General features: G+C 60.0%; 104 protein-coding genes, 1 other RNA gene and 1 pseudogene (2 of these 106 only partly in view). 68 read left to right on the top strand and 38 right to left on the bottom strand.

Features of this window, described 5'->3' with window-relative positions:
* From J4E42_RS07455 to J4E42_RS07445, 3 genes are all read left to right on the top strand, one after another.
* A protein-coding gene (locus J4E42_RS07455) for an ATP-binding cassette domain-containing protein (RefSeq protein ID WP_207284920.1) crosses the window boundary here: on the top strand, nucleotides 1-1,535 show its 3' portion. Its footprint begins 376 nt before the window's first position; only the last 1,535 of its 1,911 coding nucleotides appear in the window; the start codon falls outside the window, past its left edge; it ends in the stop codon at nucleotides 1,533-1,535.
* Nucleotides 1,535-2,116, top strand: a complete 582-nt coding sequence (locus J4E42_RS07450; protein WP_192227486.1) for a mechanosensitive ion channel family protein — start codon at nucleotides 1,535-1,537, stop codon at nucleotides 2,114-2,116. Before J4E42_RS07455 ends, J4E42_RS07450 begins: the two co-directional genes overlap by 1 nt.
* A gap of 119 nt (nucleotides 2,117-2,235) precedes the next feature.
* A complete protein-coding gene (locus tag J4E42_RS07445) occupies nucleotides 2,236-2,868 on the top strand; it encodes a LysE family transporter (RefSeq protein ID WP_008024319.1) in 633 nt (210 codons plus the stop codon).
* Between the two features lie 54 nt (nucleotides 2,869-2,922).
* Here J4E42_RS07445 and J4E42_RS07440 read toward each other — a convergent pair whose 3' ends face one another.
* Genes J4E42_RS07440 through J4E42_RS07425 form a run of 4 tightly spaced genes read right to left on the bottom strand, consistent with a single transcriptional unit; the run spans nucleotide 2,923 to nucleotide 6,045 of the window.
* Nucleotides 2,923-3,666, bottom strand: a complete 744-nt coding sequence (locus J4E42_RS07440; protein WP_008040655.1) for a hypothetical protein — start codon at nucleotides 3,664-3,666, stop codon at nucleotides 2,923-2,925.
* Between the two features lie 3 nt (nucleotides 3,667-3,669).
* Nucleotides 3,670-4,260, bottom strand: coding sequence for a penicillin-binding protein activator LpoB (gene lpoB, locus J4E42_RS07435; RefSeq protein WP_207284919.1), 591 nt, complete (start codon nucleotides 4,258-4,260; stop codon nucleotides 3,670-3,672).
* Between the two features lie 33 nt (nucleotides 4,261-4,293).
* On the bottom strand, nucleotides 4,294-4,644 hold the full coding sequence (locus tag J4E42_RS07430) for a YcfL family protein (RefSeq protein WP_008040661.1): 351 nt from the start codon (nucleotides 4,642-4,644) through the stop codon (nucleotides 4,294-4,296).
* Nucleotides 4,645-4,659: 15 nt separating this feature from the next.
* Nucleotides 4,660-6,045, bottom strand: coding sequence for a COG3014 family protein (locus tag J4E42_RS07425; RefSeq protein ID WP_207284918.1), 1,386 nt, complete (start codon nucleotides 6,043-6,045; stop codon nucleotides 4,660-4,662).
* Nucleotides 6,046-6,362: 317 nt separating this feature from the next.
* On the opposite strand from J4E42_RS07425, the gene J4E42_RS07420 reads away from it, so the two are divergent.
* Entirely contained in the window at nucleotides 6,363-8,261 is a 1,899-nt protein-coding gene (locus J4E42_RS07420) for an FTR1 family protein (protein WP_207284917.1), read from the top strand.
* Between the two features lie 126 nt (nucleotides 8,262-8,387).
* Nucleotides 8,388-8,843 (top strand): YaiI/YqxD family protein, encoded by a 456-nt coding sequence (locus tag J4E42_RS07415; protein WP_192227491.1) that lies wholly within the window; start codon nucleotides 8,388-8,390, stop codon nucleotides 8,841-8,843.
* A gap of 129 nt (nucleotides 8,844-8,972) precedes the next feature.
* Here J4E42_RS07415 and elbB read toward each other — a convergent pair whose 3' ends face one another.
* Complete coding sequence (gene elbB / locus J4E42_RS07410) at nucleotides 8,973-9,641, bottom strand: isoprenoid biosynthesis glyoxalase ElbB (protein ID WP_008024305.1); 669 nt, start codon at nucleotides 9,639-9,641, stop codon at nucleotides 8,973-8,975.
* A 115-nt stretch (nucleotides 9,642-9,756) separates the two neighbouring features.
* On the opposite strand from elbB, the gene J4E42_RS07405 reads away from it, so the two are divergent.
* Nucleotides 9,757-10,992 (top strand): sterol desaturase family protein, encoded by a 1,236-nt coding sequence (locus J4E42_RS07405; protein ID WP_207284916.1) that lies wholly within the window; start codon nucleotides 9,757-9,759, stop codon nucleotides 10,990-10,992.
* Here the strand turns inward: J4E42_RS07405 and J4E42_RS07400 are convergent.
* Nucleotides 10,973-11,605, bottom strand: a complete 633-nt coding sequence (locus tag J4E42_RS07400) for a DedA family protein (protein WP_008040674.1) — start codon at nucleotides 11,603-11,605, stop codon at nucleotides 10,973-10,975. The two genes, J4E42_RS07405 and J4E42_RS07400, sit on opposite strands and share 20 nt — an antisense overlap.
* A 208-nt stretch (nucleotides 11,606-11,813) precedes the next feature.
* Between J4E42_RS07400 and hemB the strand changes: the two genes are divergently transcribed.
* Together hemB and ppk1 are read left to right on the top strand one after the other, a co-directional pair.
* On the top strand, nucleotides 11,814-12,827 hold the full coding sequence (hemB, locus tag J4E42_RS07395; protein ID WP_010465043.1) for a porphobilinogen synthase: 1,014 nt from the start codon (nucleotides 11,814-11,816) through the stop codon (nucleotides 12,825-12,827).
* A gap of 18 nt (nucleotides 12,828-12,845) precedes the next feature.
* On the top strand, nucleotides 12,846-15,068 hold the full coding sequence (gene ppk1, locus J4E42_RS07390) for a polyphosphate kinase 1 (RefSeq protein ID WP_192227494.1): 2,223 nt from the start codon (nucleotides 12,846-12,848) through the stop codon (nucleotides 15,066-15,068).
* 269 nt (nucleotides 15,069-15,337) lie between these two features.
* On the opposite strand, the gene ppx is transcribed toward ppk1, so the two are convergent.
* The 5 genes from ppx to J4E42_RS07365 form a co-directional block, all read right to left on the bottom strand.
* On the bottom strand, nucleotides 15,338-16,840 hold the full coding sequence (gene ppx / locus J4E42_RS07385; RefSeq protein ID WP_008024297.1) for an exopolyphosphatase: 1,503 nt from the start codon (nucleotides 16,838-16,840) through the stop codon (nucleotides 15,338-15,340).
* A 233-nt stretch (nucleotides 16,841-17,073) separates the two neighbouring features.
* A complete protein-coding gene (locus J4E42_RS07380; RefSeq protein ID WP_207284915.1) occupies nucleotides 17,074-17,811 on the bottom strand; it encodes an amino acid ABC transporter ATP-binding protein in 738 nt (245 codons plus the stop codon).
* The gene (locus J4E42_RS07375; protein WP_008024293.1) at nucleotides 17,798-18,448 is read right to left on the bottom strand and encodes an amino acid ABC transporter permease; all 651 of its coding nucleotides are present in this window, start codon (nucleotides 18,446-18,448) and stop codon (nucleotides 17,798-17,800) included. Before J4E42_RS07375 ends, J4E42_RS07380 begins: the two co-directional genes overlap by 14 nt.
* On the bottom strand, nucleotides 18,445-19,113 hold the full coding sequence (locus tag J4E42_RS07370; protein WP_207284914.1) for an amino acid ABC transporter permease: 669 nt from the start codon (nucleotides 19,111-19,113) through the stop codon (nucleotides 18,445-18,447). Before J4E42_RS07370 ends, J4E42_RS07375 begins: the two co-directional genes overlap by 4 nt.
* Before the next feature lie 21 nt (nucleotides 19,114-19,134).
* Complete coding sequence (locus tag J4E42_RS07365; RefSeq protein ID WP_008024289.1) at nucleotides 19,135-19,920, bottom strand: transporter substrate-binding domain-containing protein; 786 nt, start codon at nucleotides 19,918-19,920, stop codon at nucleotides 19,135-19,137.
* 255 nt (nucleotides 19,921-20,175) lie between these two features.
* Between J4E42_RS07365 and J4E42_RS07360 the strand changes: the two genes are divergently transcribed.
* The 6 genes from J4E42_RS07360 (at nucleotide 20,176) to J4E42_RS07335 (ending at nucleotide 26,387) form a co-directional block, all read left to right on the top strand.
* A complete protein-coding gene (locus J4E42_RS07360) occupies nucleotides 20,176-20,883 on the top strand; it encodes a FadR/GntR family transcriptional regulator (RefSeq protein WP_207284913.1) in 708 nt (235 codons plus the stop codon).
* A 120-nt stretch (nucleotides 20,884-21,003) separates the two neighbouring features.
* A complete protein-coding gene (gene trxA, locus J4E42_RS07355) occupies nucleotides 21,004-21,333 on the top strand; it encodes a thioredoxin TrxA (protein ID WP_003206727.1) in 330 nt (109 codons plus the stop codon).
* A gap of 250 nt (nucleotides 21,334-21,583) precedes the next feature.
* Entirely contained in the window at nucleotides 21,584-22,843 is a 1,260-nt protein-coding gene (rho, locus tag J4E42_RS07350; protein WP_007942421.1) for a transcription termination factor Rho, read from the top strand.
* Between the two features lie 140 nt (nucleotides 22,844-22,983).
* Nucleotides 22,984-24,450, top strand: coding sequence for a 4-hydroxy-3-polyprenylbenzoate decarboxylase (ubiD, locus tag J4E42_RS07345; protein WP_008024285.1), 1,467 nt, complete (start codon nucleotides 22,984-22,986; stop codon nucleotides 24,448-24,450).
* Complete coding sequence (locus J4E42_RS07340; protein WP_008040685.1) at nucleotides 24,450-25,418, top strand: CDP-6-deoxy-delta-3,4-glucoseen reductase; 969 nt, start codon at nucleotides 24,450-24,452, stop codon at nucleotides 25,416-25,418. The genes ubiD and J4E42_RS07340 overlap by 1 nt, the downstream gene beginning before the upstream one ends.
* Before the next feature lie 300 nt (nucleotides 25,419-25,718).
* Entirely contained in the window at nucleotides 25,719-26,387 is a 669-nt protein-coding gene (locus J4E42_RS07335; protein ID WP_192227496.1) for a gamma-glutamylcyclotransferase, read from the top strand.
* Here the strand turns inward: J4E42_RS07335 and glpT are convergent.
* Together glpT and J4E42_RS07325 are read right to left on the bottom strand one after the other, a co-directional pair.
* Complete coding sequence (gene glpT / locus J4E42_RS07330; protein WP_017341398.1) at nucleotides 26,363-27,712, bottom strand: glycerol-3-phosphate transporter; 1,350 nt, start codon at nucleotides 27,710-27,712, stop codon at nucleotides 26,363-26,365. The two genes, J4E42_RS07335 and glpT, sit on opposite strands and share 25 nt — an antisense overlap.
* A 384-nt stretch (nucleotides 27,713-28,096) precedes the next feature.
* Complete coding sequence (locus J4E42_RS07325; RefSeq protein ID WP_008024273.1) at nucleotides 28,097-29,074, bottom strand: NADPH:quinone oxidoreductase family protein; 978 nt, start codon at nucleotides 29,072-29,074, stop codon at nucleotides 28,097-28,099.
* Between the two features lie 150 nt (nucleotides 29,075-29,224).
* Between J4E42_RS07325 and J4E42_RS07320 the strand changes: the two genes are divergently transcribed.
* A complete protein-coding gene (locus J4E42_RS07320; protein WP_192227498.1) occupies nucleotides 29,225-29,635 on the top strand; it encodes a flagellar basal body-associated protein FliL in 411 nt (136 codons plus the stop codon).
* A gap of 108 nt (nucleotides 29,636-29,743) precedes the next feature.
* On the opposite strand, the gene J4E42_RS07315 is transcribed toward J4E42_RS07320, so the two are convergent.
* Nucleotides 29,744-30,193, bottom strand: a complete 450-nt coding sequence (locus J4E42_RS07315; protein WP_207284912.1) for an EVE domain-containing protein — start codon at nucleotides 30,191-30,193, stop codon at nucleotides 29,744-29,746.
* Nucleotides 30,194-30,394: 201 nt separating this feature from the next.
* Between J4E42_RS07315 and J4E42_RS07310 the strand changes: the two genes are divergently transcribed.
* Entirely contained in the window at nucleotides 30,395-30,547 is a 153-nt protein-coding gene (locus tag J4E42_RS07310; RefSeq protein WP_008024268.1) for a hypothetical protein, read from the top strand.
* 35 nt (nucleotides 30,548-30,582) lie between these two features.
* Here J4E42_RS07310 and J4E42_RS07305 read toward each other — a convergent pair whose 3' ends face one another.
* From J4E42_RS07305 to J4E42_RS07290, 4 genes are all read right to left on the bottom strand, one after another.
* Entirely contained in the window at nucleotides 30,583-31,188 is a 606-nt protein-coding gene (locus J4E42_RS07305; RefSeq protein WP_008024267.1) for a 5-formyltetrahydrofolate cyclo-ligase, read from the bottom strand.
* Between the two features lie 86 nt (nucleotides 31,189-31,274).
* Nucleotides 31,275-31,453: non-coding RNA, 6S RNA (ssrS, locus tag J4E42_RS07300), on the bottom strand.
* Nucleotides 31,454-31,483: 30 nt separating this feature from the next.
* Nucleotides 31,484-31,801, bottom strand: a complete 318-nt coding sequence (locus J4E42_RS07295) for a cell division protein ZapA (protein WP_008024266.1) — start codon at nucleotides 31,799-31,801, stop codon at nucleotides 31,484-31,486.
* Nucleotides 31,798-32,007, bottom strand: coding sequence for a TIGR02449 family protein (locus tag J4E42_RS07290; protein ID WP_003177365.1), 210 nt, complete (start codon nucleotides 32,005-32,007; stop codon nucleotides 31,798-31,800). Before J4E42_RS07290 ends, J4E42_RS07295 begins: the two co-directional genes overlap by 4 nt.
* A 199-nt stretch (nucleotides 32,008-32,206) precedes the next feature.
* On the opposite strand from J4E42_RS07290, the gene J4E42_RS07285 reads away from it, so the two are divergent.
* The 9 genes from J4E42_RS07285 (at nucleotide 32,207) to gcvH (ending at nucleotide 41,745) form a co-directional block, all read left to right on the top strand.
* Nucleotides 32,207-32,767: a YecA family protein gene (locus J4E42_RS07285; protein ID WP_008024262.1), complete on the top strand. Its 561-nt coding sequence runs from the start codon at nucleotides 32,207-32,209 to the stop codon at nucleotides 32,765-32,767.
* A gap of 27 nt (nucleotides 32,768-32,794) precedes the next feature.
* Nucleotides 32,795-34,129 (top strand): Xaa-Pro aminopeptidase, encoded by a 1,335-nt coding sequence (gene pepP / locus J4E42_RS07280; RefSeq protein ID WP_008040694.1) that lies wholly within the window; start codon nucleotides 32,795-32,797, stop codon nucleotides 34,127-34,129.
* Nucleotides 34,126-35,313 (top strand): 2-octaprenyl-6-methoxyphenyl hydroxylase, encoded by a 1,188-nt coding sequence (ubiH, locus tag J4E42_RS07275; RefSeq protein ID WP_008024259.1) that lies wholly within the window; start codon nucleotides 34,126-34,128, stop codon nucleotides 35,311-35,313. Before pepP ends, ubiH begins: the two co-directional genes overlap by 4 nt.
* Entirely contained in the window at nucleotides 35,306-35,791 is a 486-nt protein-coding gene (locus J4E42_RS07270; protein WP_008040698.1) for a DUF4442 domain-containing protein, read from the top strand. The genes ubiH and J4E42_RS07270 overlap by 8 nt, the downstream gene beginning before the upstream one ends.
* Before the next feature lie 9 nt (nucleotides 35,792-35,800).
* On the top strand, nucleotides 35,801-37,018 hold the full coding sequence (locus J4E42_RS07265; protein ID WP_177318868.1) for a 2-octaprenyl-3-methyl-6-methoxy-1,4-benzoquinol hydroxylase: 1,218 nt from the start codon (nucleotides 35,801-35,803) through the stop codon (nucleotides 37,016-37,018).
* Between the two features lie 245 nt (nucleotides 37,019-37,263).
* Nucleotides 37,264-38,268, top strand: coding sequence for an extracellular solute-binding protein (locus J4E42_RS07260; protein WP_207284911.1), 1,005 nt, complete (start codon nucleotides 37,264-37,266; stop codon nucleotides 38,266-38,268).
* 187 nt (nucleotides 38,269-38,455) lie between these two features.
* Nucleotides 38,456-40,072, top strand: coding sequence for an iron ABC transporter permease (locus J4E42_RS07255; protein WP_008024249.1), 1,617 nt, complete (start codon nucleotides 38,456-38,458; stop codon nucleotides 40,070-40,072).
* A 156-nt stretch (nucleotides 40,073-40,228) separates the two neighbouring features.
* Nucleotides 40,229-41,311 (top strand): glycine cleavage system aminomethyltransferase GcvT, encoded by a 1,083-nt coding sequence (gene gcvT / locus J4E42_RS07250; RefSeq protein WP_207284910.1) that lies wholly within the window; start codon nucleotides 40,229-40,231, stop codon nucleotides 41,309-41,311.
* A gap of 50 nt (nucleotides 41,312-41,361) precedes the next feature.
* Entirely contained in the window at nucleotides 41,362-41,745 is a 384-nt protein-coding gene (gene gcvH / locus J4E42_RS07245) for a glycine cleavage system protein GcvH (protein ID WP_008040704.1), read from the top strand.
* A 114-nt stretch (nucleotides 41,746-41,859) separates the two neighbouring features.
* Here the strand turns inward: gcvH and J4E42_RS07240 are convergent, their stop codons facing one another.
* Nucleotides 41,860-42,555 (bottom strand): hypothetical protein, encoded by a 696-nt coding sequence (locus J4E42_RS07240; protein WP_008040705.1) that lies wholly within the window; start codon nucleotides 42,553-42,555, stop codon nucleotides 41,860-41,862.
* A 173-nt stretch (nucleotides 42,556-42,728) separates the two neighbouring features.
* Nucleotides 42,729-43,418, bottom strand: coding sequence for a hypothetical protein (locus tag J4E42_RS07235; protein WP_207284909.1), 690 nt, complete (start codon nucleotides 43,416-43,418; stop codon nucleotides 42,729-42,731).
* A gap of 440 nt (nucleotides 43,419-43,858) precedes the next feature.
* Between J4E42_RS07235 and gcvP the strand changes: the two genes are divergently transcribed.
* The gene (gcvP, locus tag J4E42_RS07230; protein WP_207284908.1) at nucleotides 43,859-46,732 is read left to right on the top strand and encodes an aminomethyl-transferring glycine dehydrogenase; all 2,874 of its coding nucleotides are present in this window, start codon (nucleotides 43,859-43,861) and stop codon (nucleotides 46,730-46,732) included.
* 171 nt (nucleotides 46,733-46,903) lie between these two features.
* Here the strand turns inward: gcvP and J4E42_RS07225 are convergent, their stop codons facing one another.
* The 3 genes from J4E42_RS07225 to J4E42_RS07215 form a co-directional block, all read right to left on the bottom strand.
* Nucleotides 46,904-47,224 (bottom strand): DUF2388 domain-containing protein, encoded by a 321-nt coding sequence (locus J4E42_RS07225; RefSeq protein ID WP_008024239.1) that lies wholly within the window; start codon nucleotides 47,222-47,224, stop codon nucleotides 46,904-46,906.
* Nucleotides 47,225-47,299: 75 nt separating this feature from the next.
* A complete protein-coding gene (locus J4E42_RS07220) occupies nucleotides 47,300-49,084 on the bottom strand; it encodes a GspE/PulE family protein (RefSeq protein ID WP_008040718.1) in 1,785 nt (594 codons plus the stop codon).
* 90 nt (nucleotides 49,085-49,174) lie between these two features.
* Complete coding sequence (locus J4E42_RS07215) at nucleotides 49,175-49,513, bottom strand: hypothetical protein (RefSeq protein WP_192227506.1); 339 nt, start codon at nucleotides 49,511-49,513, stop codon at nucleotides 49,175-49,177.
* Nucleotides 49,514-49,639: 126 nt separating this feature from the next.
* On the opposite strand from J4E42_RS07215, the gene J4E42_RS07210 reads away from it, so the two are divergent.
* Entirely contained in the window at nucleotides 49,640-50,104 is a 465-nt protein-coding gene (locus tag J4E42_RS07210; RefSeq protein WP_008024235.1) for an Lrp/AsnC family transcriptional regulator, read from the top strand.
* A 108-nt stretch (nucleotides 50,105-50,212) separates the two neighbouring features.
* On the opposite strand, the gene J4E42_RS07205 is transcribed toward J4E42_RS07210, so the two are convergent.
* On the bottom strand, nucleotides 50,213-51,580 hold the full coding sequence (locus tag J4E42_RS07205; RefSeq protein ID WP_008026000.1) for an inorganic triphosphatase: 1,368 nt from the start codon (nucleotides 51,578-51,580) through the stop codon (nucleotides 50,213-50,215).
* Nucleotides 51,581-51,736: 156 nt separating this feature from the next.
* Here J4E42_RS07205 and argE point away from each other — a divergent pair, with 156 nt between their 5' ends.
* Both argE and argA read left to right on the top strand, forming a co-directional pair.
* Nucleotides 51,737-52,885 carry an acetylornithine deacetylase gene (gene argE, locus J4E42_RS07200; RefSeq protein ID WP_207284907.1) on the top strand — a complete coding sequence of 383 codons (1,149 nt, stop codon included), beginning with the start codon at nucleotides 51,737-51,739 and terminating at the stop codon, nucleotides 52,883-52,885.
* A gap of 230 nt (nucleotides 52,886-53,115) precedes the next feature.
* Nucleotides 53,116-54,414 (top strand): amino-acid N-acetyltransferase, encoded by a 1,299-nt coding sequence (argA, locus tag J4E42_RS07195; RefSeq protein ID WP_008026003.1) that lies wholly within the window; start codon nucleotides 53,116-53,118, stop codon nucleotides 54,412-54,414.
* A gap of 113 nt (nucleotides 54,415-54,527) precedes the next feature.
* Here the strand turns inward: argA and tauA are convergent, their stop codons facing one another.
* Nucleotides 54,528-55,517 carry a taurine ABC transporter substrate-binding protein gene (gene tauA, locus J4E42_RS07190; protein ID WP_008026005.1) on the bottom strand — a complete coding sequence of 330 codons (990 nt, stop codon included), beginning with the start codon at nucleotides 55,515-55,517 and terminating at the stop codon, nucleotides 54,528-54,530.
* 361 nt (nucleotides 55,518-55,878) lie between these two features.
* On the opposite strand from tauA, the gene J4E42_RS07185 reads away from it, so the two are divergent.
* From J4E42_RS07185 to J4E42_RS07145, 9 genes are all read left to right on the top strand, one after another.
* Nucleotides 55,879-57,213 carry an OprD family outer membrane porin gene (locus J4E42_RS07185; protein WP_008040737.1) on the top strand — a complete coding sequence of 445 codons (1,335 nt, stop codon included), beginning with the start codon at nucleotides 55,879-55,881 and terminating at the stop codon, nucleotides 57,211-57,213.
* A gap of 373 nt (nucleotides 57,214-57,586) precedes the next feature.
* A complete protein-coding gene (locus J4E42_RS07180; RefSeq protein ID WP_207284906.1) occupies nucleotides 57,587-58,948 on the top strand; it encodes an OprD family porin in 1,362 nt (453 codons plus the stop codon).
* A 294-nt stretch (nucleotides 58,949-59,242) separates the two neighbouring features.
* The gene (locus J4E42_RS07175; RefSeq protein WP_192416673.1) at nucleotides 59,243-59,881 is read left to right on the top strand and encodes a peroxiredoxin; all 639 of its coding nucleotides are present in this window, start codon (nucleotides 59,243-59,245) and stop codon (nucleotides 59,879-59,881) included.
* A 347-nt stretch (nucleotides 59,882-60,228) separates the two neighbouring features.
* A complete protein-coding gene (gene ssuE / locus J4E42_RS07170) occupies nucleotides 60,229-60,822 on the top strand; it encodes an NADPH-dependent FMN reductase (RefSeq protein ID WP_008026012.1) in 594 nt (197 codons plus the stop codon).
* Nucleotides 60,823-60,911: 89 nt separating this feature from the next.
* Nucleotides 60,912-61,877, top strand: a complete 966-nt coding sequence (locus J4E42_RS07165; RefSeq protein WP_008026015.1) for a sulfonate ABC transporter substrate-binding protein — start codon at nucleotides 60,912-60,914, stop codon at nucleotides 61,875-61,877.
* A gap of 25 nt (nucleotides 61,878-61,902) precedes the next feature.
* Nucleotides 61,903-63,051 (top strand): FMNH2-dependent alkanesulfonate monooxygenase, encoded by a 1,149-nt coding sequence (gene ssuD / locus J4E42_RS07160; RefSeq protein ID WP_207284905.1) that lies wholly within the window; start codon nucleotides 61,903-61,905, stop codon nucleotides 63,049-63,051.
* An 8-nt stretch (nucleotides 63,052-63,059) separates the two neighbouring features.
* Nucleotides 63,060-63,842, top strand: coding sequence for an aliphatic sulfonate ABC transporter permease SsuC (gene ssuC, locus J4E42_RS07155; protein WP_192227512.1), 783 nt, complete (start codon nucleotides 63,060-63,062; stop codon nucleotides 63,840-63,842).
* The gene (ssuB, locus tag J4E42_RS07150) at nucleotides 63,839-64,645 is read left to right on the top strand and encodes an aliphatic sulfonates ABC transporter ATP-binding protein (RefSeq protein ID WP_008040746.1); all 807 of its coding nucleotides are present in this window, start codon (nucleotides 63,839-63,841) and stop codon (nucleotides 64,643-64,645) included. Before ssuC ends, ssuB begins: the two co-directional genes overlap by 4 nt.
* A gap of 33 nt (nucleotides 64,646-64,678) precedes the next feature.
* Complete coding sequence (locus J4E42_RS07145) at nucleotides 64,679-64,894, top strand: molybdopterin-binding protein (protein ID WP_003229256.1); 216 nt, start codon at nucleotides 64,679-64,681, stop codon at nucleotides 64,892-64,894.
* 169 nt (nucleotides 64,895-65,063) lie between these two features.
* On the opposite strand, the gene J4E42_RS07140 is transcribed toward J4E42_RS07145, so the two are convergent.
* The 3 genes from J4E42_RS07140 to J4E42_RS07130 form a co-directional block, all read right to left on the bottom strand.
* A complete protein-coding gene (locus J4E42_RS07140) occupies nucleotides 65,064-65,702 on the bottom strand; it encodes a TetR/AcrR family transcriptional regulator (protein ID WP_008040751.1) in 639 nt (212 codons plus the stop codon).
* Nucleotides 65,703-65,793: 91 nt separating this feature from the next.
* Nucleotides 65,794-66,519: a carbonic anhydrase gene (locus J4E42_RS07135; protein WP_223480661.1), complete on the bottom strand. Its 726-nt coding sequence runs from the start codon at nucleotides 66,517-66,519 to the stop codon at nucleotides 65,794-65,796.
* A 232-nt stretch (nucleotides 66,520-66,751) separates the two neighbouring features.
* Nucleotides 66,752-68,128: a glutamine synthetase family protein gene (locus J4E42_RS07130; RefSeq protein ID WP_008026026.1), complete on the bottom strand. Its 1,377-nt coding sequence runs from the start codon at nucleotides 68,126-68,128 to the stop codon at nucleotides 66,752-66,754.
* A 278-nt stretch (nucleotides 68,129-68,406) separates the two neighbouring features.
* Here J4E42_RS07130 and J4E42_RS07125 point away from each other — a divergent pair.
* From J4E42_RS07125 to J4E42_RS07090, 8 genes and pseudogenes are all read left to right on the top strand, one after another.
* Nucleotides 68,407-68,724 (top strand): annotated as a pseudogene (locus tag J4E42_RS07125) (gamma-glutamyl-gamma-aminobutyrate hydrolase family protein); the annotation flags it as partial.
* 100 nt (nucleotides 68,725-68,824) lie between these two features.
* Nucleotides 68,825-70,183, top strand: a complete 1,359-nt coding sequence (locus J4E42_RS07120; RefSeq protein ID WP_008026030.1) for a glutamine synthetase family protein — start codon at nucleotides 68,825-68,827, stop codon at nucleotides 70,181-70,183.
* Nucleotides 70,184-70,241: 58 nt separating this feature from the next.
* Nucleotides 70,242-71,606 carry an aspartate aminotransferase family protein gene (locus J4E42_RS07115; protein ID WP_008040754.1) on the top strand — a complete coding sequence of 455 codons (1,365 nt, stop codon included), beginning with the start codon at nucleotides 70,242-70,244 and terminating at the stop codon, nucleotides 71,604-71,606.
* 170 nt (nucleotides 71,607-71,776) lie between these two features.
* The gene (locus J4E42_RS07110; protein ID WP_008026034.1) at nucleotides 71,777-72,889 is read left to right on the top strand and encodes a polyamine ABC transporter substrate-binding protein; all 1,113 of its coding nucleotides are present in this window, start codon (nucleotides 71,777-71,779) and stop codon (nucleotides 72,887-72,889) included.
* Between the two features lie 256 nt (nucleotides 72,890-73,145).
* On the top strand, nucleotides 73,146-74,243 hold the full coding sequence (locus J4E42_RS07105) for a polyamine ABC transporter substrate-binding protein (protein WP_008026036.1): 1,098 nt from the start codon (nucleotides 73,146-73,148) through the stop codon (nucleotides 74,241-74,243).
* Between the two features lie 71 nt (nucleotides 74,244-74,314).
* Nucleotides 74,315-75,457 (top strand): ABC transporter ATP-binding protein, encoded by a 1,143-nt coding sequence (locus J4E42_RS07100; RefSeq protein ID WP_008026038.1) that lies wholly within the window; start codon nucleotides 74,315-74,317, stop codon nucleotides 75,455-75,457.
* A gap of 35 nt (nucleotides 75,458-75,492) precedes the next feature.
* Nucleotides 75,493-76,374 (top strand): ABC transporter permease subunit, encoded by an 882-nt coding sequence (locus J4E42_RS07095; RefSeq protein WP_177318183.1) that lies wholly within the window; start codon nucleotides 75,493-75,495, stop codon nucleotides 76,372-76,374.
* Nucleotides 76,371-77,264: an ABC transporter permease subunit gene (locus J4E42_RS07090; protein ID WP_008026042.1), complete on the top strand. Its 894-nt coding sequence runs from the start codon at nucleotides 76,371-76,373 to the stop codon at nucleotides 77,262-77,264. Before J4E42_RS07095 ends, J4E42_RS07090 begins: the two co-directional genes overlap by 4 nt.
* A 124-nt stretch (nucleotides 77,265-77,388) precedes the next feature.
* Here the strand turns inward: J4E42_RS07090 and J4E42_RS07085 are convergent, their stop codons facing one another.
* Nucleotides 77,389-78,030 carry an HD domain-containing protein gene (locus J4E42_RS07085; protein WP_207284902.1) on the bottom strand — a complete coding sequence of 214 codons (642 nt, stop codon included), beginning with the start codon at nucleotides 78,028-78,030 and terminating at the stop codon, nucleotides 77,389-77,391.
* A gap of 302 nt (nucleotides 78,031-78,332) precedes the next feature.
* Between J4E42_RS07085 and J4E42_RS07080 the strand changes: the two genes are divergently transcribed.
* Entirely contained in the window at nucleotides 78,333-79,298 is a 966-nt protein-coding gene (locus tag J4E42_RS07080; RefSeq protein ID WP_008040757.1) for a GlxA family transcriptional regulator, read from the top strand.
* A 128-nt stretch (nucleotides 79,299-79,426) separates the two neighbouring features.
* Here J4E42_RS07080 and J4E42_RS07075 read toward each other — a convergent pair whose 3' ends face one another.
* On the bottom strand, nucleotides 79,427-81,838 hold the full coding sequence (locus J4E42_RS07075) for a penicillin acylase family protein (RefSeq protein WP_207284901.1): 2,412 nt from the start codon (nucleotides 81,836-81,838) through the stop codon (nucleotides 79,427-79,429).
* A gap of 107 nt (nucleotides 81,839-81,945) precedes the next feature.
* Nucleotides 81,946-82,527, bottom strand: coding sequence for a DUF6436 domain-containing protein (locus J4E42_RS07070; RefSeq protein ID WP_008040759.1), 582 nt, complete (start codon nucleotides 82,525-82,527; stop codon nucleotides 81,946-81,948).
* Nucleotides 82,528-82,624: 97 nt separating this feature from the next.
* Here J4E42_RS07070 and J4E42_RS07065 point away from each other — a divergent pair, with 97 nt between their 5' ends.
* Nucleotides 82,625-83,572, top strand: coding sequence for an alpha/beta hydrolase (locus J4E42_RS07065; protein WP_207284900.1), 948 nt, complete (start codon nucleotides 82,625-82,627; stop codon nucleotides 83,570-83,572).
* A gap of 120 nt (nucleotides 83,573-83,692) precedes the next feature.
* Here the strand turns inward: J4E42_RS07065 and J4E42_RS07060 are convergent, their stop codons facing one another.
* The gene (locus J4E42_RS07060) at nucleotides 83,693-84,445 is read right to left on the bottom strand and encodes a DUF2059 domain-containing protein (RefSeq protein WP_192416684.1); all 753 of its coding nucleotides are present in this window, start codon (nucleotides 84,443-84,445) and stop codon (nucleotides 83,693-83,695) included.
* Nucleotides 84,446-84,553: 108 nt separating this feature from the next.
* Here J4E42_RS07060 and J4E42_RS07055 point away from each other — a divergent pair, with 108 nt between their 5' ends.
* Together J4E42_RS07055 and J4E42_RS07050 are read left to right on the top strand one after the other, a co-directional pair.
* Nucleotides 84,554-85,186, top strand: a complete 633-nt coding sequence (locus J4E42_RS07055; RefSeq protein ID WP_207284899.1) for a 2OG-Fe(II) oxygenase — start codon at nucleotides 84,554-84,556, stop codon at nucleotides 85,184-85,186.
* A gap of 2 nt (nucleotides 85,187-85,188) precedes the next feature.
* Nucleotides 85,189-85,668: a DUF523 domain-containing protein gene (locus J4E42_RS07050; RefSeq protein ID WP_207284898.1), complete on the top strand. Its 480-nt coding sequence runs from the start codon at nucleotides 85,189-85,191 to the stop codon at nucleotides 85,666-85,668.
* A gap of 127 nt (nucleotides 85,669-85,795) precedes the next feature.
* Here the strand turns inward: J4E42_RS07050 and J4E42_RS07045 are convergent, their stop codons facing one another.
* Nucleotides 85,796-86,380: a transporter substrate-binding domain-containing protein gene (locus tag J4E42_RS07045; protein ID WP_008040763.1), complete on the bottom strand. Its 585-nt coding sequence runs from the start codon at nucleotides 86,378-86,380 to the stop codon at nucleotides 85,796-85,798.
* A gap of 136 nt (nucleotides 86,381-86,516) precedes the next feature.
* On the opposite strand from J4E42_RS07045, the gene J4E42_RS07040 reads away from it, so the two are divergent.
* On the top strand, nucleotides 86,517-86,942 hold the full coding sequence (locus J4E42_RS07040) for a DUF4399 domain-containing protein (protein ID WP_008026064.1): 426 nt from the start codon (nucleotides 86,517-86,519) through the stop codon (nucleotides 86,940-86,942).
* A 62-nt stretch (nucleotides 86,943-87,004) separates the two neighbouring features.
* Here the strand turns inward: J4E42_RS07040 and serA are convergent, their stop codons facing one another.
* On the bottom strand, nucleotides 87,005-88,234 hold the full coding sequence (serA, locus tag J4E42_RS07035; RefSeq protein ID WP_008040764.1) for a phosphoglycerate dehydrogenase: 1,230 nt from the start codon (nucleotides 88,232-88,234) through the stop codon (nucleotides 87,005-87,007).
* A gap of 203 nt (nucleotides 88,235-88,437) precedes the next feature.
* Here serA and J4E42_RS07030 point away from each other — a divergent pair, with 203 nt between their 5' ends.
* The 4 genes from J4E42_RS07030 to J4E42_RS07015 all read left to right on the top strand — a co-directional run bounded on the left by J4E42_RS07030 (nucleotide 88,438) and on the right by J4E42_RS07015 (nucleotide 92,786).
* On the top strand, nucleotides 88,438-89,832 hold the full coding sequence (locus J4E42_RS07030; protein WP_032828611.1) for an FAD-binding oxidoreductase: 1,395 nt from the start codon (nucleotides 88,438-88,440) through the stop codon (nucleotides 89,830-89,832).
* A gap of 37 nt (nucleotides 89,833-89,869) precedes the next feature.
* Entirely contained in the window at nucleotides 89,870-90,535 is a 666-nt protein-coding gene (locus J4E42_RS07025) for a fumarylacetoacetate hydrolase family protein (protein WP_008026071.1), read from the top strand.
* Nucleotides 90,536-90,782: 247 nt separating this feature from the next.
* Nucleotides 90,783-91,712: an SdiA-regulated domain-containing protein gene (locus J4E42_RS07020; RefSeq protein ID WP_207284897.1), complete on the top strand. Its 930-nt coding sequence runs from the start codon at nucleotides 90,783-90,785 to the stop codon at nucleotides 91,710-91,712.
* 156 nt (nucleotides 91,713-91,868) lie between these two features.
* Nucleotides 91,869-92,786, top strand: a complete 918-nt coding sequence (locus tag J4E42_RS07015; RefSeq protein WP_207284896.1) for an SdiA-regulated domain-containing protein — start codon at nucleotides 91,869-91,871, stop codon at nucleotides 92,784-92,786.
* A gap of 123 nt (nucleotides 92,787-92,909) precedes the next feature.
* On the opposite strand, the gene rpiA is transcribed toward J4E42_RS07015, so the two are convergent.
* Nucleotides 92,910-93,584, bottom strand: a complete 675-nt coding sequence (rpiA, locus tag J4E42_RS07010; protein ID WP_008026076.1) for a ribose-5-phosphate isomerase RpiA — start codon at nucleotides 93,582-93,584, stop codon at nucleotides 92,910-92,912.
* A 302-nt stretch (nucleotides 93,585-93,886) separates the two neighbouring features.
* Here rpiA and ilvA point away from each other — a divergent pair, with 302 nt between their 5' ends.
* Both ilvA and J4E42_RS07000 read left to right on the top strand, forming a co-directional pair.
* Complete coding sequence (gene ilvA / locus J4E42_RS07005) at nucleotides 93,887-95,401, top strand: threonine ammonia-lyase, biosynthetic (protein WP_008026079.1); 1,515 nt, start codon at nucleotides 93,887-93,889, stop codon at nucleotides 95,399-95,401.
* 39 nt (nucleotides 95,402-95,440) lie between these two features.
* A complete protein-coding gene (locus J4E42_RS07000) occupies nucleotides 95,441-95,866 on the top strand; it encodes a DUF2269 domain-containing protein (RefSeq protein ID WP_207284895.1) in 426 nt (141 codons plus the stop codon).
* A gap of 113 nt (nucleotides 95,867-95,979) precedes the next feature.
* On the opposite strand, the gene J4E42_RS06995 is transcribed toward J4E42_RS07000, so the two are convergent.
* Nucleotides 95,980-96,636 (bottom strand): HAD family phosphatase, encoded by a 657-nt coding sequence (locus J4E42_RS06995; RefSeq protein ID WP_008026084.1) that lies wholly within the window; start codon nucleotides 96,634-96,636, stop codon nucleotides 95,980-95,982.
* Nucleotides 96,637-96,779: 143 nt separating this feature from the next.
* Here J4E42_RS06995 and J4E42_RS06990 point away from each other — a divergent pair, with 143 nt between their 5' ends.
* Together J4E42_RS06990 and ptsP are read left to right on the top strand one after the other, a co-directional pair.
* A complete protein-coding gene (locus J4E42_RS06990; protein WP_007897732.1) occupies nucleotides 96,780-97,259 on the top strand; it encodes an RNA pyrophosphohydrolase in 480 nt (159 codons plus the stop codon).
* Nucleotides 97,260-97,281: 22 nt separating this feature from the next.
* Nucleotides 97,282-99,561 (top strand): phosphoenolpyruvate--protein phosphotransferase, encoded by a 2,280-nt coding sequence (ptsP, locus tag J4E42_RS06985; RefSeq protein ID WP_008040767.1) that lies wholly within the window; start codon nucleotides 97,282-97,284, stop codon nucleotides 99,559-99,561.
* A gap of 109 nt (nucleotides 99,562-99,670) precedes the next feature.
* On the opposite strand, the gene J4E42_RS06980 is transcribed toward ptsP, so the two are convergent.
* Nucleotides 99,671-100,417, bottom strand: coding sequence for an NRDE family protein (locus tag J4E42_RS06980; RefSeq protein ID WP_207284894.1), 747 nt, complete (start codon nucleotides 100,415-100,417; stop codon nucleotides 99,671-99,673).
* Nucleotides 100,418-100,537: 120 nt separating this feature from the next.
* Here J4E42_RS06980 and J4E42_RS06975 point away from each other — a divergent pair, with 120 nt between their 5' ends.
* The 3 genes from J4E42_RS06975 to J4E42_RS06965 all read left to right on the top strand — a co-directional run bounded on the left by J4E42_RS06975 (nucleotide 100,538) and on the right by J4E42_RS06965 (nucleotide 103,236).
* Nucleotides 100,538-101,320: a sulfite exporter TauE/SafE family protein gene (locus tag J4E42_RS06975; RefSeq protein WP_008026089.1), complete on the top strand. Its 783-nt coding sequence runs from the start codon at nucleotides 100,538-100,540 to the stop codon at nucleotides 101,318-101,320.
* An 83-nt stretch (nucleotides 101,321-101,403) separates the two neighbouring features.
* A complete protein-coding gene (gene lgt, locus J4E42_RS06970) occupies nucleotides 101,404-102,216 on the top strand; it encodes a prolipoprotein diacylglyceryl transferase (RefSeq protein WP_008026090.1) in 813 nt (270 codons plus the stop codon).
* 48 nt (nucleotides 102,217-102,264) lie between these two features.
* A complete protein-coding gene (locus J4E42_RS06965) occupies nucleotides 102,265-103,236 on the top strand; it encodes a thymidylate synthase (protein WP_207284893.1) in 972 nt (323 codons plus the stop codon).
* 83 nt (nucleotides 103,237-103,319) lie between these two features.
* On the opposite strand, the gene cadR is transcribed toward J4E42_RS06965, so the two are convergent.
* Complete coding sequence (gene cadR, locus J4E42_RS06960; protein WP_008040770.1) at nucleotides 103,320-103,769, bottom strand: Cd(II)/Pb(II)-responsive transcriptional regulator; 450 nt, start codon at nucleotides 103,767-103,769, stop codon at nucleotides 103,320-103,322.
* Between the two features lie 84 nt (nucleotides 103,770-103,853).
* Here cadR and J4E42_RS06955 point away from each other — a divergent pair, with 84 nt between their 5' ends.
* The 6 genes from J4E42_RS06955 to J4E42_RS06930 form a co-directional block, all read left to right on the top strand.
* Nucleotides 103,854-106,109 (top strand): heavy metal translocating P-type ATPase, encoded by a 2,256-nt coding sequence (locus J4E42_RS06955; protein WP_207284892.1) that lies wholly within the window; start codon nucleotides 103,854-103,856, stop codon nucleotides 106,107-106,109.
* 16 nt (nucleotides 106,110-106,125) lie between these two features.
* Entirely contained in the window at nucleotides 106,126-106,989 is an 864-nt protein-coding gene (locus J4E42_RS06950; protein ID WP_008026094.1) for a LysR family transcriptional regulator, read from the top strand.
* Nucleotides 106,990-107,227: 238 nt separating this feature from the next.
* Nucleotides 107,228-108,304 carry a putative 2-aminoethylphosphonate ABC transporter ATP-binding protein gene (locus J4E42_RS06945; protein WP_008026095.1) on the top strand — a complete coding sequence of 359 codons (1,077 nt, stop codon included), beginning with the start codon at nucleotides 107,228-107,230 and terminating at the stop codon, nucleotides 108,302-108,304.
* Nucleotides 108,304-110,028 (top strand): putative 2-aminoethylphosphonate ABC transporter permease subunit, encoded by a 1,725-nt coding sequence (locus J4E42_RS06940; RefSeq protein ID WP_207284891.1) that lies wholly within the window; start codon nucleotides 108,304-108,306, stop codon nucleotides 110,026-110,028. Before J4E42_RS06945 ends, J4E42_RS06940 begins: the two co-directional genes overlap by 1 nt.
* A gap of 40 nt (nucleotides 110,029-110,068) precedes the next feature.
* Nucleotides 110,069-111,094, top strand: a complete 1,026-nt coding sequence (locus J4E42_RS06935; RefSeq protein ID WP_207284890.1) for a putative 2-aminoethylphosphonate ABC transporter substrate-binding protein — start codon at nucleotides 110,069-110,071, stop codon at nucleotides 111,092-111,094.
* A 119-nt stretch (nucleotides 111,095-111,213) separates the two neighbouring features.
* Nucleotides 111,214-111,838: the 5' portion of a TIGR03364 family FAD-dependent oxidoreductase gene (locus J4E42_RS06930; protein WP_207284889.1), read on the top strand. Its footprint extends 509 nt past the window's final position; 625 of the gene's 1,134 nt are visible here — the first part of the coding sequence; it begins with the start codon at nucleotides 111,214-111,216; its stop codon lies beyond the right edge, outside the window.

Genomic DNA, 111,838 nt, shown 5'->3' with positions numbered 1-111,838 from the left:
ACGCTCGTGCCCGCAAGCTGCTGGCCGGGCTTGGGTTCACCAATGAGCAGATGGATCGCCAGGTCGGCGATTTCTCCGGTGGCTGGCGGATGCGTCTGAATCTGGCGCAGGCATTGATGTGCCCCTCGGACTTGCTGCTGCTCGACGAACCGACCAACCACTTGGACCTCGACGCCATCATCTGGCTCGAAGAATGGCTGAAAAGCTATCCCGGCACCTTGCTGCTGATTTCCCACGACCGGGATTTTCTCGACGCCGTGGTCGATCACGTGGCCCACGTCGACCAACGCAAGATCACCCTGTATCGCGGTGGTTACAGCGCTTTCGAACGTGCCCGCGCCGAACGTCTGGCCCAGCAACAGCAGGCCTACGAGAAGCAGCAGGCGCAACGTGCGCACATGGAAAGCTACATCGCCCGCTTCAAGGCCCAGGCCACCAAGGCCCGTCAGGCCCAGAGCCGGATCAAGGCGCTGGAGCGGATGGAAGAGTTGTCCGCCGCCCACGTCGATTCGCCATTCGACTTCGTCTTCCGCGAGTCGACGAAGATTTCCAGCCCGCTGATCGATCTGTCCGATGCCCGTCTGGGCTACGGCGACAAAGCCGTGCTGGAGAAGGTCAAGCTGCAACTGACCCCCGGCGCGCGCATCGGTTTGCTCGGCCCCAACGGCGCCGGTAAATCGACCCTGATCAAAAACCTCGCCGGTGAGCTTTCGCCGCTGGCCGGTCGGCTGACCCGTGGCGAGAACACTGTCGTCGGTTACTTCGCCCAGCATCAGCTCGATTCCCTCGACTCGAAGGCCAGCCCGTTGCTGCACTTGCAGCGTCTGGCGCCAACCGAGCGTGAACAGACGTTGCGCGACTTCCTCGGTGGTTTCGACTTCCGCGGCGCACGCATCGACGAGCCAGTGCTGAACTTCTCCGGTGGCGAGAAGGCGCGTCTGGCCCTGGCGTTGATCGCCTGGGAGCGGCCGAACCTGTTGCTGCTCGACGAACCGACCAACCACCTGGACCTGGAAATGCGCCTGGCGCTGACCATGGCCCTGCAGGAATTCAGCGGTGCGGTACTGGTGGTCTCCCACGATCGTCATTTGCTCAAAAGCACCACCGACAATTTCTATCTGGTGGCGGACGGCAAGGTCGAGGAGTTTGATGGCGACCTGGAAGACTACGCCCGTTGGCTGGTCGACTACCGTCAGCGCAACGCCCCGGTCAGCACCACGCCGGTCAATCCGGACAAGACTGACAAGAAGGCCCAGCGTCAGGCCGCCGCTGCGTTGCGTCAGCAACTGGCACCGCACAAGCGTGAGGCTGACAAGCTCGAAGCCGAGCTGGGCAAGCTCCACGAGAAGCTGGCGAAGATCGATACCAGCCTCGGCGACAGCGACATTTACGAGCCGGCGCGCAAGAACGACCTGCGTGATCTGCTGGCCGAGCAAGCCAGGCTGAAAGTGCGTGAAGCCGAACTGGAAGAAGCCTGGATGGAAGCCCTGGAATTGCTGGAAAGCATGCAGGCGGAGCTGGAGGCGCTGTCCTGATGGAGGCGTTCAAGCTGCCGCTGCCGGCGGTGTGGGTCGAGCCGATCTGGCTCGTCGTGCAAATCCTGCTGATTCTGTTGGCCGGTTACTTCACCCAGCGCTTTGTTGCGAAGTGCCTGACACGCCTGGGCGAGCGCTACCCGTTTCCGCCGCAGCTGCTGATGCCGCTGCGGGGCGGTCTGCGCTGGCTGATCATGGGCAGTGCGCTGATTTTCGTGCTGGAACGCCTCGGGGTGTCGGCGACGGTGCTCTGGACCGCGCTGTCCGGCTTCGTCGCGGTCGCGGCGGTGGCGTTTTTCGCCATGTGGAGCGTGCTCTCCAATCTGCTCTGCGCGATCCTGATCTTCACCGTCGGCCCGTTTCGCCTCGGCGATGTGGTCGAGCTGGTGGACACCACTGACAAGCCTGGCGTCAAAGGTCGGGTGGTGGCGATCAATCTGCTTTACACCACGTTGATCGAAGCTGAAGAGCTTGGGACCGGCAGTGCGATGGTTCAGGTGCCTAACAGCCTGTTCTTCCAGCGCTCGGTTCGACGCTGGCGTGGTACGGATGTATTCCCTTCCAGCGGGTTTGAAAAGTAAGCCCTCAAAGCTGCAAACGCTGGTCGGTCGCCGCAATATCCTGCAAAAAAATCGATGGTCATCGGCCCAAAGCCGCATTAGCTTAGACATCTGTTTACGAGTCTGAGTCGAGGTGTGCGATGGAGCTTCAAACATGGCTGGCTTTTTTTGCCGCCTGCTGGGTGATCAGCCTGTCCCCCGGTGCCGGCGCCATTGCGTCGATGTCCAGCGGTCTGCAATACGGTTTCTGGCGCGGTTACTGGAATGCCCTGGGCCTGCAATTGGGCCTGGCGGTGCAGATCGCGATTGTCGGCGCCGGTGTCGGCGCGATCCTCACGGCGTCGGCCAGCGCTTTTTATGCGATCAAATGGTTCGGCGTGGCGTACCTGGTTTATCTCGCGATCAAGCAATGGCGCGCACTGCCCAGCGACATGAGCGATGACGCGGCGGTGCGTCAGATCGGCAAGCCGATGGCCCTGGTGTTCCGCGGTTTCCTGGTCAACATCAGCAACCCCAAGGCCCTGGTGTTCATGCTGGCGGTGTTGCCGCAGTTTATCGATCCGCATGCGCCATTACTGGTTCAATACCTGATCATCGGCGTAACCATGGTCTGCGTTGACCTGATCGTCATGGCCGGTTACACCGGGCTGGCGTCCAAAGTGCTGCGCATGTTGCGCACGCCCAAGCAGCAAAGACGCATGAACCGCACGTTTGCCGGGCTGTTCATTGGCGCTGCGGCGTTTATGGCGACGCTGCGCAAAGCGGCGGTGTAAAACCGCCAGGCACAAAAAAGGCGACCCTTGAGGTCGCCTTTTTCGTTCAAGGGATCAGCGCAAAATGACCGGCTCTGTATCCTCTGGCAGGTTATTGCTCAACGGCGCCTGCTCTTGCTGCTCATTCCCGCTGCCACCCAGTTGTTCGCTCAACTGACGAGCCACATCTTCCCCCAGGGACTTGGACACCTCACGTACCAACCGTGGGCGACTCTGTGAGATCTTCGCGTCCCGATGGTTCGTCAACTTGGTGTCCTGGCCTTCGCCCATCGCCGTGAAGGCCGAGGTGATTTCGAAGGTTTTGGTGTCGATCAGGCTGAAATCCGCCACCAGGGTCAGTGCCAGCACCGAGGAATAGCTGTTGGTGTTGGGTATCTCGTTGACATCACTGTTGAAGTCTACGTCCGACAAGGTGCCGAACAGTACATAGTCGGCGCCCTCGAAGTTGCCGGCCTTGATCCGCTCGATCACGTCATAGATATCGACTTTGGATTCGGCGGTGTGCGGCTTGCCTTGCACCAGCTGGAACATTCCGGAGCGCAGCATCTGGCCCTTGATGTCGCCGGTGAATTTGCGCAGCTCGGTTTGCTCGATGTAACTGGTTTTGGATTCGAACGAGTCGTAGCTCGAAGAACCGCTGGAGCTGTACTCACCCTCGCGGTAATTGTCCTTGGACGAAACGGTGTGGATGTACTGCTCCACGCGCTCCTCGTATGCCAGGTCGGTTACTGCGACTTTCGGGGCCGCCTGCACGCTGAACGTGCAAGCCAGGGCCATCATCCCAATCCATGCGCGCATTGATTAATGCTCCGTAGTTTTTCGGATCTCTTTTTCGTCCATCCACTCGGCCAGACCGCTTTCAACGTCGATCAATTGCAGGCTGAATTTGTAGAAGACGTCCTTGTACTCGCTGCTGCGCTTGACGATCGAGCTGATCGAACCTTCAAGGCGGTATTTGGCGGCGATCATGTTGCCGATCTTGGACACGGTGGCTTTCTTGTACAGACCGCTCTGGTTTTGCAGCTGGATCTGATCAACCTGGTTCTGCATGTCGGCGTTGTCGCTGGAGAAGCGTGCCGTGCCCGATTTCATCAGTTGGGTCTTGATGGTGGTGGTGATTTCACGGGTGTCGATGTATTCGCTGGTCTTGTTCTTCACGTCGTAGACCTGGACCACCGGGCGTCCACGCAGAATGCCGGACTGGGCGAGAGAGCGGGTCATGGACTCGGCGATGATCTGCAGGTCGGTGGAGCTGAACTCGTTGGTGATGGTTTCCACAGCCTTGGTGTCGCCATAGCTGGTGTTCTTGCTGCCCAGGGTCGGTGGGTGGTTGCTGGCGCAACCACTGGCCAGGAGGGCGATAGCGGCAATAATCGAAAAGCGTACAAACATGGGAATGCTCTCTGAAGCTGAACGAATAGGGTGTTAAGGCGTATTGATTTCCAGGCGGAAATCCACGGCCTTGGGGGTGGGCGCTATGGCCTGAATGTAGCGGGTCTGCTCGCCGTACATCATCTGGCTCTTCCAGGTTTCTTCTTCGGCAACCGGGAAGCCATCAGGGTCAAGCCAGGCAAAGCGGTAGTAGAAGGTCTTGTTGTCGGAGCTGGTGTTGCTCAGCTGTGTATTGACCGTAATGAAGCCGTTTTCCCGGGCGACACGCATGGCGTCGACCTCAATGTCCCTTAGCTTGCCCAAGGCCACGACCTTGCTGGCGGCTGTTGTGGCGCAACCGGCCAACAAGGCCAGGATGACGACAGCGATGAGTTTGAAGCGCATGGGAAGACTCCGTAATTAAAGTTGTTTGAAGCTGGCCACGGCTGTCGGGCTGGCGCTCGGGGTCGCGTGAACGGCCAGGCCGCTGGCGAAGACCTGGTTGCCCACGGCGCGCAGGCTGATGACTTGATAGCGCTGGTCAACGGTGATCTTGAGCACCGTCGTTCCAACCGCGACCTGGTGCTCGCCTTTCTTCAGGCGCAGGCGCACGACATGGGTGTTGTCCGGCAGGGTGCGCCACGTACGGGTATCGGCACCTTCGAGCACGGTTGAACTGTAACCGACTGCCATGCCCGCCAGCTGGCTGACTTGTTTGATCTTTTCCTGCGCCACGCCACGGGTAGCTGCACGAACAGTGGTGCGCACAATGATGCCCGGCATGTCGTCACGCAGTGCGCGGCGGGACATGGTGGTAATGCTGTTGAGTTGCGTCAGGGGGAGTTGCTGACCGTCCACGCCAATCTGGGTGAGCGGGGCGGTGGAGGTATCTGGCTTGATGACCGGGAAGGACAGCGGAGCGATCACCACGCCGTTGCTGATCGGCAGAGTCAGTGGCAAGCGGATCGAGCCCCGGGCCGGCGCCAGCCCGCTTTGCACGACGATCAGGATGTCGCTGTCTTCGTCCTCGGCACTTTTCTGGTCCAGATCCTTCAATGCCTGCTCCAGCAGCGGAGTGTTCGGGCGCAGTTCGGCTGCTGTGCGGTAACCCGGTGCGGCCAGGCCTTTTTCGCCCAGGGCTTCGTAGACGAAGCCGGCCAGGTAATGGCTGAAGGCACTCTGGTAGCTGTTTTTCAGCCCAACCACTTCAGGTGCGTCGAGGCTGGCGACGGGATAGCCATACAAGTCTTTTAACTCGGTCTTGATGCCTACCTTATCGGCTTCCTCTTCGCTCTTGAGGTATTCCTTGTCGCGCAGGTCGGCGATCACCGCTTCTCGTTCGTGGGTTTTCTTGATCGCGATACGTGCGCCGTCGAAGTCGTTGACGGCCAGCAGATTCAGGGCCATTTGCGTGGTCAGCATGACTTTTTCGTAGTCGTAGCCTTCGTAGCGGCGGACCTTGTCGTTCACCAGGAAGCTGCCGAACTGAGCGAGGTACTTGCCGGCATCGAGTTTGACCGACTCTTCCCATTGACCGACCACGACATCGGCGCTGTTCCAGGCGTTCTGGCTGCCAGACAGATCGCCCTTGGCGCGCAGCAGTTCACCCTTCTCGAAGTAGTAGAGGAGGTCCTTGTCGGCACCGAAGTTGTTCTTTTCCAGCAGGGTCAGCGCCGCATCGATATTGCCGGAAGCCAGCTGCATGTTGGTTTGTGCGAGCTCCGAGTCGTAGTTGCGAAACACCGAACAGCCGGAGAGGAGTGTGACAGCGCTGACCGCAATCACTGCAAGGGCGCGGGAGGCCATAGGTACTTCTTCCGTGAATGGTGATCAGCCGCGCTTGCTGGTCGGGCTTTTTGGACCTATCGGCGCAGACGGGCGTCCTGCCAATTCCTCATAAGCAGAGGAGCTTTGAGTGCCATATCGATCAATTGAAGGCTCGTCATTATAGACAGGGAAGGTGGCGCAGTAATGGCTTTTTGATTGCTGCTAAACATAAAGATGCCATCATCTGGCAAAAACACCATTCGAGGTCTGCGACGGCGTTTCAGACAACAAAGCTTGAGCGAAACTCATTCGAAGTGAACAATGTGTTACTTCGTATTTCCAATTGAGATTCATTCATGACTGCCCCGTCCCGTTTCTTGGCCTGGCTGGTATTGCCGCTGTTTGCCTTGTGCAGTTCCAATCTGCTGGCCGACACCGTAGAAGGTGCGCCGCAAGCGCTGCATTTGCTTGATTACATCGGCGCCGATTACCCGGAGTCGGTCGAGTCCGGCAAAGTCATCAATGAGTCTGAATACCGCGAGCAGCTGGAATTCAGCAAGGTGCTGCAAGGCCTGATCGCCGGCCTGCCGGCCAAGCCGGAAAAAGCGGTGCTGGAGCAGGGTGTCAGCACACTGCGCAAATCCATCGCTGCGCGGCAGGACGGCTCGGACGTTTCCCGTCAGGCACGGCAGCTCGGTGCGAAGCTGGCGGTGGCCTATGAGGTCAGTCAGGCGCCGATCATTACGCCGGACCCAACCCGTGGTGCGTCGATGTACACCCAGCATTGCTCGGTCTGCCATGGCGATGCGGGGGCCGGTGATGGCCCTGCCGGTGTCGGCCTGACGCCGCCGCCAGCCAATCTGCGCGATGCCGCGCGGTTGGATCGCCTGAGCCTGTACGCGATCTACAACACCTTGGGGATGGGTGTCGAAGGCACTGACATGCCGGCCTTCGCCGACCAACTGGACGATCGTCAGCGCTGGGACCTGGCGACCTACATCGCTGGTTTCAGTGCCGAACCGGCCGCAGCCGCATCTGAAAAGACCTACAACATCGCCGACCTGGCCCGTCAGACTCCGGCCGAAGTGCTGGCTGCCGAAGGTCCGCAAGCGGCAGCGACTTTCCGTGCGCAGCGTGCGCAACCGCCGCAGGTCAAGCGTGGCCCGGCGCAATTGCTCGATTACACCGCTGCAACGCTGGACAAAAGTATCGCGGCCTATCGTGCCGGCGATCACGACCAAGCCTATGACTTGTCGGTGGCGGCGTACCTGGAAGGTTTCGAACTGGTCGAAAGCTCACTGGACAACGTCGACGCCAACGTGCGCAAGGACACCGAAAAATCGCTGATGGCGTACCGTCAGTCGTTGCAGGACGGTTTGCCGGTGGCACAGGCCCAAGAGCGTCTGGAGGCGGCCAAAGCCAAGTTGAAAGAGTCTGCCGGCCTGCTGGGCAGTGATGGCCTGAGTTGGTCCTTGAGTTACATCTCCGGTCTGCTGATTCTGCTGCGCGAAGGTCTGGAAGCGATTTTGGTGCTGGCGGCGATCCTTGCCTTCCTGCGCAACACCGGCCAGCAATCGGCGGTGCGCAGCGTCAACGTTGGTTGGGGCCTGGCGTTGCTGGCCGGTCTGGCGACCTGGGCGCTGGCGGCGTACGTGATTGATGTCAGCGGCTCTCAGCGTGAATTGCTGGAAGGTGCGACGGCGTTGTTCGCCGCGGTCATGGTGCTCTGGCTCGGCGTGTGGATGCACGACCGTCGCCACGCGGCGGCCTGGCAGGATTACATCAAGAGCAGCCTGGTGGGCGGCGGTGGCCGTTTCGGTTTTGCGACACTGGCGTTTTTCTCGGTGTACCGCGAACTGTTCGAAGTGATTCTGTTCTACGAAACCCTGTGGCTGCAGGCGGGGCCGGCAGGGCACAACGCGGTGTTGGCGGGCGGGGCGACGGCGCTGGTGTTGTTGGTTGGCCTGGCGTGGGTGATCCTGCGGGGCTCGGCGAAACTGCCGCTGTCGCTGTTCTTCAGTATCAACGCCGGGTTGTTGTGCGCGTTGTCGGTGGTGTTTGCCGGTCATGGCGTGAAGGCGTTGCAGGAAGCCGGGATCTTCGGTACGCGGCCGGTGCCGTTCTTTGACTTCGACTGGCTGGGTATTCACGCAGATGCGTATTCGTTGAGTGCGCAGGCGGTGGCGATCATTGCGATTATCGTGCTGTATGGACGTAGCTGGATGGCGGAGAAGCGGCGGGTGCAGGTTTCTTAAACGGCATTCGCTGCGCTCACATTCGCGGGCAAGCCTCGCTCCTACAGGATTCGCGCGTTTTTTGTGGGCGCGTATAACCTGTAGGAGCGAGGCTTGCCCGCGAAGCTTTTAAAGGGGAAAAATTCTATGCGTGTGTGGATCGATGCCGACGCTTGCCCCCGGGCAGCGAAGGATCTGGTAGTGAAGTTCGCCCTCAAGCGTCAGTTCGAGGTGGTGCTGGTGGCCGGGCAGCCGCAGATCAAGCCGGGGCTGGCGCTGGTGAAGTTGATCGTGGTGCCGAGCGGGCCGGATGCGGCGGACGACTATCTGGTGGAACACGCGGTGCCTGGTGAGCTGGTGATCTGCAGCGATGTGCCGCTGGCGGACCGCTTGGTGAAGAAAGGCGTGGCGGCGCTGGACCCGCGAGGCAAGGAGTTCGACGCGCAGAACATGGGTGATCGGTTGGCGGTGCGCAACCTGTTCACCGACTTGCGTGAACAGGGGCAGATGAGCGGCGGGCCGGCGCCGTTTGGCGAGCGCGAGAAGCAGGCGTTTGCCAATGCGCTGGACCGGATCCTGACGCGGCTGACCCGCAAATCCTGAACCCTGCGTTAACCCCTGTAGGAGCTGGCTTGTCGGATCGCCGCAGCGATAGCAATCGAACAGTCAGCAAATGATGCGCTGAATGTTACGGCCTCATCGCTGGCAAGCCAGCTCCTACAGTAATCCGTGTCAGGCGTCGTTTTCGTGGGTCAGTTCGAGCACGCGGTCGACCAGTTTGTTGATGCCGGACGCTGCTTCGCTGATCGATTGCGCCAGCATGTACGCCGGGGTGCTCACCAGCTTGCGTGCTTTGTCTTCAACGATGTCAGTCACTGCGCAATCCTTGTGAGTGGCGCCCATCTTGTTCATCGCGGCGGCGGTATCGGCGTCATTGCCGATGGTGCAGGTCACGCCCGGTCCATAAATCTTCGCGGCCAGCGCCGGCGAGATGCAGATCAGCCCGACCGGTTTGCCCGCTTCGGCAAACGCCTCGGTCAGGGCGAGAACATCGGGTTGCACGGTGCAGCCAGCGCCTTCGATGGCGAAGTTCGACAGGTTCTTCGCCGCGCCAAAACCACCCGGCACGATCAGCGCATCGAACTCTTCGACGTCAGCTTCGCGAATATCCTTGATGTTGCCCCGGGCGATCCGCGCCGACTCCACCAGCACATTGCGCGACTCGGGCATTTCTTCGCCGGTCAGGTGGTTGATCACGTGCAACTGCGCGATGTTGGGGGCGAAGCACTGCACCTGCGCGCCGCGCTGATCCAGTCGCAGCAAGGTAATCACGCTTTCGTGGATCTCGGCGCCGTCGTAGACGCCACAGCCGGAAAGGATCACTGCAATTTTTTTGCTCATGGGCTTTTCTCCAGATTCATGGCGTTAAATGTCCACTAATTTGTCACTCGTTGCCATAGGTTCAATTCGCGGCTACACCTAGCATCTGTCCTCAAGATTCCGATCAGGGCGCGTCATGGACTTCATTCTGTATGCGGTGCCGTTCTTCTTTGTGCTGATTGCCGTCGAGCTGCTGGCCGACCGTTGGCGCGGGGTCAGCAACTATCGGGTGGCCGACGCGATCAACAGCATCAGCACCGGCGTGCTGTCGACCACCACGGGCCTGTTGACCAAGGGCGTGGGGCTGGTGACCTATGCCTTCGCGCTCAAGCATCTGGCGCTGTTCGAACTCTCTGCCGACAGCGTCTGGGTCTGGGTGTTCGCCTTCGTTCTCTACGACTTCTGCTACTACTGGCTGCATCGCATGGGCCACGAACGCAACATCCTCTGGGCCGCACATTCGGTGCATCACCAGAGCGAGGACTACAACCTCTCCACGGCGTTGCGCCAGACCAGTACCGGTTTCCTGCTGAGCTGGATTTTCTACCTGCCGATGGCGGTACTCGGCGTGCCGCTGCTGGTGTTTGTCAGCGTCGCCGCGCTGAACCTGCTGTATCAATTCTGGGTGCATACCCGGCACATTCCCAAGCTCGGGTGGTTCGAGTGGTTCTTCGTCACGCCATCCAATCATCGGGCCCACCATGCACAGAACGCTCTCTACATGGATCGCAACTACGGCGGGGTGTTCATTATCTGGGACCGTCTGTTTGGCTCGTTCCAGGAAGAAGACGACAACGAACCGGTGATTTTCGGCGTGACCACGCCGCTGGCGAGCTGGAATCCGTTGTGGGCGAACGTGCAGTTCTACGCGCAGCTGTGGGATGACGCGCGACGGGCTGAAAGCACGTGGGACAAGTTGCGGATCTGGTTCATGCGCACCGGTTGGCGGCCAGCGGACGTGGCGGCGAAATACCCGATGAGCAAGCCGGACTTGAGCCAGTTCCGCAAATTCGAAGTGCCGCTGGATGGGCGTCAGCAGATTTATGTGCTGTTGCAGTTCTGCGTCTACATCGCGCTGGGCAGTTACTTGATGAACTTTGAGCCGCACCTGCCGACCGCTGCGCTGGTGCTCGGCTGGAGCGCCGTGGCGCTGGGGTTGTTTACCTTGGGCGTGGCCCTGGAGAATCGCCCGTGGGCGTTGAAGCTGGAGCTGCTGCGGCTGGCGTCGAACGTGCCGCTGGTGTGGCTGGCACCGCTGGTCGGGCTGTGGCCGGCCAGCGCGGTGGGCTGGGTCGGCCTGCTGAGTTACAGCCTGCTCAGCGGAATCGGTCTCTACTGTTGCAGAAACCGTTTCACTCGCTTGGCGTCTTGACCTCGGCGGCCTTGGCCTGTTCGGCTTTCAAGGCCTGCTCTTCGGCATAGACCTGCTTGGCCAGGCGCGCATTCTTGAAGCGGCGACGCAGCCACAAGGCAAAGCCCAGCACCAGCAGGGCGCCGAGTACCCATAGCTCATACTTCTTGACGCTGCCCAGCATGCCTTCGAGCACAGCGCCGAAGTGATAGGCCGCAGCCGCCAGTGCGGCCGCCCAGATCGCGGCGCCGATCCCGTTCAGCAACAAGTAACGTCCCGGCGGATAACCCGACAGGCCGATCGCCACCGGCATCACCGTGCGCAAACCGTAGACAAAACGGAAGCTCAGCACCCAGATGTCCGGGTGCCTGCGAATGTGTTCCAGTGCCCGGTCGCCCATCATCTGCCAGCGAGGCTTGCGCGCCAGCAACTTGCGGCCGTGCTTGCGTCCCAGGAAGTACCACAGCTGGTCGCCGGCATAACTGCCGAAAAACGCCACGACCACCACGATATTGATGTCCATGTATCCACGGAACGCGAGGAAGCCTGCGAGCACCAGGATGGTTTCGCCTTCGAAGAACGTGCCGAGAAAAAGGGCAAAGTAGCCGAAGTCATGCAGAAATTGTTGGAGCATTGTCTGGGTGCTGGCGAAATGAACGCGCAGCCTAACCCTTCGTGCACATTCATGAAAGTGTCCAAATGTGTCTCGACGTGAACATTTCCTACAAGGACAATGGAATGCGACTACGTGTCGCGGGGGTGCACACAACTGTAATACCACGGTCATAATGGCCGCTTATAACTGTCACGCTCGCCCGCCAGCGCGGGCTCAGGAGTCTGCCGTGAGTTTTACCCCCGCCAATCGCTTGTTTCCAGCCACCCGCCTGCGCCGTAACCGCCGTGATGATTTCTCGCGTCGACTGGTTCGTGAAAACGTCCTGACCGTTGATGACCTGATCCTGCCGGTGTTTGTGCTGGACGGTGAAAACCGTCGCGAAGCGGTGGCCTCGATGCCCGGCGTTGAACGCCTGACCATCGACCTGTTGCTGGAAGAAGCGGCCAAGTGGGTTGAACTGGGGATTCCAGCCGTGGCGCTGTTCCCGGTCACGCCACCGGAACTCAAGTCGCTGGACGCCGCCGAAGCGTGGAACCCGAACGGCATTGCCCAGCGCGCCACTCGCGCCCTGCGTGCGCAGTTCCCTGAACTGGGTGTGATCACCGACGTCGCGCTGGACCCGTTCACCACCCACGGTCAGGACGGTATCCTCGACGAAGAAGGCTATGTGCAGAACGACATTACCGTCGACGCACTGGTCAAGCAGGCCCTGTCCCACGCCGAAGCCGGTGCTCAAGTGGTGGCCCCGTCGGACATGATGGACGGTCGCATCCAGGCGATCCGCGAAGCCCTCGAGTTGGCCGATCACGTCAACGTGCGGATCATGGCCTATTCGGCGAAGTACGCCAGCGCCTATTACGGCCCGTTCCGCGATGCGGTGGGTTCGGCGCTGAACCTGGGCAAGGCCAACAAGGCCTCCTATCAGATGGACCCGGCCAACAGCAACGAAGCCCTGCACGAAGTGGCGGCGGACTTGTCAGAAGGCGCAGACATGGTCATGGTCAAGCCAGGCATGCCATATCTGGACATCCTTTACCGGGTCAAAGAAGAATTCAAAGTGCCGACTTTTGTTTATCAGGTCAGCGGTGAATACGCCATGCACATGGCGGCGATCCAGAATGGCTGGTTGAGCGAAGGGGTTATCCTCGAATCCCTGACCGCTTTTAAACGTGCAGGCGCTGATGGCATCCTGACTTACTTTGCCGTACGTGCTGCTCAATTGTTACGAGAGCAAAAATAGCCCTCCCAGGAACATTCGATGAATACCGAAGGACTCACTGAAGTTGCAGTACAAGAGGCTCAACCCGTGGTGGAGCCGATCGCCGAAACCCCGCCGGAGCTGGAGCCTGCTCCGCCTGCGGTAGTGGTCGAAACCGCGCCGGCGGCGCCAGCGATTGTCATTCCGGGCCTGGATGACAGCAGCCTGTACATCCACCGCGAACTCTCGCAACTGCAGTTCAACATCCGCGTGCTGGAACAGGCGCTGGACGAGTCCTATCCGTTGCTGGAACGGCTGAAGTTCCTGCTGATTTTCTCCAGCAACCTGGATGAGTTCTTCGAAATTCGTGTGGCCGGTCTCAAGAAGCAGATCACCTTCGCCCGTGAACAGGCCGGCGCCGATGGTCTGCAACCGCACCAGGCCCTGGCCCGGATCAGTGAGCTGGTGCACGGTTACGTTGACCGCCAGTACGCCATCCTCAACGACATTCTTTTGCCGGAACTGGAGAAGCATCAGGTCCGCTTCATCCGCCGTCGTTACTGGACCACCAAGCTCAAAACCTGGGTTCGCCGTTATTTCCGCGACGAGATCGCGCCGATCATCACCCCGATCGGCCTCGACCCGACGCACCCGTTCCCGTTGCTGGTGAACAAGAGCCTGAACTTCATCGTCGAGCTTGAAGGCATCGACGCCTTCGGTCGCGACTCCGGTCTGGCGATCATCCCGGCCCCGCGTCTGCTGCCGCGAGTGATCAAGGTGCCGGAAGAAGTCGGTGGCCCTGGCGACAACTATGTCTTCCTGTCTTCGATGATTCACGCGCACGCCGATGACTTGTTCCAGGGCATGAAGGTCAAGGGCTGCTACCAGTTCCGCCTGACCCGAAACGCCGACCTTGCCGTCGACACCGAAGACGTGGAAGACCTGGCCCGCGCCCTGCGCGGCGAGTTGTTCTCCCGTCGCTACGGTGACGCGGTGCGTCTGGAAGTGGCCGACACGTGCCCGAAACACCTGTCCGACTACCTGCTCAAGCAGTTCAACCTGCACGAGACCGAGCTGTATCAGGTCAACGGTCCGGTCAACCTGACCCGCCTGTTCAGCATCACCGGCCTCGACAGTCAGCGCGAGCTGCAATACCTGCCGTTCACGCCGCAGATCCCGAAACTGCTGCAGAACAGCGAGAACATTTTCAGTGTGATCAGCAAGCAGGACATTCTGCTGCTGCACCCGTTCGAGTCGTTTACGCCTGTGGTCGATTTGCTGCGTCAGGCGGCGAAAGATCCGCACGTATTGGCGGTGCGTCAGACGCTGTACCGCTCTGGCGCCAACTCGGAAATCGTCGATGCGCTGGTGGATGCGGCGCGTAACGGCAAGGAAGTCACCGCGGTGATCGAATTGCGCGCGCGGTTCGACGAAGAGTCCAACCTGCAACTGGCCAGCCGTCTGCAAGCGGCCGGTGCGGTGGTGATCTACGGCGTGGTCGGCTTCAAGACCCACGCCAAGATGATGCTGATCCTGCGTCGCGAAGCCGGCGAGATTGTGCGTTACGCCCACTTGGGTACCGGCAACTACCACGCGGCCAACGCCCGTCTGTACACCGACTACAGCCTGCTGACCTCCGACGACGCCCTGTGCGAAGACGTCGGCAAATTGTTCAGCCAGCTGATCGGCATGGGTAAAACCCTGCGCATGAAGAAGCTGTTGCACGCGCCGTTTACCCTGAAGAAGGGCATGCTCGACATGATTGCCCGGGAGACGCAGTTCGCCCTCGACGGCAAACCGGCGCACATCATCGCCAAGTTCAACTCGCTGACCGATCCGAAGATCATCCGCGCGCTGTACAAGGCCAGCCAGTCCGGCGTGCGCATCGATCTGGTGGTGCGCGGCATGTGCTGCCTGCGTCCGGGAATCGCCGGGGTTTCGCACAACATCCACGTGCGCTCGATCATCGGCCGCTTCCTGGAACACACCCGGGTCTTCTACTTCCTCAATGGCGGTGAAGAGCAGATGTTCCTCTCCAGTGCCGACTGGATGGAACGCAACCTCGACAAGCGCGTCGAGACTTGCTTCCCGGTGGAAGGCAAGAAGCTGATCATGCGGGTCAAGAAAGAGCTGGAGCTTTATCTCACCGATAACACTCACAGCTGGAGCCTGCAGGCGGACGGTCGTTACATCCGCAACACGCCGACCGGCAACCAAAACCCGCGCAGTGCGCAGGCCACGTTGCTGGAGCGGTTGGGCAGCCCGATTCTGGCGGTGCGTTAACCTTCACACGGCATAAAAAAATGGCGATCCCTGCGGATCGCCATTTTTGTTTCCACCACAACCCCCTGTAGGAGCACGGCTTGCCGGCGAAGGCGTCAGTGAGATCGCCATCGTCGGAACGCCGCCCGCAGCAAGCCGGCTCCTACAGGTGTCGCCTGAGCACACAGACCCGTAGGAGCACGGCTTGCCCGCGAAGGCGTCCTCGAAATCGCCTTCGCCGGCAAGCCGTGCTCCTACAGAACCGTGTACGGCGAGCGTTTTTCGGGGTGTTACCGGACGTTGAGCACGAAACCCACACGCGTCAGCCATTCAGCTTCCAGCGCAAAGTCAGCCTGAGTCAGCTGGTTGTCGTCCAGCCAGTTTTCCGGGAACAACACCTCCAGGCTGTCACCATTGGCGTGCAGCGCCACTTGAGGCATTTCCTGGGTGCCGCGGATGTGATGGAACAGGATCGCAAAGCGCAGCAGCACACACAGGCGAATCAGCTTGATGCCTTCGTCGCCAAAATCGGCAAACCGGTCCCGGGGAATATTGCGGCGGTGGCCACGCACCAGGAGCGCGAGCATCAGTTGGTCTTCGCGGGAGAACCCGGCGAGGTCCGAGTGCTCGATCAGGTACGAGCCGTGCTTGTGATACTGATAGTGAGCGATGTCCAGGCCCACTTCATGGACCTTGGCAGCCCAGCCGAGCAGTTCGCGCCAGACGCCGTCGTCCAGCTCCCAATCCTCCGCCACCTGATCGAACGCATGCAGTGCCTTGCGCTCGACCCGTGCCGCTTGCTCCAGATCGACGTGATAGCGCTCCATCAGCGAGCTGAGCGTGCGCTCACGGACGTCTTCATGATGGTGACGGCCCAACAGGTCATAGAGCACGCCTTCGCGCAGTGCGCCTTCGCAGTGGTCCATGCGTTGCAGTTCGAGGGCGTCGAAGATCGCTTCGAGAATCGCCAGGCCCGCCGGGAAAATCGCCCGACGGTCAGGCTTGATGCCTTCGAAGTCGATTTTCTCGACATCACCGAGTTTGATCAGCTTGCGCTTGAGCCACGCCAGGCCTTGGGCGTTGACCTCGCCCGTACCGTGACCGCCGGCTTTCAGCGCCAGGCCGATCGCGCGGATGGTGCCCGAGGAGCCGATGGCTTCGTCCCAGGTCAGGCGATGCAGGGCGTGTTCGATGCTCATGATCTCCAGCCGCGCCGCCGTGTACGCCTGGGCGTAGCGGGCCGGGGTGATCTTGCCGTCCTTGAAATAACGCTGGGTGTAGCTGACGCAGCCCATTTGCAGGCTTTCGCGCAGCAGCGGCTCGAAGCGCTGGCCGATAATGAATTCGGTACTGCCGCCGCCAATGTCGGCCACCAGGCGTTTGCCCGGCGTATCGGCGAGGGTGTGCGACACGCCGAGGTAGATCAGGCGCGCTTCTTCACGACCGGAGATGACTTCCACCGGGTGGCCGAGAATTTCTTCGGCGCGGCGGATGAATTCGACGCGGTTACGAGCTTCGCGCAAGGCGTTGGTGCCCACGATCCGCACGGCGCCGGGCGGCATACCGCTGATCAGTTGGGCAAAACGCTTCAGGCAATCGAGCCCGCGCTGCATGGATTCTTCGTTGAGGTGGCGCTCTTCGTCGATGCCGGCGGCCAGCTGAACCTTCTCCCCGAGACGCTCGAGAATACGGATTTCGCCGTTCTGGGCCTTGGCCACGACCATGTGAAAGCTGTTGGAGCCCAGGTCGATTGCGGCGATCAGGGACAGATTCTTGGCTTGGGATTGCGGCATGGTCAGGGGGTCTCGGTCGATAACCTCGACATCGTGCCACGATCAAACGCTGACGCCAACGCGTAGCGTTCAAAGCCTTGATCCTGAGCAGGAAAGAGTAGTGATCTCGCAGACGCCTTCGCGGGCAAGCCTCGCTCCTACAGGTTGGCGGTGGGTGAATGTTCCGCGAACAGCCTGAATCTGTAGGAGCGAGGCTTGCCCGCGAAGGCGACATAACAGCCACTGAAGGTCTTTCAGGCTGTCGACTCGACCGTCCCGATAAAATTCGCCAGCTCCGCCGTCTGCGGGTTCGCGAACAGAATCTTCGGATCCCCGACCTCATGCACCTTCCCCTGATGCATGAACACCAACTTGTCCCCAACCTCCCGGGCAAAGCGCATTTCATGGGTGACCATGATCAGCGTCATGCCCTCCTTGGCCAGTTGTCGAACCACGCTCAGCACCTCATTGACCAGTTCCGGGTCCAGCGCCGAAGTGATCTCGTCGCACAGCAACACCTTCGGCGACATCGCCAGCGCCCGGGCAATCGCCACGCGCTGCTGCTGCCCGCCGGACAGCCGATCCGGGAACGCATCAAACTTCTCGCCCAACCCGACCCGTTCCAGCATCTCCCGCGCCAACTCCACCGCTCTGGCCTTGGGCACTTTTTGCACCACTTGCGGCGCGAGCATCACGTTTTCGCCCACCGTCAGGTGCGGGAACAGGTTGAACTGCTGAAACACCATCCCGACTTTCTGCCGCAGGCTGCGTAAATCGGCGCGCGCGGCATCGAGGTATTCGCCGTCGACTTCGATCACGCCGTCGTTGATCGACTCCAGGCCGTTCAGCGTGCGCAACAAGGTCGATTTGCCCGAGCCGCTGCGGCCGATGATCGCCACCACCTGGCCTTCCTCGACGCTGAGGTCGATGCCTTTGAGTACATGGTGGTCGCCGTAATATTTATGCAGGGCGGAAATTCTAAGCAGAGGCATGCAGTCTCCTTTCCAGGTAGCGCGCACTGAGGGACAAGGGGTAGCAGAGCAGGAAGTAGCCGAGGGCGACGAGGCCGTAGACCATGAACGGTTCGAAGGTCGCGTTGGCGAGCATCCCGCCGGTCTTGGTCAGTTCGGTGAAGCCGATGATCGAGGTCACGGCGGTGCCTTTGACCACTTGCACCGAAAAACCCACGGTCGGCGCCACGGCGATGCGCAACGCTTGCGGCAGGATCACGTAGCGCAGTTGCTCCAGCGGGTTGAGCGCCAGGCTCGACGAAGCTTCCCACTGACCGTTGGGGATCGAATCCACGCAGCCGCGCCAGATCTCCGCCAGGTAAGCGCTGGTAAACAGGGTCAGGGCAATCGCCGCCGCCATCCACGCCGAGATTTCCACCCCGGCCAGCGCCACCCCGAAAAACACCAGGAACAACTGCATCAGCAGCGGCGTGCCCTGGAACAGCTCGATGTAGGTGCGTGCAACGTTGCGCGGCAGGGCATTTTTCGAAATGCGCATGACCATGATCAGCAACCCGATCAACCCGCCGCCGATAAACGCCACCAGCGACAGCGCCAGCGTCCATTGTAGGCCTGTGAGCAAGTTGCGCACGATGTCCCAGAACGTGAAATCGCTCATTGGCTGCTCCTTGCTATGTAACGACGACCGATCCAGTTCAGCAATTGGCGGATCAATAAAGCCATGCACAGATAAAGCAGCGTGGTCAGGGCGTAGGTTTCAAAAGCGCGGAAGTTGCGCGACTGAATGAAGTTGGCGGCAAAGCTCAGCTCTTCAGTGGCGATCTGCGAACAGACCGCCGAGCCGAGCATCACGATGATGATCTGGCTGCTCAGCGCCGGCCACACCTTGCCCAGCGCTGGTAGCAGGACCACATGGCGGAAGGCTTCGAACCGGGTCATCGCCAATGCCGCTGCGGCTTCAAGTTGCCCGCGAGGGATCGCTTGAATGCCGGCGCGGATGATCTCGGTCGAATAAGCGCCGAGGTTGATCACCATCGCCAGCACCGCCGCCTGCCATTCGGAAATCTGCACGCCCAGCGATGGCAAACCGAAGAAGATGAAAAACAACTGCACCAGGAACGGCGTGTTGCGGATCAACTCGACGTAAACCCCGAAGATCGCCGAGAACGGGCGGATATTCCACGCCCGCACCAGCGCGCCGACAATGCCCAGACCGACGCCGAGCACCGCACCGATGGCCGTCAGTTCCAGAGTGAACAGCGCACCGCGCACGAGCAGGTCGGTGTTTTGCACCACCGGCAGAAAGTCGAACTGATAGGCCATATCAAATCTCCCGAGGGACGATCAGAGATCGGCCGGCAGCGGCTCTTTCAGCCAGGTCTGTGAGTTTTTTTCCAGTGCGCCGTCAGTCTTGGCGGTGGCGAGGATCTGGTTGACCTTGCCCAGCAACGCCGGCTCGTTCTTGTTTACGCCGACGTAGACCGGCGAATCCTTGAGCTTCACTTTCAGCGCGGGCACGCGTTTCGGGCTTTTCTCGCTGATCGCGACCATCACCACGTTGCCGCTGGCGATCAGGTCAACCTGTCCGGCGAGGTAGGCTGCGATGGTCGAGTTGTTGTCTTCGAAGCGCTTGATGGTGACGCCTTCGGGGGCGACTTTGGTCAGTTCGATGTCTTCGATGGCGCCACGGGTGACGCTGATGGTTTTGCCCTTGAGGTCGTCCAGGCCTTTGATGGCGGCATCCGGCGGGCCGAACACCGCGAGGTAGAACGGCGCGTAGGCGCTGGAGAAATCGATGACTTTCTCGCGCTCGGGGTTCTTGCCGAGGCTGGAGATCACCAGATCGACCTTGCCGGTGGTCAGGAACGGGATGCGGTTGGTGCTGTTGACCGGCGTCAGTTCAAGCTTGACCTTGAGTTGGTCGGCCAGCAGTTTGGCGGTGTCGATATCGAGGCCGCGGGGTTTCATGTCCGGGCCGACCGAGCCGAATGGCGGGAAGTCCTGAGGCACGGCAACCTTGAGGACGCCGCGTTTGACCACATCCTCCAGACCGTCGGCGTGGGCGGGCACCTGGCTCAGCAGCAGGCTGGCGAACAGGGAAGCGAGGAGGGCGCTGTAACGCAGGGTCATGGCAAATCTCCGGATCGGCGAGGAATGATTTCTGCGGATCGACAGAGCACGGGCCATGCCAACATTGGGTTTTTGCCGTGCCAAGCCACGGTTTTACTGGTGTTGTTCGGTCTTACTGGTCTGAACAGTCGGTCTGTGTTTCGCACTCTGATAGCGCATCGTCGGTCATTACCGAACCCCGGTGGGGCACGACTTGCCGGGCGCCGCGAATAGCTTTAAAACTAGCCGCTCATTCGCCTGGTTCGTCCGAAAACCATGAATTCGATTTCCCGAGCTGTACCTGAAGTGGCGCTGCAAGCCATCCGCAAACTGATCGCCGAACAAGGTTTCGGGCCGGGGGATGCCTTGCCTTCGCAGCGGGATCTGGCGGTGCAATTGGGGGTCAGTCGGGCGTCGTTGCGCGAGGCGTTGTCGTCGCTGAGTGCCTTGGGCGTGATCAGCATTCAGCCGGGCAAAGGCGTTTTCGTGCAGGCGCCGGTGGACTTGCCTCGCCAGGATGCGGCGCTGAGCTGGCCGTTCGCGGCACAGGCATCACCGCTGGATATCTTCCAGTTGCGCTATGCCCTGGAAGGTTTTGCCGCCGGGCTGGCCGCCGTGACGTTGAGCACCGATGAGCTCGATACTTTGGAGGACAACGTCGCTGCGATGCGCAATGAACTGAAGGTGGGTGACTTCGAGGCGGCGGCGCGCCTGGACTTCGAGTTTCACCGGCGCATCCTGCTGGCCAGCGGTAATCAGGCGATGCTGAGCATCCTGACGGCCAGCGCCGACATTTTCCTGGAGAGCCAGAAGCTACCGTTCATCCGGGCCGAACGGGCCATGGAAACCTGGCACGAGCACCGCAAAATCCTCCGTGCACTGGCCCGGCGTTCGTCCGGCGCGGCGCAGAAGGCCATGCACGAACATGTGCGCAACGCTGCCCTGCGCACCGGAATTGCCTTCGTCTCTCCCGCCACATCCTGACTTGAGCTATACCCAAACTCATGCACCACCATAGTGAGACTCAATCATCTGCACCTTCCTGAACGAGGGAAGGGCGGCTATGATGGGCCACGTTTTTTTGCTTACAACCTGGAGACTTCCATGAGCAGCGATCTTATCAAACACGTTAGCGACGCTAGCTTCGAGGCCGACGTACTCAAGGCCGAAGGCGCTGTACTGGTCGACTACTGGGCTGAGTGGTGCGGCCCTTGCAAAATGATCGCTCCTGTTCTGGACGAGATTGCTGAAACCTACAAAGGCAAGCTTACCGTTGCCAAACTGAACATCGACGAAAACCAGGAAACCCCGGCCAAGCATGGCGTGCGTGGTATCCCGACCCTGATGCTGTTCAAGAACGGCAACGTTGAAGCGACCAAGGTCGGCGCACTGTCGAAGTCGCAACTGGCTGCTTTCCTCGACGCCAACATCTAAGCGTCGTTTGTAAAGTGTCCGAAAAAAGGCCCCGCATATTGCGGGGCTTTTTCGTTATTGAGGGCTAGACGCTCCGAAACTCAGGTGTTACATTCGGCCCCGCACTGGTTTCTCCACTGCCCCCTGCTAGCCGTCGCCGACGCACTCCTTTTCGAATAAGTACGCGATCCTGTCGCCTTCTCCGCGGCGCGGCCTCATTAAGCCAAAAGCTTAATTTCCCCCCCTCCATAAATGATTACGTCATTCCTATATGAATCTGACTGAACTCAAGCAAAAGCCGATTACCGAACTGCTCGAATTGGCCGAACAGATGGGCATAGAAAATATGGCCCGTTCGCGCAAGCAGGACGTGATTTTCTCCCTGCTCAAAAAGCACGCTAAAAGCGGCGAGGAAATCTCCGGTGATGGCGTGCTGGAGATTCTCCAGGACGGCTTCGGCTTCCTGCGCTCCGCTGACGCTTCCTATCTCGCCGGCCCGGACGATATCTACGTCTCGCCGAGCCAGATCCGCCGTTTCAACTTGCGCACCGGTGACACCATCGTTGGCAAGATCCGCCCTCCAAAGGAAGGCGAGCGTTATTTCGCGCTGCTCAAGGTCGACACGATCAACTACGATCGTCCCGAGAACGCGAAAAACAAGATTCTCTTCGAGAACCTGACCCCGCTGTTCCCGACTGTGCGCATGAAGATGGAAGCCGGCAACGGTTCCACCGAAGACTTGACCGGTCGTGTCATCGACCTGTGCGCCCCGATCGGTAAAGGCCAGCGCGGTCTGATCGTTGCACCGCCGAAAGCCGGTAAAACGATCATGCTGCAGAACATTGCGGCGAACATCGCACGTAACAACCCTGAAGTTCATCTGATCGTATTGCTGATCGACGAACGTCCGGAAGAAGTAACCGAAATGCAGCGCACCGTGCGCGGCGAAGTGGTTGCCTCGACGTTCGACGAGCCGCCAACCCGCCACGTGCAGGTTGCCGAAATGGTGATCGAGAAGGCCAAGCGCCTGGTCGAACACAAGAAAGACGTGGTGATCCTGCTCGACTCCATCACCCGTCTGGCTCGCGCCTACAACACCGTGATCCCGAGCTCCGGCAAAGTGCTCACCGGTGGTGTCGATGCTCACGCCCTGGAGAAACCGAAACGTTTCTTCGGTGCCGCGCGGAACATCGAAGAAGGCGGTTCGCTGACCATCATCGCCACCGCGCTGGTTGAAACCGGCTCGAAGATGGACGAAGTGATCTACGAAGAATTCAAAGGCACGGGCAACATGGAACTGCCGCTGGATCGCCGTATCGCTGAAAAACGCGTCTTCCCGGCCATCAACATCAACCGTTCCGGCACCCGCCGCGAAGAGTTGCTGACAGCCGACGACGAGTTGCAGCGCATGTGGATCCTGCGCAAGTTGCTGCACCCGATGGACGAGATCGCTGCCATCGAGTTCCTGGTCGACAAGCTGAAAACGACCAAGACCAACGATGAGTTCTTCCTGTCGATGAAACGCAAGTAAGTCGATAGACCAGCAAAAGCCGGGGAAACCCGGCTTTTTGCTATCTGATTTTTGATGAACGGCACTTCGTTGTTCTGAACAGAGGGGTTCGGCGCTAAACTGCCAGCCCCCGAACGCCACGGCCAACACGAGGCTCACGCATGCAGTATCGCGACTTGCGCGACTTTATCAGCGGCCTGGAACAGCGCGGCGAACTCAAGCGCATCCAGGTTCCGGTGTCCCCGGTGCTCGAAATGACCGAGGTCTGTGACCGCACCTTGCGTGCCAAAGGTCCGGCCCTGCTTTTCGAGAACCCGACGGGCTATGACATTCCCGTCCTCGGCAATCTGTTCGGCACCCCCGAGCGTGTTGCGCTGGGCATGGGCGCAGAAGCGGTGAGCGAACTGCGCGAGATCGGCAAGCTGCTGGCGTTCCTCAAGGAACCCGAGCCGCCGAAAGGCTTGAAGGACGCTTGGTCGAAGCTGCCGATCTTCCGCAAGATCATCGCCATGGCGCCCAAAGTCGTCAAAGACGCGGTGTGCCAGGAAGTGGTCATCGAGGGCGACGACGTCGACCTCGCGATGCTCCCGGTACAGACCTGCTGGCCGGGCGACGTCGGCCCGCTGATCACCTGGGGCCTGACCGTCACCAAAGGCCCGAACAAGGACCGGCAGAACCTCGGCATCTACCGTCAGCAAGTGATCGGTCGCAACAAGGTCATCATGCGTTGGCTCAGCCACCGTGGCGGCGCGCTGGATTACCGCGAGTGGTGCGAGAAGCATCCGGGCCAGCCGTTCCCGGTGTCCGTGGCGCTCGGCGCTGACCCGGCGACCATCCTCGGCGCTGTGACGCCAGTGCCGGACAGCCTTTCCGAATACGCTTTCGCCGGTTTGCTGCGCGGAAATCGCACCGAACTGGTGAAGTGCCGCGGCAACGACCTGCAAGTGCCGGCCACCGCCGAGATCATCCTTGAAGGCGTGATCCATCCAGGCGAAATGGCCGACGAAGGTCCGTACGGCGACCACACCGGTTATTACAACGAAGTCGACAGTTTCCCGGTGTTCACCGTCGAGCGCATTACCCACCGGATCAAACCGATCTACCACAGCACCTACACCGGTCGTCCGCCGGATGAGCCGGCGATTCTCGGTGTCGCGCTGAACGAAGTGTTCGTGCCGATCCTGCAGAAGCAGTTCCCGGAGATCACCGACTTCTACCTGCCGCCTGAAGGCTGCTCGTACCGCATGGCCATCGTGACCATGAAGAAGTCGTATCCCGGCCATGCCAAGCGGGTAATGCTCGGTGTCTGGTCGTTTTTGCGACAGTTCATGTACACCAAGTTCGTTATCGTCACTGACGACGATATCAACGCACGGGACTGGAACGACGTGATCTGGGCCATCACCACGCGCATGGACCCCAAGCGCGACACGGTGATGATCGACAACACGCCGATCGACTACCTCGATTTCGCCTCGCCGGTGTCCGGCCTGGGTTCGAAAATGGGGCTCGATGCCACGCATAAATGGCCCGGCGAAACCACACGCGAGTGGGGCCGGGTGATCGTCAAGGATGAAGCCGTCACCCAACGGATCGATGCCATCTGGAATCAGTTAGGAATAGATTGATGCGTGTAACTTTGCAGCCCTCCGGAGCAGTGCTAGAGATACTGCCCGGCGAGCGGATTCTCGATGGCGCACGCCGTCTGGGCTATGAATGCCCGCAAAGCTGTCGCAACGGCAATTGCCATGTGTGCGCCGCGCTGCTGGTGGAAGGACGAGTCGAGCAGGCCGGTGGTGTGCGCGACCATGGCGAGTTCTACACTTGCATAGCAGAGCCGCTGGAAGACTGCATTGTGCTGTGGGATGGCGTGCTCGCGCTGGGAGAATTGCCGGTGCGCAGCGTCTCGTGTCAGGTCATTGAGTGCAAGGATGTCGGCGGCGATACCTGGCGCGTGAGTTTTCGCGCGCCAGCCGGCAAGCCGCCGCGTTATCACGCTGGTCAGTATTTGATGATCGAGCGTGAGAACGGCGAAAAATCCGCATTTTCCCTGGCCTCGGCACCGCATGCGGGGCGTGATCTGCAAATTCACGTACTGGCGCGCGAAAGCAGTGCGCTGAGCCTGATCGAGCAACTGCAACGCAATCCGATGGTGCGGATTGAAATGCCCTTCGGCGATACCCATCTGGCAGAGTTGCCGGACGGTCCGCTGGTGCTGATCGCTGCGGGCACCGGCATGGGCCAGATCCATAGCCTGATCGAACATTGCCGGGCGTCGGGTTTCAAGCATCCGGTGCACCTGTACTGGGGCGTGCGTCGCCCTGAAGACTTTTATGAGATCGAGCATTGGGACGAATGGCAGAAACTGCCGAATCTGTTCCTGCATAAAGTCGTCAGCGATCAATGTGGCTGGAAGGGGCGCTGCGGGATGTTGCATGAGGCGGTGTGCGAGGATTTTCCGGATCTGAAAGCGCTGCATGTATACGCCAGCGGCTCACCGGCGATGGTCTACGGGACGCTGGACGCGTTGGTCAACGCCGGGATGGATGCCCATCAGATGCGTGCCGATGTGTTTGCCTACGCACCCAGAGGATGACGCTTCCCCTGTAGGAGCGAGCCTGCTCGCGATGGCGGTCAACGATAACGCGCTGCAGCAGCATGAACGCGTTGTCCCTGCCTCCATCGCGAGCAGGCTCGCTCCTACATATAACTTCATATATAGCCGATCGGTATTTATAGATTTATATAAATACCGGTAGGTTATATCGCATCCAGGCAATTAATTAAGAACTGTGCCGTGGCACTTAAATTGCCTTAAAACATATGTGCCTTATTGTTACAGCGGTGCGTTCTATTAAGTAATTCATCACCCGCGGGGAGCTGAACGCTATTCGCCATGAGCGCCATTGAATCTGCTTTTATGAATCTGGCTTACCCTCCGCGGCTCGATCTGGGGCCGCAGCTGACGCACGAACAATTGCTCAGCTCGATGCAGTCGACCATGGCGCGCCACAAGGGTGGGCCGGTCTGGCTGTTCGCTTACGGCTCGCTGATCTGGCGCCCTGAGTGCGCAGCGGTTGAACGGGTTCGCGGCCGGGTGCATGGCTACCATCGCGGTTTGTACCTGTGGTCCCACGAACATCGCGGCACGCCGGAAGTACCGGGGCTGGTATTTGGCCTGGATCGCGGCGGCTCTTGCAGCGGCTTCGCTTATCGCTTGCCCGAAGAACAACTCGAAGCGTCGCTGTATGCCTTGTGGCAGCGCGAAATGCCATTCCCTTCTTATCGCCCACACTGGTTGAACTGCCGTCTCGAAGATGGCAATCAGGTTCAGGCATTGGGATTCGTGTTGGAGCGACACCTGCCCAGCTATGCCGGCAACCTGCCGGATCACGTGCTGAGCCACGTGTTCGAAAACGCTTGCGGGCGTTACGGCACCACTCGCGATTATGTCGAGCAGACCGCCAACGCCCTGCGTAGCCACGCCATGCCAGATCGGAATCTGGAGGCGCGGCTCAAGCGCTGCAAATCAAAGGTCGATCAGGCGATGGCTTCGCGGGTCTGACTGGCGATCTGCTTGTGCCACAAGGTTGGCGCAAGGAAGGCCATTGCCAGCAGGCACGCGCCGATCAGCAAGACGAAACCGCCGTCCCAGCCGAAATGGTCCACGGTGTAGCCCATGGCTGCACTGGCCGCGACTGAACCACCCAGGTAACCGAACAGACCCGTGAAGCCCGCTGCCGTACCGGCGGCTTTCTTCGGCGCCAGTTCCAGCGCTTGCAAACCGATCAGCATCACCGGGCCGTAGATCAGGAAACCAATCGAGATCAGCGCGATCATGTCGACCGTCGGGTTGCCGGCCGGGTTGAGCCAGTAAACCAGCGTCGCCACGGTCACCAACGCCATGAACACCATGCCGGTCAGGCCACGGTTGCCACGGAAGATCTTGTCCGACATCCAGCCGCACAGAAGCGTCCCGGGAATACCTGCCCACTCGTAAAGGAAATAGGCCCACGAGGTTTTATCCACGCTGAAACCTTTGGCTTCCTTGAGGTAGGTCGGTGCCCAGTCCAGCACGCCGTAACGCAGCAGGTAGACAAAGACGTTAGCCATGGCGATGTACCAGAGCATTTTGTTGCGCAGTACGTATTTGACGAAGATTTCCTTGGCGCTGAATTCTTCTTCGTGACTGGCGTCGTAGCCTTCCGGGTAGTCGTTCTTGTACTTCTCGATCGGTGGCAGGCCAACCGATTGCGGCGTGTCGCGCATGGTGGCGAAGGCAAATACCGCCACGGCCATGGCCACTGCCGCAGGCACGTAAAACGCCGCGTGCCAGTCATTGAACAGGCCCATGCCGAGCAGGAACAGCGGGCCGATCAAACCACCACCGACGTTGTGCGCCACGTTCCACAGGGACACCACGCCCCCGCGTTCCTTCTGCGACCACCAGTGGACCATGGTCCGGCCACTCGGCGGCCAACCCATGCCCTGCGCCCATCCATTGATAAATAGCAGGATGAACATGATGGTCACGCTGGACGTGGCCCAGGGCGCAAAACCGAAAATGAACATCACGCCAGCCGAAACCAGCAAGCCGAACGGCAGGAAGAAGCGTGGGTTGGAACGGTCGGAAACAATGCCCATCAGGAACTTGGACAAGCCGTAGGCGATAGCAATCGCCGACAACGCCAGGCCCAGCTCACCGCGGGTATAGCCCTCTTCGATCAGATAGGGCATGGCCAGGGAGAAGTTTTTGCGCAGCAGGTAGTAACCCGCGTAGCCGATGAATATGCCGGCGAAGATCTGCCAGCGATGCCGTCGGTAGGCGCTGTCTATTTTTTCTTCAGGCAATGGAGCCTGATGTGCGGCAGGACGAAAGAAAGCAAACATTCAAGAGCTCCAGATTTCTTGTTTTGACTGCGGATGCGAATGTTACAGTTTCGTTACCGAAAATAGCACTGGTTCACATCGACCAAACAGCGGAAATGTTGGAGATTGCATGTTCCTTTACGAACATGTCGCTCAGGTATAAGTGAAGGGCGCTGTGGGAATTGTTAGCTCACAACCTTTTATGGCGCAGCGATGCCCGGCGTAGGGCGGGACTTTGGGAAATGAATACGCATCAAGCGACGCGGTACGTGCATTTTCTTCCGAAGGAAATTCGTGAGTTGCTTTGACGAAAAGTTTGGAGCGCTGTCTTTCTGCTGGTCATGTAATCGAAAAGGCCAGAACAACCTCATCAGTTGTTCTGGCCTTTTTGTATCCTGCTGCGACTCAGCGAACCTGCACCACCACTTTCCCGACCGCCTTGCGCTGGCCAAGATCATTGATCGCCTGCGCCGCGTTGCTCAGCGGGTACACCTGCGACACCAGCGGCTTCAGCTTGCCCTCGGCGAACCAGCCAAACAATTGCTGGAAGTTCGCCGCGTTGTCTTGCGGTTGGCGCTGGGCGAAGGAGCCCCAGAACACGCCGACCACCGCTGCACCCTTGAGCAGTGCGAGGTTCACCGGCAATTCCGGAATGCGGCCGCTGGCGAAACCGACCACCAGCAACCGGCCGTTCCAGGCGATGGCGCGGATGGCCTGGTCGAACAGGTCGCCGCCGACCGGGTCGTAGATCACGTCCGCACCTTGGCCATCGGTCAGGCGTTTGATTTCGTCCTTGAGGCTGGTTTCGGTGTAGTTGATCAGTTCATCGGCACCGGCAGCCTTGGCCACGGCCAGTTTTTCGGCACTGCTGGCGGCAGCAATCACGCGGGCGCCCATGGCTTTGCCGATTTCCACGGCGGCCAGGCCGACACCGCCAGAAGCACCGAGCACCAGCAGGGTTTCACCCGGTTGCAGGTTGCCGCGTTGCTTGAGCGCGTGCATTGAAGTGCCGTAAGTCATGCTGAATGCGGCAGCGGTGTTGAAGTCCATGGAGGTCGGGATCGGCAGCACGTTGTAGCCTGGCACCGCGACCTGTTCGGCGAAACTGCCCCAACCGGTGAGGGCCATGACCCGATCGCCGACTTTCAGGTGGCTGACTTTTTCGCCCACTGCGCTGACCACGCCAGCCGCTTCGCCGCCCGGCGAAAACGGGAAGGGCGGCTTGAACTGGTATTTGCCCTCGATGATCAGCGTGTCCGGGAAATTCACCCCGGCGGCGTGCACGTCCAGCAGGATTTCATTCTTCTTCGCGACAGGACTGGCGACGTCTTCCAGCACCAGCGATTCGGCAGGACCGAAGGCTTTGCACAGCACGGCTTTCATCAGGGCTATTCCTTTGGGAGTGATGGCCGATAAGTGTAGGTGTGTGAGTCGACGGGTCAACGAGCATGCCCCGCCCTGATAGTCAGCCATAAGCTTGTGCTTGCGCGGCGGGTCGTTATGCTAGGCCGCAAACCGGATAAGGAGCGAATTGTGAAAGCGTGGATCATGTTGTTGCTGGCCCTGTCTCTGCCTGTGGCAGCAGTGGCTGAAGAAGCCGCCAAAGAAGGTGAAGCCCCGAAAGTCAGCTACCTCACCCTGAGCCCGCCATTCGTGGGCAACTATGGGTTGGATGGCACGGCGAAGTTGAAGGTCTTCAAGGCTGACGTAGCATTGCGGGTCACTGGTGATGAGGCGGCCAAACAGGTGAAGGCCAATGAACCGTTGATTCGCAATCAACTGGTGGCGTTGTTCACCCAGCAAACCACCGAGGCGATGAACAGCATCGAGGGGAAGGAAAAGCTGCGTCAGGAAGCGTTGAAGCAAACCCAGCAGATCATGAGCGATGAAACCGGCAAACCGGTGGTTGAGGATTTGTTGTTCAACAACCTGATTATCCAGTAATGCTGGATTTGTAGGAGCCGGCTTGCTGGCGATAGCGGTTTAACATTCAACATCCATATTGATTGTTACATCGCCATCGCCAGCAAGCCGGCTCCTACAAAAAGCGTGTCAGCGCAACGCAATCACCGCCGCCCACTGTTCAGCGGTAACAGGCATCACCGACAACCGCGAACCCTTCTGCACCAGCGGCATCTCCGCCAACGCAGTCTGCTGCTTCAAATAATCCAGCTTCAACACCCTGGAAAACGTCTCCACATGCGCGACATCAATCGCGCTCCAGGCGTTTTTCTCGGCGCTGGCCTTCGGGTCGTAATAATGACTCTCCGGCTCCAGCGCCGTTGGGTCCGGATACGCCGCTTCGACAATCTTCCCGATCCCGGCAATCCCGGGCTCCGGGCAGCTGGAGTGATAGAAGAAGAACTCGTCGCCGACCGCCATCGCACGCAAAAAGTTACGCGCCTGATAGTTGCGAACCCCATCCCAGCGCGCGTTGCCGAGCTTCTCCAGACCTTTGATCGAGAGCTCGTCGGGCTCGGATTTCATCAGCCAATAGGCCATGGTTTTTGCTCCTTGCGAGTCAGGTGGACAAGTTGTCGGGCGATTTTATGACAAACCGACGGTCGGTTGACGCCAGCGTTTGCGTGTCGGTTCACGTTGTCGCAAAATGCCGGCCTTCTAAGCTTGACGCTGCTGCACGGCCTACACCTACAACGGAAACCGCTGCTGTCATCGTATTGATGTGCCTTTGGGGGGCAATCGATGAAACGCAAACCGGATTTACTATGGATTTTGGTTATTTTGTTCGGCCTTGGCGTCGTGACCACTGGCTATGCCCAAAGCTTGTGGAGCAACAAGACCGATGCGCCGATTGAAATCGCGCAGCAACAACAGCCGTCAGCCTTCAAGCGCTGAACCTGTCTTTTCGACGCCGCTGATTCGAGTGGCGTCTAGTCTGCGAAATACCACGCCTTGTCTGTAACCGTTCCTTGCAACGGCACATCCCAGCTCGCCTGAGCCAGTCTTCCGACCTTCTGACATTCATGGGCCAGCCCCAATAGCGTCGGCTTGCGCCAGTTTTTCCTCCGCGCCAGATACGCCAGGCTCCGGTCGTAGAAACCACCACCCATGCCGAGTCGGCCACCGACATCGTCGAATCCCACGAGCGGCAACAGCACCAGATCGAGCGCCCAGACTTTGCGTTGTCGGGCGAGGTTGTGCCTGGGTTCGAGAATACGGAAGCGATTGGGTTGGAGCTTTTCGCCGGGGCGAATCCGCTGGAACACCATTTTGGTTCGCGGCCAGGCGCTGAGCACCGGCAGGTAAGTCGCCTTGCCCCGACGTTGTGCGGCGCGCAGCAACAGGCGCGGATCGATTTCACCGTCGGTGGGTAAATAGAGCGAGATATGTTTGGCGCGGCGAAACAACGGCTGCTGGGCCAATTGCTTGTACAGCCCGCGAGCGGCCTGGCGCTGCTGACTGGCTGTCAGTGCGCGGCGGGCCTTGCGCAGCATGCGTCGAAGTTGCGGGCGGGGCAGCAGCGCAGGTTCGGTCATGGATTCGGGCTTCGGCAGTGCGGGTACACAAAGCGTACCCGTAAAAAAGCCGATGCCGGTATTTAAACCGGCATCGGACTGGAATCAGGCTCCCCGGATGAACCGCTGCTGACTTAGCCCTTGAACCCGAAAGTTCAAGGTGGAAGATGCAGTAGGCTTTAAGGCTTTCCGTCTAGCGGACATGCACACCAGCCCAACGTGCAGCCTCCAGGGTAGTGCGAATCGGCTCAGGGACGTGGTCAACTGGCAAGCACCCCAGGGAGTGTTGCGAGTATAACCCAAGCGGTCGGACGAATCAGCCCTTGGTGACGTCTGGATCGGTGGCGAGCACCAGATCGACGCGATCCAGCAGGTCGCGCACCTGCTCGCGGGTCGAACCGCTGACCTGTACATCCGGCCGCTCTTCCTTGTGCAGAAGGTCGTGCGTGATGTTCAGCGCAGCCATCACGGCGATGCGATCTGCGCCGATGACTTTGCCGCTGCTGCGGATCTCGCGCATCTTGCCGTCCAGGTAACGGGCGGCGCTCACCAGGTTGCTGCGCTCTTCCTGGGGGCAAATGATCGAATATTCTTTGTCGAGGATCTGCACGGTGACGCTATTGCTTGAACTCATGAGTCTTGCTCCAGGGCCTTGAGGCGCGAAATCATCGATTCGACCTTACGCCGGGCGATTTCGTTCTTTTCAATGAGGTGAGCGCGTTCCTCGCGCCAGGTTTTTTCCTGAGCTAGTAGGAGTCCATTTTGACTCTTAAGTTGCTCGACTCGATCAATTAGCAGTTCGAGTCTGGCCATCAGCGCTTGCAGGTCGGTGTCTTCCATTGTGTCCACTGAAATGTCTGATGGGTGTTGAGCCGTAGGAGCGAGCTTGCTCGCGATGGTCGCCAACGATAACGCTGGGTCCCTGACACCCAGCGGCGTTCTCGGGTTCATCGCGAGCAAGCTCGCTCCTACAGGGGTAGTCGATGTAGGATACAAGGCCTTCATTCTAGACATAGCGCCGTCTGGCGCCTAGCTGCCCATGCCCATTCAGAATTCTCCGTACCAAGCCTTCGCCACCCTGCTGACTTCCAGCGGTCACAACGTCTCGCCTGCCGAACTGCATGGCCTGCTGCTCGGTCGCAGTTGCGCCGGTGCCGGTTTCAATGCAGAAGAGTGGCTGATCGATGCCGCCGAGCTGCTCGAAGGCGAGCCGCAAGACAACGTTCGCAATGCCTTGATCGGCTTGCAAGAGATGGTCAAGGGCGAACTCACCGGCGACGACGTGACTGTCGTTCTGCTGCTGCCGACCGATGACGCGCCGCTGGCTGACCGTGCCGCTGCACTGGGTCAATGGTGCCAGGGCTTCCTCAGCGGTTTCGGTCTGAACTGCCGCGACAGCAGTATGCTCAGCACCGAGGCCACCGAAGTGTTGCAGGATCTGGCGGCCATTTCCCAGGTGCAAGACGCGCTGGAAGAGTCCGACGACGGCGAAAGCGACTACATGGAAGTCATGGAGTACCTGCGTGTCGCGCCGCTGCTGCTGTTCTCGGAAACCCGCAAGCCAGACGCGCCGGCTGCCGCCAAACCGTCGTTGCATTAATCGCGAGCCAGGAAAAGCCATCTGCCCATGATTCATATCCCGAAATCGGAATACAGCCGTCGCCGCAAGGCCTTGATGGCGCAGATGGAACCCAACAGCATCGCGATCCTGCCCGCCGCCGCGGTCGCCATCCGCAACCGCGACGTCGAGCATGTTTACCGCCAGGACAGCGACTTCCAGTACCTCAGCGGTTTCCCCGAGCCTCAAGCCGTTATCGTGCTGATGCCGGGTCGTGAGCATGGCGAATACCTGCTGTTTTGCCGTGAGCGCAACGCCGAGCGAGAACTCTGGGACGGCCTGCGTGCCGGTCAGGAAGGCGCGATCCGCGACTTCGGTGCCGACGACGCTTTCCCCATCACTGACATCGACGACATCCTGCCGGGCCTGATCGAAGGACGCGACCGAGTGTATTCGGCCATGGGCAGCAACCCGGAATTCGATCGCCACCTGATGGAATGGATCAACGTGATCCGCTCCAAGGCGCACCTCGGTGCGCAGCCGCCGAACGAATACGTTGCGCTGGATCATCTGCTGCACGACATGCGCCTGTATAAATCGGCGGCAGAAGTGAAGGTGATGCGCGAAGCCGCGCGGATTTCCGCTCAGGCGCATATTCGCGCGATGCAGGCCAGCCGGGCCGGGTTGCATGAGTACAGCCTTGAAGCCGAGCTTGATTACGAGTTCCGCAAGGGCGGGGCGAAGATGCCGGCGTATGGTTCGATCGTCGCGGCGGGGCGCAACAGCTGCATCCTGCATTACCAGCAGAATGACGCGGTGCTCAAGGACGGCGATCTGGTGCTGATCGACGCCGGTTGCGAGATCGACTGCTACGCCAGCGACATCACGCGCACCTGGCCGGTCAACGGCAAGTATTCAGCGGAACAGAAGGCGATCTACGAGTTGGTGCTGGCTTCACAGGAAGCAGCCTTTGCCGAAATCGCCCCGAACAAACACTGGAATCAGGCGCACGAAGCCACGGTCCGGGTGATTACCACCGGTCTTGTGAAGTTGGGCCTGTTGCAGGGCAACGTCGACGAACTGATCGCCAGCGAAGCCTATAAAGCGTTTTACATGCACCGCGCCGGCCACTGGCTGGGCATGGATGTGCATGACGTCGGCGAGTACAAGGTCGGCGGCGAATGGCGCGTGCTGGAAGTCGGCATGGCGCTGACCGTGGAACCGGGGATCTACATCGCCCCGGACAACCAGAACGTAGCGAAGAAATGGCGCGGCATTGGCGTGCGCATCGAGGACGACGTCGTGGTCACCAAAACCGGCTGTGAAATCCTGACCAATGGCGTACCGAAAACGGTCGCCGAGATTGAAGCCTTGATGGCGCAAGCGCGGACAAAAGCAGCATGAGTCGAGTCAATCTGGCAATTATCGGTGGCGGCCTGGTCGGTGCCAGCCTGGCGTTGGCCTTGCAGGCCGGAGCCAAGGCGCGCGGCTGGAAGATCGTGCTGATCGAACCGTTTGCCCCCGGCCACACCTATCAACCGAGCTACGACGCCCGTTCTTCGGCGTTGTCCTACGGTGCCAAACAGATTTATCAACGGTTGGGCGTGTGGCAGGAAATCTCCCGCCGTGCCGAGCCGATCAAGCAGATTCACGTTTCCGACCGTGGCCGTTTCTCCACCGCGCGCTTGTCGGCGATGGAAGAGGGTGTGCCGGCGCTGGGGTATGTGGTGGAAAACGCCTGGCTTGGCCAATGCCTCTGGCAAGGTCTGGACAAGGACGTGGTCACTTGGCGCTGCCCGGCGGAAGTCACGCGCATGGAACCGCTGACCGACGGCTATCGCCTGACCCTCAGCGACGAAACAATGCTGGAGTGCGACCTCGCAGTGCTCGCTGATGGCGGCCGTTCCGGTCTGCGCGAGCAACTGGGGATCGGCATCAAAAAGCGCCCGTACAACCAGAGCGCGCTGATCGCCAACATTACTCCGAGCGAAGCGCACAACGGCATGGCGTTCGAGCGTTTCACCGACGACGGTCCGATGGCGTTGTTGCCGTTGCCGGAAAATCGTTGCGCATTGGTCTGGACCCGTCTGGGCATGGACGCGCAACGGCTTGCGGCCCTGGATGAACGCAGTTTCCTCAGCGAATTGCAGGGCGTGTTCGGTTACCGCCTCGGCACGTTGAAACAGGTCGGCGCACGGCATCTTTATCCGTTGACGCTGATCGAAGCCGAGGAGCAGGTGCGTCCGCATCTGGCGATCCTCGGCAACGCCGCCCACAGCCTGCACCCCATTGCCGGCCAGGGTTTCAACCTGTCGCTGCGTGATGCGCAAGCGTTGGCGGATGCGCTGCTGGCGAGCGAGACCTCGCTCGGCGATTTCGCGACCTTGCAGGCTTACCGCGAACGCCAGCGGATGGATCAGAACCTGACCGTGGGCTTCTCCGATCAGGTCACGCGGTTGTTCGGCAGCACTCAACCGCTGGTTTCGCTGGGCCGTAACATCGGCCTGCTCGGCCTCGATCTGCTGCCGCCGGCCAAGCGCTGGTTCGCCCGACAGGCCATGGGCCTGGGTACGCGTCCAGATGCGTAAGTGGCTGACGAGCAGGTTCGGCAAAGCGCGGTTGATGCGTTGGATCATGACCTTCTACCCGCCGTACCTGGGCGCCGGGGTTCGCGTGCGGCACATCAGCGATGATTTCCGGGACATCACGGTGTCCATGGGCCTGGGCAGGTACAACCGCAATTACGTCGGCACGCAGTTCGGTGGCAGCCTGTATTCGATGGTCGATCCGTTCTACATGCTGATGCTGATGGAAAACCTCGGACGCAATTACATCGTCTGGGACAAAACGGCAGACATCGATTTCATCTCGCCGGGCAAAGGCCCGGTGTTCGCCAACTTCAGGGTCGACGAGACCTTGCTCGACGAGGTCCGCCGGCAAACGGCGAACGGCGAAAAATACCTGCCGCAATTGCAGGTCGATATCCACGACGGCGCCGGCACCTTGGTGGCGCGGGTCCAGAAAACCCTTTACGTGCGGCTCAAGCCGCAAGCGAGACAGGCTTAAAGCATGGACATGCGCGCAGATCTGCTGATTGTCGGGGCCGGAATGGTCGGCAGCGCCCTGGCGCTGGCGTTACAGGACAGCGGGCTGGAAGTCCTGCTGCTGGACGGCAGCCCGATGAGCGTCAAACCCTTCGACGGGCAAGCGCCGTTCGAACCGCGCGTGAGCGCGTTGTCGGCGGCCAGCCAGCGGATTCTTGAACGCCTCGGCGTGTGGGACGGCATCGCGAGCCGGCGCAGCAGCCCGTACACCGACATGCATGTCTGGGACGGCAGCGGCACCGGGCAGATCCACTTTTCCGCCGCCAGCGTGCATGCCGAGGTGCTCGGGCATATCGTCGAGAACCGCGTGGTTCAGGACGCCTTGCTCGACCGTTTGCACGACTGCGACCTCGGGATGCTGGCCAATGCGCGCCTGGAGCAGATGCGCCGCTCCGGCGATGACTGGCTGCTGACGCTCGCCGATGGCCGCACCTTGCGTGCGCCGCTGGTGATTGCGGCGGATGGCGCCAACTCGGCGGTTCGGCGCCTGGCCGGGGTGGCCACGCGCGAGTGGGATTATCTGCACCATGCGATCGTGACCAGTGTGCGCAGCACCAGGCCTCATCAAATGACGGCCTGGCAGCGCTTCACCGACAACGGTCCCTTGGCGTTTCTGCCGCTGGAGCGCGACGGCCAGCAGGATTGGTGTTCGATTGTCTGGTCGACCACGCCGAGCGAAGCCGAACGGCTGATGGCGCTGGACGACACAGCGTTTTGCCTCGAACTGGAACGCGCCTTTGAAGGCCGGCTCGGTACGGTGCTGAGCGCCGACCCACGTCTGTGCGTGCCGCTGCGCCAACGTCATGCCAAGCGGTATGTGGCCGAAGGTCTGGCGCTGATCGGCGACGCGGCGCACACCATTCACCCGTTGGCCGGGCAGGGGGTGAACCTCGGTTTCCTGGATGCCGCGGTCCTGGCTGAAGTGCTGCTGCAAGCGGCCGAACGGGGTGAGCGGTTGGCGGATGCGAAAGTGCTGAGCCGTTACGAGCGTCGGCGCATGCCGCATAACCTGGCGTTGATGGCCGCGATGGAAGGCTTCGAGCGCTTGTTCCAGGCGGATCCGCTGCCGGTGCGCTGGTTGCGTAATACCGGTTTGAAGATCGTCGAGCAGATGCCGGAGGCCAAGGCGTTGTTTGTGCGTGAGGCGTTGGGGTTGACCGGGGATCTGCCGGCTCTGGCCAAGGCCTGACTTTCGCTGGAGCTGATGGCCCCTTCGCGGGCAAGCCTCGCTCCTACAGGTTTCGAGTTGATCGCGACATTGGCGTACAACACAAAACCTGTAGGAGCGAGGCTTGCCCGCGAAGGCGTCGACACATCCGCTACACATCCCTAGCCATGCAACATCTGGTAACTCCTCCGCAAACTGTTCGATTGAGAAGGTAAATGTGAGTCCTTATCATTTGGTCTCACTTTTCGAATCGAGAGATCGCTCCCATGTTGGCACCGAAGCGTCTACTGACAGCACTCGCCCTGACCCTGATCGGCAGCACCGTCGCCCAGGCCGCTGACGAGGTGGTGGTTTACTCCTCGCGTATCGACGAGCTGATCAAACCGGTGTTCGACGCCTACACCGCGAAAACCGGCGTACAGGTGAAGTTCATCACCGACAAGGAAGCCCCGCTGATGCAGCGCATCAAGGCCGAGGGCGAGAACGCCACCGCCGACCTGCTGCTGACCGTCGATGCCGGCAACCTGTGGCAAGCCGAGCAGATGGGCATCCTGCAACCTTTCACTTCGAAAACCATCGACACCAACATCCCACCGCAATACCGTGCGGCTTCTCATGCCTGGACCGGCCTGAGCCTGCGGGCGCGGACCATCGCGTACTCCACCGACCGGGTGAAACCGGGCGAGTTGACCACTTACGAAGGTCTGGCCGACAAGAACTGGGAAGGCCGCCTGTGCCTGCGTACGGCGAAGAAGGTCTACAACCAGTCACTGACCGCCACCATGATCGAAGTGAATGGCGCCGAGAAAACCGAGAAGATCCTCAAAGGCTGGGTCAACAACCTGTCCACCGACGTGTTCTCCGATGATGTCGCGGTATTGGAAGCAATCAACGCTGGCCAGTGCGACGTCGGCATCGTCAACACTTACTACTACGGCCGTCTGCACAAGCAGAAGCCTGACCTGGCGGTGAAGCTGTTCTGGCCGAATCAGGCTGATCGAGGCGTACACGTCAATCTTTCGGGCATTGGCCTGACCAAGCACGCGCCGCACCCGGAAGCGGCCAAGGCGTTGGTGGAGTGGATGACCACGCCTGAGGCGCAGAAGATCTTCGCTGATGTGAACCAGGAGTTCCCGGCAAACCCTACGGTGGCGCCGTCCGCGGAAGTCGCCGCCTGGGGCAAGTTCGTCGCCGATACCTTGCCGGTGGAAGTCGCTGGCAAACGTCAGGCTGAAGCGATTCGCATGATGGATCGGGCTGGCTGGAACTGAGTCTGTCGATATACTGCGCCCCGCCTGTGTGCAGACACCGCTGACCCTGTAGGAGCGAGCCTGCTCGCGAAAAACGTCAACGATAACGCGGGGTGCCTGACGGTCCGCGGTGTTGTGTCGTTCATCGCGAGCAGGCTCGCTCCTACAATGGCCTCTGTGTATCGTCCATCCGCTTGAGAGCTTGTCCTTGGCCCACCCCGCCCAACGCCGCTGGTATCCCCTGGTCTTCGCCATCGCTGCGCTGGTCTTGCTGCCCCTCAGCGTTCTGTTGCTCTCCTGGCAAACCATCGATCATCAAATCTGGTCCCACCTCTGGGACACGCAGATGCCGCGGCTGCTGGGCAACACGCTGACCCTGGTGCTTGGCGTCGGTGCCGGCGTAACGCTGCTGGGTGTCAGCCTCGCCTGGCTTACCAGCCTCTGCGAATTCCCCGGTCGGCGCTGGCTGGATTGGGCGTTGATGCTGCCGTTCGCAATTCCCGCCTACGTGTTGGCGTTCGTCTTCGTCGGATTGCTGGATTTTGCCGGTCCCGTTCAAACGTTGATGCGCGAATGGTTCGGTACGGGCCTGCGACTGCCGCGAGTCCGCTCGACCGGCGGCGTCATCCTCGTTCTGGTACTGGTCTTCTATCCCTACGTTTACCTGCTGGCGCGCACGGCGTTTCTCGCTCAAGGCAAAGGCCTGATGGAAGCGGCGCGAGTCCTGGGGCAATCGCCGTGGCAGGCGTTCTGGCGCGTCGCGCTGCCGATGGCACGCCCGGCCATCGGTGCGGGCGTGGCGTTGGCGCTGATGGAAACCCTGGCGGATTTCGGTGCGGTGTCGGTGTTCAACTTCGACACGTTCACGACGGCGATCTACAAAACCTGGTACGGCTTCTTCAGTCTTTCGACTGCCGCACAACTGGCCAGCCTGTTGCTGTTGGTGGTGATGGTCGTGCTGTACGGCGAGCGCCGCGCACGCGGGGCCAACCGCGCGAGCAATGAACGACCGCGAGTCAAAGCGCTGTATCACCTGCGCGGCTTCAAAGCGCTGGCAGCGATGAGTTGGTGCGGTCTGGTGTTTGCCTGCGCCTTCGTGATCCCGGTGCTGCAATTGGTGGTGTGGTTCTGGCAGCGCGGGCGTTTCGACCTGGATGAGCGTTACACCGGCCTGATCGTCCACACCTTGTATCTGGGCGGCATGGCGGCGCTGATTACTGTCAGCGTTGCGCTGGTGCTGGCATTTGCCCGGCGCCTGGCGCCGACCCGGGCGATCCGCTCCGGTGTCAGCCTGGCCAATCTCGGCTATGCGTTGCCGGGTTCGGTGTTGGCGGTGTCGATCATGTTGGCGTTCAGTTATCTGGATCGCGAGCTGGTGATACCGCTGTCGGGATGGTTGGGTGGTGCCGGCAAGCCATTGCTTTTGGGCAGCCTGTCGGCCTTGCTGCTGGCCTATCTGGTGCGATTCATCGCGGTGGCTTACGGGCCACTGGAAAACAGCCTGGCGCGTATACGGCCATCTTTGCCCGAAGCGGCACGTAGCCTTGGGGTCGGTGGTCCGCGACTGTTTTTCAAAGTGTATCTGCCGTTATTGCTGCCCGGCACATTGAGCGCTGCGTTGCTGGTGTTCGTCGATGTGCTCAAGGAAATGCCCGCGACCCTGCTGATGCGCCCGTTTGGCTGGGATACGCTGGCCGTGCGCATCTTCGAAATGACCAGCGAGGGCGAGTGGGCGAGGGCGTCATTGCCGGCGCTGACCCTGGTTTTGGTCGGGCTGTTACCGGTCATCGGATTGATTCGACGTTCAGCGCATCGAAACACCTAGGTGTCAGTCCTACACCTTGAGGCTACAATGCGCGGCATTCGGTGCGGTCCGTCCTACAGACCCGGTTGCTGAAATCGGCTGAAAGCCTTCTATTTCAAGGCGTTCACTCCGTGCAGTACCGGCCCGCACCTTCGCCACGCCCGGAAGGAGAAACCCATGGGACAGCGTACGCCTCTGTATGACCTTCATCTCGCCCTCGGCGCGAAGATGGTCGATTTTGGCGGTTGGGATATGCCTCTGCATTACGGCTCGCAGGTCGAGGAACACCATCAGGTGCGCCGCGATTGCGGGGTTTTCGATGTATCCCACATGACCGTGATCGATGTCAGCGGCGGGCAGGCCAAGGCCTGGCTCCAGCATTTGCTGGCCAACGACGTCGAACGCCTGCACAGCCCCGGCCGTGCCTTGTACAGCACCATGCTCAATGAACGTGGCGGCATCGTCGACGACATGATCGTCTATCGCCTCGAGGACGGTTATCGCCTGGTGGTCAATGCCTCCACCCGCGATCAGGACCTGGCGTGGATGCAGGCGTACCTCGACGGCTTCGATGTGCAGCTCAACGAGCGCTCCGAGCTGGCGATGCTGGCCATTCAAGGCCCCCATGCCCGACACAAAATCTCCGAACTGGTCACCCAGGCTCGCGGCAACCTGATCCAGTTGCTCAAGCCGTTCGAAGGCCAGCCTGACGGTGACTGGTTCATCGCGCGCACCGGCTACACCGGCGAAGACGGTCTGGAAATCATTTTGCCGGCCAGTCAGGCACCGGGTTTCTTCAACGATCTGGTGGGTGCAGGCATCTCGCCGATCGGCCTTGGCGCACGGGATACGCTGCGTGTCGAAGCCGGCATGAACCTGTACGGTCAGGACATTCATCAAGATGTTTCGCCGCTGGCCTCGAACATGGCCTGGAGCATTGCCTGGGAGCCGGCCTCTCGCCAGTTCATCGGCCGGGGCGCTCTGGAAGCTGAACGGGCAGGCGGCGTGCAGCACAAACTGGTGGGGCTGGTCCTTGAGGAGCGTGGGGTTTTGCGCGCTCATCAAGTGGTCCGCATCGCCAATGTTGGCGAAGGAGAGATCACCAGTGGTAGTTTCTCTCCTACGCTTAGCAAGTCGATTGCACTGGCGCGCGTGCCAATGGCGACTGCCGACCGCGCAGAAGTGGAAATCCGTGGCAAGTGGTACCCGGTCCGAGTGGTCAAACCGACCTTCGTACGCCATGGCAAAACCTTGATTTAACCTTTTCTGGCGGGCAACGACCGCTGACAATTTTCTTGAGGACACAGAATATGAGCGATATCCCTGCCGACCTGCGTTTTGCCGAAAGTCACGAATGGGCCCGTCTGGAAGCCGATGGCACCGTCACTGTGGGCATCAGCGATCACGCTCAGGAAGCCTTGGGCGATGTGGTGTTCGTTGAGCTGACTGAAGTAGGAAACGTCTTTGCAGCTGGTGATCAATCCGGCGTGGTTGAGTCGGTTAAAGCAGCGTCCGACATCTACTCCCCGGTTGCCGGTGAAGTGATTGCGATCAACGAAGAGCTGAGCGCCAATCCGGAACTGCTCAACTCCGACCCGTACGGTGCCTGGATCTTCAAGCTCAAGCCAAGCAACACCGCCGATCTGGACAAGCTGCTTGATGCGGCTGGCTACAAGGCCGCCATCGGCGAGTAAACATCGCCAAAAGCGGATCCGCTACAAGAACGCCGCGTTTTCCTTGCCTGGAGAACGCGGCGTTTTTGTTTAATGCCGTGCGGTGAAGTCTTGCTGTGACGGTTTGCTGACCAATCATGCCGCCATTGCTACCGCTTTGTTTACCCTGGCATGAAGCGCCGTTATCTGGTCGTCTGTCAGACGTGTTGCCGGTTCGCCCGGAACCCAAACACCGCTGTCGTTGTAAGTGATTGTTTTGGTCTCTCCGTCATTGACCGTGACGACGTAAGAGTTAGATACATTTCCGGCGATTAAAGACCCCGCCGCCTGGGCTGTGCCGAACCATAGTTGGAACTGGTTTTTTGGTGTCATGGTGGTTGCACCGATGCTCATGCCGCCTGAACAGTTCACCCAAATACTGTTACCTTTGGAGTCCAGCAATATTTCGCTTGGATTGGCCAGTAGTTGGTTGTTGATTAAAATATCTCCAGAGACACCGCCATTTGTGGCAGGGCTGAATACGCCATATTCATCGAGTGTCGTTTTTTGTCCCGTATTGATAGGAAGGTTTTTGCCTCCCGAGGTAAATGTAATATCGCCTTGTTGTATTGGGGAGTTTGTAAAATTGACCATAAAAGAGTTGCTGGATATGTCGAATGTGTTTTTATATTGATAGCTGGGCTGGCCTGTTGTGGCTTTGGCGGGCTTTGCTAACCATATGGCGGTAAAGCTGTTATTTACCATTTTTGCAAGGTAGAGGCTGTAATTGTTGGTTTTCTGGGCGATCAGTTGTGCCTCTTCGATATAAACAATAATTTGCTGTTCGCTCATGGCTGTTTTCCATTCGGTCCGGTATTTCTACCGCGTTGCTAGTGTCAATAAAAAACCCTGTAGATCCAGGATTTACAGGGTTTTTTGAACATGTCTGCGCGTTCAAGACTGTCAACGGTAAAACGAAAGGCTTTCAGTCCATTGTGCAAACGGTGCTCGATCCACCCTCCATACTATGCCGCTACTTTGATCCCCACCCGGGCATGCAGCGCCGCGACTTCCTTGTCGCTGAGGCGGTTGGCCGGCTCGCCAGTCACCCAGTCGCCACTGTCGTTATAGGTGAGGGTGATGCTGCCTCCATTCTGCAAGGTTGCCACATAGGGATTGGATAGGTTTTGGGCAATCAGTGAGCCAGTTTCTTGAAGGTTTCCGAACCACAGTTGGTATTGGTCTTTGGGTGTCAGCGTTGCGGTGCCGATGTTCATGCCGCTCTGGCGATTTACCCAGATATTATTGCCATCGGAATCCAGCAGTATCTGGTGGGGATTGCCTTGGAGTTTATTGTTGATAAGAATATCTGACTTCACGCCGCCGTTTTGGGCCGGTGAAAAAACACCGTTTTGATCCAGTGTTGTAATCTGGCCGGTACTGATGGGCAGGTTTTTTCCGCCGGAAGTGAAGGTGACATCGCCTTGTTGAACCGGATCGTTCGTGAAGTTGACATTGAAGGATGGTGTCGTGATATCGAATGTGTTGCGGTATTGATAGCTAGGATTACGAACGGTGGCCACAGCACCTTTTGATTGCCAGATAACAGTAAAATCATTATTTACCTTTTTGGCCAGGTAAAGACTGTAGTTGTTTTCTTTTTGTGCAATCAGTTGCTGTTCTTCAATATACAAAATTATTTGTTGGCTGCTCATTTTTGAACTCCATTTCGAATAAAGCGTAGCTTGGGTTGTTTGTAACTGGGTAGTGGCTTTTTGGTTCCGTTGCCCAGTCCTCAACAAACATAGCATGCGGATTATTGCGCTATAGATCTATTGGCTATGCTTTGATTCTATCTATCGCGATTGGTTTTTTTAAGAGTTTGGTTGTTTTTATAAGTGTTGGCTTTTCACATATTTGCGGGCGCTGTTGCACGGGTGATTATGTTCGGACTTATTTTTGGCGAGTAAGAATAACTATATATAACTATCGGCGATGCATATATCGCTGGAATGAAAGGGCATGAAGAGACTTGGCGTGTTTTGTATGCTTCAGGGACGGGCCGCGTCCAAAGACGCCATGCCTCGCACAGGGGAGCTATGCTGGTTTGACCGTGTTGCATCGACGTTGAGCGCCAGTCAAGAGAGAGCCCGTCATGTCCCAGTTGCCGTCCTTGAGCCAGTTACGCGACCCCAATGCCTTCCTCCGCCGTCACCTCGGGCCCGATGCCGCCGAGCAGCAGGCGATGCTCGACAGCCTCGGCGTTGGTAGCCGTGTCGAGCTGATCGAGCAGACGGTGCCGCCGGGAATCCGCCTTAACCGGGCGCTAGACCTGCCCCCCGCCCTCGACGAACAGGCCGCGTTGGCCAAGCTGCGTGGCTACGCCGAGCAGAACCAGGTCTGGACCAGCCTGATCGGCATGGGCTACCACGGCACGCTGACGCCGACCGTCATTTTGCGCAATGTCCTGGAAAACCCCGGTTGGTACACCGCCTACACGCCGTATCAACCGGAGATCGCCCAAGGTCGGCTCGAAGCGCTGCTGAACTTCCAGCAATTGACCATCGACCTCACGGGCCTGGAACTGGCCAATGCCTCGCTGCTGGACGAGGCCACGGCGGCGGCGGAAGCCATGGCTCTGGCCAAGCGTGTCGCCAAGTCCAGGAGCAATCTGTTCTTCGTCGATGAAAACTGTCATCCGCAGACCATATCCGTGGTGCAGACCCGGGCCGCAGGTTTCGGTTTCGAGCTGATCATCGACGCTGTGGATAACTTGAAACAGCACCAGGTGTTCGGCGCGCTGTTGCAGTATCCCGATACCCACGGCGAGATTCGCGACCTGCGTCCGTGGATTGATCACCTGCACGCCCAGCAAGCCCTGGCCTGCGTCGCCACCGATCTGCTGAGCCTGCTGTTGCTGACGCCGCCGGGAGAGTTGGGCGCCGACGTGGTGTTCGGTTCGTCCCAGCGGTTTGGCGTGCCCATGGGTTACGGCGGCCCCCACGCGGCGTTTTTTGCCAGTCGCGATGAATACAAACGAGCGATTCCGGGGCGAATCATCGGCGTCTCGAAAGACGCGCGCGGCAACATTGCGTTGCGCATGGCCCTGCAAACCCGTGAGCAACACATCCGCCGGGAGAAGGCCAACTCGAACATCTGCACCGCCCAAGTACTGCTGGCCAATATCGCCAGTTTCTACGCGGTCTACCACGGTCCGGAGGGGCTGAAGCAGATTGCCCAGCGTGTTCACCGGCTGACCTGCATCCTCGCCGCGGGTCTGGAGCGTCGCGGCATTAGCCGCCTGAACAAACACTTCTTCGACACGTTGACGCTGGAGGTCGGTGGCACTCAAACCGCAATCATCGAAAGCGCGCAGGCCGCGCAGATCAACCTGCGGATTCTGGGGCGCGGGCAATTGGGCCTCAGCCTCGACGAAACCTCTGACGAAAGCACCGTGGCGAAGTTGTTCGATGTCTTCCTGGGTGCCGATCACGGGCTCAACGTCGACGAACTGGACGCTGAAACCCTGCCTTCCGGCATTCCTGACGGGCTGCTGCGCACTTCGCCTTACTTGCGTCATCCAGTGTTCAGCGCCCATCACAGCGAAACCGAGATGCTGCGTTACCTCAAGCAATTGGAGAACAAGGACCTGGCGCTCAACCAATCGATGATTCCGCTCGGCTCTTGCACAATGAAGCTCAACGCCACCAGCGAAATGATCCCCATCACCTGGCCGCAATTCGCCAACTTGCACCCCTTTGTGCCGAAAGAGCAGGCGGCCGGTTATACGCTGATGATCGAAGAACTGGAGCGCTGGCTCTGCGCGATCACCGGTTTCGATGCGATCTGCATGCAGCCCAACTCAGGTGCCCAGGGCGAGTACGCGGGGTTGCTGGCGATTCGCAAATACCACGAGAGTCGGCATCAAGGCGGGCGGGATATCTGCCTGATCCCGTCCTCGGCCCACGGCACCAACCCTGCCTCGGCGCAAATGGCCGGGATGCGCGTGGTGATCGTCGAATGTGACGAGGCGGGCAACGTCGATCTGGAGGATCTGAAAGGCAAGGCTGCTGAAGCGGGCGACAAACTCGCCTGCCTGATGGCGACGTACCCTTCGACCCACGGCGTGTACGAGGAAGGCATCAGCGAGATCTGTGAAGTTATCCACAGTCACGGCGGTCAGGTGTACATGGATGGCGCCAACCTCAATGCGCAAGTCGGGTTGGCGCGGCCGGCGGACATTGGTGCCGACGTTTCCCATATGAATTTGCACAAGACCTTCTGCATTCCCCACGGCGGTGGCGGGCCCGGCATGGGGCCGATTGGCGTGCGGGCGCACCTGGCGCCGTTCGTGGCCAACCACCCGGTAGTGGCGATTGACGGCCCGCTGCCGGAGAACGGCGCAGTCAGCGCAGCGCCCTGGGGCAGCGCGAGCATTTTGCCGATCAGCTGGATGTACATCGCGATGATGGGGCCGCAATTGGCGGACGCCAGCGAAGTGGCGATCCTCGCCGCGAATTACCTCGCGCAGCATTTGTCGGGGGCGTTCCCGGTGCTCTACACCGGGCGTAACGAGCGTGTGGCCCACGAATGCATCCTTGATCTGCGGCCGCTCAAAGTGCTGACCGGCATCAGCGAAGAGGACGTCGCCAAGCGCCTGATGGACTACGGCTTTCATGCGCCGACCATGTCCTTTCCGGTACCGGGCACCTTGATGGTCGAGCCGACCGAAAGTGAATCGAAGGCGGAACTGGACCGCTTTATCGGGGCGATGCTGAGTATCCGCGCGGAAATCACCGAAGTGCAAAACGGCAATTGGCCGGCGGAAGACAATCCGCTGAAACGGGCGCCGCACACCTTGGCCGACATCACCGGGGTTTGGGAGCGGCCCTACACCATCGAACAGGGCGTCACGCCGGACGCGCACACCAAGGCGCATAAATATTGGCCGGTGGTGAATCGTGTCGATAACGTCTACGGCGACCGGAACCTGTTTTGCGCGTGTGTACCGGTGGACGACTACCGCTGAAACACACACGGCCCTGTAGGAGCGAGGCTTGCCCGCGAAAGCGTCTTAACATCCAACATTTATGTTGACTGACATGACGCTTTCGCGGGCAAGCCTCGCTCCTACAGGGGTTTTGTGTTGCCCATAAAAAATGCCGCTCATGTGAGCGGCATTTTTGTTCAGCCGTAAATCTTACTTCGACGCGACGGCATTCTTCGCCAGGATCGCATTCGCCAGTTCCATATCCGTGGCCTGCAGGCCCGGGTTGTCGGCGCGGACTTTCTGCATTGCGGCTTCCAGATAGGGGCCGCGAATAGCGCCGTCACTGGCGACAAAGCTGCCGGCGTCGTCCTGGGCGGCGACGATCAGCTTTTGATCCCTGGAGGTCAGGTAGGACGAACCGGTGGTGGCACCGGAAGTAAGGACGTTACGCCAAAAGCTGTCATCAGCCATCGCCGAACCGACTGGAAGGGACAACACGGCGAGGGTAGCAACAGCAAGTTTGAAACGCATGATGGGTGACTCCACTGGGTTAACTACGCGGGGTTGGATTGCCAATGACCCTGCCGAGTTCCATCACGGTCGCAGCTACTTTTGTTCACTCTGCGGTGTCACCCGCAGCACCTCCTCGATCGTCGTCAAACCCGCCGCCACCTTCTGTGCGCCCGACAGTCGCAAGCTGCGCATGCCTTCCTTGAACGCCTGGCGCCGTATCGCCAGCAAGTCGGTGTCGGGGTTGATCAGCGCTTTGAGGCCATCCGTCAGTTGCATGATTTCGTACACCCCGGCGCGGCCGCGATAGCCGGTGTCGCGGCATTCCAGGCAGCCGATGGCGCGTTGCGCATTGCCGGGCAATGGCGCTTGCCAGGGTTTGGTCAGGGTTTGCCAGTCTTCTTCACTCAGGGTCAGCGGGGCCTTGCAGTGCGGGCACAACGTACGGACCAGCCGCTGCGCCATGACGCCGAGCACCGTGGCCTTGATCAGGTAATGCGGCACGCCCAGTTCCAGCAGGCGGCTGATGGCGCTGGGCGCGTCATTGGTGTGCAGCGTCGATAGCACCAAGTGGCCGGTGAGCGCGGCCTGAATCGCCATTTCGGCCGTCTCCAGGTCCCGGATCTCGCCGATCATGATGATGTCCGGGTCTTGCCGCATCAGTGCGCGCACACCGGCAGCGAAGGTCAGGTCGATGTTGTGCTGGACCTGCATCTGGTTGAAGGCCGGCTCGACCATCTCGATCGGGTCTTCGATGGTGCAGAGGTTAACCTCCGGCGTCGCCAGTTTTTTCAGCGTGGTGTAAAGCGTGGTGGTCTTGCCCGAACCGGTCGGGCCGGTCACGAGGATGATGCCGTTGGGCTGGCTCGTCATGTCCTGCCAGCGGCGCAGGTCTTCGGCGGAAAACCCAAGCTGATCGAAGTCCTTGAGCAGCACTTCCGGGTCGAAAATCCGCATGACCATTTTTTCGCCGAACGCCGTCGGCAATGTCGACAGCCGCAGTTCGACTTCGCCGCCATCCGGGGTCTTGGTTTTGACCCGGCCGTCCTGGGGTTTGCGTTTTTCCGCGACGTTCATCCGCCCCAGGCTCTTCAGGCGACTGACAATCGCCATGGTCACCTGCGGCGGGAATTGATAGACGTTGTGCAACACGCCGTCGATGCGAAAACGCACCGTGCCTTGCTCGCGTCGGGGCTCGATGTGGATATCGCTGGCGCGTTGCTGGAAAGCGTACTGGAACAGCCAGTCGACGATATTGACGATGTGCGCGTCGTTGGCGTCCGGCTCCTGATCGCTGGCACCGAGGTTGAGCAGTTGTTCGAAATTGCCCAGGGTGCTGGTTTGATGATCGTTGTTGGTCGCGCCGCTGACCGATTTGGCCAGGCGAAAGAACTCCACGCTGAAGCGCTGGATGTCCACCGGGTTGGCCACCACCCGTTTGATCGGCAGCTTCAACACATGGGTCAGGTCGGCTTCCCAACCTTTGACGTAAGGCTGGGCGCTGGCCACGGTCACGGCGTCGCGATCGATGGACACCGCGAGAATCTTGTGGCGCTGGGCGAAGGCGTAGGACATCAGCGGCGTAACGGCCGCGACGTTGATTTTCAGCGGATCGATGCGCAGATAAGGCTGACCGGCCTGCTGCGATAGCCACAGGGTCAGGCTTTCCAGATCGAGGTGTTTGCCGGGACGGCTGAGGTCATCCAGCTGTTGGCTGGCGATGAACTCCAGTGGGTGCATCTGGCCATTGGCGGCGTGACGGCGGCGGGCATTCAGTGCGTGCTCGGCCGAGTCCTGGCTGATAAAGCCCTGGGCGACCAGCTCGCGCAGCAAATCATTGAGATCCAGCCAGCGGTCCTGAAAGGCAAGTTGAACGGACATGCGGGCTCCTCGTGAACAACAGTTCGCAAAGGATAGTCGTGGACCCACCGACCGTTGGGCCACTACCCGACGAATCCGTATCAGGTTTTTTCAGCCCGTCGCCTGAGCGGCTTCAGCCCATGCGGAATCAGACGCTTGCAGGTCCACCGAGCAGACGCTGATCAGGTTACGTAGTTTTTCCGCGATCACTTGAGCGCGGTGCCAGCTCAGTCCATCCATGACGATGTCGATCGCCAGCAGATCGTCCGTGCGCTGTACGTTGACCTGTTGCGGCGTCAGGAACTGCAAAGCGAACAGGTTGAGCGCCCGGCACAGCAGGTCCGGTTCGGCTTCGGCCAGTAGTTGGTAGTGCACACGACACTGGGCGTTGCTGGTGTTCCAGACATCGGCGCGAGTGGGCGGGGTGTTCACGGCTTCAAGATGCGGCATGGTCGGTCTCCAAAATCACTGGAGGAATTTTTACATTCGATGCCGGGCATTTCTTATCTATGATGGGGCTAATTAACGATTTATCGAATCGTGTGATTCAACAAGACATCGATTACGGGTTTTTCTATGCAAAGCGAACTGGATGGCTACGACCGCAAGATTCTCGCGTTGCTGCAAGAGGACGCTTCGCTCTCCAGCGCGCAGATCGCCGAGCAGGTGGGGCTTTCGCAGTCGCCGTGCTGGCGGCGGATCCAGCGGATGAAGGAGGAGGGGATCATTCGTGGTCAAGTGACGCTGCTGGACCGCAAGAAAATCGGGCTCAACACGCAGATTTTTGCCGAGGTCAAACTCAACGCGCACGGGCGTTCGAACTTCACTGAGTTCACCGAGGCGATTCGCGGTTTTCCCGAAGTGCTGGAGTGTTATGTGCTGATGGGGTCGGTGGATTTCTTGTTGCGGATTGTCACGGCGGACATCGAGGCGTATGAGCGGTTTTTCTTTGAGAAGCTGTCGATGGTGCCGGGGATTCAGGAGGTGAACTCGATTGTGGCGTTGTCGGAGATCAAGTCGACGACGAGTTTGCCGGTCTGAAGATTTGCGGTGAATTTGCTGGCCTCATCGCTAGCAGGCTAGCTCCCACACGGGTTTTGTGGCGTGCACAAAGCCAATGTGGGAGCCAGCCTGCTGGCGATAGCGGTTTTACATACGCAGCAGCATTTTCCAGGCACGATTCTGATAAACGGCAATCGCCTGCTGCTTACGCGCATCCAGCAATTCATCGGTGATCGGCTCGTTAGCCAGCAACGCCAACTGTTTCAGCTCGCCGTACAGTCGATCCATTTCCGGGACCTCCAGCACGTTGCGCGCATGGTGCAACCAGGACTGGATGCGCTCGATGCGCGGCAGTTGCTCGGCCAGATCTTCCGGCTGCTGCTGGTAACGCTGCAATTGCAGGGACGTCGCTTCTTCACCGAGCAAGCGCGGCAACCAGCTACCCAGTTGCGCAGCGCCCTGGCGATTGCCGCGAACATTACGATCGGCCGCCCAGGTGCGGGCCAGCAGCCAGCGCGAGGTGTTCAGCGAGAACAGGCCCCAGCGCGGGTCTTCGAGTTCTTCGAGGAACTGCTCCGGCGCGGCTTTGCGCACGTCTTCGTCGTCCAGGCCGGCTTGAACCAGCGGACGCCAGTCTTCAAGCAAGGCATCCAGCGCGAGACGCAGATCGTGCGTCGACTGACGTGGCGCGGCCTGGCCAAGGCTGCTCAGCAGGGCGCGCAATTCAGCAAGGTTTTCGACCCAGTCCTGCAACAGACGCCAGTGGCCATTGAAGCGATATTGCTCGGCCAGACGCTGGCTGCTGCTCAGCAAGTGCCAGCTCAACGCGGCGAACGCGTCGTCCAGCGGCATTTCGGCGCTGATCTGCGGGGCCGGCAGGCTCAACGAATAGCTGTTGGCGTCGTACAAGCGATAACCGCGTTCGGCCTTGCTGATGTCACACGGCATCAGGGCCAGGGTCGCGGCCAGTTCGGCGGCCAGCTCCAGCAATGCAGCCGGTTCGCCTTCGCGCAGTTCCAGTTCCAGCTCGCAGATTTCTTCTTTCTGCTTGCCGACCACCACGTGGCCCAGGTCCAGCGCGGCTTCGATGACCACTTTGGTCTTGCCACGGCCCCAGGCGATTTCAGCGCGTTCGCGGACGAAATCGGTGGTGAAGATCGGCTTCAGGGTTTTCTTGTCCAGCTCGGCCAGCTCTTCAGGCCAGCATTCGCCGTCGAGTTTTTTCACGTCGAGCTTGGCTTTGGGCAGGTTCCAGTCGTATTCGTTACGCTCGGACAAACCGGCGACGCTCTGGCCACGGGTCTTGAGGGTCTGAATGACTTCTTCGCCGTCCTTGCGCAGGCGCAGGGCAACCTTGGCGCGGGCCAGGTCGCGCTCAGGCGTGTCGAAGTACTGGTTCATCAGTTCACGGCGTTCCCAGCCACTTTTGTTGCGTTTTTTCAGGAGCGGGTGCTCGCGCAGTGCGGCGAGGGTTTCGCGGCTGACGCGGAGTTTGATTTCAGTTTCTTTCTGCATGGCCGGAAAATCCAGGATCGGGAGCGCAGCCGGGGGAATGTGTGGCTGCCAAGGTCGTGCAGTGTACAGCACTGCTCAGGCCTACGCGCCGCGACGGTTTATTCCTGTCACCGGATGGTTCTATGATGGACTTCAATTCGGGAGTTGGAGTCAGCGATGCCGTTGCCGTCGATGAAAGATCAGTTCGCTGCGCTGATTGCCGCACCATCGGTCAGTTGCACTCAGGCCAGCCTCGATCAGACCAACCGTCCGGTGATCGATTTGCTGGCGACGTGGCTCGGTGATCTGGGTTTTGCCTGCGATATCCAGCAGGTCAGCCCCGGCAAATTCAACCTGCTGGCCAGTTTTGGTTCCGGCCCCGGCGGTCTGGTGCTCGCCGGGCACAGTGACACGGTGCCGTTCGATGGTGCGTTGTGGCAGACCGATCCGCTGAAGCTGACTGAAGTCGATGGCCGCTGGGTCGGGCTGGGCAGTTGCGACATGAAAGGCTTTTTTGCCCTCGCCATCGAAGCCGTCCTGCCGTTGCTCGACCAGCCGTTCAAACAGCCGTTGCTGATCCTCGCCACTTGCGACGAAGAAAGCTCGATGTCCGGCGCGCGCGCCTTGGCCGAAGCAGGACGCCCGTTGGGCCGAGCGGCGGTGATCGGCGAGCCGACCGGGCTCAAGCCGATCCGCATGCACAAAGGCATCATGATGGAGCGCATCGACATTCTCGGTCAGAGCGGCCATTCCTCCGATCCGCGCCTGGGCCATAGCGCCCTCGAAGCCATGCATGATGCGATTGGCGAATTGCGCGGCCTGCGCCTGCTGTGGCAACGTGAATTCCGCAATCCGCAGTTCGGCGTGCCAACACCGACCATGAACTTCGGCTGCATCCATGGCGGGGATAACCCCAACCGGATTTGCGGTCAGTGTTCGCTGGAGTTCGACCTGCGTCCGTTGCCGGGCATGGACCCCAAGGTGCTGCGTGCGGAGATTCTGCAGAAACTCCAGCCGGTTGCCGAGCGCCATCAGGTGAAGATCGATTACGCGCCGCTGTTCCCTGAAGTGCCGCCCTTCGAGCAGGCTGAGGACGCAGAATTGGTCCGCATCGCGGAGCAGCTCACCGGTCATCGCGCCGAAGCAGTGGCGTTCGGGACGGAAGCGCCTTATCTTCAACGCCTTGGCTGCGAAACGCTGGTGCTGGGCCCGGGTGACATCGCGTGTGCGCACCAACCGGGGGAATACCTCGAAATGTCACGTTTGCAGCCTACCGTGCATCTATTACGACAGTTGATTGAACATTACTGCCTGAAGGCCACATAACCTGTAGGAGCCAGCTTGCTGGCGATGAACGATGACGCGGTTCACCTGATGGACCGCGCCGTATGGATCGCCAGCAAGCTGGCTCCTACAGGTAAATAACCGATGTTTAAACCCGTATTCATGAGGAGAGCGCGCGTGTCGCCAAGCCTGTTCCGACGATAACCATCAGCCCGCTGTGCGTTTTCTGTTTCGCCCATTTTTTGGCTGCTATTTATTACAGGCCCAGGTTCATGCCCGAATACGTTAATTGGCTTCGTCACGCTTCGCCTTACATCAATGCCCACCGCGATTGCACCTTCGTCGTCATGCTGCCCGGCGACGGCGTGGAGCATCCGAACTTCGGCAACATCGTCCACGACCTGGTGCTGCTGCACAGCCTCGGCGTGCGATTGGTGCTGGTTCACGGTTCCCGTCCACAAATCGAAACCCGTCTCGCGGCACGCGGCCTGACCCCGCATTACCACCACGGCATGCGCATCACCGATGCCGCGACCCTTGAGTGTGTGATTGATGCGGTCGGCCAGTTGCGTATCGCCATCGAAGCGCGCCTGTCCATGGACATGGCTTCGTCGCCGATGCAGGGCTCGCGCCTGCGGGTGGCCAGCGGCAACCTGGTGACCGCCCGGCCGATCGGCGTGCTCGAAGGTGTCGACTATCACCACACCGGCGAAGTGCGCCGGGTTGACCGCAAAGGCATCAATCGCCTGCTGGACGAGCGCTCCATCGTGCTGCTGTCGCCGCTGGGCTACTCGCCGACCGGTGAGATTTTCAACCTCGCTTGCGAAGACGTCGCCACCCGCGCGGCCATCGACCTGGGTGCCGATAAACTGTTGCTGTTCGGCGCGGACCTGGGCTTGATCGATGAAAACGGTCGTCTGGTGCGCGAACTGCGCCCGCAACAAGTGCCGGCGCATTTGCAGCGTCTGGGCAGCAACTATCAGGCGGAACTGCTGGATGCGGCGGCTGAAGCCTGCCGTGGCGGCGTGGCGCGCAGCCATATTGTCAGTTACGCCGAAGACGGCGCGCTGCTGACCGAACTGTTCACCCGTGACGGCGGCGGTACGCTGGTGGCACAGGAGCAATTCGAGGTCGTACGCGAGGCCGCGATTGAAGACGTTGGTGGCTTGCTGGACTTGATCAGCCCGCTGGAAGAGCAGGGGATTCTGGTGCGGCGTTCCCGCGAAGTGCTGGAGCGTGAGATCGAGCAGTTCAGCGTGGTCGAGCGCGAAGGCATGATCATCGCTTGCGCGGCGCTGTATCAGATTGCCGATTCGGATGCCGGGGAGTTGGCGTGTCTGGCGGTGAACCCGGAATACCGTCATGGCGGTCGCGGGGATGAGCTGCTGGAGCGGATCGAAACCCGTGCCCGGGCTCAAGGTTTGAAAACCTTGTTTGTCCTGACGACCCGTACGGCTCACTGGTTCCGCGAGCGCGGGTTTGTGCCAAGCAGCGTCGAGCGCCTGCCGTCGGCGCGGGCGTCGCTGTACAACTATCAGCGTAATTCGAAGATCTTCGAAAAAACCTTGTAACCCGGACCCTGTGGGAGCGAGGCTTGCCCGCGAAGGCGGCCTCAAATTCAACATATGTGTCGGCAGGTATGGCCTCTTCGCGGGCAAGCCTCGCTCCTACGGGGAACGGTGTGTTACTCGGTGACGAATTTCGCACTGACATACGGCGAATAGTCCGGCAGCACCGTCTCAACCTTGCCTTGTTCCTTCAAGAACTTCGCCGTCTCACCAATCGCCTTCGCCGTGCCGCCCTCCAGCAGCGCGGTGGTTTGTTGCGCCTTGGCGTCCGGGAATGCAGAACCGGCCAGCAGTTCCGGCACATCGGCGGCATTGGCACCGGTCAGTTTGGCGATTTTCTGTACCGGCACCGAATCCGCAGTCCAGCTGTCTTTATGTGCCGCATAGTCGGCGAACGAGTCCAGCGTCACCTTGGCGAACTTGGCGACGACGTCGGGATGTTTCTCGGCGTAATCCTTGCGCGCTACCCACACTTCAAAAGTCGGCGCGCCCCACTGACCGACCTGTGCAGCGTCAGTCAACGTCTTGCCAGTCTTGCGAATTTCCCCCAGGGCGGGCGACCAGACGAACGCACCGTCGATGTCCCCACGCTTCCAGGCGGCAGCGATTTCCGCTGGTTGCAGGTTCACCACTTTGACTTTCGAGGCGTCGAGGCCCCAGTGCTTCAAGGCGCCGAGCAAGCTGTAGTGAGAGGTTGAAACGAACGGTGTGGCGATGGTCTTGCCGATCAGATCTTCCGGTTTATCGATGCCGCTGCCGTTGCGTACCACCAACGCTTCGGCGGCGTTGATCTGGGCAGAAACGATAAACGCGACGATCGGCAAATTGCGCGAGGCGGCCGCGGCCAGTGGGCTTGAACCGAGGTTGCCAATCTGTACGTCGCCCGAGGCGATGGCGGTTACTACTTCCGGTCCACTGTTGAAACGACGCCAGTCAATTTTTTGGCCGATGGTTTTCTCGTAGAGTCCATCCGCCTGGGGAACTTTGCTGGGGTCTATTCCGGTTTGATAGCCGACGGTGAGGTTCGCGGCATGGGCGGAAAAAGAAAATAATACCGATACACAAACTGTAACAATTGGGTTGGATAGTGCGCGCTTGGTCGTCATGGCGTAGGCCTTATCGATAGGAATTGTTGCGGAATTGCTTCCAAACCTAATCGATCTAAAAAACGCCTAATAAATACCATTTAGGAATTAGCTTATGAGCTGGCCGCTCTAGTCCGCGGGGCAGCAAACGGTGAGCAAAATTCCTAAACGGTATTAGAAAAGAATCCATTCATTCTTTTCAGGTTTATGACGAAATCATGACCCTGCACGGACCAAAAAACGGGGATTAGACCATGGTCGTAGACACACATGGTTACGATTGACTTGTGGGTCACGCTCTGGCGCTAATCGCGCATCTTAGGACTTGGGACATTGATTCCGGGCCAGGAATACAAGAATTAGAGACGAGAGGAGTTTAACAATGAACAAGTCCACCTTGGCGCTGGCCGTGGCCCTAGGGGTTATGGCGCAGCAGGCAGGCGCCGCCGGTTTCATCGAAGACAGCAAGGCTTCCGTCAGTTCGCGTACCTATTATTTCGACGCCGATGTCCGTGAAGGCGCCAAGACCCCAGCTAACCGTCAGCGCGAAGCCGCTGAAGGCCTCAAATTCGATTACCAGTCGGGCTTCACCCAAGGTGTCGTAGGTTTCGGTATCGATGCCCAGGCATTGGTCGGTATCCATCTGGACGGCGGCAAGGGCCATCACCCGGACAATAACTCCTTCAGCCCTAGCGATACCGATGGTTCGGCAGAGAGTTCGTGGAGCCGCGTGGCGGGCAACGTCAAGGCACGCTTCTCGAAGACAGAGGCCCACTACGGTGGTGCCCTGCAGCCAAACATGCCGATCCTGATCGCGAACGACAGTCGCGTACTGCCACAAACCTTTGAAGGTGGCACCATCACCTCGAAGGAAATCGACAACGTGACCTTCAACGTAGGTCAGCTGGAGCACGCGACGGGTCGCGCATCCAGCAACAGCACTGGCCTGTCTGTGGCTGGCGCTACTCAGGACAGCAATCAGTTCCGTTATGCCGGTGCGGACTGGAAAGTCACCAAAGACCTGATGCTGCAGTACTACCACGCGAACCTGGAAGACTTCTACAAGCAGGACTTCCTCGGCCTGGTGCACGTCTACCCGATCGCACCCAACCAGTCGTTCAAGACCGACCTTCGTTATTTCGACAGCAGCTCCGACGGCAAGAACGGTCAGGCTGGCTACCAATTCAACAACAACGGTGGTTTCGCCAAGAACAAGGGCGAGGTCGATAACAAGACCTGGAGTGCCACGTTCACCTACACCCTGGGCGGCAACGCGTTCCTGCTCGGGCATCAGCGTGTCAACGATGACGGCGGCTTCGTCTTCTTGAACCAGGGCAACGTTGTCGATGGCAACGGTCGCAACGAAGGTGGTGGCGGCGCCAGCTTCTACTCGTTCACCGATGCCACTGTGGGCAGCTTTATCCGTGCCGGTGAAAACACCACGTACGGTCAGTACACCTATGACTTCGCGTCTTTGGGTGTACCAGGCTTGAAAGCTTCGGCTGCTTACTTGTATGGCCGGGATATCAAGACCGTCAGCGGCGCGGGTGAAGACCTGAACGAGCGGGAAACCGACCTGCGCGTAGACTATGTGATTCAAACCGGTCCACTTAAAGGGTTTGGCACGACGGTGCGTCACGGTGCTTATCGTGGCAACACCAACGCTGACCAAGACCAGACCCGTCTGATCTTCAACTACACCTACAGCTTCCTGTAAGAGATTGCGCAAAAGAGCCTCGCCGTTTGGCGGGGCTTTTTTGTGTTTTTTTCACATATGCCAATTAGGTATTACTTAGGAATTTATTATTCTTTTTGGCTTTTAAAATAAAGCCCTAAAGTGCATCCCGCCGGGGCCGATATCGAGTGTCCCGTAGCGATTAAAATGCCGCTTTTTATTCCCGCACGGCATGAAAAAGAATGAAATAAATGTATTTACGTTTACCATGCCGGCCCATTCGCCGCGCTTAGACCCTTGACTTAGACACATCAGTTGAGTGGCGCGCGGATTGCGGTTGGCGGTATCCGCACATTTCAGGATCCAGGGCATTCGACTCAGGACCGAAAAAATTAGAAACGAGAGGAGCGAAACAATGAACAAGTCCACCTTGGCCCTGGCTGTGGCCGTAGGGGTTTTGGCGCAGCAGGCAGGCGCCGCCGGTTTCATCGAAGACAGCAAAGCTACTTTGGGGCTGCGTAACTTCTACATCAACACTGATAACCGTGACCACGATGCCGCCACCGCTTCTGGTGTGCAGAGCAAAAACGAAGAATGGGGCCAAGGCTTCGATCTGCGCTTCACCTCCGGTTACACCCAAGGCACCGTCGGTTTCGGTATCGATGCTATCGGCCTGCTGGGCGTGCGTCTGGATTCGGGCGGCGGCACTAACGGCGCCACTTCGACTTCGTACGGCGGCACTGTTTTCCCAAGCAAATCCAACGGCGAAGCGGTTGATAACTTCTCCAGCCTGGGCCTGACTGCCAAAGCCAAGATCTCCCAGACTGAACTGAAGCTGGGCACCCTGCAGCCAAAACTGCCGGTTATCGTGACCAACGACGGTCGTCTGCTGCCACAAACCTTCCAAGGTGGCCAGATCACTACGAACGAAATCAAAGACCTGACACTGGTCGGTGGTCAGATCGAGCACGCCAAAGGTCGTAACTCCAGCAACAACGAAGAGTTGTCGATCGCTGGTGCCAACGCCCACACGGCTGCCGGTCGCGACAGCAACAAATTCATTTACGGTGGCGGTGACTACAAAATCACCAAAGACCTGACTGCCCAGTACTACTACGGCAACCTGGAAGACTTCTACAAGCAGCACTTCCTGGGTCTGGTTCACAACTGGGCCATCGGTCCGGGCGTGTTGAAGTCGGACTTCCGTTACTTCAACAGCCGTGACGATGGCGCTAATGGCCACAACTCGAGCTACTTCACTACCGGTAATGACACCGGTTTCGCTAACGGTCGAGGCAAAGTCGACAACAATCTGTACAGCGGCCTGTTCCTGTACTCCGTTGCCGGTCACACCTTCGGTGGCGGTTACCAAGCCAGCAACGGCAACAGCGACTTCCCTTGGTTGAACCAGGGCGACGGCTCGTCGGCTTACCTGACTACCGACAGTCAGATTGCCAAGTTTGCCCGCGCCGGTGAGCGCACCTGGCAAGCTCGCTACTCGTATGACTTCGCCAAAGTCGGCGTACCTGGCCTGACCGCCGGTGTGGTTTACCTGCGTGGCGACAATATCGACACCGTGGGTGCCAACGGTCGCGAAAACGGCTCTGACGGTTCCGAGTGGGAACGCGACCTGACCGTCGGATACGTCGTACAAGAAGGCACGCTGAAGAACCTGGGCGTGATGTGGAAAAACGCTACCTGGCGCAACGACATCCCTGGTCAGCGCGACCAGGACGAAAACCGCCTGATCGTCAGCTACTCGATCCCGCTGTTGTAATAGCGCTCGCGTAACCGCTGAAAAAAAGCCCCGCCCGGCATCACGCCGGGCGGGGCTTTTGCGTTTTCGGGGCGGGGTCACCCCCGTAATCCCGTCCCGAAACGTTCCCTCTTTTGCAGCGACTCAAGGCCTTCTCGAACCTTGGAAGCGATAGTCGTCGCGATGACTTTGCGGGTCCAGTGAACAGATCTTTAATATTCTTTTAGAGTCTAAGAATGGCTTTATTTATTCTTTTTCTAAACTCCCCAACACGAGCTACAGTTGAGTTCTACACCTACTCATCAGGAGCCCACCATGAGCATCAGACTCGGCGACATCGCACCCGACTTCGAACAGGATTCCAGCGCCGGCACCATCCGTTTCCATGAATGGCTGGGCGATAGCTGGGGCGTGCTGTTTTCCCACCCGGCGGATTTCACCCCGGTGTGCACCACCGAGCTGGGCTTCACCGCCAAGCTCAAGGATGAATTCACCCAGCGCGGGGTCAAGGCCATCGCGTTGTCGGTAGACCCGGTGGACTCGCACCACAAGTGGATCGAGGACATCAACGAAACCCAGAACACGATCGTCAACTTCCCGATCCTGGCCGACGCTGATCGCAAGGTATCGGACCTGTACGACCTGATTCACCCAAACGCCAACGATACCCTGACCGTGCGTTCGCTGTTCGTGATCGACCCGAACAAAAAGGTTCGCCTGACCATCACCTACCCGGCGAGCACCGGCCGCAACTTCCATGAAATCCTGCGGGTGATCGACTCGTTGCAACTCACCGACAACTACAAGGTGGCCACCCCGGCCAACTGGAAGGACGGTGAAGAAGTGGTGATCGTGCCGTCGCTTCAGGATCCAGAGGAAATCAAGAAGCGCTTTCCAAAGGGTTATCGCGCGGTGAAACCGTACCTGCGCCTGACACCGCAGCCGAACAAGTAACCCGCAGCATTTTGGGCGCTGCTGAAATCGTCATCGCGAGCAGGCTCGCTCCCACATTAGAACGCGGTCAACTGTGGGAGCGACGGTGCGACGATTCGACCTGCTCGCGATGACGGAGTATCAGGCGCCACAGAATTCAGATTCAGCAGCATCCATAAAGCAGGGGAATTTCAGGCCGTTTTCACGGCCTGTTTTTTTGCCCGGAAGAAAGGTTTTTGCATATCTCTTAAACGCATAACCAAATGAATAAATATGATTTAAAGATATATAAATCACCTGTTAAGGTCTCTCCATCGAAGCGAGATCGCCCACTGCGAATCGCCTGCACCGTTCAAGGAATCGTCTGAATGCTGGTCGTCTCACTCGGTGGCAGTCCCAGCCAACGCTCCCGTTCCGGGGTGCTGCTGGAGCGCTCTCAACGCTGGTTGCAAGAGCAAGGTGTGGAAGTGGTGAGTTATCAGGTACGGGACTTCCCGGCCGAAGACTTGCTGCACGCACGGTTCGACAGCCCCAAGGTGATCGACCTGTTGCAACAGATTGAAAACGCCGATGGCCTGCTGATCGCCACCCCGGTGTACAAAGCGTCGTTTTCCGGCGCTCTGAAAACCGTGCTGGACCTGCTGCCCGAACGCGCCCTGGCGCACAAAGTGGTTTTGCCCATGGCCACCGGCGGCAGCATCGCTCACATGCTGGCGGTGGACTACGCACTCAAGCCAGTGCTGTCGGCATTGAAAGCCCAGGAAATGCTCCACGGGATTTTCGCTGTGGACAGCCAGATCGCTTACGGCGAAGGCAGCGCTCAGGCGCAGCTGGCGCCGGAGCTGGAACAACGACTGAATGAATCGCTGGAGTTGTTCTTCAGCGCCATGGCGCGACGGCCCAAGCCGATCGATCCGAACCTGCTGAATGATCGTTTGTTGAGTGCTCGCTGGAGCATTTAAGCCTCACCCTGACTTGATGTACTCACCTTACTCAGCCGTCAACGGCCAAGCAGGTGCAGCCAAAACCCAACTGCAAAAAGGAGAGCGCTATGCGCACTGTCATTTTGCGTCGTGGTCTGGTCGCTCTGTTTGCTGCGGCTGTAACCTTCGGCGCCATTACTCAAGCACAAGCTGAAACCCTGCGGATCGGCTATCAAAAGTACGGCACCCTGGTGCTGCTCAAAGCCAAAGGCACCCTGGAAAAACGCCTCGCCGCCCAAGGCGTCGATGTGCAATGGACTGAATTCCCCGGCGGCCCGCAGCTGCTTGAAGGCCTGAACGTAGGCTCCATCGACTTCGGTGTCACCGGCGAAACGCCTCCGGTCTTCGCTCAAGCGGCGGGCGCCGATCTGCTCTACGTCGCCTACGAACCGCCTGCGCCGCACAGCGAAGCGATCCTGGTGCCGAAGGACTCGCCGATCAAATCGGTGAAGGACCTCAAGGGCAAGAAAGTCGTGCTCAACAAAGGCTCCAACGTTCACTACCTGCTGGTCCGCGCGCTTGAAGACGCCGGCCTCAAATACACCGACATCCAGACCGTCTTCCTGCCGCCGGCCGATGCCCGCGCCGCGTTCGAGCGTGGCAGTGTCGATGCCTGGGTCATCTGGGACCCGTACCAGGCCGCCGCCGAGAAGCAGCTGCAAGCGCACACCCTGCGCGATGGCAAGGGCATCGTCGACAACCATCAGTTCTACCTGGCGACCAAGCCTTACGCACAGAAAAATCCTGAGGTGATCAAGACCCTCGTGGAAGAAGTGCGCGCCGTCGGCGAATGGTCCAAGGCCAATCCTGAAGACGTGACCAAACAGGTCTCGCCACTGCTCGGCTTGCCGGAAGACATCACCCTGACCTCGGTGAAACGCCAGGGCTACGGCGCGTTGTTCCTGACCCCGGAAGTGGTCGCTGCGCAACAGAAAATCGCCGACAGCTTCTACCAGCTCAAGCTGATTCCGAAGCCGCTGAGCATCAAAGACGTGATCTGGACGCCACCGGCAGCCGTTGCCAAAGCGCAGTAATTCGATTCCCCAAGGAGACCACTCCATGAGCCTCAATATCTTCTGGTTCCTGCCTACCCACGGCGACGGCCATTACCTTGGCACCGCCGAAGGCGCTCGCGCCGTTGACCACGGTTACCTGCAACAAGTCGCGCAAGCGGCGGATCGCCTGGGCTTCGGCGGGGTGCTGATTCCCACTGGCCGCTCGTGCGAAGACTCATGGCTGGTGGCTGCGTCGCTGATCCCGGTGACCCAGCGTTTGAAATTTCTTGTCGCCCTGCGCCCCGGGATCATTTCCCCGACGGTGGCTGCGCGTCAGGCCGCGACACTGGATCGTCTGTCCGGCGGTCGTGCGCTGTTCAACCTGGTAACCGGCGGTGATCCGGAAGAATTGGCCGGCGATGGTTTGTTCCTGACCCACGAAGAGCGCTATCAGGCTTCGGTGGAATTCACCCGCATCTGGCGTCGCGTGCTGGAAGGCGAAACCGTCGATTACGACGGTCAGCACATCAGCGTGAAAGGCGCCAAGTTGCTCTATCCGCCGATCCAGCAGCCGCGTCCGCCGCTGTATTTCGGCGGCTCGTCGGAAGCCGCGCAAGACCTGGCCGCCGAACAAGTGGAAATGGTCCTGACCTGGGGCGAACCGCCGGCCGCCGTGGCCGAGAAGATCGAACAGGTTCGCGCCAAAGCCGCGAAGCTTGGCCGCACGGTGCGCTTCGGTATTCGCTTGCACGTGATCGTCCGTGAAACCAATGTCGAAGCCTGGCAAGCGGCGGACCGACTGATCTCGCACCTGGACGACGACACCATTGCCCGTGCCCAGGCTTCCCTGGCGCGCTTCGACTCCGTGGGCCAGCAACGCATGGCGGCGCTGCATGGCGGCAGTCGCGACAACCTGGAAGTCAGCCCTAACCTGTGGGCCGGCGTCGGCCTGGTGCGTGGCGGTGCCGGTACTGCACTGGTCGGCGACGGTCCGACCGTGGCCGCCCGCGTGAAGGAATACGCGGACCTGGGCATCGACACCTTCATCTTCTCCGGTTACCCACACCTGGAAGAGTCGTACCGCGTCGCCGAGTTGCTGTTCCCGCACCTGGACATCGAGCGTCCGGAGCTGCCGAAAAGCGCCGGTTACGTCAGCCCGTTCGGCGAGATGGTCGCCAACGACATTCTTCCCAAAGCTGCGTCCCAGAGCTGAGGCGCGCCATGAAGAGAATCATCCACAACCTGGCGCCCTGGGCGTTGCCGATTTTGCTGTTGGCGGTGTGGCAGTTGTCGGTGTCGGCGGGCTGGTTGTCGACACGGATTCTGCCGGCGCCGATTGCCGTGATCGAAGCCGGCGTGAGCCTGGTGCGCAGCGGTGAAATCTGGACGCACCTGGCCATCAGCGGCTGGCGTGCGGCGCTGGGCTTCACCATCGGTGGCGGTATCGGCCTGGCGCTGGGCTTCATTACCGGCCTGTCGAAATGGGGCGAGCGCCTGCTCGACAGTTCGGTGCAGATGATCCGCAACGTGCCGCACCTGGCGCTGATTCCGCTGGTGATCCTGTGGTTCGGCATCGACGAGTCGGCGAAGATTTTCCTGGTGGCGTTGGGCACCTTGTTCCCGATCTACCTCAACACCTACCACGGCATTCGCAACGTCGACCCGGCGCTGGTGGAGATGGCGCGCAGCTACGGCTTGTCCGGTTTCAGTCTGTTTCGTCAGGTGATTCTGCCGGGTGCATTGCCTTCGATTCTGGTCGGCGTGCGTTTTGCGCTGGGCTTCATGTGGCTGACCTTGATCGTTGCTGAAACCATTTCCGCGAGCTCCGGCATTGGCTACCTGGCAATGAACGCCCGAGAGTTTTTGCAGACCGACGTGGTGGTGCTCGCGATCCTGATGTACGCGGTGCTGGGCAAACTGGCCGACCTCGCGGCCCGTGGACTTGAACGTGTGTGGCTGCGCTGGCATCCGGCTTATCAAGTTGCCAAAGGAGGTGCCGCATGACCGCTCAACAACCTCCACGCCTGCTGCGCGGGATTCCGCTGGTGGTGCGCAAGCTGCAAAAAACCTTCGGTTCGCGGCAGGTGCTGCGCGAGATCGATCTGCACATTCCGGCCGGCCAATTCGTCGCCGTGGTGGGGCGCAGTGGTTGCGGCAAAAGTACCTTGCTGCGGTTGCTCGCCGGCCTCGATAAGCCGACTGGCGGCGAGTTGCTCGCCGGTTCCGCACCGCTGAGTGACGCACGGGAAGATACCCGGTTGATGTTCCAGGAAGCCCGTCTGCTGCCGTGGAAAAAGGTCATCGACAACGTCGGCCTCGGGCTCTCGGGCAACTGGCGGCCACAAGCGCTGGAAGCGTTGGAGTCGGTGGGTCTGGCGGACCGCGCCAATGAATGGCCGGCGGCCTTGTCCGGCGGGCAGAAGCAGCGTGTGGCCCTGGCCCGCGCGCTGATTCATCAACCGCGCCTGCTGTTGCTGGACGAACCGCTGGGCGCGCTGGATGCCCTGACCCGGATCGAAATGCAGCAACTGATCGAACGGCTCTGGCAGAAGCACGGTTTCACCGTGTTGCTGGTGACCCACGACGTCAGTGAAGCGGTGGCGATTGCCGATCGGGTGATCCTGATCGAAGAGGGCGAAGTCGGCCTCGACCTGCACGTGGAACTGCCGCGCCCTCGGGTTCGGGGTTCGCATCGGCTGGCGGCGCTGGAAACCGAAGTCCTCAATCGCGTCCTCGCGCTGCCCGGCCAGCCGCCGGAACCGGAACCTGTTTCACCCTTGCCTACGCAATTGCGCTGGGCTCAATAACTCAAGCCTCATTCAACGACAGGAATCAACATCATGACTATCAAAGCCATCAACGTTCGTAACCAGTTCAAAGGCTCGATCAAGGAAATCGTACTGGGTGACGTGCTGTCGGAAATCGACGTGCAAACCGCTTCCGGCATCGTCACGTCGGTGATCACCACCCGCTCGGTAAAAGAGCTGGAGCTGGTGGTCGGCAGCGAAGTGATCGCGTTTGTGAAATCCACCGAGGTGTCGATCGCCAAGTTGTAAGGGCGTGCGCCAACAACAACCCCGGAGGGCGTGAGCCCTTCGGGGTTTTTTGTGCATGTCTTGAACTCAGCTGTGTGGCCATCGCGAGCAGGCTCACTCCCACATTTGGAATGCATTCCCCTGTGGGAGCGAGCCTGCTCGCGATGAGGCCGGTGCAGCTGAAAAATAATCAGGCAGGAATAGCACGCTTGGGCAAATACGGCGGCAAATACAGCCCCAAATACGCATCAAACACCCGCATCCCTTCCTCGGCCATGCGCGGAGTGATCTGCCCATGCTGCTGCACTGAACGGGCATAAACGCGATCACCCAGCTCCATGGCCAGCGCAAACACATCAACGTCAGTCGGCAATTTAGGCAGTTCGAAATGATGATCGAACAGCTTGTGCATCAGGTCGCCCAGCTCAATGTCGTGCTGACGGTCGGCCTGGGTGACTTCGGTCAGGCCATGCTGCGCGAGGATCAATTGGCGAGCGGCGGCGTCTTCGTCGTAGATGTCGAGCATGCGTTGTTCCACCAGCCGCGACAGGTCGCGCCAGCCGTTGAGCGCATCGTGGTCGATGGGCGCTTGCAGGCAGGCGCGAAAAGCCGCGTGGACGTCGGCGGTCAGCGCTTCGAGCAGGGCCGGGACGCTGGCGAAAAAGTGGTAGACCGAGGAGGGCGGGATTTCCGCGCGTTCGGCAACGCTGTAGATCGACAGACTGGCCACGCCCTCGGCGGCCAGCAGCGTGCGGGCGGCATCGAGTATCGAATCGATCCGGGCCTGGCTGCGGGCGCGGGGTTTGCGTGGGGTGGCGAGTCGGGTCATTGAAGTCTCCTGCGGGGCAGCGGGCATTGTACGAGGCGGGTGGCACCTTGTCTGTATGGGCACCGCTGCCCGAATTGACTGTCAGGACTGTTTAGCCTCCGACGTGCACACTCCGACCGTTCAAGGGTTGAACTGGGCGTGAATTCATCGGATAGAGCACCTGGAAAGCCTCCAGTTGCGCGCGGGAAATTTCCAATGGAGTGGTCAGCACATTCCAGCGCACGCCTTCGGTACAGGGAGGTGTTGTGAGGGAGCCCATGTAGGAATAGGCGTTATGGTTTGCAGGTAATAACTGCGCAACGTTAATCGCCTCCAGGTTCGCAGTGCCACCTGTATTTTTTGGCATGGCTGCCAGGACAGGCTCCAGGTTCGGGTTGTGAGCACCTTCTTCAAACACCACGGCCACCACGGCCAGTTCGCCTGCGGCATTGCGATGAACCAGGTGTGCGTCCATCGGGAAGATGCGCCCCTGGATCATTTCTTCACTTGGCGTATGGAAATGCAGTTGTACCAAGGAGTAATGACCGGAGGCCAGATTGATTCCTCCGGCGTTCTCTGGAGTTACTTGAATCGTATGACCGTTGTTCACTACCGTGGCTTTGCCTGAATGATAGGTAAAGTTCAGAGGCTCCAGATCGGTTTTGACCGCGTCACGAATATCAATGGGCGACTGTGTTTGGCCTGACGAGCAGAGGCTGTACTCGCTCTTCAGTTCACCCCAGTTTTGTGGGCCGGTGGGGGCGGAATAGCTCCATGGGGCCGTGTCGCCAGCGGTTGCCCAGGCGGTCGTGCACAAACTGGCGACGATCAGAGTCATGGCTGTACCCAATCGCTGTTTTTTCATTTTTGTTCTCACACGTAGTCAGGGAAACGGAAAGAGTTCCGGAGTCTAGAGTGTGAGTGGGTGGTCAGGGGACAGATGTCGTTAGCGTCTGACGAATTCGTAGGAGTTTTCTTTGGTTTTTGGTCGCAAGCATTCCATAACAAATCGCGAGCAAAAAAAACGCCGCAAGCTGTGAAGCCTGCGGCGTTGTTTTCACTGCAACCGCTTAAACGGTATGCAGATACCAGTTGTACTCAAGGTCGGAGATGGAGTGTTCAAACTCCTCCAGCTCACTTTCCTTGCAGGCCACGAAGATATCGATGTATTTCGGATCGATGTACTTGGCCATGACTTCGCTGTCGTCCAGCTCGCGCAGTGCGTCGCGCAGGTTGTTCGGCAGGCTTTGCTCGTTCTGCTCGTAGGAGTTGCCTTCCACGGGTGCGCCCGGCTCGATCTTGTTGGTCAGGCCGTGGTGCACGCCCGCCAGGACCGAAGCCATCAGCAGGTACGGGTTGGCGTCGGCGCCGGCTACACGGTGTTCGATGCGCACGGCATCGGCGGCGCCGGTGGGTACGCGAATCGCTACGGTGCGGTTGTCCAGGCCCCAGCACGGCGAGTTCGGCACATAGAACTGCGCGCCGAAACGACGGTAGGAGTTGACGTTCGGGCAGAGGAAAGCCATCTGCGCCGGTAGGGTCTCGAGCACACCGCCGATCGCGTGACGCAGTGCGGCGTTCTGCTCGGGATCCTCGCTGGCAAAAATGTTTTTGCCGTCTTTATCAAGAATCGAAATGTGGACGTGCAGACCGTTACCCGCCTGGCCCGGGTAAGGCTTGGCCATGAAGGTGGTGTCCATCTCATGGTCGTAGGCGATGTTCTTGATCAGGCGCTTGAGCAGGACCGCGTAGTCGCAGGCCTTGATCGGGTCGGCCACGTGGTGCAGGTTCACTTCGAACTGCGCCGGGGCACTTTCCTTGACGATGGCGTCGGCCGGGATGCCTTGCTCTTTTGCACCTTCCAGAATGTCCTGGAGGCAGTCGACGTATTCGTCGAGGTCGTCGATCAGGTAGACCTGTGTCGAGTGCGGGCGTTTACCGGAGACCGGCGAGCGAGGTGGTTGCGGACGGCCGTTCACGTTCTCCTGGTCGATCAGGTAGAACTCCAGCTCGAACGCGGCGCAGATGGTCAGGCCCATTTCGTCGAACTTGCGCACCACGTTGGCCAGCACTTCGCGCGGGTCGGCGAAGAATGGCTCGCCTTCGAGTTCGTGCATGGTCATCAACAGTTGCGCGGTAGGGCGCTTCTGCCAGGGCTCATTGCACAGGGTGTCGGGGATTGGATAGCAGATTCGGTCAGCATCGCCGATGTCCAGGCCCAGGCCGGTGCTTTCCACCGTCGAGCCGTTGATATCCAGAGCAAATAGAGAGGCCGGCAGGTTGATGCCTTTCTCGTAAACCTTGTGGAGGCTGGTGCGTTCAATGCGCTTGCCGCGCACCACACCATTCATATCCGCAATCAGAAGGTCAACGTACAGAACCTCAGGATGTTCCTTAAGGAACGCGTTCGCTTCGTTAAGCTGAACGGCACGCGGGGGTACCGACATGATGCAACACCTTTGTTGTTAAAAATATCAATCATTGATCTCTTCGGATTCCAGTCAACCCGAACGGCATGCCGAAGTCAAGCGAGGCCTTTTTTGCCCTAAAAAAGCGCCCATGAGGCTTTTTTGAGGCACTTTGGGGCGTTTTTATGCCTTTGAATGCTTTGCCGTCCGCGGGCTTGAGCGGGCCGTGTTGTATTTTTTACGGGGGTGTTGTGTAAAAAAATGAACAAGGCTAAGCTCGATTCAAACCCATAACAGCAATAATACCGGGGTGCTTCATGTCTCGCCTGCCGTTAATCGGCGTCGCCGTCAGCTCTAAGCAGATCGGTCTGCATGCTTATCACATCAGTGGCGATCGTTACGCTCACGCCAGGGCCCGTGTTGCCAAAGGCGTGCCGTCGACTCTTCCTTCCCCGGCAAACCGGCTGGTTCCGTCCGATATTCTGGACGGTCTGCGCGACATTCTCTTTACGGGTTGTCCTTCCAATATAGAACCGTTTTACCTGGCTGGCCCGACCAACGTGTCGGTCATCGCTCATGATTCTGCACGCCTTGCATTGTTCCCGTTCACCCATGCCGTCGTCGAGGCAGGTATTTGTGCGCGGCAATTGCAGTGGCAATCTGTACCAAGCGACGCCCGTGCGTCAAACAACGCCTGACTTATAAGAGTCAGGAAACTCAGCCTAAGAGGCATTTATGAGTAACAACCTCGACCAGCTCACCGATTGGTTGAAAGACCACAAGATCACAGAAGTCGAATGCATGATCGCCGACTTGACCGGGATCACCCGGGGCAAGATTTCGCCGACCAACAAGTTCATTGCTGAAAAAGGCATGCGCCTGCCCGAGAGCGTTCTGTTGCAGACCGTGACCGGCGACTATGTCGAAGACGACATCTATTACGAACTGCTCGACCCGGCCGACATCGACATGATCTGCCGTCCCGACTCGAATGCAGTGTTCCTGGTGCCATGGGCCATCGAGCCGACCGCCCAGGTGATCCACGACACTTATGACAAGCAAGGCAACCCGATCGAGCTGTCGCCGCGCAACGTGCTTAAAAAGGTTCTGAAGCTCTATTCCGACAAGGGCTGGCAGCCAATCGTGGCGCCGGAAATGGAGTTTTACCTGACCAAGCGTAGCGACGACCCCGACTACCCGCTGCAACCGCCAATCGGTCGCTCGGGGCGCCCGGAAATCGGTCGCCAGTCGTTCTCGATTGAAGCAGCCAACGAATTCGATCCGTTGTTCGAAGACGTCTACGACTGGTGCGAACTGCAGGAACTGGACCTCGACACGCTGATCCATGAGGACGGCACGGCGCAGATGGAAATCAACTTCCGTCACGGCGATGCCCTGTCCCTGGCCGACCAGATCCTGGTGTTCAAGCGCACCATGCGCGAAGCCGCGCTCAAGCACGACGTGGCCGCCACTTTCATGGCCAAGCCGATGACCGGTGAGCCGGGCAGCGCGATGCACCTGCACCAGAGCATCATCGACATTGAAACCGGCAAGAACGTCTTCTCCAATGAAGACGGGACCATGAGCCAGTTGTTCCTGCATCACATCGGTGGCTTGCAGAAACTGATCCCCGAGCTGTTGCCGCTGTTCGCCCCGAACGTCAACTCGTTCCGCCGCTTCCTGCCGGATACGTCGGCGCCGGTGAACGTGGAGTGGGGTGAAGAGAACCGCACCGTGGGCCTGCGGGTGCCGGATGCCGGGCCGCAAAACCGTCGGGTGGAAAACCGCCTGCCGGGGGCTGATGCCAACCCGTACCTGGCGATTGCCGCGAGCTTGCTCTGCGGTTACATCGGCATGGTCGAAGGCTTGAACCCAAGTGCGCCGGTGGTGGGGCGCGGCTATGAACGCCGCAACCTGCGCCTGCCACTGACCATCGAGGACGCGCTGGATCGCATGGAAAACAGCGCGACCATCGAGAAATACCTGGGCAAGAAATTCATCACTGGCTACGTCGCGGTCAAGCGGGCCGAGCATGAAAACTTCAAGCGCGTGATCAGCTCCTGGGAGCGGGAATTCCTGCTCTTCGCCGTCTGATGCGCCGGGCGCCGCTGCTTTTGGCGGCGCCTTTCACCGAAATCTTAGGAGAGTTCGCATGACCAGCAACAACCCGCAAACCCGTGAATGGCAAACCCTGAGCAACGATCACCACCTGGCCCCGTTCAGCGACTTCAAGCAGCTGAAAGAGAAAGGCCCGCGGATCATCACCAACGCCAAGGGCGTTTACCTCTGGGACAGCGAAGGCAACAAGATCCTCGACGGCATGGCCGGCCTGTGGTGCGTAGCGATCGGCTACGGTCGCGATGAACTGGCTGATGCCGCCAGCAAGCAAATGCGCGAGTTGCCTTACTACAACCTGTTCTTCCAGACTGCTCACCCGCCGGTGCTCGAGCTGGCCAAGGCCATTGCCGACATCGCGCCAGAAGGCATGAACCATGTGTTCTTCACCGGTTCCGGCTCCGAAGGCAACGACACCATGCTGCGTATGGTCCGCCACTATTGGGCGATCAAGGGCCAGCCGAAGAAGAAAGTCATCATCAGCCGCAAGAACGGTTATCACGGCTCCACCGTGGCTGGCGCGAGCCTGGGTGGCATGACGTACATGCACGAACAAGGCGACTTGCCGATCCCGGGCATCGTCCACATCGCCCAGCCTTACTGGTTCAGTGAAGGCGGCAACATGACACCGGAAGAGTTCGGTGTGTGGGCAGCCAATCAGCTGGAAGAGAAGATTCTGGAAATCGGCGTGGACAACGTCGGTGCCTTTATTGCCGAGCCGATCCAGGGTGCCGGTGGCGTGATCATTCCGCCAGACACCTACTGGCCGCGCATCAAGGAAATCCTCGCCAAGTACGACATCCTGTTCGTGGCGGACGAAGTGATCTGTGGTTTCGGCCGCACCGGTGAGTGGTTCGGTACCGATTTCTACGGCCTCAAACCCGACATGATGACCATCGCCAAAGGCCTGACGTCCGGCTACATCCCAATGGGTGGCCTGATCGTGCGTGACGAAGTGGTGGCGGTGCTCAACGAGGGCGGCGATTTCAACCACGGTTTCACCTATTCCGGACACCCGGTGGCGGCGGCGGTGGCGCTGGAAAACATCCGCATCCTGCGCGAAGAAAAAATTATCGAGCGCGTTCATGCAGAAACGGCACCTTACTTGCAGAAACGTTTGCGGGAACTGAGCGATCACCCGTTGGTGGGGGAAGTGCGCGGGGTGGGGCTGTTGGGGGCCATCGAACTGGTTCAGGACAAGGCCACGCGCAAGCGTTACGAAGGCAAGGGCGTCGGCATGATCTGCCGCACATTCTGCTTCGACAACGGCCTGATCATGCGTGCCGTCGGCGACACCATGATCATTGCTCCGCCACTGGTGATCACCAAGGCTGAAATCGATGAGCTGGTGACCAAGGCACGCAAGTGCCTGGACCTGACCCTGAGTGCGTTGCAGGGCTAAGTGCTAGGCTCTGAGCGGGAGACATGAAACTTTCGCTCAGGGCAGTCGCAAACGGCGGCCTTTCCTTGAAAGACCGCCTCCGATCTTGCCAGACTAGCCGCGGTTCCAGTTGCCCGGGTTTGGCCGCTGAACAAAGTGGTTCAAAAAAGAAAAAATTTGGAGCATTACGCATGAAGGCATTAGGAAAAAAGCTTGCTGGCAAGACACTTCTCGCCATGTCCCTGATGGGCATTATGGCGGGTGCGGTTCAGGCGGACGACAAGGTGTTGCACGTCTATAACTGGTCCGATTACATCGCTCCGGACACCATCAAGAAGTTCGAAACCGAGTCCGGCATCAAAGTCGTTTACGACGTATTCGACAGTAACGAAACCCTGGAAGCCAAGTTGCTGGCAGGCAAGTCCGGTTACGACATCGTCGTACCGTCGAACAACTTCCTGGCCAAGCAGATCAAGGCCGGCGTTTACCAGAAGCTGGACAAGTCCAAGCTGCCTAACTGGAAGAACCTGAACACTGACCTGCTCAAAGCGGTATCGGTGAGCGACCCGGGCAACGAACATGCCTTCCCGTACATGTGGGGTTCGATCGGTATCGGCTTCAACGCCGAGAAGGTCAAGGCAGCACTGGGCGCCGATGCACCGACCAATTCCTGGGACCTGTTGTTCAAACCTGAAAACATCGCGAAGTTGAAATCGTGTGGCGTCAGTTTCCTTGATTCGCCAACCGAGATGATTCCGGTGGCGTTGCACTACCTGGGCTATCCAACCGACAGCCAGGACAAAAAACAATTGGCCGAAGCCGAAGCGCTGTTCCTGAAGATTCGTCCTTCGGTTGGCTACTTCCACTCGTCCAAGTACATCTCCGACCTGGCCAACGGCAACATCTGCGTAGCCGTGGGTTACTCGGGTGACATCTACCAGGCCAAAGCGCGCGCCGCCGAAGCCGGTGACAAGGTGAAAGTCAGCTACAACATTCCGAAAGAAGGTGCCGGCAGCTTCTACGACATGGTCGCCATCCCTAAAGATGCCGAAAACGTCGAAGGCGCCTACAAGTTCATGACCTTCCTGCAAAAGCCGGAAATCATGGCTGAAATCACCAACGCGGTACGTTTCCCGAACGGTAACGCGGCGGCCACTCCTCTGGTCGAAAAAGAAATCACCGAAGATCCGGGTGTCTACCCGCCTGCCGATGTGCTGGCCAAGCTGTACGCGATTGCCGATTTGCCGGCCGCGACCCAGCGGATCCTGACTCGCAGCTGGACCAAGATCAAATCCGGTAAGTAAGCAGTAGTAACCCTTGTAGGAGCGAGCCTGCTCGCGATGAACCTGAGAGCAACGCTGGGTGTCAGGCACCCAGCGTCATCGTTGACGACCATCGCGAGCAATCGAGCGTCGACCGGCTGCTCCTACACGGATCTTCATAAAGTTTGCTGGAACGGTTTTTCGAGGGTAAGTTGCGCGCCGGTTTTGTTGCTGGGCAGCGATGACTGTCATGTAACGCGGGGCAACTTGGGCCCAACTAATTTTAGAGGACCTCCACTTGCCTATTTTTTCTTTGTTGCGCAATGCATTGCTGGCCGGTGCCGGACTGACGATGGCTGTCAGTGTCCAGGCTGCCGGCACGGTGCATATTTATAACTGGTCGGACTACATCGGCGAGACCACCCTGGCCGACTTCCAGAAAGAGACCGGTATCAAACCGGTGTATGACGTTTTTGATTCCAACGAAACCCTGGAGGGCAAGTTGCTCGCCGGGCGTACCGGTTATGACGTGGTCGTGCCGTCGAACCACTTCCTCGGCAAGCAGATCAAGGCCGGTGCTTTCCAGAAACTCGACAAGTCGAAGTTGCCGAACTACTCGAACCTCGACCCCGTATTGCTCAAGCGTCTGGAACAAAACGATCCGGGCAACTTGTACGCCGTCCCTTACCTGTGGGGCACCAACGGCATCGGTTACAACGTCGACAAGATCAAGGCTGTGCTGGGCGTCGACAAGATCGATTCCTGGAGCGCGGTGTTCGAGCCGGAGAACATCAAGAAGCTGCAGAGTTGCGGCGTGGCGTTCCTCGACTCCGCCGATGAAATGATGCCGACGGTCCTCAACTACATGGGCCTGAACGCCAACAGCACCAACCCCGAAGATTACAAAAAGGCTGAAGCCAAGTTGCTGGCGGTGCGGCCTTACGTGACTTACTTCCACTCCTCCAAATACATCGCGGATCTGGCCAACGGCGATATCTGCATCGCGATCGGTTTTTCCGGCGACATGTTCCAGGCCCGCAACCGTGCGGCTGAAGCGAAGAAAGGCGTGAACATCGCCTACACCATTCCCAAAGAGGGCGGTGCGCTGTGGTTCGACATGCTCGCGATTCCGAAGGATTCGGGCAACGTCAAAGAGGCCCACGCCTTCATCAACTATTTGTTGAAACCCGAGGTGATCGCACAGGTCAGTGATTCTGTTGGCTATGCGAACCCCAACCCTGGCTCGGACAAATTGATGGAGCAGTCCATCCGCACCGACGAGTCGGTTTATCCACCGCAAGCAGTCCTCGACAAGACCTACGTGTCGGTCGAGTTACCACCAAACATTCAACGTTTGATGACCCGCAGCTGGACCAAGGTCAAGTCGGGCAAATAGCTTCAGGGCTCAAACTATCCAGGTTGGCTCACCTTGAGCGAACTGCACTCTTTTTTTTGGGAGTTTCGTAAATGGCAGTTGCCTCCGGCGCCTATAAGAAAGCCCTCGAGGGCGACCAGTCACCTAAACAGGTGCTGGTCAAAATCGACCGGGTCACGAAGAAGTTCGACGAGACGATTGCCGTGGACGATGTGTCCCTGGAAATCAAGAAAGGCGAGATTTTCGCCCTGCTCGGCGGTTCGGGATCGGGCAAGTCCACGTTGCTGCGCATGCTCGCAGGCTTCGAACGGCCCACGGAGGGGCGCATTTTCCTCGATGGCGTAGACATCACCGACATGCCGCCCTACGAGCGGCCGATCAACATGATGTTCCAGTCGTACGCCCTGTTCCCGCACATGACCGTGGCGCAGAACATCGCCTTCGGCCTCAAGCAGGACAAACTGCCTGCGGCTGAAATCGATGCCCGCGTGGCCGACATGCTCAAGCTGGTTCAGATGACCCAGTACGCCAAGCGCAAGCCGCATCAACTCTCCGGTGGTCAGCGTCAGCGTGTTGCCCTGGCGCGTTCGCTGGCCAAGCGACCGAAGCTGCTGCTGCTCGACGAACCGATGGGTGCGCTGGACAAGAAACTGCGCTCGCAGATGCAGCTTGAGCTGGTCGAGATCATCGAGCGCGTCGGCGTAACCTGCGTCATGGTGACCCACGACCAGGAAGAGGCCATGACCATGGCCGAGCGCATCGCGATCATGCACCTGGGCTGGATCGCCCAGATCGGCAGCCCGATCGACATCTACGAAACCCCGACCAGCCGCCTGGTCTGCGAGTTCATCGGCAACGTCAACATCTTCGACGGTGAAGTGATCGACGACGCCGAAGGCCATGCGACCATCACCTGCAAAGACCTGGATCGCCAGATCTACGTGGGCCACGGCATCAGCACCTCGGTGCAGGACAAATCCGTGACCTACGCGATCCGTCCGGAAAAACTGCTGGTGACGCCGGACATGCCGACCTGCGAATACAACTGGTCCAGCGGCAAAGTGCACGACATCGCCTACCTCGGCGGTCACTCGGTGTTCTACGTCGAGCTGCCGAGCGGCAAGATCGTCCAGTCGTTCGTCGCCAACGCCGAACGCCGTGGTCAGCGCCCAACCTGGGGTGACCAGGTTTACGTGTGGTGGGAAGACGACAGCGGCGTGGTACTCCGCTCATGAACATGCGCAAATTCAAACGCCGCCTCAATCGAATAATTCCCGGTGGCCGTCAGCTGGTCATCGGGGTTCCGTTCCTCTGGCTGTTCATGTTCTTCATGCTGCCGTTCTTCATCGTGTTGAAGATCAGCTTTGCTGAAGCCGACGTGGCCATTCCGCCGTACACCGAGATCTACAACTTCGTAGACCAGAAGCTGCAGGTGCTGCTCAACCTCGGCAACTACGCGATGCTCGGCGACGATGAGTTGTACATCGCCGCTTACCTCGGTTCGTTGAAGATGGCGCTGATCAGCACCATCCTCTGCCTGCTGATCGGTTATCCGATGGCCTACGCCATCGCCAGTGCCCGCAAAGAGCTGCAAACGGTGCTGGTGCTGTTGATCATGATGCCGACCTGGACCGCGATCCTGATCCGCGTTTACGCGTGGATGGGCATCCTCAGCAACAACGGTCTGCTCAACGGTTTCCTGATGAGCATGGGCTGGATCGACGAACCGCTGCAGATCCTCAATACCAACCTGGCGGTGTACATCGGCGTGGTTTATTCGTACCTGCCGTTCATGATCCTGCCGCTCTACGCCAACCTGGTGAAGCACGACAACAGCCTGCTGGAAGCGGCGTCCGACCTCGGTTCGAGTACGTTCAACAGCTTCTGGAAGATCACCATTCCGCTGTCCAAGAACGGCATCGTCGCCGGTTGCATGCTGGTGTTCATTCCAGTGGTGGGCGAGTTCGTGATCCCGGAACTGCTGGGCGGTCCGGAAACCTTGATGATCGGTAAAGTGCTCTGGCAAGAGTTCTTCAACAACCGTGACTGGCCGGTGGCGTCTGCCCTGGCGGTGGTGATGCTGTTGATCCTGATTGTGCCGATCATCCTGTTCAACCGCAGTCAGGCCAAGGAAATGGAGGGTAAAGAATGAAGCGCTTCCGTTTCTCGAGTTTCATGCTGATCGCGGGTTTGCTGTTTATCTACGCGCCGATGCTGATCCTGGTGATCTACTCGTTCAACGCCTCGAAACTGGTGACAGTGTGGGGCGGCTGGTCGATCAAGTGGTACGTCGGCCTGATGGACAACACCCAACTGATGGGCTCGGTGGTGCGTTCGCTGGAAATCGCCTGCTACACGGCGATTGCCGCTGTGGCGCTGGGCACGTTGGCCGCATTCGTCCTGACCCGCATTACCCGCTTTAAGGGTCGTACGTTGTTCGGTGGCCTGGTCACCGCGCCGCTGGTGATGCCCGAAGTGATCACCGGTCTGTCGCTGTTGCTGCTGTTCGTGGCCATGGCGCAGATGATCGGCTGGCCGCAAGAGCGAGGCATCGTCACCATCTGGATCGCCCACACCACGTTCTGTGCGGCGTATGTGGCGGTGGTGGTGTCGGCGCGCTTGCGTGAGCTGGACCTGTCCATCGAAGAGGCCGCCATGGATCTCGGGGCGAAGCCGTGGAAGGTGTTCTTCCTGATCACCATCCCGATGATCGCGCCATCCCTGGGGGCGGGCGGCATGATGTCGTTCGCGCTGTCGCTGGATGACCTGGTGTTGGCCAGCTTCGTGTCGGGGCCGGGGTCGACGACCTTGCCGATGGAAGTGTTCTCGGCAGTGCGTCTGGGCGTGAAGCCTGAGATCAACGCCGTGGCCAGCCTGATTCTGCTGGCGGTGTCGTTGATGACCTTCCTGGTCTGGTTCTTCAGCCGCCGTGCCGAAGAAAGCCGCAAGCGTGCGATTCAGCAGGCCATCGAAGAAAGCGCTGCCGATTCGTGGAAGCAACCGGACGTGCGTCGCGCACAGCAGGCGCCGGAAGCCGCCTGAGTGTTGGCCACAATCGCGTGGCCAACCCCGATCTACTGTAGGAGCCAGCTTGCTGGCGATGGTATGTCAGCCACATTGATGTCGACTGACACACCATCGCCAGCAAGCTGGCTCCTACAAGGTTTCAGGAAATCCAGGGGGATTTGCGGATGATCTCGACGAAGTTCATCGGCTTGAACCCTGGCTCGCTGTCCACCAGCACATCCGCGTTCACCGTACCGAACGTGGTATCCGGCTTGTGCTTGAAGCCGTTGGCGAACGCACACAGGATGCACTCCTTGAACCCCTCGCCCCGTGGATGCGCGTGCACCACCGCCTCACGCTGCGCCGTGGGAAACGCCGCGTAGTCGATCCCCAACACATCCATTTCAACGCCCGCCGTCACCAATGCCACGTTGGGGCGCAGGTGATGCACTACGTTCGGCGTGGTGTGCAGGGCAATCGACAACCACACCTGCTCAATGTCGTCATCGCTCAGGCCATAAGGCTTGAGAAACGCTTTGGCGGCGTTGGCGCTATCGACTTCGAAGCGTTCATCGTCGCTGCGATGACCTTCCACCAGACCCAGGTCATGGAACATCGCGCCGACGTATAACAGCTCCGGGTTGTAGGCCAGTTGCTTGCGTTCACCGCTCAAAGCGCCGAACAGAAACACCCGGCGCGAGTGGTGATAAAGCAGGTCGGATTCGACGTCGCGAATGTATTCCGTGGTGGCCCGGGCCAAAGCGCTGTCGGGGATTTTGATGCCGGCGATGGTGCTGCTCATGGTGCTGTCCTCGTGGGGTACGCCGTGGCGGCGCTGATGGAACAAGTCTGTTCCCGGCCCCAAAACCGGACAATCGATCCATGGCTGCGATCCTTGCCAATGAGCATGCAAATCGCGCCAACCTCGCTTGTTGAGCGCGGATTGGCTACGGTTGAGGTCCTGCGCGCACCTTGTAGGAGCCAGCTTGCTGGCGATCGCGGTGTATCTGTCAGCGAAATTGTTGAATGTTAAATCGCAATCGCCAGCAAGCTGGCTCCTACAAAGGTTGCGTATATCCAGAGCCATTGAGGGCGAATCCTGCCATGAGTAAAACCGTTGCCATCGTGGTGTTCGCTGGCGTGCAGTCCCTGGACGTCACCGGCCCCATGGATGTGTTTTCCGAGGCCAATCGTTTCCTCGCTCCGCAGGATCACTATCAACTGGAGGTGATCGGCGTCGAGCGCGGTGTGATGCCGTGCTCCAACGGTTTATCCCTCAATGCCCATCGGCATTTCAGCGAGGCGCTGGGGGCGTACGACTTGTTGCTGGTGGCCGGTGGGCCGCAGTTGCCGTTCATGGATTTCGGCGCGGCCTTCGATGCCTGGCTGCGCGATGCCAGCGCGCTGGCGCAACGGTTCGGCTCGATCTGCAACGGTGCATTCATGCTCGCCCGGGCAGGCTTGCTCGAAGGGCGGACGGTGACGACTCATTGGGGCGATGCCGCTGCGCTCGCGGCGTTGTGCCCTTCGACGCAGGTCGAGGCTGATCGCTTGTACGTGCAGGACGGCGAGCTCTATACCTCGGCCGGGGTCACGGCGGGGATCGATCTGTCGTTGTACTTGTTGGCCCGGGATCATGGGCCGGAAGTGGCGCTCAGCGTGGCCAAGCGGCTGGTGGTGTTCACGCAGCGCTCGGGCGGGCAATCGCAGTTCAGTCCATTCCTCACGCCCCACGCCGAGCCGACGTCGGCGGTGGCGATGGTTCAGCATTATGTGCTGGCCAACCTGACCGGCGATCTGACCATTGCTGACCTGGCCAACGCCGCCAACATGAGCGCCCGCAACTTTTCCAGGGTGTTTGCCAAAGAAGCGAAGGTCACCCCGGCGGAATTCGTCGAACGAGCGAGGGTGGATGCAGCGCGGGTGATGCTCGAAAGCACCGTCGCGCCGTTGAAGACGGTGGCGTATCAGTGCGGGTTTCGCGATGCGCAGCATATGCGCAGTGTTTTCAATCGCCGGTTGGGGGTAACGCCGCAGCAGTTCAGGTTGAATTTTGCGGCGATGGTTTGAACGCATGAATATGCGTTGTTCTTGCGGGCCTCATCGCTAGCAGGCTAGCTCCCACAATGGATCTGCGTGCACAGGACCACTGTGGGAGCCAGCCTGCTGGCGATGAGGCCAGTCCAGCCAATACAAATCTACTGAGCACTGCGCGCCGGCAACAGCTTCAACGTACTCCGCGTATTCGCCGTCACCTCTTCATCATTGAGATGCGCCTGGAAGTACACCCCTTCGACATACGCCTCGGCCTGATCATCAAAATGCCGGTCAAACGGCACGCCACTCTGGCCCACCGGGTTGACGGTCAGGCTGTGCGCCGGGTCGGCGAAGTCGATCAGGCGTCGGGTCGATGGCCCATAAGTCACCGGCCATGGCGCCGGGCCGATCTTGGCCGATAGGTTGTTCGGCACCTCGTGAGTGCCCGGTGCCGCGAACGGCCCGACATTGAAAATCCGGTCCAGCGGCTTCTGTTGCCCCAGTGGATGACCATGGGTCAGCGTATGCGCCTTGCCCCACTGCCATTGCGTGAAATCCGCACCCAGCGTGCTCTTGAGGTGCGCGAGGCTCGCTTGCCACGCCACCTTGACCGTGTCGGCGCGGGTTTCCTTGCCGAGGGTGTTGCGGTTGTCCCACCACGGCGAGTCGGCGTTCGCCGCCAGGCGCGGCAGCGCAGCGTCGATCACCCGGGTCGAGAGCAGCGTCTCGAAGAAGTCGTTGCCCAGCTCATCGTGCATCGTCGCGTCAGCGAGGTTGAACAGGAACTGGTTGAACAGCGTGGCGCTGGTGGAATCCAGCGGGTAGTCGCCTGTCCACTGGGCCAGTTGTTCCACCAGTTTCAGTTCGGCGGGATCGCTCACCACCTCACGCAGCACCGGTAACAACGGCGCGAGCAAACGCGGGCCGTAGGCGGTGGTGGTGCCCAGTTGCAGCTTCTGGCTGGCCTCCAGATCCCACTTCACGGCCTTGTCGCTGAGCTGGCGATTGAGCTGCTGTCCACGATCGGCGAGGTTGTAGTAACCAGGGATCTCCATGCCGGTCGGCGACACGGGCTGGAAGTTGGCCGAAACAATGTAGCCCCGCGCCGGGTTCTCTTCCTGCGGGTTGGCGCTGAACGGGTAGAAGCCGTCCTTGTCCGCTTCGGCGCTGCTGCCGTCGAGGATGAACCACGGCCGTACACCCGCCGGACGCTTAGGCAGTTGCGCCGCCGCCCACCAGCCGATGTCGCCCTTGGCGTTGGCCCAGACGATGTTCAGCCCCGGCGCCTGGACCTTGGCGGCGGCACTGCGCGCCTTGGCCAGGGTGTCGGCACGGTTGAGCTGGTAGAAACCTTCGAGGATCGGGTTCTGGCTTTCGAGAAAACCCCACCACATGGCGATGGGCGTTTTGCCGACGCTGTTGCCCAGCGCATCGTTGACGATCGGCCCGTGTGGCGACTGACGCAGCAGCAACTTCACTGGCGGCTGCCCCTTGACCGCGATCTGCTGTTCGCTGGTGACCATGTCCACCCACTTGCCGCGATACCAGACCTGGTTGGCGTTGTCCGGGTTGACCTTCTCGGCGATCAGGTCGAGGTCGTCGTTCTGGAACATGGTGATGCTCCAGCCGAAGTCACGGTTCATCCCCAGCGAGGCGAACGGCATCAACGCCTGATAGTGACCGTAGAGCTCGAAGCCCGGCGCCGAGAGCTGCGCTTCGTACCACACCGACGGCGCAGAGAAGCGAATGTGCGGATCACCGGCCAGCAACGGCTTGCCGCTTTTGGTCCGATTGCCACCGACGACCCAGGCGTTGCTGCCCTCGAACTGCGGTAAACCGTTGTCGGCCAGCGCCTGCTCGCTCAGGCGGGCGAGGGCGTTGAGGTCTTTCCAGTCGGCGCTGGCGAGAGACGGCGGGGTGCTGCTGTGGTTGTTCGCGAGCACGCCTTTGGACTGCCAGTCGAGATCGAAAACGTTCAGGTACTCGGCACCCAGTTGATCGCGCACGTAGGTCAGCAAGGGTTCGGTGCGAAACGCCGCGGCAAAACTGTAGGCCATGTAACCGGCGATGCTGATGGTGTCCTGCGCGGTGAACGGGCGTTTTGGAATGCCCAGTACATCGAACTCCGCAGGTTTTGCATGGCTGTCCTGATACTGGTTGATGCCGTCCAGATAGGCTTGCATGGCGATGAAGGCCGGCGACTGCTTATCCATGTTCGCCAGGTAGGTTTCGGCGCGTTCGCGAATGCGCAGGCTGCGCATCAGCTTGTCGGTGTCGAGCAGTTTGGGGCCCAGCACTTCGGCCAGTTCACCACGGGCCAGGCGGCGCAATACTTCCATCTGAAACAGCCGGTCCTGGGCGTGCACATAGCCGAGGGCGCGGTACAGGTCTGTTTCGTTTTCGGCGCGGATGTGCGGGATGCCGCGTTCGTCGTAACGGACGGTGACGGAGCCTTGCAAGTGTTGCAGCTCGACCATGCCCTGGCGCGTCGGTTGCTTGCTGTAGATGTACCCGCCGGCACCTGCGGCGAGCGCGACTATCAGCAGTGCGAGAACGGTCAGGCTACGTTTCATGGTGACTCCTTGTTGTTATTAGTGGCAGCAGTTCCCTGGCGCCACTGTTTAACACGGCTTGCCGAATCGGCCCATCGCCCTTAGGAGGGATTCGCGTCTGCGCGGTCTTACTGCTTTGTGTCGGCGGGCCACGGGCAGTAACACCCGACGGCCAGCGTGTGCGTGGCATTGACGGTGCGGCCAGCGTTTAACGCTTGTAGGATCGGCTCAATGAAGCTGTTGCTCGAATTACAGGTCAGGCCTTCGCTGTAAGGGCCGAAGTAGGCCAGTTTGCCGCTGCGGTCCCAGATCGCCACCGCCGGGCTGGCCGGGATCTGTTCGGAGCCAGGGAGGACGGTGATGGTTTTCAGGCTGCTCAGCGTGCTCGGCAACTGGCCGTGGCTGCCGGGTTTTTGTACCGCATAAAACTCGACGCCCTGTGGCACATACTGCTCGACCAGTTCGCTCAGGTGTTGTTGATTGCCGACGTTGCACGGACAGGCCGGGTCCCAGAAGTGCACCAGGCGAATGGCGCCGGGGCCGGCGAGGTTGTCGGGCAGGTGCAACGGGTCACCGGAAAACACCGCCGTGTGTTCGCTGAACGCTCGCAGGTAGCGTCCTTGAAACCAGTCGTACGCCGCCCATAAAACACCGGCGCACACGAGGGCGAGCAGGCAGGCAAGCAGTGGGGTGCGGTAGGGCAAACGCATGGGTGTCGATCCTCGAAGGTCGCCCAGCTTGCCATGCTTGCCGCGACAGATGAATATCGCAGGCTTATAAAGTCCGCTTCGTGCTCTGGAATCGCCCATGTCCGCCACTTTCGCCCCCGATCATTTGCGTGCCAGCCTGCGGCCCCTGGCCGAGTGGCAGCCACTGTCCGAGGAGGCGCAGGCGTACCAGCGGTTCTACGGGCTGGATTTTCCGGGGCGTCAGTTGCGCAGGGGCCTGGGTCGTTTTGAAGTGGACGCTTATGACGTGGTCGGCCAGGTGTGGTGGCCGGAGCGGGCGAAGGCGACGCTGTTTGTGTTCCACGGTTTCTACGATCACACCGGGCTCTACCGGCACGTGATCGAGTGGGCGCTGAATCAGGATTTCGCGGTGATTGCCTGCGACTTGCCGGGGCATGGCCTGTCCAGCGGCGAGCGTGCGAGCATCAACGATTTCGCCGAGTATCAGGACACGCTGCAAGGGCTGTTCGCCGAGGCGAAATCCCTCGATCTGCCGCAGCCGTGGCACCTGTGCGGTCAAAGCACCGGTGGCGCCATCGTGATCGACCATGTGCTTAACGAAGGGGCGGGCAGCCCGGCCCAGGGCCAGGTGATCCTGTTATCGCCGCTGGTAAGGCCGCGCGCCTGGGGCTGGTCGCAGCTCAGTTATTACCTGCTCAAGCCGTTCGTCAAAGCCATCGCCCGACGTTTCAGCGAGAACTCCAACGACCCGGATTTCCTGCCGTTCCTGCAAGCCGACCCGCTGCAACCGCTGCGCTTGCCGACGGCCTGGGTTGGGGCGCTGGCGCGCTGGATCAAACGCATCGAAGCCGCGCCGGACAGCACTCGGCGGCCGCTGATCGTGCAGGGGCAGGCGGACATGACGGTGGATTGGCAGCACAATCTTGAGGTTTTGAAAGCCAAGTTCGATCGACCTCAGGTGTTGATGTTGCCTGAGGCGCGGCATCATTTGGCGAATGAGACGGTGGCGTTGCGCGGGGAGTATTTCGGGTTTTTGACGAAGCGGATCAAGGGCCGGAGTCTTTAGCGACAGTTAAGCCCTCATCGCCGGCAAGCCGGCTCCTACAGTGGATCGAGTTGTCCGGAAGAACACGGTCAATTGTAGGAGCCGGCTTGCCGGCGATGGCGATCTAACCGGCGCTGGAAATCATTGGGTCAAATTCGAAGGGGTTTGCCCCACCGCCAACCCCGCCCGAATCGCTGCCAACGCCGCCTGGTAATACGCCTTGCCTTCCGCCGACTCGGCAAACGTGGCGAACTCTTCCAGCTCGTCATCCGACAGATCGCGATAGACATACAGCAACGTGTTGTTGAGGTCGCTGCCGATCTGGTCCATCAAGCGCTGACGCTGACCGTTCAACAGCCCCTGCGCCTGACCGCCACCGAGCAGGCCGGGGATCATCGAACTCAGGCTGTCAGCCGCGACGCCGGCAATCGCCAGGCTGACTTCCGCACCGGCCTCCCGTGCGGGCAAGGCCTGGGCGAGGTGACCGATGATCAGCGTGCGGCTGTCGCTGGCCTGAATCTTCGGCAGGCCTTTGGCGTTCTTCGCCAGTTGATCGCGACGGGTCGCCAGCAACTCGGCGGCGACGATCTTCTTGCCCAGCGGCGACTGGAAAAAAGCCAGTGCAGGTTTAGGATCGGCCAGGGTTTTGCGCAATTGCGCTTCGGCGCGCTGGTCCACGGCCTGCGGGGCAAAACGCTGATTGCTGTTGTTCACCAGCGCCTGAAACACGGCGGGCGGCAGGCTGTTCTGGTAACGCTGCTGAGCGGCTGAAAGGGCATCACTGAAATGCGCGCGTTGTTCTGGCCAGCCGGCGACCTTGTACAACTGGTCGTGGCCGTCTGCCCAAGCGGGCAAAACGCAGAACATCATCAGTGAGAAAAGCAAACGGCGCATAGGGACTCCTGTCAGCAGGCGACTATTCTCCGTGTGGCATAGGGACTTGTCGAGAATTCGTATCAAGCCGCCGCGCGGCTCTGTCGGATTTTCCGGCACAGGAATACTATGCGCGCCATGCGAATACCCTCTGATCACCCGCTGCTGTTACGTATCGTCGACGACCTGGCCGAGCGCGGCTGGTCGCAGCAGAACATTTTCCTGCCTTTGGGTCTGACCCAAGAACTGGCGGCTGAGTGCCGTAAACGTGCCGCCGAGGGTGAATTGGCCCCGGCCGCCGTGGGCCGCGGGCCGACATCGGAGATTCGCGAGGGAATTCGCGGCGACCGAATCCAGTGGATCGAGCCGGGTCAGGCCCTGGCTTGCGACAGCTATCTGCAGTTGATGGACAGCCTGCGCGAGGCATTGAATCGCGGGTTGTATCTGGGCCTCGAAGACTTTGAAAGCCATTTCGCGATGTACCCGCCCGGCGCTTTCTACCTCAAGCATGTCGACCGCTTTCGCGACGATGATCGGCGCATGGTCTCGGCGGTGGTCTACCTCAACGACGCCTGGTTGCCGGAGCACGGCGGTCAGTTGCGCATGTACCTCAAGGAAGGCGTCGAATACGATGTGGTGCCTACCGGCGGATGCCTGGTGGTGTTCCTGTCGGGCGAAGTGCCCCACGAAGTCCTGCCCGCGACCCGCGATCGCCTGTCGTTGACCGGCTGGTTCCGGCGTCGTGGCAACGAGCCGTTCTGATCATGCAGAAAATTCTGGTAAGTCGCTGCCTGCTCGGCCACCGCGTGCGTTACGACGGCGGTGCCAGCGGGCCGTTCGATCAGCTTCAACAGTGGGTCGACGAAGGTCGCGTCGTGCCGTTGTGTCCGGAAGTTGCCGGTGGCTTGCCGACGCCACGGGCGGCGGCGGAGATTCCGGGCGGACAGGGCGGTGACGTGCTGGCGGGGCAGGCGGCGGTGATTACCACCGAGGGCGAGGATGTCAGCGCGCAGTTTCTGAGCGGTGCTTACCAGGCGCTGGAGCTGGTACAGAAACACAACATCCGCATCGCCGTGCTCAAGGCCAACAGCCCGTCGTGCGGCAACCTGTTGACCTATGACGGCACGTTCAGCGGCGTGAAGGTCAGCGGCGAAGGCGTGACGGCGGCGTTGCTCAAGCGCCATGGCGTGCAGGTCTTCAGCGAACTGGAACTGGCTGAAGCCGCCGCTGCACTGCAACTCTAAACGCAAATCCCTGTAGGAGCCGGCTTGCCGGCGATAGCGGTGTAACAGTCAATATAGGTTTTGAATGTTACGGCCTCATCGCCGGCAAGCCGGCTCCTACAAGGGATTGCGGTGATTGTCCGTGGCCTTAGGGTTTCGGTATCTCGGCGGCATCCGCCCCAAACCATTTCTTCTCCAGTGCCTCCAGTCGCCCATCCGCCTTTATCCGCTGCAACGCGTTCTCCAGGCTGGCATGAAACGCCGGGTTCCCTTTCTGAAACGGAATGGCCAGGTTCTCGGCCGGGGCGGCTTTCGGCTTTTCTTGCGTCAGCGACTGCACCAACAGGATTGAACGCGGCTCTTCTTTCTGCGCGATCAAATGCGCATCGGTGTGAATGTAAGGTTCGCTGAAGTCGAAACGATCCTTGAGCGCCGGAGTCTCTGTTATGTGATTGATGGCGATGTCGTACTTGCCGCTTTCAACGCCGGTCAACAGATCGCTGGAATCGGTGACGACGAAGTCGGCCCTTACATCCAGTTCATTGGCCAGCAGTTGGCCCAGTTCGACTTCGAAGCCCGAGAGTTGGCCATCGTCCTTGAAATTGAAAGGTGGTGTATTAGCCTCAAGGGCAATTCGCAATTCACCGCGGTCGTTTACATCGTCAATCAGTTCGGCATGAGCCAAAGGGCTCAAAAGGGGTAGCAGGCAGATCAGGCCAGGCAAAAAGCGCATGGTCACTCCTTTGAATACATTTATCGCGATGCGCTGGTTCAGGCTCGCTTTGCTATGGTTGTCGAGTGCCTTCGACAACGAATGGCCATGAAGTTGTCATGGTCACATGGATTTTACGAAAAAACTGGAGAAGAGAATGAAAACCTTTATGTCACGTGCTGCGCTGGCTGGCCTGCTGATGGGTGTTTCGGTGCTGGCCAGTGCGGCTACGCCGGCACCCAAGGGTGCTGAAGTGTCCATCGTTTCTCCTGAAGACGGTGCGACGGTCCCGCAGACTGTCGTCGTCAAGTTCGCTGTCGAGAACATTGCGCTGGCCCCGGCGGGTGATCCCACCAAGAACACCGGTCATCACCACTTGTTGATTGATGTCGATGAGTTGCCAGCCGCCGGTGCGCCGATCCCCAAAGATGCCAACCACCAGCATTTCGGCAACGCGCAGACTCAGGCTGAAGTAACGCTGACGCCCGGCAAGCACACCTTGCAACTCGAACTTGGCGATAGCAACCACATGCCGTTCGATCCGCCGATCCTCTCCGAGAAAATCACCGTCAACGTTAAGTAACGTTAGTCGCGCCCAAGAAAAAGGAGACCCGAAGGTCTCCTTTTTTGTCGCTCAAGTCGCTATCAGAACAACACACGGCTACGGATGGTGCCGTTGACGTGTTGCAGCTTCTGTTGCGCCAGGTCCGAGTACTCGGCGTCTACGTCGATCACCACGTAGCCGACTTTCTCGTTGGTCTGCAGGAACTGACCGGAGATGTTGATGCCGTTTTCGGCGAAGACCTTGTTGATCTCGCTCATCACACCCGGAATGTTCTCGTGGATGTGCAGCAGACGGTGCTTGCCAGGGTGAGCCGGCAGGGCCACTTCCGGGAAGTTCACGGACGATACCGAGGTACCGTTGTCGCTGTACTTGACCAGTTTCTCGGCCACTTCCAGACCGATGTTGGCTTGCGCTTCAGCGGTGGAACCACCGATGTGCGGGGTCAGGATCACGTTGTCCAGGCCACGCAGCGGGCTTTCGAACTCTTCGTCGTTGGAGCGTGGCTCCACCGGGAATACGTCGATGGCCGCGCCGATCAGGTGCTTGTCCTTGATCGCGTCCGCCAGGGCTTGCAGTTCGACTACGGTGCCGCGAGCGGCGTTGATCAGGATGCCGCCCTTCTTGATGGCGCGGATTTCCTGCTCGCCGATCATCCACTGGGTCGCAGCGGTTTCCGGAACGTGCAGGGTCACGATGTCGGACATGCCCAGCAGCTCGTGCAGGTTGCCGACCTGGGTCGCGTTACCCAGAGGCAGCTTGGTCACGGTGTCGTAGAAGTAAACCTGCATGCCCAGGCCTTCAGCCAGGACCGACAGTTGCGTACCGATCGAGCCATAACCGACGATGCCGAGCTTCTTGCCACGGATTTCGAAGGAGTTGGCCGCGCTTTTGATCCAGCCGCCACGGTGGCAGGAAGCGTTCTTCTCAGGGATGCCGCGCAGCAACAGGATCGCTTCGGCCAGCACCAGCTCGGCAACGGAGCGAGTGTTGGAGTACGGAGCGTTGAACACTGCGATGCCGCGTTCGCGGGCAGCGTTCAGGTCAACCTGGTTGGTGCCGATGCAGAAACAACCTACAGCGACGAGCTTCTTCGCGTGATCGAAGATCTCTTCGGTCAGTTGAGTGCGGGAGCGAATGCCGATGAAGTGAGCATCAGCGATCTTTTCCTTCAGCTGGGCTTCCGGCAGAGAACCCGTGAGGTACTCGATGCTGGTGTAGCCCGCCGACTTGAGAACGTCGACAGCCGATTGGTGGACGCCTTCGAGAAGAAGGAACTTGATCTTGCTCTTATCGAGAGAAGTCTTGCTCATCTGCGTAAACCTGTATCCCGGAGAAAAATGGCAGGAAATGGTCAACAGACGCTGACCCCGACGGCACGACAGCCGTCGCCGCAGAACAGCCGTTGGGCACTATCCTGCGGGGTCGGTATGCTAGCATAAGCGCCCCGCAAACACTCATTCCTGCGACGTGAAGCGTTCTCAGGATGACCATGAATTGTTCGAGAGTTCTGTCGATGACCAATCCTGCCCTGATTGATGAACTGAAGACCCTGGTCGAGCCTGGCAAGGTACTGACCGATGCCGACTCCCTGAACGCTTACGGCAAGGATTGGACCAAGCATTTCGCCCCGGCCCCGACCGCCATCGTGTTCCCGAAGACCACCGAACAGGTCCAGGCCATCGTTTTGTGGGCCAATAAACACAAGGTGGCGCTGGTGCCGTCCGGCGGGCGCACCGGGCTTTCTGCCGCTGCGGTGGCCGCCAATGGCGAAGTGGTCGTGTCCTTCGACTACATGAACCAGATCCTCGACGTGAACCTCACCGACCGCACCGCCGTGTGCCAGCCGGGCGTCGTGACCGAGCATTTGCAGAACGTCGCCGAAGAAAAAGGCCTGTACTACCCGGTGGACTTCGCTTCCGCAGGATCGAGTCAGATTGGCGGCAATATCGGCACCAATGCCGGCGGGATCAAGGTAATTCGCTACGGCATGACCCGTAACTGGGTCGCCGGCATGAAAGTGGTCACCGGCAAGGGTGACGTGCTGGAACTGAACCGCGACCTGATCAAGAACGCCACCGGCTACGACATGCGTCAGCTGTTCATCGGCGCTGAAGGCACCCTCGGGTTTGTGGTCGAAGCGACCATGCGCCTGGACCGGGCGCCAAAAAACCTCACCGCGATGGTGCTTGGCACTGCCGATTTCGACTCGATCATGCCGGTATTGCACGCGTTCCAGAGCAAACTTGACCTGACCGCGTTCGAATTCTTCTCCGACAAAGCCCTGGCCAAGGTCATGGGGCGCGGTGACGTGCCGGCGCCGTTTGAAACCGACTGCCCGTTCTACGCGCTGCTGGAATTCGAAGCGACCACTGAAGAAGTGGCCAACCATGCGCTGGAAACCTTCGAGCATTGCGTGGAGCAGGGCTGGGTGCTGGATGGCGTGATGAGCCAGAGCGAAACCCAGCTGCAAAACCTTTGGAAACTGCGCGAATACATTTCCGAAACCATCTCCCACTGGACGCCGTACAAGAACGACATTTCGGTCACTGTGTCGAAAGTCCCGGCGTTCCTGAAGGAAATCGATGCGATCGTCGGCGAACACTATCCGGACTTCGAAATCGTCTGGTTCGGCCACATCGGTGACGGCAACCTGCACTTGAACATCCTCAAGCCGGATGACCTGAGCAAGGACGAGTTCTTCGCCAAGTGCGCGACCGTGAACAAGTGGGTGTTCGAAACCGTAGAGAAGTACAACGGCTCGATTTCCGCCGAACACGGCGTGGGCATGACCAAGCGTGACTACTTGACCTACAGCCGCTCCCCGGTTGAGATCGAGTACATGAAAGCGGTCAAAGCGGTGTTCGATCCGAACGGCATCATGAACCCGGGCAAGATTTTCGCTGTTTGATTTTCGAACTTAAGCGCTACGAACCAGGAGTCGGTCAATGAGCTATCAGCACCAGTATGTCGACGGTACACGCATCCACTTCCCATTGGGCAAAGTGGTTTGCATCGGCCGCAACTACGCCGAACACGCCAAGGAACTGGACAACCCGGTGCCAACGGAGCCCCTGCTGTTCATCAAGCCAGGCAGCTGCGTCGTGCCGCTGGAAGGCGGTTTCAGCATCCCGACCGAGCGCGGTTCAGTGCACTACGAGGCCGAAATCGCGGTGTTGATCGGCAAGCCTTTGTCGACCAAGCCAAGCCGTGAAGAAGTCCTTGATGCTATTTCCGGTTTCGCTCCAGCGCTGGACCTGACCCTGCGTGACAAGCAGGCAGAGCTGAAGTCCAAAGGCCTGCCGTGGGAAATCGCCAAGTCCTTCGACGGTGCGGCAGTGATTGCCCCGTTCGTGTCCGGCAGCACCTTTGCCGACCTGACCGACATCGGCATCCGCCTGACCATCAACGGCGAAGTGCGCCAGGACGGCAACAGCAGCGCGATGCTCAACCCGATCGTGCCAATGATCCAGCACATGGCCGGCTGCTTTTCGCTGCAGGCTGGCGACGTGATCCTGACTGGCACGCCGGTCGGTGTCGGCCCGCTGAATGTGGGTGACGAAATCGTTCTGGAACTGCCAGGCGCGAGCAGCTTCACCAGCAGCGTCCGCTGACACAACCCCCCTGTAGGAGCCGGCTTGCCGGCGATGAGGCCGTCACATTCAACATTTATGCTGAATGTTCCACCGCCATCGCCGGCAAGCCGGCTCCTACAGGGGGGATTTAGTTGCCCGTAAAGGGCAATCCCGCCATTTCCCGTTTTTTTCACATCTTGTCTGGATAATTCCCGGGCTTCTGGCGTCTGAGCCGGTCCCAATTGTGCTATTACCCTTAGCCTGAATTTCTGGAACGCATCCCCTGATGGCCATCCAATCGCTGCCCACGCTTAAAACTGCCCGTCGCCCGCGCTTTTTCATGCGTTGGTATGCCTGGCTTTTGCTGGTCGCGGCCGCCGCGTATGGCCTTGCCTTTGCCATGCATTGGGATGACCGCGGGGTGCTCTGGGTGCTGGAGCGTTTCGAAAGCCCGGCCGAACGCCAGGAAAGTATCTGGCTCCCGGATTACCGGGCGGTGATCGATGCCAAGCTACTGCCGGGGATGGAAAAGGACGAAGCGTCCGACCTGGCCTACAACCCGCAAACCAAAACCCTGTTCTCGGTGATGGGTAAAAACCCGTTCCTGGTCGAACTGGACCTGCAGGGTGAAGTGCTGCGCAAAATGCCCTTGGTGGGCTGGAGCAACCCGGAAGGCGTGACGGTCATGGGCAACGGTCTGCTGGCCATTGTCGATGAGCGTGAGCATTTGCTGAGCATCGTCAAGGTCGGCGCCGATACCCGCGAGCTGAACATCGCCAACTTCCCCAAGTACGACCTCGGTCCGTCGAAAGACCAGAACAAAGCGTTCGAAGCGGTTGTCTGGGATGCGCGCAATCAACACATGCTGCTGGGTGAGGAGCGTCCACCGGCGCTGTTCACCTGGAAAAGCGCCGACGGCCTGACACTCACCGGCGACAAGCAGAAGCTGGCCAGTGACGCGCTGGACATTCGCAATCTGTCGGCCTTGGCCATCGACCCGCGCACCGGCCATACGCTGGTGTTGTCCGCCGACTCGCACTTGCTGCTGGAGCTGGACGAGAAGGGCGAGCAGGTCAGTTTCATGACCTTGCTGGGTGGTTTCAATGGCCTGAAGAAGACTATTCCCCGCGCCGAAGGCGTGACCATGGACGAGGCGGGCACGCTGTACATGGTGAGCGAGCCGAACCTGTTCTACCGATTCGAAAAGCAGCGCTGATTCGCGACCTTGGTTCTCGATCTTGATTCGCGACCTTGGTCCGCGAATGTGTAGGAAACGCGACGCTCAGTTGTAGGGTCAACCCAACGGCCTTTAAGCTTCAATTCAGACTGCCGTGGTATTTCATCCGCCCGTCCTGATTCCGAGCTTGCCTGAATGCGCCGACTTGCCCGCCCCAAACCCCTGATCCTGATTCTCTCGGTGATCGCGCTGACCGTGCTGGTTGCGTTCGGCCAACACCTGCGGCTGTTCGAGCGGGCCTGGTTCAATCTGCATACGCTTTGGCAGGCAGAAAGCGCCCAGTCGATCGGACTGGATCACTATCAGGTTGTCATTGAGGGTCGGGTCATCGAAGGCCTGGACGACGATGTGTCAGCGCTGACCTTCGATCCGGTCCGCAAAAGCCTGTTCACCGTCACCAATAAAAACTCCGAGCTGATCGAGCTGTCGCTGGAAGGCCAGATCCTTCAGCGCATCGCGCTGGTCGGCTTCGGTGATCCGGAAGCGGTGGAATTCATCAGTGCCGACACTTACGTCATCACCGACGAGCGTCAGCAGCGGCTGATCAAGATTCATCTGGAGAAGGACACGACGTTCCTCGATGCGGCGGATGCCGAGCAGATAACCCTCGGCGTGCACATGAGCAGCAACAAGGGTTTTGAAGGCCTGGCCTACGATTCGGTGGGCAAGCGGCTGTTTGTCGCCAAGGAGCGCGACCCGATGCTGATCTATGAAGTGCAGGGCTTTCCGCATTACAACCCGGAAAAATCCTATGCGGTGCACGTGGTCAACAACCCCAAGCGCGATGCCGGGATGTTTGTGCGAGACCTGTCGAGCCTGCAATACGACGAGCGCAGCGGTCACCTGTTGGCGCTGTCCGACGAGTCGCGACTGATTCTGGAACTGGATGTGGACGGGCGTCCGCTGAGCACCATGTCACTGAACAAGGGGCGTCAGGGGTTGCAGAAGACGGTGCCGCAAGCGGAAGGGATCGCCATGGATGACGACGGCACGATGTACCTGGTGAGCGAGCCGAACCTGTTCTACGTCTTCAAGAAACCGCCACAACCCTAAAACATAAACACAACCCCTGTAGGAGCCGGCTTGCCGGCGATAAGGCCGTGACATTCAACATCTATGTTGACTGTTACGCCGCTATCGCCAGCAAGCTGGCTCCTACAGGGTTTTGCGTCTGGCTTACTGCGCGCGCAGGGTCTTCACGCCTTCGCTGGTGCCCAGCAACAGCAGATCCGCAGGACGCGCCGCGAACAAGCCGTTGGTCACCACGCCGACGATCGCATTGATCTGCGTCTCCAGCTCGACCGGGTTGGTGATCTGCATGTTGAACACATCCAGAATGATGTTGCCGTTGTCAGTCAACACGCCTTCACGGTAAACCGGGTCGCCGCCGAGCTTCACCAGCTCGCGGGCCACGTGGCTGCGGGCCATCGGGATCACTTCGACCGGCAGCGGGAACGCGCCGAGCACCGGCACCAGTTTGCTGCCATCGGCGATGCAGATGAAGGTCTTGGCCACGGCCGCAACGATCTTCTCGCGGGTCAGGGCTGCGCCGCCGCCCTTGATCAGGTTCAGGTGCTCGTCGCTTTCGTCGGCGCCGTCGACGTAGAACTCCAGGTCGCTGACGGTATTCAGCTCATACACCGGAATACCGTGGCCCTTGAGGCGTGCGGCGGTGGCTTCGGAACTGGCGACTGCGCCGTCGAAGGCGCCTTTGTGTTGCGCCAGTGCGTCGATGAAGCAGTTGGCGGTGGAGCCGGTGCCGACCCCGACGATGCTCTTGTCGTCGAGTTTCGGGAGGATGAAGTCGACGGCGGCCTGGGCTACTGCCTGTTTGAGTTGATCCTGGGTCATGCGGGCTCCGAAGTGCCGAAGAGGGGGAACGAAAGCCCGGCATTATAGGCCCCGGGACGGGGAAGGTCATTGCCCGATTGGCAGACCGCCACCGTGACCTGTAGGAGCGAGGCTTGCCCGCGAAAGCGTTCTTACTGCCAACATTTATTCTGGATGTGCCGGCCTCTTCGCGGGCAAGCCTCGCTCCTACAGGATCATGATCCCTTCCGGGGAGGGTAAAACCACCTGTTTAGTGTGGTCGCACGCCCGAAAGCCGGGTTAGACTCCTTGGCCCTGCCCAACCCGCTCAGTGATGCTTTCCGATGCTCGAACAGTACGTCAAAAAGATCCTCACCTCGCGCGTTTATGACGTTGCCGTAGAAACCCCATTGCAGACTGCCCGCCAGCTCTCCGAGCGGCTGGGCAACAGTATTTTGCTCAAGCGTGAAGACTTGCAGCCGGTGTTCTCGTTCAAGATTCGCGGGGCCTACAACAAGCTCACGCAGTTGAGCGATGAAGAACGCGCGCGCGGCGTCGTGACGGCTTCGGCCGGTAATCACGCGCAGGGCCTGGCCCTGGCGGCGAAAGTGCTCGGCGTGAAAGCCACCATCGTCATGCCCAAGACCACCCCGGAAATCAAAGTCGAAGGCGTGCGTTCCCGTGGTGGCAAAGTGGTGCTGCACGGGGATTCGTTCCCGGAAGCCCTGGCTTACTCGCTGAAACTGGTCGACGAAAAAGGCTACGTCTACATTCACCCGTACGACGATCCCCACACCATTGCCGGGCAGGGCACGGTGGCCATGGAGATTCTGCGCCAGCACCCTGGGCGTCTGGATGCGATCTTCGTTCCGGTCGGCGGCGGCGGTCTGATCGCCGGTATCGCTGCGTACGTGAAATACCTGCGCCCGGAAATCAAGATCATCGGCGTCGAGCCGGACGACTCCAATTGCCTGCAAGCCGCCATGGCCGCCGGCGAGCGCGTGGTGCTGCCGACCGTGGGCCTCTTCGCCGACGGCGTCGCGGTCGCTCAGATTGGTCAGTACACGTTCGACATCTGCAAAGACTATGTCGATGAAGTGATCACGGTCAGCACCGACGAGATCTGCGCGGCGATCAAGGATATCTACGACGATACCCGCTCGATCACTGAACCTGCCGGCGCCCTGGGCGTGGCCGGGATCAAGAAGTACGTCGAGCAGCACGCTGTCACCGGGCACACCTTTGTGGCCATCGATTCCGGCGCCAACGTCAACTTCGACCGCTTGCGCCACGTCGCCGAACGCGCCGAGCTGGGCGAGGGCCGCGAAGCCATCATCGCCGTGACCATCCCCGAGAAACCGGGCAGTTTCAAGGCGTTCTGCGAAGCCATCGGCAAGCGCCAGATCACCGAATTCAACTACCGCTACAACACCGGCAGCGAAGCGCACATCTTCGTTGGCGTGCAGACGCATCCGGAAAACGATCCGCGCAGTGCGCTGCTTGCCAGTCTGACCGAGCAGGGTTTTCCGGTGCTGGACCTGACCGACAACGAACTGGCCAAGTTGCACATCCGGCACATGGTCGGTGGCCGCGCGGCCCAGGTGGTGGATGAAGTGGTGCTGCGCTTCGAATTTCCGGAGCGACCGGGCGCGCTGTTCAACTTCCTCAGCAAGCTCGGCGGGCGCTGGAACATCTCGATGTTCCACTACCGCAACCACGGCGCGGCGGACGGTCGTGTGGTCGCAGGGCTGCAAGTGCCTCACGAGGAGCGTCATCTGGTGCCGGCGGCGCTGGAAGAAATCGGCTACCCATACTGGGACGAAAGCGACAATCCGGCCTATCAGCTGTTTCTTGGCTGAGCGGCTACGCTGATGGGCAGGTCATAAGGAAGTCGAACAATGGAAACGTTAACCGCCCTGAAAGTGGCGCACATGGTGGCGACGGTTGTGCTGCTGGTCTGTGCGCTGGGCCTGGGGATCTGGGTCTGGCGAACTCGGCGTAATGGCGACGCGACGGCGGGCAGCCGAACCTTGCAAAGGCCTCGGGTATTCATCTGGCTGTTGATGGGGCTGGCATTGCTGAGCATGCCGTTCACCGGCTGGTGGATGGTGCATCTGGTGGGCTGGCCGTTGGGGCAGGCGTGGTTGCTGGCGTCGAGTGTGCTTTACACCGTTGCGGCGTTGGCGTGGTTCTGGTTGTTGGTGCGGCTTAACAAGTTGCGCAAGGCGCCGGCGGGGAACGGCAAGTTTACCTTCGCCCTGGCGTTGTTCAGCTTCGTCTGCTTTATCGCCATTGCCGGGTTGATGGGTGCCAAGCCTGTTTAACGCTTGAAACCGAGTTGACCCCTTCGCGGGCGAGCCTCGCTCCTACGGGATTTGCGTCATTTTCATAATTGACGCATGACCTGTAGGAGCGAGGCTTGCCCGCGAAGGCGATTTCAGTCACGCAACGAAATCACCGGCCAGCCACGTTTCTCGGCCTCGGCACGCAAATTCGGGTCCGGATCAACCGCCACCGGATTCGCCACCTGTTCCAGCAACGGAAAATCATTCATCGAGTCGCTGTAGAAGTAACTGTCTTCCAGCGAATGCCCGCTTTCTTCCAGCCAACGATTAAGCCGCGTCACCTTGCCTTCGCGGAAGCACGGCACGTCGGTGCTGCGCCCGGTGTAGCGGCCATCGACCATCTCGCACTCGGTGGCGATCAGGGTTTCAACGCCCAAACGCTCGGCAATCGGACCTGTGACGAAGCGGTTGGTCGCCGTGATGATCACCAGTTTGTCGCCGGCATCGCGGTGCTTCTTCAGCAGCTCAAGTCCCTTGGGCAGCACGATCGGTTCGATGCAGTCGCGCATGTAATCGCTGTGCCACTGGTCCAGCGTGGCCATTTCGGTGCGGCCGAGCACTTCCAGGCAAAAGTTCAGGTAGGCGGCGTTATCCAGCTTGCCGGCCAGGTAATCCTGATAGAACTCGTCGTTGCGTGTCTTGTAGGCGACGGCGTCGAGGAAGCCGCGTTCGCACAGGTAATCACCCCAGGCGTGGTCACTGTCGCCGCCCAAAAGGGTGTTGTCCAAGTCGAATAAAGCCAGGCGCATTGCAGTTACTCGCTGAAAAGTCTGTAGAAAGGCGCCCAGAATACGGACTTTTCACAAGAGTGCACATAAGGTTGGCCGGCTCGTTGCTGCCTTCACAACCTTTGTGGAACAATGCGGCGACATGCGTTTGCGAGGTTGTTGCCGTGATCGACCCCGATGGTTTCCGCCCCAATGTCGGGATCATTCTCACGAATGATGCCGGACAGGTGCTATGGGCTCGCCGTATCAATCAAGATGCCTGGCAGTTTCCACAGGGTGGTATCAACCCCCAGGAGACGCCGGAAGACGCCTTGTACCGCGAGTTGAACGAAGAAGTGGGTCTGGAGCGCGAAGATGTTGAAATTCTCGCCTGCACCCGGGGCTGGTTGCGCTATCGTTTGCCGCAACGTCTGGTCCGTACCCACAGCCAACCGCTGTGCATCGGCCAGAAACAGAAATGGTTTCTCCTGCGCCTGATCTCCAACGAGCAGCGGGTGCGGATGGATTTGACCGGTAAACCGGAATTCGATGGCTGGCGCTGGGTCAGTTATTGGTATCCGTTGGGCCAGGTGGTGACATTCAAGCGCGAGGTGTATCGACGCGCTCTCAAAGAGCTTGCCCCGCGCCTTTTAGCGCGCGACTGACGACGGAGTTCGACCCCGAGCCATGCTCAATACGCTGCGCAAGATCGTCCAGGAAGTTAACTCCGCCAAGGATCTCAAGGCGGCGTTGGGGATTATTGTGTTGCGCGTCAAAGAGGCCATGGGCAGCCAGGTCTGCTCGGTCTACCTGCTTGACCCCGAGACCAACCGCTTCGTGCTGATGGCGACCGAGGGCTTGAACAAGCGCTCGATCGGCAAAGTCAGCATGGCACCCAACGAAGGTCTGGTCGGCCTGGTCGGCACGCGTGAAGAACCCCTGAACCTCGAAAACGCCGCGGATCACCCGCGCTACCGCTACTTCGCCGAGACCGGTGAAGAGCGCTACGCCTCATTCCTCGGGGCACCGATCATCCACCACCGCCGCGTTGTCGGCGTGTTGGTCATTCAGCAGAAAGAACGCCGCCAGTTCGATGAAGGTGAAGAAGCCTTCCTCGTGACCATGAGCGCGCAACTTGCCGGGGTTATCGCCCACGCCGAGGCCACCGGTTCGATCCGAGGCCTGGGCCGTCAGGGCAAAGGCATCCAGGAAGCCAAGTTCATCGGCGTGCCGGGTTCGCCGGGCGCGGCGGTCGGTACGGCGGTGGTCATGCTGCCACCGGCCGATCTGGACGTGGTGCCGGACAAGACCATCACCGACATCGACGCCGAACTGGCGTTGTTCAAGACCGCCATCGAAGGCGTGCGCGCCGACATGCGTGCGTTGTCGGCCAAACTGGCCTCGCAGTTGCGCCCCGAAGAGCGGGCCTTGTTCGACGTCTACCTGATGATGCTCGCCGACGAGGCGCTCGGCAGCGAAGTCACCACCGTAATCAAGACCGGTCAGTGGGCCCAGGGCGCGCTGCGTCAGGTGGTCACTGAGCACGTCAACCGTTTCGAATTGATGGACGACGCCTACCTGCGTGAGCGCGCATCGGACGTCAAGGACCTTGGTCGCCGTCTGCTCGCCTACTTGCAGGAAGAGCGCCAGCAGAACCTGGTCTACCCGGAAAAAACCATTCTGGTCAGCGAAGAGCTGACGCCGGCGATGCTCGGCGAGGTGCCGGAAGGCACGCTGGTCGGTCTGGTTTCGGTCCTCGGTTCAGGTAACTCCCACGTCGCGATCCTCGCCCGGGCGATGGGCATTCCGACGGTGATGGGTCTGGTCGACCTGCCTTATGCCAAGGTCGACGGCATCGAATTGATCGTCGACGGCAACCGCGGCGAGGTCTACACCAACCCCAGCGATGTGCTGCGCAAGCAGTTCGCCGAGGTGGTGGAAGAAGAGAAACAACTGGCGCTCGGTCTCGATTCCCTGCGCGACCTGCCGTGCGTGACCCTCGATGGTCACCGCATGCCGCTGTGGGTCAACACCGGCCTGCTGGCGGACGTGGCGCGGGCGCAAAAGCGCGGCGCCGAAGGTGTCGGTCTTTACCGCACCGAAGTGCCGTTCATGATCAACCAGCGCTTTCCGAGCGAAAAGGAACAACTGGCGATCTACCGCGAACAGCTCGCCGCGTTCCACCCGCAACCGGTGACCATGCGCAGCCTGGACATCGGCGGCGACAAGTCGCTGTCGTACTTCCCGATCAAGGAAGACAACCCGTTCCTCGGCTGGCGCGGCATTCGCGTCACCCTCGACCACCCGGAAATCTTCCTGGTGCAGACCCGCGCCATGCTCAAGGCCAGCGAAGGCTTGAACAACCTGCGGATTCTGCTGCCGATGATCTCCGGTACCCATGAACTGGAAGAAGCCTTGCACCTGATTCACCGGGCGTGGGGCGAAGTCCGCGACGAAGGCACCGACGTGCCGATGCCGCCGATTGGCGTGATGATCGAGATTCCGGCGGCGGTGTATCAGACCAAGGAACTGGCGCGGCAAGTGGACTTCCTGTCGGTCGGTTCCAACGACCTGACCCAGTACCTGCTGGCCGTGGACCGCAACAACCCGCGAGTGGCCGACCTCTACGACTACCTGCACCCGGCGGTGCTTCAGGCGTTGCAGACCGTGGTGCGTGACGCCCATGCCGAAGGCAAGCCGGTGAGCATCTGCGGCGAGATGGCGGGTGACCCGGCGGCGGCGGTGCTGCTGATGGCGATGGGCTTTGACAGTTTGTCGATGAACGCCACCAACCTGCCGAAGGTGAAGTGGATGCTGCGTCAGATCAACCTGAGCAAGGCCAAGGAATTGCTCGCGGAGCTGATGACCATCGACAACCCGCAAGTTATCCACAGCTCGCTGCAACTGGCGCTGAAGAACCTCGGGTTGGCGAAGATGGTCAGCCCGGCTGCGGTCAAAGCCCTCTAAAACGCTGATGGCCTCATCGCCAGCAGGCTGGCTCCCACATTGGATTTGTGTTTGACGCAAATCCCCTGTGGGAGCCAGCCTGCTGGCGATGAGGCCGGATCAGACAATGCTAAATTCTGATCTCCACTTCCCCAAGATGCCCGCCATACGGCCCGAAACTCCGCTCGACCATCAGCCGCGTCCCATCCGCCTGCACAATCAACGCCGTACTCGCCCGCGTCCCATAACTCTGGCTGGCAATAAACACACTCGACAACAACGACTCGGTCGCCAGACCCACCCCGGTATCCGGCAGCTCTGCAAAAGGCGCTGTCTGCGAATCACTGAGCAACGCCAATAACGCCTCGGGCTGCGGATCCTCCAGAACAGCCTCCAACGCCGCTCGCGCCTTGAGCAACTTCGGCCACGGCGTATCCAGGCCAGCATTCGATAACCCATACACCCCGGCCGGCAGCAGCACCGCTTCAGACTCCCGGGCATTGAAGTGCCACAGTTCATTGGCATTGCCGATCAGCAGGTTAAAACCGGCATATTCCAGTGAACGTCCAACAACGTCGTCCAAATAATCATCTATCGGCATGTCGCTGCTGAGAAATCGCGCAACCAGTTCGCCGCGGGATTTTCGAGCGGCCGGTTGATGGGGATCGCGAATATTGGTCAGCGCCGCAAAGCGCCCTTTGGCGCCGACACCGAGCCAGGTGCCGCCGGCTTCCAGATCGCGACCGGCGTAGACGTGCGGTGCTTCGGGCCATTGCGCCAGGGGCAGGCTGGGCCGGGCATAGAATTCGTCGCGGTTGGCGGCGACGATCAGCGGTTGGGCGTGGCCCGGGCGCCAGGCAAAGACAATCAGGCACATAAGGTGGTCCTTGTGTGTTTTTGCCCACTCTACGCAGTCATTGTGCGGGTATCCATCGCCATCCAGTGGAGCCGAAGGCCATGCATCCGTTACCATGCCGCTCTTCTTTGGGGGTCGTACATGGAATTTCTGCTCTATCTGGCGCTCGGCGCCTGTGCAGGCGTGCTGGCCGGCCTGTTTGGCGTCGGCGGCGGAATTATCATCGTGCCGGTGTTGGTGTTCAGTTTCACCTTGCAGGGTTTCGACGCCTCGATCCTGACGCATCTGGCGGTCGGCACATCCCTGGCTACGATCATCTTTACCTCGGTCAACGCCGTGCGCGAGCATCATCGCCGCGGTGCCGTGCGTTGGCCAATTTTTGCCTGGATGACCGTCGGCATCCTGCTCGGCGCCGGGTTCGGCGCGCTGACAGCCGAAGCGATCTCCGGGCCAAACCTGCAGAAAATCATCGGCGTATTTGCCCTGGTCATCGCCGTGCAGTTGATGCTGGACGTCAAACCCAAGGCCAGCCGAACGGTGCCGGGTAAAGTCGGTCTGACCGTGGCCGGCAGTGTGATTGGCTGGGCGTCGGCGATTTTCGGGATTGGCGGCGGTTCGCTGACGGTGCCGTTCCTGACCTGGCGCAGCGTGCCGATGCAGCAAGCAGTGGCCACGTCCTCGGCGTGCGGTCTGCCCATCGCGCTGGCCAGTGCATTAAGTTTCATGATTCTGGGCTGGCACGATCCGTTGCTGCCGGCCCATAGTCTCGGTTTTATTTATTTGCCGGCGCTGCTGGGGATCGCCCTGACCAGCATGGTCTTCGCCCGCCTCGGTGCGCGACTGGCCCACAGCCTGTCGCCGAAGTTGCTGAAAAGACTGTTCGCCGCTTTGCTGTTCTGCGTGGGTTTGAATTTTCTGATCTGACGCACCGCACAATCCTGGCTTAATCCTGAGGTGGCAGCGTCGCCCGGGAATTTTGAAGCTTTCAACTCTAACGAGGAGTCGCAATGCTGCCTTACCCGCAGATCGACCCGGTGGCCCTGGCCATCGGTCCGCTGAAAATCCACTGGTACGGCTTGATGTACCTGATCGGCATCGGCGGTGCGTGGCTGCTGGCGTCGCGCCGGCTCAACCGTTTCGACCCGACCTGGACCAAGGAGAAACTCTCCGACATGGTCTTCTGGATGTCGATGGGCGTTATCGTCGGCGGTCGCCTGGGCTATGTGCTGTTCTACGATCTGCACGCTTACCTGGCCAACCCGACGCTGATTTTCGAAGTGTGGAAGGGTGGCATGTCGTTCCACGGCGGCTTCATCGGCGTGATGCTGGCGGCGTTGTGGTTCGGTAAAAAGAACAACAAGTCGTTCTTCCAGCTGATGGATTTCGTCGCGCCGATGGTGCCGATCGGCCTGGGCGCCGGGCGTATCGGCAACTTCATCAACGCCGAATTGTGGGGCAAGGCGACCGACGTGCCGTGGGCGATGATCTTCCCGCCGTTCAGCGATCCGGCGCAGTTGCCGCGTCACCCGTCGCAGCTGTATCAGTTCGCGCTGGAAGGCGTCGCGCTGTTCCTGATCCTGTGGCTGTTCTCGCGCAAGCCACGGCCGACCATGGCGGTGTCCGGGATGTTCGCGCTGTTCTATGGCATCTTCCGTTTCATCGTCGAATTCGTCCGCGTACCGGACGCGCAACTGGGCTATCTGGCCTGGAACTGGCTGACCATGGGCCAGGTGCTCTGCGTGCCGATGATCGTCGGCGGGCTGTTCCTGATCTGGCTGGCGTATCACCGCGCCCCGGCGACTCCAGCGGCAGCCGTATAAATTCGAACCCCGGGGCTTTGGTCCCGGGTTCAAGGACACAGGTAACTCATGAAGCAATATCTCGAACTGGTCGCCCACGTCATCAAGAACGGCACCAAACAGGCCAACCGCACTGGCGTGAACACCATCAGCTTTCCGGGCGCGATGCTGCGTTACGACCTGCAGGAAGGTTTCCCGGCGATCACCACGCGCAAGATGGCCTTCAAATCGGCCATCGGCGAGATGTGCGGTTTTCTGCGTGGGGTGAACAACGCCGCCGAATTCCGTGCGCTGGGCTGCAAAGTCTGGGACCAGAACGCCAACGAAAACGCGCAATGGCTGGCCAACCCGTTCCGCCAGGGCGAAGACGACCTCGGCGAGATCTACGGCGTGCAATGGCGCAAATGGCCGGCGTACAAACAGATCCCGGTCAGCAATCAGGCCGCCATCGAGCAGACCCTGAAGCAAGGCTACCGCCAGATCGCTGAAGGCGAAGAAGACGGTCAGGCCTACGTGGTGCTGTACAAGGCGATCGACCAGATCCGCCAGTGCGTCGACACCATCATCAAGGACCCGGGCAGCCGCCGCATCCTGTTCCACGGCTGGAACGTCGCGCAGCTCGATGAAATGGCCCTGCCGCCGTGCCACCTGCTGTACCAGTTCCACCCGAATGTCGAGACCAAGGAAATTTCCCTGACCCTCTACATCCGCTCCAACGACCTGGGCCTGGGCACACCGTTCAACCTCACCGAAGGTGCCGCGCTGCTGAGCCTGATCGGTCGCCTGACCGGTTATACGCCGCGCTGGTTCACCTATTTCATCGGTGACGCGCACGTCTACGAAAACCATCTGGACATGCTGAATGAACAGCTCAAGCGCGAGCCGTTCCCGATGCCGAAGCTGGTGATCTGTGATCGTGTGCCGGAGTTTGCCAAGACGGGCGTTTATCAGCCGGAGTGGCTGGAGTTGATCGAACCGGGTGATTTTTCGCTTGAGGGTTATCAGCACCATGCGCCGATGACCGCGCCGATGGCTGTCTGAGACGGGCACCGCTTCGCGGGCAAGCCTCGCTCCTACAGGTCAGTGTAAATCTGTAGGAGCGAGGCTTGCCCGCGAAGAGGCCCTCAATGCCCATGACTGCGGCCCACATGCGAATGCTCAACCTCCGTTGCCACAACCCCGCCGCTCACTTCCAACCGCTGCAAAATCCCGCATTGATCGATATCCGGCCCTTCGCCACAGCGTTGGCGCAGGTCGAGCAGTTGTGCCTGTAACGCCAGCAACCCGTCGATCCGCGCTTTCACGTGATGAATGTGCTCGTCGATCAGCGCATTCACGCTTTCACACTGATCCTGCGGACTGTCGCGCAAGGCCAGCAGGCTGCGGATTTCCTCGAGCGTCATGTCGAGGGTGCGGCAGTTGCGGATGAAGGTCAGGCGCTCGGCGTGGGCCTGGGTGTAGACGCGGTAGTTGCCGTCGCTGCGGGCCGGTTCCGGCAGCAGGTTTTCGCGCTCGTAGTAGCGAATGGTTTCCACGGCGCAGTCCGTGAGCCTGGCCAGTTCTCCGATCTTCATGACGGCAATCTCCAAAAGGGTGCTTGACCCTATAGTGGCTACAGGGTCTTTACTTGGCAACAGGCACCTTATGGACGCGACCTGATGAGCGATTCCCGACACGATCACACACACGAGGCTGGTCACAGCCACAAACTGCAGCCTGTACAGAAACATGACCATGGCGGTCACGGGGATTCCTGCTGTTCTTCCAAAGCGGCGGCGCCGTCGCTGATCAAGCTCAGCGAAACGTCCACCGTCAACGCGCGGCTGAGCAGTTTCCGCATCGACGCGATGGACTGTCCGACCGAGCAGACGCTGATCCAGAACAAACTGGGCAAGCTCGCCGGTGTGCAGCAGCTGGAGTTCAACCTGATCAACCGCGTGTTGGGCGTCACTCATGACTTGCCGAGCACCGCGCCGATCATCGACGCGATCAAGTCGCTGGGCATGGTTGCCGAGCCGTTGGAGCAGGGCGTCGAAGCACCCGCCCCGGCACCTGAGAAAAAGCCGTGGTGGCCACTGGCGTTGTCCGGCGTGACCGCGCTCGCCGCCGAAGTGATCCACTTCGCCGACGCAGCGCCCAACTGGGTCGTGGCGGTTATCGCGCTGGTCTCGATCCTCAGCGGCGGCCTCAGCACTTACAAGAAGGGCTGGATCGCCCTGAAAAACCTCAACCTCAACATCAACGCACTGATGAGCATCGCGGTGACCGGCGCGATCCTGATCGGGCAGTGGCCGGAAGCGGCGATGGTGATGTTCCTGTTCACCGTGGCCGAGTTGATCGAGGCCAAGTCCCTGGACCGTGCGCGCAACGCCATCAGCGGTTTGATGCAGATGACGCCAGAGCAGGCCACGGTGTTGCAGGCCGACGGCAGCTGGGTTTTGCAGGACGTCAAAACCATCGAGCTGGGCGCGCGGGTGCGCGTGCGGCCCGGCGAGCGGATCGGCCTGGACGGTGAAGTGGTGGCGGGCAGTTCAACCATCGATCAGGCACCGATCACGGGTGAAAGCCTGCCGGTCGAGAAGACGCTTGGCGACAAGGTTTTCGCCGGGACCATCAATCAGGCGGGTTCTCTGGAGTATTCCGTCACCGCCGCCGCCAACAATTCGACCCTGGCGCGGATCATCCACGCCGTCGAACAGGCGCAAGGCGCACGGGCACCGACTCAGCGTTTCGTTGACCAGTTTTCAAAAATCTACACACCGGCCGTATTCGCCCTGGCTCTGGCCGTCGCGGTAATTCCGCCGCTGTTCATGGGCGCGGTCTGGTTCGACTGGATCTACCGGGCGTTGGTGTTGCTGGTGGTCGCGTGCCCGTGTGCGCTGGTGATCTCGACGCCAGTGACCATCGTCAGCGGCCTCGCGGCGGCGGCGCGCAAAGGGATTCTGGTCAAGGGCGGCGTTTATCTGGAGGGCGGTTACAAGCTCGATTACCTGGCGCTGGACAAGACCGGCACGATCACCCACGGCAAACCGGTGCAGACCGATTACCTGTCGCTTGACCCAACCGCTGACGCCTCGGCGCCGGGAATTGCGGCGGCATTGGCCGGGCGCTCGGACCACCCGGTGTCGCTGGCCATCGCCAACGCCGCTGTGGATAAAACCTTTGCGCCGCTTGTTGTGGATAACTTCGAAGCCCTGGCCGGTCGTGGGGTGCGCGGTGAAATCAACGGTCAGGTCTACCACTTGGGCAACCACCGTTTGGTCGAAGAGCTGAACCTGTGCTCGCCCGCCCTGGAAGAAAAGCTGTTTGCGCTGGAAAAACAGGGCAAGTCGGTGGTGCTGCTGCTCGACAAATCCGGCCCGTTGGCGCTGTTCGCCGTGGCCGATACGGTCAAGGAGTCCAGTCGCGAAGCGATCCAGCAACTGCACGATTTGGGCATCAAAACTCTGATGCTCACTGGCGACAACGTCCACACCGCGCAGGCGATTGCCGCACAGGTCGGCATCGACGAAGCCAAGGGCGATCTGCTGCCGACCGATAAACTGCAAGCCATCGAAGCTCTTTATGCACAGGGCCATAGCGTCGGCATGGTCGGTGATGGCATCAACGATGCCCCGGCACTGGCCCGGGCCGAGATCGGTTTTGCGATGGCCGCCGCCGGCACCGATACCGCCATCGAAACCGCCGATGTCGCCCTGATGGACGACGATCTGCGCAAAATCCCCACGTTCATCCGCCTGTCGCGGCAGACGTCGAGCATCCTCAAACAGAACATCGCCCTCGCTTTGGTCATCAAGGCTATCTTTCTTGGGGTAACCTTCGCCGGGATCGCCACCATGTGGATGGCGGTGTTCGCCGACATGGGCGTGAGCCTGTTGGTGGTGTTCAACGGTTTGCGCCTGTTGCGCAAGTAAGTGATGAGGAGCGGGTGTGCTGAGTGCCGAGCTGAAGGCGTTTTACATGGTGGCCCGTCTGGGCAGTATTACCCTGGCGGCGAAAAAGCTCGGCCTGAGCCAGCCCACCGTGACGACGCAGATCCGCAATCTGGAAAGCCAGTACTCGGTTGAACTGTTCTACCGTGGCGGTCGCCGCCTCAGCGTCAGCGATGAAGGCGCGCGGCTGCTGCCGATGGTCAAGACGCTGTTGCAGCAGGAAGCCGACATCGAATTTTTCCTGCGTAACAGCGGCCAGGTCCAGGGCACTTTGCGCATCGCCGCCACGGCGCCGTATTACATCCTCGATCTGGTGAAGACCTTTCGCGAGCGCTTGCCGCAGGTGGAAGTGTCGGTGGAGATCGGCAACTCGCAGCAGGTGCTGGAAGCGTTGGAGGATTACCGGGTGGATGTCGCCGCGTCCTCGCAACTGCTCGACGATGCGCGACTGATTCGGCGGGTGCTCGGCAGCGATCCGCTGGTGTTGGCGGTGCATCGCAATCATCCGCTGGCGGTGCACGATCATGTGCCGCTCAGCGCGTTGGCCGGTCATACCTTGTTGATGCGCGAGTCAGGCTCGACCACTCGGCGCCTGACCGAAGAATTGCTGGCCAGCGCCGGGGTGAGTTTCGGGCCGTTGCTGGAGATCGGCAGCCGTGAATCGATCCGCGAGGCGGTGCTGCGCAACATCGGGATCAGCATCATTGCCCGGCAGGAAGTGCCGCACGATCCGCAATTGCGCGTGCTGACCATCGAGAATGCGCCGCAGATTCCCGAGTATTTGTACTGCCTCAAGGAACGCAAAGGCGCGCGGTTGCCGGCGGCGTTTCTGGGGTTGGCGCAGGAAATGGCCCCGGCCTGAGTTTTGCGGTGACTCTGAGGGCCTCTTCGCGGGCAAGCCTCGCTCCTACAGGGGAACGCATTTCTCTGTAGGAGCGAGCGGTGCGGCGATCCGACTTGCCCGCGAAGGCGCCAGACCAGTCACCATTAACCCCAACCCAAATCCTTGAATACCACTATCAGCCGTTTTGGCCTCACTGCCACATGACGGACGCATTACATCCCTAGGATGGCCTTCATCTGCTTGATGAGGCCCGTCCATGAACCACTCGATCGCAACTGCCCTGACCAACCCCGGCGCTCCGATGAAGGTGCGCGGCGTGCAGAAACGCTTCGGCGCTTTCACTGCGCTGGATAACGTTTCCCTCGACGTGGCGGCCGGTGAACTGGTGTGTCTGCTGGGGCCGTCGGGCTGTGGCAAGACCACCTTGCTGCGTTGCATCGCCGGTCTGGAGAAACAGGACAGCGGCGAGTTGTACCTCGGTGATCGCGACGTCTCGCACCTGGCACCTCAGGCGCGGGACTACGGCATTCTGTTTCAGTCCTACGCGCTGTTCCCCAATCTCACCGTCGAAGCGAACATTGCCTACGGCCTCGCCGGCAGCGGTCGCGATGAAGTGCGCAAGCGCGTCGGTCAGATGCTGGAACTGGTCGGCCTGACCGGCAGTGAGAAAAAGTACCCCGGCCAATTGTCCGGCGGTCAGCAGCAACGTGTCGCACTGGCCCGCGCCCTGGCGCCGGCGCCTTCGTTGTTGTTGCTGGACGAGCCGATGTCCGCCCTCGATGCCCGGGTCCGCGAGCACCTGTGCACCGAGCTGCGCCAACTGCAGCGCAGCCTCGGCATCACCACGCTGATGGTCACCCACAATCAGGACGAGGCCATGCTGATGGCCGACCGCATCGCCGTGATGAACAACGGCAAGGTCGAGCAATACGCCACGCCGCAGGAAATCTACGACCGCCCGGCCACGCCGTTCGTGGCGGAGTTTGTCGGCCAGGGCAACTGGCTGCCCTTCCAGCGCAGCAGCGACAGTCATGCGCAGGTCGGAGGGATGAACATGCGCCTGGCGGATGGCAGCGCGAAAACCGCGTCGGGTCGTTTGTTCTGCCGGCCCGAGGCGATCAACGTCAACCCGCTGGTGCATGAAGAAAACCTGTTCCCGGCCAAGGTTCGTGAAATCACCTTTCTCGGCAACCGCTGCCGCATGAGCTTCGAACTCGATCAACTGCCGGGTCACGCACTGCTGGCAGAACTGGCACCAGAAGCCATGCCGCGCCTCGGCGCACAGCAGATCATGGTCGCCTTGCCGCCGCGCAGCCTGCAGGTGTTTGCCTGATGAGCGCGAACATCGCGCTGCCGATACCGCACAAGCAGGTTCGGCAGACCTCCCGTGCCGAGATCGGCGACCGGGTGTTCGTGGTCGGCGGCAAAGTCCTTTTGCTGGTGTTGCTCGGCGTCGCGGTGTTGATGCCATTGTTGGCGATCTTCTGGCGTGGCTTCAGTTCGGAGGCCGGGCAGGGCGGTGGTCTGGTGGCTGCGCGTGAACTGGTCACCAGTGCGAATTTCCACTGGTTGCTCGGCAATAGCCTGAAAGTGTCCCTCAGCGTCGCGGCGATTGTCGTACCGCTGGCCTACCTGTTTGCCTACGCGCTGCAACGCACCCTGATTCCGGGCAAAGCTATCTGGCGTGGAATGTCGCTGTTGCCATTGATGGCGCCGTCGATGTTGCCGGGCATTGCGCTGGTTTATCTGTTTGGTAACCAAGGCATGTTGCGCGGTTTGCTCTCGGACAATATCTACGGCTTCTGGGGCATTGTTCTCGGTGAGGTCATCTACACCTTCCCACACGCCTTGATGATTCTGCTGTCAGCGCTGTCCCTGGCGGATGCGCGACTGTTCGATGCCGCCTCCAGCATGGGCGCCAGTCCGGCGAAAGCCTTCCGCAGCATCACCTGGCCGGCGACGCGTCAGGCGGTGTTCGCTGCGTTCTGTCTTGTTTTCACCCTGACCATCACTGACTTCGGCGTGCCCGTGGTGGTCGGCGGCGACTATCAGGTGTTGGCGCTGGAAGCCTACAAAGCCGTGGTTGGTCAGCAACAATTCGGTCGCGGTGCGTTGATCGGCATGGTCCTGCTGCTGCCGGCGCTGTTCAGCTTCGGGGTCGATGCGTGGCTGCGCCGGCGTCACGGTGATTCCATGAGCGGTCGGGCGCAGGTCTTTCAACCGGCACCGTCGAAACTGCGCGACGGCTGCTACCTGGCCATCGTGCTGCTGATCTGCGCGGTGTTGCTGCTGGTGTTCGGCATGGCGGTGTTCTCGTCGCTGGTGAAGTTCTGGCCGTACAACCTGTCGCTGTCGCTCAATCATTACCAGTTCAACGACACGGCGGGCGGCGGTTGGCTGGCCTACGGCAACAGCGTGAAGATGGCCCTGTGCACGGCGTTGATCGGCAGCGTGCTGATCTTCACCGGCGCCTACCTGATGGAAAAAACCAAGGGCCAGCGCGGACTGAATCTGACATTGCGCATGCTCAGTTTCGTACCGATGGCGGTGCCGGGTCTGGTGCTGGGCCTGGGTTATGTCTTCTTCTTCAACCTCAGCGACAACCCGCTGCATGTGCTCTACGGGACCATGACCCTGCTGGTGGTCTGCACCATTGCTCACTATCTGACCACCGCGCAAATGACCGCGACCACGGCGCTGCGCCAACTCGACGCCGAGTTCGAAGCCGCCGCGCTGTCGCTCAAGGCGCCGCTGTACCGGCATTACCTGCGGGTCACCGTGCCGATCTGCCTGCCGGCGCTGCTGGATATCGTGCGCTACCTGTTCGTCTCGGCCATGACCACCGTTTCGGCGGCGATCTTCCTCTACAGCCCCGACACCATCCTCGCAGCGGTGGCGGTACTGAACATGGACGACGCCGGCAACGTCGGCGGTGCGGCGGCGATGTCGACCCTGATTCTGTTCACCTCGGCGGGCGTGTCCCTGCTGCTGGCCTGGGCCTCGCGCGGTTTGCTGCGTCGCTCCCAAGCCTGGCGGCAGATCGCGCCTGGTCACTGATTTCCACTCCCGCAACCTCAACTCAAAACAGGAAAAGATCATGTTCAAGCCCCTGGCCCTGGCCGCTGCTGTCCTCACCGCTTTCAGCCTGAACGCCTTCGCGGCGAAAACCGAGTTGACGGTGTACACCGCCCTCGAAGCCGAACAACTGAAGACCTACAAAGACGCCTTCGAAAAAGCCAACCCGGACGTCGAGATCAAGTGGGTGCGCGATTCCACCGGCATCATCACCGCGAAACTGCTGGCCGAAAAAGCCCGCCCGCAGGCTGACGCCGTCTGGGGCCTGGCCGCGTCGAGCCTGGCGATTCTCGATCAGCAAGGCATGCTGCAAAGCTACGCGCCGAAGGACCTCGGCAAAATCGGCGGCAACTACCGCGATGCCGCCAACCCGCCAGCCTGGGTTGGCATGGACGTCTGGGCCGCGACCATTTGCTTCAACACCGTCGAAGCCGAGAAGCAGGGTTTGACCAAGCCCGTGAGCTGGCAGGACCTGACCAAGCCTGAGTACAAAGGCAAGATCGTGATGCCGAACCCTGCCTCGTCCGGCACCGGTTTCCTCGACGTCAGCGCCTGGCTGCAAACCTTCGGCGAGAAGCAGGGCTGGCAGTACATGGACGACCTGCACCAGAACATCGGCCAGTACGTTCACTCCGGTTCCAAGCCTTGCAAACTGGCAGCGGCGGGTGAATTCCCGATTGGTATTTCCTTTGAATACCCGGCCGTTCAGTTGAAGCGCCAGGGCGCACCGCTGGACATCATCCTGCCGAAAGAAGGCCTGGGTTGGGAGATCGAAGCGACGGCGGTGATCAAGGGCACACCGCATGAAGACGCGGCGAAGAAACTGGCTGACTTCTCGGCCAGCCCTGCAGCGATGGAGCTGTACAAAGAGAACTTCGCCGTCCTCGCTCAGCCGGGTATCGCCAAGCCGCAGACTGAATTGCCGGCTGATTACGAGCAGCGCCTGATCAAGAACGACTTCGCCTGGGCGTCGAAGAATCGCGACGAAATCCTGACCGAGTGGCGCAAGCGCTATGACGGCAAGTCCGAGAAAGTGGCTGCCAAGTAAGATTTTCATCAGCTGACGGGCCCCTTCGCGGGCAAGCCTCGCTCCTACAGGTGATCGCGTCCCCCCTGTAGGAGCGAGGCTTGCCCGCGAAGGCGGCTTCAAATTCAGGACATCTCTTGATGACACAACACAACGACCTGCTGATCGTAGGCGCCGGCATCCTCGGCTTGTCCCACGCCTACGCCGCCGCCAGGCGCGGCCTGAAAGTCACCGTTTTCGAACGCAGCGAAACGCCCTTGGGCGCCTCGGTGCGCAACTTTGGCCAGGCCCTCGTCACCGGCCAACCACCAGGCCCGATGCTCGAACTGGCCAAAGCCAGCCGCGAGATCTGGGGCCAATGGGCGCAACTGGCCGGCCTGCAACTCAAGCGCAACGGCTCGTACCTGTTCGCCCGCACCGAAGCGGAAGAACACTTGCTGGAAGCCTTCTGCGCCGGTCGCGCCAAAGAGCACGGTTACCGCGTCGACCTGCTGCGCGGTGCTGCATTGCGCGATCTGTACGGCGGCCAGTTCCGCCATCACCGCGCTGCGCTGCACGGGATGGACGATCAACAACTGTATTCCCGCGAAGCGATCCCGGCGTTGATCGATTACCTGCGCCGCGAAATGAACGTCGAGTTTCACTTCTCCACCCTCGTGCGCGACATCGAACCGGGTCGCCTGCACAGCACCGCCGGCACCTTCAGCGCCAAGCACATCATCGTCTGCTCCGGTCACGATTATCAGACCTTGTTGGCCGAGCCGA

This window comes from Pseudomonas sp. FW300-N2A2 (assembly GCF_017351735.1).
Classification (GTDB): Bacteria; Pseudomonadota; Gammaproteobacteria; order Pseudomonadales; family Pseudomonadaceae; genus Aquipseudomonas; species Aquipseudomonas migulae.
This window is presented reverse-complemented; position numbering and strand designations above follow the sequence as displayed.

What these genes read in the sequence shown, in the direction of transcription:
- gcvH (WP_008040704.1), top strand. Translation starts at nt 41,362, where the DNA reads ATGAGCGATATCCCTGCCGACCTGCGTTTTGCCGAAAGTCACGAATGG.
- J4E42_RS07220 (WP_008040718.1), bottom strand. Translation starts at nt 49,084, where the DNA reads ATGTCCGTTCAACTTGCCTTTCAGGACCGCTGGCTGGATCTCAATGAT.
- J4E42_RS07030 (WP_032828611.1), top strand. Translation starts at nt 88,438, where the DNA reads ATGACCAATCCTGCCCTGATTGATGAACTGAAGACCCTGGTCGAGCCT.
- ssuD (WP_207284905.1), top strand. Translation starts at nt 61,903, where the DNA reads ATGAGCCTCAATATCTTCTGGTTCCTGCCTACCCACGGCGACGGCCAT.
- J4E42_RS06995 (WP_008026084.1), bottom strand. Translation starts at nt 96,636, where the DNA reads ATGCGCCTGGCTTTATTCGACTTGGACAACACCCTTTTGGGCGGCGAC.
- J4E42_RS06955 (WP_207284892.1), top strand. Translation starts at nt 103,854, where the DNA reads ATGAGCGATTCCCGACACGATCACACACACGAGGCTGGTCACAGCCAC.
- gcvT (WP_207284910.1), top strand. Translation starts at nt 40,229, where the DNA reads ATGGGACAGCGTACGCCTCTGTATGACCTTCATCTCGCCCTCGGCGCG.
- cadR (WP_008040770.1), bottom strand. Translation starts at nt 103,769, where the DNA reads ATGAAGATCGGAGAACTGGCCAGGCTCACGGACTGCGCCGTGGAAACC.
- J4E42_RS07120 (WP_008026030.1), top strand. Translation starts at nt 68,825, where the DNA reads ATGAGTAACAACCTCGACCAGCTCACCGATTGGTTGAAAGACCACAAG.
- J4E42_RS07335 (WP_192227496.1), top strand. Translation starts at nt 25,719, where the DNA reads ATGAGCGCCATTGAATCTGCTTTTATGAATCTGGCTTACCCTCCGCGG.
- tauA (WP_008026005.1), bottom strand. Translation starts at nt 55,517, where the DNA reads ATGACGACCAAGCGCGCACTATCCAACCCAATTGTTACAGTTTGTGTA.
- elbB (WP_008024305.1), bottom strand. Translation starts at nt 9,641, where the DNA reads ATGAGCAAAAAAATTGCAGTGATCCTTTCCGGCTGTGGCGTCTACGAC.
- trxA (WP_003206727.1), top strand. Translation starts at nt 21,004, where the DNA reads ATGAGCAGCGATCTTATCAAACACGTTAGCGACGCTAGCTTCGAGGCC.
- J4E42_RS07020 (WP_207284897.1), top strand. Translation starts at nt 90,783, where the DNA reads ATGGCCATCCAATCGCTGCCCACGCTTAAAACTGCCCGTCGCCCGCGC.
- J4E42_RS07025 (WP_008026071.1), top strand. Translation starts at nt 89,870, where the DNA reads ATGAGCTATCAGCACCAGTATGTCGACGGTACACGCATCCACTTCCCA.
- J4E42_RS07340 (WP_008040685.1), top strand. Translation starts at nt 24,450, where the DNA reads ATGCGTGTAACTTTGCAGCCCTCCGGAGCAGTGCTAGAGATACTGCCC.
- J4E42_RS07405 (WP_207284916.1), top strand. Translation starts at nt 9,757, where the DNA reads ATGGACTTCATTCTGTATGCGGTGCCGTTCTTCTTTGTGCTGATTGCC.
- J4E42_RS06935 (WP_207284890.1), top strand. Translation starts at nt 110,069, where the DNA reads ATGTTCAAGCCCCTGGCCCTGGCCGCTGCTGTCCTCACCGCTTTCAGC.
- J4E42_RS07145 (WP_003229256.1), top strand. Translation starts at nt 64,679, where the DNA reads ATGACTATCAAAGCCATCAACGTTCGTAACCAGTTCAAAGGCTCGATC.
- ubiH (WP_008024259.1), top strand. Translation starts at nt 34,126, where the DNA reads ATGAGTCGAGTCAATCTGGCAATTATCGGTGGCGGCCTGGTCGGTGCC.
- J4E42_RS07445 (WP_008024319.1), top strand. Translation starts at nt 2,236, where the DNA reads ATGGAGCTTCAAACATGGCTGGCTTTTTTTGCCGCCTGCTGGGTGATC.
- J4E42_RS06980 (WP_207284894.1), bottom strand. Translation starts at nt 100,417, where the DNA reads ATGTGCCTGATTGTCTTTGCCTGGCGCCCGGGCCACGCCCAACCGCTG.
- J4E42_RS07290 (WP_003177365.1), bottom strand. Translation starts at nt 32,007, where the DNA reads ATGGAAGACACCGACCTGCAAGCGCTGATGGCCAGACTCGAACTGCTA.
- J4E42_RS07240 (WP_008040705.1), bottom strand. Translation starts at nt 42,555, where the DNA reads ATGAGCGAACAGCAAATTATTGTTTATATCGAAGAGGCACAACTGATC.
- J4E42_RS07050 (WP_207284898.1), top strand. Translation starts at nt 85,189, where the DNA reads ATGCAGAAAATTCTGGTAAGTCGCTGCCTGCTCGGCCACCGCGTGCGT.
- J4E42_RS07045 (WP_008040763.1), bottom strand. Translation starts at nt 86,380, where the DNA reads ATGCGCTTTTTGCCTGGCCTGATCTGCCTGCTACCCCTTTTGAGCCCT.
- J4E42_RS07295 (WP_008024266.1), bottom strand. Translation starts at nt 31,801, where the DNA reads ATGAGTTCAAGCAATAGCGTCACCGTGCAGATCCTCGACAAAGAATAT.
- J4E42_RS07205 (WP_008026000.1), bottom strand. Translation starts at nt 51,580, where the DNA reads ATGCAGAAAGAAACTGAAATCAAACTCCGCGTCAGCCGCGAAACCCTC.
- lpoB (WP_207284919.1), bottom strand. Translation starts at nt 4,260, where the DNA reads ATGTTTGTACGCTTTTCGATTATTGCCGCTATCGCCCTCCTGGCCAGT.
- J4E42_RS07110 (WP_008026034.1), top strand. Translation starts at nt 71,777, where the DNA reads ATGAAGGCATTAGGAAAAAAGCTTGCTGGCAAGACACTTCTCGCCATG.
- ssuB (WP_008040746.1), top strand. Translation starts at nt 63,839, where the DNA reads ATGACCGCTCAACAACCTCCACGCCTGCTGCGCGGGATTCCGCTGGTG.
- ubiD (WP_008024285.1), top strand. Translation starts at nt 22,984, where the DNA reads ATGCAGTATCGCGACTTGCGCGACTTTATCAGCGGCCTGGAACAGCGC.
- J4E42_RS07235 (WP_207284909.1), bottom strand. Translation starts at nt 43,418, where the DNA reads ATGAGCAGCCAACAAATAATTTTGTATATTGAAGAACAGCAACTGATT.
- J4E42_RS07175 (WP_192416673.1), top strand. Translation starts at nt 59,243, where the DNA reads ATGAGCATCAGACTCGGCGACATCGCACCCGACTTCGAACAGGATTCC.
- lgt (WP_008026090.1), top strand. Translation starts at nt 101,404, where the DNA reads ATGCTGCCTTACCCGCAGATCGACCCGGTGGCCCTGGCCATCGGTCCG.
- rho (WP_007942421.1), top strand. Translation starts at nt 21,584, where the DNA reads ATGAATCTGACTGAACTCAAGCAAAAGCCGATTACCGAACTGCTCGAA.
- ssuE (WP_008026012.1), top strand. Translation starts at nt 60,229, where the DNA reads ATGCTGGTCGTCTCACTCGGTGGCAGTCCCAGCCAACGCTCCCGTTCC.
- J4E42_RS07400 (WP_008040674.1), bottom strand. Translation starts at nt 11,605, where the DNA reads ATGCTCCAACAATTTCTGCATGACTTCGGCTACTTTGCCCTTTTTCTC.
- J4E42_RS07115 (WP_008040754.1), top strand. Translation starts at nt 70,242, where the DNA reads ATGACCAGCAACAACCCGCAAACCCGTGAATGGCAAACCCTGAGCAAC.
- serA (WP_008040764.1), bottom strand. Translation starts at nt 88,234, where the DNA reads ATGAGCAAGACTTCTCTCGATAAGAGCAAGATCAAGTTCCTTCTTCTC.
- J4E42_RS07090 (WP_008026042.1), top strand. Translation starts at nt 76,371, where the DNA reads ATGAAGCGCTTCCGTTTCTCGAGTTTCATGCTGATCGCGGGTTTGCTG.
- J4E42_RS07370 (WP_207284914.1), bottom strand. Translation starts at nt 19,113, where the DNA reads ATGGCCTATCAGTTCGACTTTCTGCCGGTGGTGCAAAACACCGACCTG.
- J4E42_RS07210 (WP_008024235.1), top strand. Translation starts at nt 49,640, where the DNA reads ATGCAAAGCGAACTGGATGGCTACGACCGCAAGATTCTCGCGTTGCTG.
- J4E42_RS07415 (WP_192227491.1), top strand. Translation starts at nt 8,388, where the DNA reads ATGCGTGTGTGGATCGATGCCGACGCTTGCCCCCGGGCAGCGAAGGAT.
- J4E42_RS07365 (WP_008024289.1), bottom strand. Translation starts at nt 19,920, where the DNA reads ATGACCCTGCGTTACAGCGCCCTCCTCGCTTCCCTGTTCGCCAGCCTG.
- J4E42_RS07015 (WP_207284896.1), top strand. Translation starts at nt 91,869, where the DNA reads ATGCGCCGACTTGCCCGCCCCAAACCCCTGATCCTGATTCTCTCGGTG.
- J4E42_RS07265 (WP_177318868.1), top strand. Translation starts at nt 35,801, where the DNA reads ATGCGCGCAGATCTGCTGATTGTCGGGGCCGGAATGGTCGGCAGCGCC.
- J4E42_RS07185 (WP_008040737.1), top strand. Translation starts at nt 55,879, where the DNA reads ATGAACAAGTCCACCTTGGCGCTGGCCGTGGCCCTAGGGGTTATGGCG.
- argA (WP_008026003.1), top strand. Translation starts at nt 53,116, where the DNA reads ATGCCCGAATACGTTAATTGGCTTCGTCACGCTTCGCCTTACATCAAT.
- ppx (WP_008024297.1), bottom strand. Translation starts at nt 16,840, where the DNA reads ATGCCGCAATCCCAAGCCAAGAATCTGTCCCTGATCGCCGCAATCGAC.
- J4E42_RS07325 (WP_008024273.1), bottom strand. Translation starts at nt 29,074, where the DNA reads ATGAAAGCCGTGCTGTGCAAAGCCTTCGGTCCTGCCGAATCGCTGGTG.
- J4E42_RS07260 (WP_207284911.1), top strand. Translation starts at nt 37,264, where the DNA reads ATGTTGGCACCGAAGCGTCTACTGACAGCACTCGCCCTGACCCTGATC.
- J4E42_RS07375 (WP_008024293.1), bottom strand. Translation starts at nt 18,448, where the DNA reads ATGAGCGATTTCACGTTCTGGGACATCGTGCGCAACTTGCTCACAGGC.
- J4E42_RS07085 (WP_207284902.1), bottom strand. Translation starts at nt 78,030, where the DNA reads ATGAGCAGCACCATCGCCGGCATCAAAATCCCCGACAGCGCTTTGGCC.
- J4E42_RS07075 (WP_207284901.1), bottom strand. Translation starts at nt 81,838, where the DNA reads ATGAAACGTAGCCTGACCGTTCTCGCACTGCTGATAGTCGCGCTCGCC.
- ssuC (WP_192227512.1), top strand. Translation starts at nt 63,060, where the DNA reads ATGAAGAGAATCATCCACAACCTGGCGCCCTGGGCGTTGCCGATTTTG.
- pepP (WP_008040694.1), top strand. Translation starts at nt 32,795, where the DNA reads ATGATTCATATCCCGAAATCGGAATACAGCCGTCGCCGCAAGGCCTTG.
- ilvA (WP_008026079.1), top strand. Translation starts at nt 93,887, where the DNA reads ATGCTCGAACAGTACGTCAAAAAGATCCTCACCTCGCGCGTTTATGAC.
- J4E42_RS06945 (WP_008026095.1), top strand. Translation starts at nt 107,228, where the DNA reads ATGAACCACTCGATCGCAACTGCCCTGACCAACCCCGGCGCTCCGATG.
- J4E42_RS07450 (WP_192227486.1), top strand. Translation starts at nt 1,535, where the DNA reads ATGGAGGCGTTCAAGCTGCCGCTGCCGGCGGTGTGGGTCGAGCCGATC.
- J4E42_RS06965 (WP_207284893.1), top strand. Translation starts at nt 102,265, where the DNA reads ATGAAGCAATATCTCGAACTGGTCGCCCACGTCATCAAGAACGGCACC.
- J4E42_RS07270 (WP_008040698.1), top strand. Translation starts at nt 35,306, where the DNA reads ATGCGTAAGTGGCTGACGAGCAGGTTCGGCAAAGCGCGGTTGATGCGT.
- J4E42_RS07380 (WP_207284915.1), bottom strand. Translation starts at nt 17,811, where the DNA reads ATGCCTCTGCTTAGAATTTCCGCCCTGCATAAATATTACGGCGACCAC.
- J4E42_RS07065 (WP_207284900.1), top strand. Translation starts at nt 82,625, where the DNA reads ATGTCCGCCACTTTCGCCCCCGATCATTTGCGTGCCAGCCTGCGGCCC.
- J4E42_RS07055 (WP_207284899.1), top strand. Translation starts at nt 84,554, where the DNA reads ATGCGCGCCATGCGAATACCCTCTGATCACCCGCTGCTGTTACGTATC.
- glpT (WP_017341398.1), bottom strand. Translation starts at nt 27,712, where the DNA reads ATGTTTGCTTTCTTTCGTCCTGCCGCACATCAGGCTCCATTGCCTGAA.
- J4E42_RS07100 (WP_008026038.1), top strand. Translation starts at nt 74,315, where the DNA reads ATGGCAGTTGCCTCCGGCGCCTATAAGAAAGCCCTCGAGGGCGACCAG.
- rpiA (WP_008026076.1), bottom strand. Translation starts at nt 93,584, where the DNA reads ATGACCCAGGATCAACTCAAACAGGCAGTAGCCCAGGCCGCCGTCGAC.
- J4E42_RS07165 (WP_008026015.1), top strand. Translation starts at nt 60,912, where the DNA reads ATGCGCACTGTCATTTTGCGTCGTGGTCTGGTCGCTCTGTTTGCTGCG.
- J4E42_RS07420 (WP_207284917.1), top strand. Translation starts at nt 6,363, where the DNA reads ATGACTGCCCCGTCCCGTTTCTTGGCCTGGCTGGTATTGCCGCTGTTT.
- J4E42_RS07135 (WP_223480661.1), bottom strand. Translation starts at nt 66,519, where the DNA reads ATGACTCTGATCGTCGCCAGTTTGTGCACGACCGCCTGGGCAACCGCT.
- J4E42_RS07225 (WP_008024239.1), bottom strand. Translation starts at nt 47,224, where the DNA reads ATGCGTTTCAAACTTGCTGTTGCTACCCTCGCCGTGTTGTCCCTTCCA.
- J4E42_RS07140 (WP_008040751.1), bottom strand. Translation starts at nt 65,702, where the DNA reads ATGACCCGACTCGCCACCCCACGCAAACCCCGCGCCCGCAGCCAGGCC.
- J4E42_RS07430 (WP_008040661.1), bottom strand. Translation starts at nt 4,644, where the DNA reads ATGCGCTTCAAACTCATCGCTGTCGTCATCCTGGCCTTGTTGGCCGGT.
- ppk1 (WP_192227494.1), top strand. Translation starts at nt 12,846, where the DNA reads ATGAATACCGAAGGACTCACTGAAGTTGCAGTACAAGAGGCTCAACCC.
- gcvP (WP_207284908.1), top strand. Translation starts at nt 43,859, where the DNA reads ATGTCCCAGTTGCCGTCCTTGAGCCAGTTACGCGACCCCAATGCCTTC.
- J4E42_RS07315 (WP_207284912.1), bottom strand. Translation starts at nt 30,193, where the DNA reads ATGGCCTATTGGCTGATGAAATCCGAGCCCGACGAGCTCTCGATCAAA.
- J4E42_RS06940 (WP_207284891.1), top strand. Translation starts at nt 108,304, where the DNA reads ATGAGCGCGAACATCGCGCTGCCGATACCGCACAAGCAGGTTCGGCAG.
- J4E42_RS07080 (WP_008040757.1), top strand. Translation starts at nt 78,333, where the DNA reads ATGAGTAAAACCGTTGCCATCGTGGTGTTCGCTGGCGTGCAGTCCCTG.
- J4E42_RS07180 (WP_207284906.1), top strand. Translation starts at nt 57,587, where the DNA reads ATGAACAAGTCCACCTTGGCCCTGGCTGTGGCCGTAGGGGTTTTGGCG.
- J4E42_RS07360 (WP_207284913.1), top strand. Translation starts at nt 20,176, where the DNA reads ATGAATTCGATTTCCCGAGCTGTACCTGAAGTGGCGCTGCAAGCCATC.
- J4E42_RS07310 (WP_008024268.1), top strand. Translation starts at nt 30,395, where the DNA reads ATGAAACGCAAACCGGATTTACTATGGATTTTGGTTATTTTGTTCGGC.
- J4E42_RS07425 (WP_207284918.1), bottom strand. Translation starts at nt 6,045, where the DNA reads ATGGCCTCCCGCGCCCTTGCAGTGATTGCGGTCAGCGCTGTCACACTC.
- J4E42_RS07040 (WP_008026064.1), top strand. Translation starts at nt 86,517, where the DNA reads ATGAAAACCTTTATGTCACGTGCTGCGCTGGCTGGCCTGCTGATGGGT.
- J4E42_RS07305 (WP_008024267.1), bottom strand. Translation starts at nt 31,188, where the DNA reads ATGACCGAACCTGCGCTGCTGCCCCGCCCGCAACTTCGACGCATGCTG.
- J4E42_RS07060 (WP_192416684.1), bottom strand. Translation starts at nt 84,445, where the DNA reads ATGCGCCGTTTGCTTTTCTCACTGATGATGTTCTGCGTTTTGCCCGCT.
- J4E42_RS07285 (WP_008024262.1), top strand. Translation starts at nt 32,207, where the DNA reads ATGCCCATTCAGAATTCTCCGTACCAAGCCTTCGCCACCCTGCTGACT.
- J4E42_RS07130 (WP_008026026.1), bottom strand. Translation starts at nt 68,128, where the DNA reads ATGTCGGTACCCCCGCGTGCCGTTCAGCTTAACGAAGCGAACGCGTTC.
- J4E42_RS07215 (WP_192227506.1), bottom strand. Translation starts at nt 49,513, where the DNA reads ATGCCGCATCTTGAAGCCGTGAACACCCCGCCCACTCGCGCCGATGTC.
- argE (WP_207284907.1), top strand. Translation starts at nt 51,737, where the DNA reads ATGCCGTTGCCGTCGATGAAAGATCAGTTCGCTGCGCTGATTGCCGCA.
- J4E42_RS06975 (WP_008026089.1), top strand. Translation starts at nt 100,538, where the DNA reads ATGGAATTTCTGCTCTATCTGGCGCTCGGCGCCTGTGCAGGCGTGCTG.
- J4E42_RS07070 (WP_008040759.1), bottom strand. Translation starts at nt 82,527, where the DNA reads ATGCGTTTGCCCTACCGCACCCCACTGCTTGCCTGCCTGCTCGCCCTC.
- J4E42_RS07440 (WP_008040655.1), bottom strand. Translation starts at nt 3,666, where the DNA reads ATGCGCGCATGGATTGGGATGATGGCCCTGGCTTGCACGTTCAGCGTG.
- J4E42_RS07000 (WP_207284895.1), top strand. Translation starts at nt 95,441, where the DNA reads ATGGAAACGTTAACCGCCCTGAAAGTGGCGCACATGGTGGCGACGGTT.
- ptsP (WP_008040767.1), top strand. Translation starts at nt 97,282, where the DNA reads ATGCTCAATACGCTGCGCAAGATCGTCCAGGAAGTTAACTCCGCCAAG.